The organism is Albibacterium profundi (assembly GCF_042159835.1).
In the GTDB taxonomy this organism is placed as follows: Bacteria; Bacteroidota; Bacteroidia; order Sphingobacteriales; family Sphingobacteriaceae; genus Albibacterium; species Albibacterium profundi.
In genome coordinates this window covers 288,357-403,699 of the sequence record NZ_JBBVGT010000003.1, presented here as the reverse complement: position 1 = coordinate 403,699, position 115,343 = coordinate 288,357, and the positions used below count along the sequence as shown (strand labels likewise).

General features: G+C 41.8%; 96 protein-coding genes and 1 pseudogene (2 of these 97 cut by a window edge). 42 read left to right on the top strand and 55 right to left on the bottom strand.

Translation table 11 applies throughout. The annotated features are described in order from the left end of the window. The 7 genes from WKR92_RS13260 to galK all read right to left on the bottom strand — a co-directional run. Nucleotides 1-704, bottom strand: partial view of a Gfo/Idh/MocA family oxidoreductase gene (locus tag WKR92_RS13260; protein WP_375558317.1) — the 5' portion only. Its footprint begins 640 nt before the window's first position; only the first 704 of its 1,344 coding nucleotides appear in the window; it begins with the start codon at nucleotides 702-704; its stop codon lies beyond the left edge, outside the window. Between the two features lie 14 nt (nucleotides 705-718). Next, nucleotides 719-1,735, bottom strand: a complete 1,017-nt coding sequence (locus WKR92_RS13255; RefSeq protein ID WP_375558316.1) for a Gfo/Idh/MocA family protein — start codon at nucleotides 1,733-1,735, stop codon at nucleotides 719-721. A gap of 139 nt (nucleotides 1,736-1,874) precedes the next feature. Next, nucleotides 1,875-3,362 carry a sodium:solute symporter family protein gene (locus tag WKR92_RS13250; protein WP_375558315.1) on the bottom strand — a complete coding sequence of 496 codons (1,488 nt, stop codon included), beginning with the start codon at nucleotides 3,360-3,362 and terminating at the stop codon, nucleotides 1,875-1,877. Between the two features lie 36 nt (nucleotides 3,363-3,398). Continuing rightward, a complete protein-coding gene (locus WKR92_RS13245) occupies nucleotides 3,399-4,451 on the bottom strand; it encodes a Gfo/Idh/MocA family protein (protein WP_375558314.1) in 1,053 nt (350 codons plus the stop codon). Nucleotides 4,452-4,587: 136 nt separating this feature from the next. Then, nucleotides 4,588-5,751 carry an aldose epimerase family protein gene (locus WKR92_RS13240; protein ID WP_375558313.1) on the bottom strand — a complete coding sequence of 388 codons (1,164 nt, stop codon included), beginning with the start codon at nucleotides 5,749-5,751 and terminating at the stop codon, nucleotides 4,588-4,590. A 30-nt stretch (nucleotides 5,752-5,781) separates the two neighbouring features. After that, on the bottom strand, nucleotides 5,782-7,455 hold the full coding sequence (locus tag WKR92_RS13235; RefSeq protein WP_375558312.1) for a sodium/sugar symporter: 1,674 nt from the start codon (nucleotides 7,453-7,455) through the stop codon (nucleotides 5,782-5,784). 34 nt (nucleotides 7,456-7,489) lie between these two features. Further along, nucleotides 7,490-8,671 carry a galactokinase gene (gene galK / locus WKR92_RS13230; RefSeq protein ID WP_375558311.1) on the bottom strand — a complete coding sequence of 394 codons (1,182 nt, stop codon included), beginning with the start codon at nucleotides 8,669-8,671 and terminating at the stop codon, nucleotides 7,490-7,492. A gap of 104 nt (nucleotides 8,672-8,775) precedes the next feature. Between galK and WKR92_RS13225 the strand changes: the two genes are divergently transcribed. Continuing rightward, nucleotides 8,776-9,852 carry a LacI family DNA-binding transcriptional regulator gene (locus WKR92_RS13225; RefSeq protein ID WP_375558310.1) on the top strand — a complete coding sequence of 359 codons (1,077 nt, stop codon included), beginning with the start codon at nucleotides 8,776-8,778 and terminating at the stop codon, nucleotides 9,850-9,852. A gap of 355 nt (nucleotides 9,853-10,207) precedes the next feature. Here the strand turns inward: WKR92_RS13225 and WKR92_RS13220 are convergent, their stop codons facing one another. From WKR92_RS13220 to WKR92_RS13180, 9 genes are all read right to left on the bottom strand, one after another. Next, a complete protein-coding gene (locus WKR92_RS13220; protein ID WP_375558309.1) occupies nucleotides 10,208-11,176 on the bottom strand; it encodes a glycosyltransferase family 2 protein in 969 nt (322 codons plus the stop codon). A 1-nt stretch (nucleotide 11,177) separates the two neighbouring features. Continuing rightward, nucleotides 11,178-12,140 (bottom strand): glycosyltransferase family 2 protein, encoded by a 963-nt coding sequence (locus WKR92_RS13215; protein ID WP_375558308.1) that lies wholly within the window; start codon nucleotides 12,138-12,140, stop codon nucleotides 11,178-11,180. Further along, complete coding sequence (locus tag WKR92_RS13210; protein WP_375558307.1) at nucleotides 12,133-12,729, bottom strand: DUF4199 domain-containing protein; 597 nt, start codon at nucleotides 12,727-12,729, stop codon at nucleotides 12,133-12,135. The genes WKR92_RS13215 and WKR92_RS13210 overlap by 8 nt, the downstream gene beginning before the upstream one ends. Before the next feature lie 16 nt (nucleotides 12,730-12,745). Then, complete coding sequence (locus tag WKR92_RS13205) at nucleotides 12,746-13,417, bottom strand: hypothetical protein (RefSeq protein WP_375558306.1); 672 nt, start codon at nucleotides 13,415-13,417, stop codon at nucleotides 12,746-12,748. Nucleotides 13,418-13,419: 2 nt separating this feature from the next. Next, on the bottom strand, nucleotides 13,420-14,688 hold the full coding sequence (locus WKR92_RS13200; protein ID WP_375558305.1) for a dihydroorotase: 1,269 nt from the start codon (nucleotides 14,686-14,688) through the stop codon (nucleotides 13,420-13,422). 197 nt (nucleotides 14,689-14,885) lie between these two features. Beyond that, a complete protein-coding gene (locus WKR92_RS13195; protein WP_375558304.1) occupies nucleotides 14,886-16,160 on the bottom strand; it encodes a glucose-1-phosphate adenylyltransferase in 1,275 nt (424 codons plus the stop codon). A 32-nt stretch (nucleotides 16,161-16,192) separates the two neighbouring features. Then, nucleotides 16,193-17,629 (bottom strand): glycogen synthase, encoded by a 1,437-nt coding sequence (locus tag WKR92_RS13190; protein WP_375558303.1) that lies wholly within the window; start codon nucleotides 17,627-17,629, stop codon nucleotides 16,193-16,195. Between the two features lie 16 nt (nucleotides 17,630-17,645). Continuing rightward, on the bottom strand, nucleotides 17,646-19,562 hold the full coding sequence (gene glgB / locus WKR92_RS13185; protein WP_375558302.1) for a 1,4-alpha-glucan branching protein GlgB: 1,917 nt from the start codon (nucleotides 19,560-19,562) through the stop codon (nucleotides 17,646-17,648). A gap of 17 nt (nucleotides 19,563-19,579) precedes the next feature. Then, on the bottom strand, nucleotides 19,580-22,030 hold the full coding sequence (locus WKR92_RS13180; protein WP_375558301.1) for a glycoside hydrolase family 31 protein: 2,451 nt from the start codon (nucleotides 22,028-22,030) through the stop codon (nucleotides 19,580-19,582). Nucleotides 22,031-22,369: 339 nt separating this feature from the next. Here WKR92_RS13180 and hisG point away from each other — a divergent pair, with 339 nt between their 5' ends. The 10 genes from hisG to WKR92_RS13130 all read left to right on the top strand — a co-directional run bounded on the left by hisG (nucleotide 22,370) and on the right by WKR92_RS13130 (nucleotide 31,009). Then, nucleotides 22,370-23,221, top strand: a complete 852-nt coding sequence (hisG, locus tag WKR92_RS13175; protein ID WP_375558300.1) for an ATP phosphoribosyltransferase — start codon at nucleotides 22,370-22,372, stop codon at nucleotides 23,219-23,221. A gap of 71 nt (nucleotides 23,222-23,292) precedes the next feature. Continuing rightward, complete coding sequence (hisD, locus tag WKR92_RS13170; protein ID WP_375558299.1) at nucleotides 23,293-24,612, top strand: histidinol dehydrogenase; 1,320 nt, start codon at nucleotides 23,293-23,295, stop codon at nucleotides 24,610-24,612. Further along, on the top strand, nucleotides 24,605-25,657 hold the full coding sequence (hisC, locus tag WKR92_RS13165; protein WP_375558298.1) for a histidinol-phosphate transaminase: 1,053 nt from the start codon (nucleotides 24,605-24,607) through the stop codon (nucleotides 25,655-25,657). Before hisD ends, hisC begins: the two co-directional genes overlap by 8 nt. A 1-nt stretch (nucleotide 25,658) precedes the next feature. After that, nucleotides 25,659-26,813, top strand: a complete 1,155-nt coding sequence (hisB, locus tag WKR92_RS13160; RefSeq protein WP_375558297.1) for a bifunctional histidinol-phosphatase/imidazoleglycerol-phosphate dehydratase HisB — start codon at nucleotides 25,659-25,661, stop codon at nucleotides 26,811-26,813. Then, a complete protein-coding gene (gene hisH / locus WKR92_RS13155) occupies nucleotides 26,814-27,425 on the top strand; it encodes an imidazole glycerol phosphate synthase subunit HisH (protein WP_375558296.1) in 612 nt (203 codons plus the stop codon). A 17-nt stretch (nucleotides 27,426-27,442) separates the two neighbouring features. Beyond that, the gene (locus WKR92_RS13150) at nucleotides 27,443-28,177 is read left to right on the top strand and encodes a 1-(5-phosphoribosyl)-5-[(5-phosphoribosylamino)methylideneamino]imidazole-4-carboxamide isomerase (RefSeq protein ID WP_375558295.1); all 735 of its coding nucleotides are present in this window, start codon (nucleotides 27,443-27,445) and stop codon (nucleotides 28,175-28,177) included. Then, entirely contained in the window at nucleotides 28,147-28,941 is a 795-nt protein-coding gene (hisF, locus tag WKR92_RS13145) for an imidazole glycerol phosphate synthase subunit HisF (protein ID WP_375558294.1), read from the top strand. Before WKR92_RS13150 ends, hisF begins: the two co-directional genes overlap by 31 nt. Nucleotides 28,942-28,946: 5 nt before the next feature. After that, nucleotides 28,947-29,531, top strand: a complete 585-nt coding sequence (hisIE, locus tag WKR92_RS13140; protein ID WP_375558293.1) for a bifunctional phosphoribosyl-AMP cyclohydrolase/phosphoribosyl-ATP diphosphatase HisIE — start codon at nucleotides 28,947-28,949, stop codon at nucleotides 29,529-29,531. Nucleotides 29,532-29,548: 17 nt separating this feature from the next. Beyond that, a complete protein-coding gene (locus WKR92_RS13135) occupies nucleotides 29,549-30,466 on the top strand; it encodes a WD40 repeat domain-containing protein (RefSeq protein WP_375558292.1) in 918 nt (305 codons plus the stop codon). A gap of 72 nt (nucleotides 30,467-30,538) precedes the next feature. Next, on the top strand, nucleotides 30,539-31,009 hold the full coding sequence (locus WKR92_RS13130; RefSeq protein WP_375558291.1) for a universal stress protein: 471 nt from the start codon (nucleotides 30,539-30,541) through the stop codon (nucleotides 31,007-31,009). 52 nt (nucleotides 31,010-31,061) lie between these two features. On the opposite strand, the gene WKR92_RS13125 is transcribed toward WKR92_RS13130, so the two are convergent. Then, nucleotides 31,062-31,412, bottom strand: coding sequence for a 4Fe-4S binding protein (locus WKR92_RS13125; protein ID WP_375558290.1), 351 nt, complete (start codon nucleotides 31,410-31,412; stop codon nucleotides 31,062-31,064). Nucleotides 31,413-31,551: 139 nt separating this feature from the next. Here WKR92_RS13125 and WKR92_RS13120 point away from each other — a divergent pair, with 139 nt between their 5' ends. The 8 genes from WKR92_RS13120 to WKR92_RS13085 all read left to right on the top strand — a co-directional run bounded on the left by WKR92_RS13120 (nucleotide 31,552) and on the right by WKR92_RS13085 (nucleotide 38,189). Continuing rightward, a complete protein-coding gene (locus WKR92_RS13120) occupies nucleotides 31,552-32,574 on the top strand; it encodes an acyl-CoA reductase (RefSeq protein ID WP_375558289.1) in 1,023 nt (340 codons plus the stop codon). 20 nt (nucleotides 32,575-32,594) lie between these two features. After that, nucleotides 32,595-32,798, top strand: a complete 204-nt coding sequence (locus WKR92_RS13115) for a fructose-6-phosphate aldolase (protein ID WP_375558288.1) — start codon at nucleotides 32,595-32,597, stop codon at nucleotides 32,796-32,798. Nucleotides 32,799-32,800: 2 nt separating this feature from the next. Next, complete coding sequence (locus tag WKR92_RS13110) at nucleotides 32,801-33,484, top strand: cell division ATP-binding protein FtsE (RefSeq protein WP_375558287.1); 684 nt, start codon at nucleotides 32,801-32,803, stop codon at nucleotides 33,482-33,484. An 87-nt stretch (nucleotides 33,485-33,571) separates the two neighbouring features. Then, nucleotides 33,572-34,153, top strand: coding sequence for a nucleotide exchange factor GrpE (locus tag WKR92_RS13105; protein ID WP_375558286.1), 582 nt, complete (start codon nucleotides 33,572-33,574; stop codon nucleotides 34,151-34,153). A 25-nt stretch (nucleotides 34,154-34,178) separates the two neighbouring features. Continuing rightward, entirely contained in the window at nucleotides 34,179-35,336 is a 1,158-nt protein-coding gene (gene dnaJ / locus WKR92_RS13100; protein ID WP_375558285.1) for a molecular chaperone DnaJ, read from the top strand. 131 nt (nucleotides 35,337-35,467) lie between these two features. Beyond that, complete coding sequence (locus WKR92_RS13095) at nucleotides 35,468-36,385, top strand: ABC transporter ATP-binding protein (protein ID WP_375558284.1); 918 nt, start codon at nucleotides 35,468-35,470, stop codon at nucleotides 36,383-36,385. A 2-nt stretch (nucleotides 36,386-36,387) separates the two neighbouring features. Beyond that, a complete protein-coding gene (locus WKR92_RS13090) occupies nucleotides 36,388-37,710 on the top strand; it encodes an ABC transporter permease (protein WP_375558283.1) in 1,323 nt (440 codons plus the stop codon). A 32-nt stretch (nucleotides 37,711-37,742) separates the two neighbouring features. After that, nucleotides 37,743-38,189, top strand: coding sequence for a GNAT family N-acetyltransferase (locus WKR92_RS13085; protein ID WP_375558282.1), 447 nt, complete (start codon nucleotides 37,743-37,745; stop codon nucleotides 38,187-38,189). On the opposite strand, the gene WKR92_RS13080 is transcribed toward WKR92_RS13085, so the two are convergent. Genes WKR92_RS13080 through WKR92_RS13070 form a run of 3 tightly spaced genes read right to left on the bottom strand, consistent with a single transcriptional unit; the run spans nucleotide 38,186 to nucleotide 43,648 of the window. Further along, complete coding sequence (locus WKR92_RS13080) at nucleotides 38,186-39,643, bottom strand: dihydrolipoamide acetyltransferase family protein (RefSeq protein WP_375558281.1); 1,458 nt, start codon at nucleotides 39,641-39,643, stop codon at nucleotides 38,186-38,188. The two genes, WKR92_RS13085 and WKR92_RS13080, sit on opposite strands and share 4 nt — an antisense overlap. Before the next feature lie 37 nt (nucleotides 39,644-39,680). Beyond that, nucleotides 39,681-40,937 carry a competence/damage-inducible protein A gene (locus WKR92_RS13075; RefSeq protein WP_375558280.1) on the bottom strand — a complete coding sequence of 419 codons (1,257 nt, stop codon included), beginning with the start codon at nucleotides 40,935-40,937 and terminating at the stop codon, nucleotides 39,681-39,683. Nucleotides 40,938-40,957: 20 nt separating this feature from the next. Next, nucleotides 40,958-43,648 (bottom strand): putative LPS assembly protein LptD, encoded by a 2,691-nt coding sequence (locus WKR92_RS13070; RefSeq protein ID WP_375558279.1) that lies wholly within the window; start codon nucleotides 43,646-43,648, stop codon nucleotides 40,958-40,960. Between the two features lie 137 nt (nucleotides 43,649-43,785). Between WKR92_RS13070 and WKR92_RS13065 the strand changes: the two genes are divergently transcribed. Together WKR92_RS13065 and WKR92_RS13060 are read left to right on the top strand one after the other, a co-directional pair. Beyond that, nucleotides 43,786-44,604 (top strand): N-acetylmuramoyl-L-alanine amidase family protein, encoded by an 819-nt coding sequence (locus WKR92_RS13065; RefSeq protein WP_375558278.1) that lies wholly within the window; start codon nucleotides 43,786-43,788, stop codon nucleotides 44,602-44,604. A 23-nt stretch (nucleotides 44,605-44,627) separates the two neighbouring features. Then, complete coding sequence (locus tag WKR92_RS13060) at nucleotides 44,628-45,572, top strand: MlaD family protein (protein ID WP_375558277.1); 945 nt, start codon at nucleotides 44,628-44,630, stop codon at nucleotides 45,570-45,572. 17 nt (nucleotides 45,573-45,589) lie between these two features. Here WKR92_RS13060 and WKR92_RS13055 read toward each other — a convergent pair whose 3' ends face one another. Then, the gene (locus WKR92_RS13055; RefSeq protein ID WP_375558276.1) at nucleotides 45,590-46,588 is read right to left on the bottom strand and encodes a D-alanine--D-alanine ligase; all 999 of its coding nucleotides are present in this window, start codon (nucleotides 46,586-46,588) and stop codon (nucleotides 45,590-45,592) included. A gap of 155 nt (nucleotides 46,589-46,743) precedes the next feature. Here WKR92_RS13055 and WKR92_RS13050 point away from each other — a divergent pair, with 155 nt between their 5' ends. From WKR92_RS13050 to WKR92_RS13030, 5 genes are all read left to right on the top strand, one after another. Continuing rightward, nucleotides 46,744-47,502 carry a PASTA domain-containing protein gene (locus WKR92_RS13050; protein ID WP_375558275.1) on the top strand — a complete coding sequence of 253 codons (759 nt, stop codon included), beginning with the start codon at nucleotides 46,744-46,746 and terminating at the stop codon, nucleotides 47,500-47,502. A 15-nt stretch (nucleotides 47,503-47,517) separates the two neighbouring features. Next, nucleotides 47,518-48,567 (top strand): endolytic transglycosylase MltG, encoded by a 1,050-nt coding sequence (mltG, locus tag WKR92_RS13045; protein ID WP_375558274.1) that lies wholly within the window; start codon nucleotides 47,518-47,520, stop codon nucleotides 48,565-48,567. Further along, nucleotides 48,567-48,974, top strand: a complete 408-nt coding sequence (locus tag WKR92_RS13040) for an acyl-CoA thioesterase (protein ID WP_375558273.1) — start codon at nucleotides 48,567-48,569, stop codon at nucleotides 48,972-48,974. The genes mltG and WKR92_RS13040 overlap by 1 nt, the downstream gene beginning before the upstream one ends. A 15-nt stretch (nucleotides 48,975-48,989) precedes the next feature. After that, nucleotides 48,990-49,970 carry a YihY/virulence factor BrkB family protein gene (locus WKR92_RS13035; protein WP_375558272.1) on the top strand — a complete coding sequence of 327 codons (981 nt, stop codon included), beginning with the start codon at nucleotides 48,990-48,992 and terminating at the stop codon, nucleotides 49,968-49,970. A gap of 86 nt (nucleotides 49,971-50,056) precedes the next feature. Further along, on the top strand, nucleotides 50,057-50,968 hold the full coding sequence (locus WKR92_RS13030) for a sugar phosphate isomerase/epimerase family protein (RefSeq protein WP_375558271.1): 912 nt from the start codon (nucleotides 50,057-50,059) through the stop codon (nucleotides 50,966-50,968). A 66-nt stretch (nucleotides 50,969-51,034) separates the two neighbouring features. Here WKR92_RS13030 and nhaC read toward each other — a convergent pair whose 3' ends face one another. Both nhaC and WKR92_RS13020 read right to left on the bottom strand, forming a co-directional pair. Next, nucleotides 51,035-52,498 (bottom strand): Na+/H+ antiporter NhaC, encoded by a 1,464-nt coding sequence (gene nhaC / locus WKR92_RS13025; RefSeq protein ID WP_375558270.1) that lies wholly within the window; start codon nucleotides 52,496-52,498, stop codon nucleotides 51,035-51,037. Between the two features lie 13 nt (nucleotides 52,499-52,511). Continuing rightward, complete coding sequence (locus WKR92_RS13020) at nucleotides 52,512-53,231, bottom strand: FadR/GntR family transcriptional regulator (RefSeq protein ID WP_375558269.1); 720 nt, start codon at nucleotides 53,229-53,231, stop codon at nucleotides 52,512-52,514. 153 nt (nucleotides 53,232-53,384) lie between these two features. Here WKR92_RS13020 and WKR92_RS13015 point away from each other — a divergent pair, with 153 nt between their 5' ends. Beyond that, nucleotides 53,385-54,227, top strand: a complete 843-nt coding sequence (locus WKR92_RS13015) for a universal stress protein (RefSeq protein ID WP_375558268.1) — start codon at nucleotides 53,385-53,387, stop codon at nucleotides 54,225-54,227. A 3-nt stretch (nucleotides 54,228-54,230) separates the two neighbouring features. Here WKR92_RS13015 and WKR92_RS13010 read toward each other — a convergent pair whose 3' ends face one another. Next, the gene (locus WKR92_RS13010; RefSeq protein ID WP_375558267.1) at nucleotides 54,231-55,655 is read right to left on the bottom strand and encodes a glycoside hydrolase family 76 protein; all 1,425 of its coding nucleotides are present in this window, start codon (nucleotides 55,653-55,655) and stop codon (nucleotides 54,231-54,233) included. Nucleotides 55,656-55,802: 147 nt separating this feature from the next. Between WKR92_RS13010 and WKR92_RS13005 the strand changes: the two genes are divergently transcribed. Beyond that, the gene (locus WKR92_RS13005; protein WP_375558266.1) at nucleotides 55,803-56,123 is read left to right on the top strand and encodes a DUF493 domain-containing protein; all 321 of its coding nucleotides are present in this window, start codon (nucleotides 55,803-55,805) and stop codon (nucleotides 56,121-56,123) included. Here WKR92_RS13005 and WKR92_RS13000 read toward each other — a convergent pair. After that, nucleotides 56,120-56,677, bottom strand: coding sequence for a HEAT-like fold family protein (locus tag WKR92_RS13000; RefSeq protein ID WP_375558265.1), 558 nt, complete (start codon nucleotides 56,675-56,677; stop codon nucleotides 56,120-56,122). The genes WKR92_RS13005 and WKR92_RS13000 overlap by 4 nt on opposite strands. Before the next feature lie 97 nt (nucleotides 56,678-56,774). Here WKR92_RS13000 and brnQ point away from each other — a divergent pair, with 97 nt between their 5' ends. The 6 genes and pseudogenes from brnQ to WKR92_RS12970 all read left to right on the top strand — a co-directional run. Then, nucleotides 56,775-58,088, top strand: a complete 1,314-nt coding sequence (gene brnQ, locus WKR92_RS12995; protein ID WP_375558264.1) for a branched-chain amino acid transport system II carrier protein — start codon at nucleotides 56,775-56,777, stop codon at nucleotides 58,086-58,088. Nucleotides 58,089-58,477: 389 nt separating this feature from the next. After that, nucleotides 58,478-61,585, top strand: coding sequence for a SusC/RagA family TonB-linked outer membrane protein (locus WKR92_RS12990; protein ID WP_375558263.1), 3,108 nt, complete (start codon nucleotides 58,478-58,480; stop codon nucleotides 61,583-61,585). 22 nt (nucleotides 61,586-61,607) lie between these two features. Further along, nucleotides 61,608-63,164 (top strand): RagB/SusD family nutrient uptake outer membrane protein, encoded by a 1,557-nt coding sequence (locus WKR92_RS12985; RefSeq protein ID WP_375558262.1) that lies wholly within the window; start codon nucleotides 61,608-61,610, stop codon nucleotides 63,162-63,164. A 269-nt stretch (nucleotides 63,165-63,433) separates the two neighbouring features. Further along, nucleotides 63,434-63,559 carry a hypothetical protein gene (locus tag WKR92_RS12980; protein WP_375558261.1) on the top strand — a complete coding sequence of 42 codons (126 nt, stop codon included), beginning with the start codon at nucleotides 63,434-63,436 and terminating at the stop codon, nucleotides 63,557-63,559. Nucleotides 63,560-63,640: 81 nt separating this feature from the next. Beyond that, the gene (locus WKR92_RS12975; RefSeq protein ID WP_375558260.1) at nucleotides 63,641-63,871 is read left to right on the top strand and encodes a VF530 family protein; all 231 of its coding nucleotides are present in this window, start codon (nucleotides 63,641-63,643) and stop codon (nucleotides 63,869-63,871) included. Nucleotides 63,872-63,952: 81 nt separating this feature from the next. Next, nucleotides 63,953-64,156 (top strand): annotated as a pseudogene (locus WKR92_RS12970) (DUF805 domain-containing protein); the annotation flags it as partial. Here WKR92_RS12970 and WKR92_RS12965 read toward each other — a convergent pair. The 20 genes from WKR92_RS12965 to pckA all read right to left on the bottom strand — a co-directional run bounded on the left by WKR92_RS12965 (nucleotide 64,146) and on the right by pckA (nucleotide 92,731). After that, complete coding sequence (locus WKR92_RS12965; protein ID WP_375558259.1) at nucleotides 64,146-65,111, bottom strand: hypothetical protein; 966 nt, start codon at nucleotides 65,109-65,111, stop codon at nucleotides 64,146-64,148. The pseudogene WKR92_RS12970 and the gene WKR92_RS12965 overlap by 11 nt on opposite strands. A 71-nt stretch (nucleotides 65,112-65,182) precedes the next feature. Next, nucleotides 65,183-65,881, bottom strand: a complete 699-nt coding sequence (locus WKR92_RS12960) for a Fic family protein (RefSeq protein WP_375558258.1) — start codon at nucleotides 65,879-65,881, stop codon at nucleotides 65,183-65,185. A gap of 370 nt (nucleotides 65,882-66,251) precedes the next feature. Next, nucleotides 66,252-67,667, bottom strand: coding sequence for a 5-methylcytosine restriction system specificity protein McrC (locus WKR92_RS12955; protein ID WP_375558257.1), 1,416 nt, complete (start codon nucleotides 67,665-67,667; stop codon nucleotides 66,252-66,254). Nucleotides 67,668-67,671: 4 nt separating this feature from the next. Next, a complete protein-coding gene (locus WKR92_RS12950) occupies nucleotides 67,672-70,503 on the bottom strand; it encodes a DUF8426 domain-containing protein (RefSeq protein WP_375558256.1) in 2,832 nt (943 codons plus the stop codon). Between the two features lie 91 nt (nucleotides 70,504-70,594). Beyond that, a complete protein-coding gene (locus WKR92_RS12945) occupies nucleotides 70,595-71,704 on the bottom strand; it encodes a YaaC family protein (protein WP_375558255.1) in 1,110 nt (369 codons plus the stop codon). A 56-nt stretch (nucleotides 71,705-71,760) separates the two neighbouring features. Next, nucleotides 71,761-74,775 (bottom strand): type I restriction endonuclease subunit R, encoded by a 3,015-nt coding sequence (locus WKR92_RS12940; protein WP_375558254.1) that lies wholly within the window; start codon nucleotides 74,773-74,775, stop codon nucleotides 71,761-71,763. 14 nt (nucleotides 74,776-74,789) lie between these two features. Beyond that, nucleotides 74,790-76,064 carry a restriction endonuclease subunit S gene (locus tag WKR92_RS12935; protein WP_375558253.1) on the bottom strand — a complete coding sequence of 425 codons (1,275 nt, stop codon included), beginning with the start codon at nucleotides 76,062-76,064 and terminating at the stop codon, nucleotides 74,790-74,792. Further along, complete coding sequence (locus WKR92_RS12930) at nucleotides 76,064-77,068, bottom strand: virulence RhuM family protein (RefSeq protein WP_375558252.1); 1,005 nt, start codon at nucleotides 77,066-77,068, stop codon at nucleotides 76,064-76,066. The genes WKR92_RS12935 and WKR92_RS12930 overlap by 1 nt, the downstream gene beginning before the upstream one ends. A 3-nt stretch (nucleotides 77,069-77,071) precedes the next feature. Then, on the bottom strand, nucleotides 77,072-79,411 hold the full coding sequence (locus WKR92_RS12925; RefSeq protein WP_375558251.1) for a type I restriction-modification system subunit M: 2,340 nt from the start codon (nucleotides 79,409-79,411) through the stop codon (nucleotides 77,072-77,074). Nucleotides 79,412-79,496: 85 nt separating this feature from the next. Next, a complete protein-coding gene (locus WKR92_RS12920; protein ID WP_375558250.1) occupies nucleotides 79,497-80,735 on the bottom strand; it encodes a hypothetical protein in 1,239 nt (412 codons plus the stop codon). A 160-nt stretch (nucleotides 80,736-80,895) separates the two neighbouring features. Further along, entirely contained in the window at nucleotides 80,896-81,678 is a 783-nt protein-coding gene (locus WKR92_RS12915) for a hypothetical protein (protein WP_375558249.1), read from the bottom strand. Between the two features lie 114 nt (nucleotides 81,679-81,792). Further along, nucleotides 81,793-82,389, bottom strand: coding sequence for a DUF6448 family protein (locus WKR92_RS12910; RefSeq protein WP_375558248.1), 597 nt, complete (start codon nucleotides 82,387-82,389; stop codon nucleotides 81,793-81,795). A 35-nt stretch (nucleotides 82,390-82,424) separates the two neighbouring features. Further along, nucleotides 82,425-84,356, bottom strand: a complete 1,932-nt coding sequence (locus WKR92_RS12905) for a heavy metal translocating P-type ATPase (RefSeq protein WP_375558247.1) — start codon at nucleotides 84,354-84,356, stop codon at nucleotides 82,425-82,427. A 19-nt stretch (nucleotides 84,357-84,375) separates the two neighbouring features. Next, the gene (locus WKR92_RS12900) at nucleotides 84,376-84,597 is read right to left on the bottom strand and encodes a heavy-metal-associated domain-containing protein (protein ID WP_375558246.1); all 222 of its coding nucleotides are present in this window, start codon (nucleotides 84,595-84,597) and stop codon (nucleotides 84,376-84,378) included. A 120-nt stretch (nucleotides 84,598-84,717) separates the two neighbouring features. Then, a complete protein-coding gene (locus tag WKR92_RS12895) occupies nucleotides 84,718-85,476 on the bottom strand; it encodes an AraC family transcriptional regulator (RefSeq protein WP_375558245.1) in 759 nt (252 codons plus the stop codon). A gap of 125 nt (nucleotides 85,477-85,601) precedes the next feature. Beyond that, nucleotides 85,602-87,908: a GH92 family glycosyl hydrolase gene (locus WKR92_RS12890; RefSeq protein WP_375558244.1), complete on the bottom strand. Its 2,307-nt coding sequence runs from the start codon at nucleotides 87,906-87,908 to the stop codon at nucleotides 85,602-85,604. A gap of 34 nt (nucleotides 87,909-87,942) precedes the next feature. Beyond that, complete coding sequence (locus WKR92_RS12885) at nucleotides 87,943-88,662, bottom strand: basic secretory protein-like protein (protein ID WP_375558243.1); 720 nt, start codon at nucleotides 88,660-88,662, stop codon at nucleotides 87,943-87,945. A 92-nt stretch (nucleotides 88,663-88,754) separates the two neighbouring features. Then, nucleotides 88,755-89,456: a hypothetical protein gene (locus WKR92_RS12880; RefSeq protein WP_375558242.1), complete on the bottom strand. Its 702-nt coding sequence runs from the start codon at nucleotides 89,454-89,456 to the stop codon at nucleotides 88,755-88,757. A 351-nt stretch (nucleotides 89,457-89,807) separates the two neighbouring features. Next, nucleotides 89,808-91,166, bottom strand: a complete 1,359-nt coding sequence (gene mnmE, locus WKR92_RS12875) for a tRNA uridine-5-carboxymethylaminomethyl(34) synthesis GTPase MnmE (protein ID WP_375558241.1) — start codon at nucleotides 91,164-91,166, stop codon at nucleotides 89,808-89,810. Further along, entirely contained in the window at nucleotides 91,163-92,731 is a 1,569-nt protein-coding gene (gene pckA, locus WKR92_RS12870) for a phosphoenolpyruvate carboxykinase (ATP) (RefSeq protein ID WP_375558240.1), read from the bottom strand. Before pckA ends, mnmE begins: the two co-directional genes overlap by 4 nt. A gap of 131 nt (nucleotides 92,732-92,862) precedes the next feature. Between pckA and WKR92_RS12865 the strand changes: the two genes are divergently transcribed. After that, nucleotides 92,863-93,705, top strand: a complete 843-nt coding sequence (locus WKR92_RS12865; RefSeq protein WP_375558239.1) for an MBL fold metallo-hydrolase — start codon at nucleotides 92,863-92,865, stop codon at nucleotides 93,703-93,705. Nucleotides 93,706-93,712: 7 nt separating this feature from the next. On the opposite strand, the gene ypfJ is transcribed toward WKR92_RS12865, so the two are convergent. After that, nucleotides 93,713-94,576: a KPN_02809 family neutral zinc metallopeptidase gene (ypfJ, locus tag WKR92_RS12860; RefSeq protein ID WP_375558238.1), complete on the bottom strand. Its 864-nt coding sequence runs from the start codon at nucleotides 94,574-94,576 to the stop codon at nucleotides 93,713-93,715. A gap of 337 nt (nucleotides 94,577-94,913) precedes the next feature. On the opposite strand from ypfJ, the gene WKR92_RS12855 reads away from it, so the two are divergent. After that, nucleotides 94,914-95,774: a sigma-70 family RNA polymerase sigma factor gene (locus tag WKR92_RS12855; RefSeq protein ID WP_375558237.1), complete on the top strand. Its 861-nt coding sequence runs from the start codon at nucleotides 94,914-94,916 to the stop codon at nucleotides 95,772-95,774. 83 nt (nucleotides 95,775-95,857) lie between these two features. Here the strand turns inward: WKR92_RS12855 and htpG are convergent, their stop codons facing one another. The 3 genes from htpG to WKR92_RS12840 all read right to left on the bottom strand — a co-directional run bounded on the left by htpG (nucleotide 95,858) and on the right by WKR92_RS12840 (nucleotide 100,268). Further along, a complete protein-coding gene (htpG, locus tag WKR92_RS12850) occupies nucleotides 95,858-97,741 on the bottom strand; it encodes a molecular chaperone HtpG (protein ID WP_375558236.1) in 1,884 nt (627 codons plus the stop codon). Nucleotides 97,742-97,843: 102 nt separating this feature from the next. Further along, entirely contained in the window at nucleotides 97,844-98,887 is a 1,044-nt protein-coding gene (locus WKR92_RS12845) for an outer membrane beta-barrel protein (protein ID WP_375558235.1), read from the bottom strand. Between the two features lie 58 nt (nucleotides 98,888-98,945). Then, the gene (locus WKR92_RS12840) at nucleotides 98,946-100,268 is read right to left on the bottom strand and encodes an ammonium transporter (RefSeq protein WP_375558234.1); all 1,323 of its coding nucleotides are present in this window, start codon (nucleotides 100,266-100,268) and stop codon (nucleotides 98,946-98,948) included. Between the two features lie 660 nt (nucleotides 100,269-100,928). On the opposite strand from WKR92_RS12840, the gene WKR92_RS12835 reads away from it, so the two are divergent. The 6 genes from WKR92_RS12835 to WKR92_RS12810 all read left to right on the top strand — a co-directional run bounded on the left by WKR92_RS12835 (nucleotide 100,929) and on the right by WKR92_RS12810 (nucleotide 107,746). Continuing rightward, on the top strand, nucleotides 100,929-101,756 hold the full coding sequence (locus WKR92_RS12835) for a prephenate dehydratase (RefSeq protein WP_375558233.1): 828 nt from the start codon (nucleotides 100,929-100,931) through the stop codon (nucleotides 101,754-101,756). 68 nt (nucleotides 101,757-101,824) lie between these two features. Further along, nucleotides 101,825-102,931 (top strand): chorismate mutase, encoded by a 1,107-nt coding sequence (locus tag WKR92_RS12830; protein ID WP_375558232.1) that lies wholly within the window; start codon nucleotides 101,825-101,827, stop codon nucleotides 102,929-102,931. Next, complete coding sequence (locus WKR92_RS12825; RefSeq protein ID WP_375558231.1) at nucleotides 102,932-104,200, top strand: 3-phosphoshikimate 1-carboxyvinyltransferase; 1,269 nt, start codon at nucleotides 102,932-102,934, stop codon at nucleotides 104,198-104,200. A gap of 22 nt (nucleotides 104,201-104,222) precedes the next feature. Beyond that, a complete protein-coding gene (gene aroC, locus WKR92_RS12820; RefSeq protein ID WP_375558230.1) occupies nucleotides 104,223-105,317 on the top strand; it encodes a chorismate synthase in 1,095 nt (364 codons plus the stop codon). A gap of 100 nt (nucleotides 105,318-105,417) precedes the next feature. Next, nucleotides 105,418-106,671, top strand: a complete 1,254-nt coding sequence (locus tag WKR92_RS12815) for an MFS transporter (protein ID WP_375558229.1) — start codon at nucleotides 105,418-105,420, stop codon at nucleotides 106,669-106,671. Between the two features lie 124 nt (nucleotides 106,672-106,795). Further along, nucleotides 106,796-107,746 (top strand): aldo/keto reductase, encoded by a 951-nt coding sequence (locus WKR92_RS12810; RefSeq protein ID WP_375558228.1) that lies wholly within the window; start codon nucleotides 106,796-106,798, stop codon nucleotides 107,744-107,746. Here WKR92_RS12810 and WKR92_RS12805 read toward each other — a convergent pair. The 6 genes from WKR92_RS12805 to WKR92_RS12780 all read right to left on the bottom strand — a co-directional run. Then, nucleotides 107,733-108,503: a menaquinone biosynthetic enzyme MqnA/MqnD family protein gene (locus WKR92_RS12805; protein WP_375558227.1), complete on the bottom strand. Its 771-nt coding sequence runs from the start codon at nucleotides 108,501-108,503 to the stop codon at nucleotides 107,733-107,735. The two genes, WKR92_RS12810 and WKR92_RS12805, sit on opposite strands and share 14 nt — an antisense overlap. Before the next feature lie 21 nt (nucleotides 108,504-108,524). After that, complete coding sequence (locus WKR92_RS12800) at nucleotides 108,525-109,157, bottom strand: histidine phosphatase family protein (RefSeq protein ID WP_375558226.1); 633 nt, start codon at nucleotides 109,155-109,157, stop codon at nucleotides 108,525-108,527. 1 nt (nucleotide 109,158) lies between these two features. Next, complete coding sequence (gene mqnE / locus WKR92_RS12795) at nucleotides 109,159-110,370, bottom strand: aminofutalosine synthase MqnE (protein WP_375558225.1); 1,212 nt, start codon at nucleotides 110,368-110,370, stop codon at nucleotides 109,159-109,161. A 62-nt stretch (nucleotides 110,371-110,432) separates the two neighbouring features. Further along, nucleotides 110,433-112,166 (bottom strand): phospho-sugar mutase, encoded by a 1,734-nt coding sequence (locus tag WKR92_RS12790; protein ID WP_375558224.1) that lies wholly within the window; start codon nucleotides 112,164-112,166, stop codon nucleotides 110,433-110,435. 135 nt (nucleotides 112,167-112,301) lie between these two features. Further along, complete coding sequence (locus tag WKR92_RS12785) at nucleotides 112,302-114,215, bottom strand: SusD/RagB family nutrient-binding outer membrane lipoprotein (protein ID WP_375558223.1); 1,914 nt, start codon at nucleotides 114,213-114,215, stop codon at nucleotides 112,302-112,304. 11 nt (nucleotides 114,216-114,226) lie between these two features. Further along, nucleotides 114,227-115,343, bottom strand: partial view of a SusC/RagA family TonB-linked outer membrane protein gene (locus WKR92_RS12780; protein ID WP_375558222.1) — the end only. The gene runs 1,982 nt beyond the window's last position; 1,117 of the gene's 3,099 nt are visible here — the last part of the coding sequence; the start codon falls outside the window, past its right edge; the stop codon is at nucleotides 114,227-114,229.

Here is a 115,343-nt window from a genome sequence, read left to right as displayed (position 1 = left end):
ATCAGATTATCTTGGTAATCAAGTCGTGGTGCCGGCCCCTGCCATAATTCATAGTCCAACCACGACGGCACCGACGTTTTCTTTCCAGTGCCGATCGAACCTCGGTTATTAGCATACCAGGTTCTTGCCATATAGGTTTTACCTATCGCTCCATCATGCAGTTCTTTAATAGCTGCAACTACATTCGGCCACGATCTCCGTTGGTTACCCATTTGGATAACATTCTTGTACTTTTCGACGGCCTTTACTAATAATTCACCCTCGTGTGGGTTATGGCTACACGGCTTTTCCAGATAAACATGCTTCCCCGCTGATGATGCAAGAATCGCTGCAGGCGCATGCCAATGGTCTGGCGCGGCAACAACGAGCGCATCCAAGTCTTTATCCTCAAGAGCCTTTCTAAAATCCGGTGCAGCCTTCGGTTTATTACCTTGATTTTTCGCTACTGAAGAAATACACTTCGCAGCAGCTCTTCGATCGACATCCGATATATAAATGACTTCACAGTTCTTTTGGAGTGCAAAATTGTTCCCCAAGGCTCGTCCGCGGGAATTTACGCCCATAACGGCGACCGTGACACGATCATTCGCTCCTGCAATATTTGCATAGCTTTTCGGGCTGAATCCGGGTAACACACCACCAAATGAAGCTGCAGCAGTCCCTATGGCTGCCTTCTTTAAAAAATCTCTACGGTTATCTTTCATAATTTCTAAATTGATTATTTCAAAGCTTTCTCAAATACGGAAGCTAAACTAACAGCGGAGCCTCCATTATTCTTACTTATATCTGCAGCCTCCGCAAATGCTACAATTTCAAGTGTCTCTTGTTTACTAACTGGCGGCACACCCGAATCGAAAAAATCTACGATTTGCTTCAGCAAAGGATTATAACCATCGAAAGGCCCCAATACCTGAACGCCGTTTTCGCCATAAACCGTACCTCCGTAGGCATTTTTTCCCGATCGTAACCCTCTAAAGGTTCCCACGCGCCCATCCTCCCAAACACCCACTACAACATCTGTATCTTTCGTGTGTGTACGTGTAAGCGTTTTACAACCCGTTCCCATGACCGTAAACAAAATTTCTATGCCATGAATGCCGTACCAGAGCAAATCAGGATGGGTGTCTTCCAGTTTCGCCGGACTAAAAGCATCGGCGCCTAGCACCTTACCAACTTTTCCCTGAGCTACTTCCTGAGCGCTCTTCATGTAACGAAGGGAAGAACAAGAGAAGATTGGAACATCATGCGCTTCTGCTTGATCAAATATCGCTATCGTGTCCCTTAAGGATGCAGCTATCGGTTTATCAATAAAAGTTCGTTTACCAGCTTTGAAAACGGGCAATGCCTGCTCTAGATGTACGCGACCGTCATTACTCTCTAAAAGAATAACATCTACTTTGCTGAGTAGACTTTCAATGCTATCCACAATTTCAACACCATATTGCTGAATATCTTTTATGTAACCATCAACCCGGGATACCGAGGACTCGATATCTTTACTACCCCGCGGATAGGCAGCGACAACCTTATAATCCCTATATACCGGGTCAGCTTCTTTGGCATTTAAGGTTTTAGTAAACGCAATACTGTGAGATGTATCCAATCCGATGATACCCACGCGCTTTCCACTAGCCTGCGCAGCAAATAAATCCGAAAAACCTCCCATAACACCGAGTCCTACCCCCGCAGCGGCGGACGTCTTTATAAAAGTACGGCGGTTGAATTTATTATTCATAATTATTTATTTGGGTTTACAAAAATTGTCTCTTTTCTTAGAATATAGGAACGCTTCGTGTACGTCACCGAATTTAGTTTAATTATTTTTCAATGAAGAAAATATTTCATTTTTAATGAATAAGTTATCATCGATCCGATCAACCATCCTGGTCCAATGAGTCGAGCATATCCTGCACCTCAGGTTCTACTGGCGCTTTCGAAAAAACAGCAAACCCAATATAGATTAACAAGGAGCTTAACAAAGGAGCAGACATTTCTAATGACAGAGGCACAAGCACTTCCATTTCCATAACAACATACTTGAGAATGGCAAAAGCAGCCAAGCCTCCTATAATGGAAAAGATAGCGGCGCGACTATCACTACGTCTGAATACCGGTAGCAAACCTAAAATCATCGGTATGGAAATAGGCCCCAATAATGCTGCAAACCAAGTAATCAACAAACCGATCACACCACCAAATCGTTCCGAATTAAACGCGATAACAATTGTAATCAAAATAAAACTGAAAGTCGTTGTCCGTGCAATCAGCAACATCCTTTGCGAGCTGAAATGCTTAATTCGTTTATTCACAACCGGAAGGATATCTCTCGTTATCACTGAAGAGATTGTATTAGCATCTGAGGCGGTCATGGACAAGGTATTTGAAAATAACGAAGCGATCAGTAAACCTAATAGTCCTGGTGGCAGAAACTCCATAGCCATTAGGGAATACGATTGCTCGGGATTGGCTAAATCCGGCAGAAATATCGGTGCAGCAAACATCGGAAACAGAAGAATAAGTGGCCATATCAGATACAAAAACGAGGAAAACATAGCTGCTTTCTGAGCCTCTTTACCGGATTGAGAAGAAATAAATCGCGTAGCCAAGTTCCACGTGCCGCCACTATAACTGAAAAAGTTTATCACTAAGAACGCCATAGCAAAACCAGCAGTATAAGGTGAATTAAATGGTTGAGAGTGTGCCTCTGGGAGCCGATCCCACATCGTAAATATTCCCTCTATGCCATCGCCTAATTGCAGTAAGATCATAACAAACATTACTAAGCCCGAAGCAACCTGAATGACAAAAGATGCAAGGTCATTGAGGACATCTGCCCATAAGCCGCCCAGCGTCACATAAAACAGTGTCACAATACCGGATATTACAATCCCGGTTGAAATTGGAATCCCCATAAACGCATTTAACAGGATGCCGACCGCGGCCCACTTAGCACCTACATCGAAAAGTTTAACAATGACACCGCTCCAAGCCATAATCTGTTGCGCCGGCACATTGTAACGTGTCGACAAGTATTCGGTTGGCGACTGAATGCCGGTCTTTGTACGCAGTCTAGCCCAACGCGGAGCAATGAAATAGACAGTTCCCAGCATGGCGATAGCGATCGTAAGCGCCCACCAAACGTACATCGTAAAACCGTGGGTGTACGCAATGGATGCGTAGGCAACAAAGACGGCACCGCTATAACCCGATACGTGGTGTGAAATTCCGGATAGCCACCAAGGCAACTTTCCGCCAGCGGTAAAAAAATCAGCCGAATTTTTCACTTTGGTATAGCTGTAAATTCCGATGGCAATCAATACGACGAAGAAACCGACAATAACTAAGTAGTCAACTGTTTGCATAGCGTTGTTCTGTTATGGGGGATTTGGGTTTATCGTTTAGGTGATTAATATCGGTTTGCCGCTTTGCGCGCTTTCATATACCGCTCTGACAATGGCGACCGATTTCCGACCTTCTTCGCCATTTACCAAGGGCTCCCGGTTTTCAGAAATGGCTGCCATCAAATCTTCTATTTGTTTCTGATGACCGTAAAAACCAATATCCATCGGATTAGCGACACCGCCCTTTTCAGGTCCGCCACCAGCATGCATGTCGCGTAGTTCTTGGTCTTTTTCATTTTCGTCAGCAAACTGCCACTGCACAAGGCTATTTTCTTCAATAATCGCACTACCCTTCGTTCCCATGACTTCAATTTTCTTAAAAGTACCCGGATAAACCGCCGTTGAACATTCTATTGTTCCTACCGCGCCGTTCTTAAATTTCAGGATGGCTACTGCTGTGTCTTCTACTTCAATATTTTTATGACGGACGTTGGCAACAATGGCTTGAACCGACTCTACTGGCCCCATATACCATTGCAGAATATCTACCGAGTGAATCGCTTGATTCATCAAAGCACCACCACCGTCAAACTCCCAAGTACCTCGCCAATCGGCTGAAGCATAATAAGCTTCATCTCTGCTCCATTTCACATAAGCGCTGCCCAACACCAAGCTTCCAAAACGATTTTCATCGATTGCCGTTCTAATATGTTGGCTAGCTGGGTAAAATCGAGTCGGATAAATCACAGCTACCTTCACACCTTTTTCTCTCGCCGCTTCAATGATTTCATCGCTCTTTTGCAGCGTCACCTCCAAAGGCTTCTCTATAATACAGTGTTTCCCCGCGGCTATGGCCTTCAGGGCAGGATCACGGTGCAAACCTGATGCTGTACAGATACAAACTATATGAACATCACTATTTGTTAACAAATCGTCAATAGATTCATAGGCCTTACAAGCATGCTTTTCCCCAAATGCGACCGCCTTCTCGTGGGTGCGATTGAAAACACCTACCAAACGTGCGTTGGGAATTGCTTCTATCGCCTTTGCGTGAATCTCAGCAATCGCGCCAGTTCCGATAATCGCGAAACCAAAAAAAGTATCTTTCATTTTGATTAGGTTTTATTATAATGTCTTCAGGTTTTCTATAATTAACGTTCGGTAACGTACACGAATATAAAGAAAAAAGAAACGAAATAAAAAATCGAATTGAAATTTATTTCGTTTCCTGCAAACGAATCACGTCCTATTCCCCTACGCTTTGTGTAGAAAAGCGGTATTCCGTTGTTGTTTTATACGTATCTCCCGGCTCTAAAATGATCGAAGGAAAATTGCTTTGGTTCGGCGAATCTGGGAAATGCTGCGTTTCCAAACAGAACGCAGTCCGATATTCATCGGTCGCCCCACTCTTCAACGTATTTTTTCCTTCCATGAAGTTACCACCATAAAACTGCAAGCCGGGCTCATCTGTGTAAACTTCCATAACAATTCCACTTTTGTCGCCCACAGCTTTCGCTGCCTGCTTGTAACCGTCTCCGTTTAGAACAAAGTTATGATCATAACCATCACCATTGCTCAATTGCATATCTGATTCGTCAACCCGCGCGCCGATGGCAGTAGGTTCTCTGAAATCAAAAGGCGTTCCTTCTACAGAAGCCTGATCGCCTAATGGAATCAAGGTGCTGTCGACCGGCGTAAACTGATCGGCATTAATTTGTAGAATATGGTTATTAATGGTTCCTGAGCCTTCGCCATTCAAATTAAAGAAAGCATGGCTCGTTAGGTTCACCGGCGTTCTCTGATCCGTCGTTGCTTCATAGTCAATTCTCAAGCCTTGATCTTCAGTTGCTGTATACGTGACCGTCACATCTAGGTTTCCAGGGAAACCCTCTTCGCCGTCAACCGATTTATAACGAAGCACCAAGGTTGAGTCGTTCGGTTGTTCTCCGTCCCAAACCACGTATTGGAAACCCTTCTTTCCACCGTGCAGTGCATTTGGACCATTGTTTTTAAATACAGAATACTCAACACCGTCTAGGGTAAACTGACCATTGGCTATGCGGTTGCCGACGCGACCAATCAATGCTCCTAAATAAGGCTCGGTGGCATCTGCATAAGCCTGTGGCGAATCCATACCAATCACAACATCGGTCGGATTTCCGTCCTGATCAGGCACTACTAAACCCACGATACGACCGCCATAGTTGGTAATCGCCGCCTCTAGCCCCTTCGTGTTTTTTATCACATACAGCTTGGTAGCCTTACTATCAATCGTATCTTCAAAGGATTCTTTTTCAGGAAAAAGAGCCGAATAATCCGAAGTCTCCATAGTTTCTTTTGTTTGATTTCCGCAGGAACTTAGACCTGTGACAGATACTAAAATCCCGAGCAATAAATTATTTACTTTCATAATATTAAGTGTTATTAATTTCGTTCCGCCCTACCAGTACACCGTGTAAAGAGCTACCAATATACCAATGATAATCAGTGATCCAACTGCAAAACCAGGAGAGACCTTAAACATTTTCGAGTCCACTTCAAGTCCTTTCGGATTTGTTCCTTTCCATCCGAGCTCTAACTTCGTAATAATAAACATCATGATCACGCAGATAATAAATACGAAGCCCATTCTGTCTATAAAAGGAATCTCATAGACACCTTCTGCATTTGGCACGGCAAAGCCAAATTGATATAGAAATTCCAAATCCACGAAGCTCGGCAACACCTTAAATATGATGGAAAGAATAAAGCCCCCAATCGTGGCAAATAGAGCTGCATTTGAGGTTGTTTTCTTCCAAAAGAAGCCTAATAGGAACATTGCAAATATTCCTGGTGATACAAATCCGGTATACTCCTGAATATATTGGAATCCACCTTTTTTATCGATACCCATAAACGGGGCAATGATGACAGCTAAAAAGATAGAGATGATAATGGTAATCTTACCCACATTCACCATATGTTTTTCGGAAGCATTTTTATTAAATACTTTTTTGTAAATGTCTAGAGTAAAGATCGTAGCAATACTATTCGTTTTACCAGCAAGTGAGGCAACAATCGCCGCAGTTAACGCCGCAAAAGCCAAACCTTTCAACCCGACTGGCAGTAGATTTAAAAGTACAGGATACGCTTTATCAGGATTGATCTCTCCGTCGACTAATAACTCGGTTTGGAAAGCGCCATTTTGGTAAAGGACGTAAGCGGCGATACCTGGAATTACAACGATCAAAGGCATTAATAACTTAAGGAAACCAGCAAATAGCAAACCATGACGGGCTGTTTTCAGATCCGCACCCAATGCACGTTGCGTGATATACTGATTACAGCCCCAGTAATTCAAGTTAACAATCCACATACCACCTACTAAAATCGACAGTCCCGGCAAATCAAGATAGTTTGGATGCGTCTTATCAAATATCAGATGGAAATGACTATCGGCCTGATCGGTCATGATATTAAAACCATTCAGAACTCCCGATGAGCCAAAATGCTCTGCCACAAGATCTAGAGCCAGATAGGTCGTTGCAAGACCCCCTAATATCAAGAAGAAAACTTGGATTACATCGGTGTAACCAATCACCTTCATTCCCCCAAGCGTGATGATAATGGCAAAAATTGCCAGGATAATCATACAAGCAGTTAGGTTCAATCCGGAAATTCCATTAATCGCCAGAGCGCCTAAATAAAGAATTGACGTTAGATTTACCAACACATACAACAACAACCAAAACACCGCCATAATCATACTAACCGTACTATTATAACGCTGATTCAGAAACTGAGGCATTGTATAAATCTTATTCTTGATGTATACCGGTAAAAAGAAGACGGCTACTACAATCAGCGTTGCAGCTGCCAACCATTCGTAGGCGGCAATTGCTAAGCCCATCTGAAAACCCGAACCACTCATACCGATAAATTGCTCGGCAGAAATATTCGATGCAATCAGCGAGGCGCCAATCGCCCACCAGGTCAAAGACCCCTCCGCTAGGAAGTAGTCTTTTGAATCCGCTTGCAGCTTCTTCTTTTTATAATAAATCCACAGACCGTAAAATGCTACGACCAGAAAGTAGAAGAAAAATACGGCATAGTCAATGTTGTGTAATACTTGCATTGGTTTAGGTATCTATAATTTAAGTTTTTAATTTTTATAACACTTGCCTTGTGCCATCCTCTATCGACACAAAATACACTTTCAAATTACGATCATGATCTTTTTTATAAGCCTTGCTCGTCTCTTCCACGATACGATCTACCGAATCGGAAGCGATCAGATTAATCGTACATCCACCAAAGCCTCCCCCCATCATACGAGAACCAATTACCTCCGGTCGATCTTTTACCCGGTCGACCAAGTAATCTAACTCCTCGCAACTAACTTCGTACAAGTCACGTAAACCTTCATGGGTTTCATACATCCTGCGGCCGAAGCTTTCCAAATCATCTTTCAATAAATCCTGACAAGCGTCCTGAAGGCGCTGTATTTCGCTCACTACAAAATCGCAGCGCTTGTATACCATCCGATCCACATCTTTCACATAATCATCAAGCATCTGCTTGTTTACGCGACGCAGACTGTCTACCTCCGGATGATGTTTCCGAACAAGTTCCACCCCATATTCACATTGCTGCCTCCGTTCATTATACGCGGAGGATGCCAATGAATGCTTCACGCCAGTATCAAAAAGAACAACCTGATAATTTTTAGCATTGAAAGGTATAAAATTAAATTCAAAACTTTCACAGTCTAGTTTGATTAAATGACCGGCTTTACCAAAAACACTGGCAAACTGATCCATTAAACCGCACTGTACACCTACAAAATTATTTTCAGCGGCCTGACCCAGTTTTGCAATTTCTAATGGCGATAGATTGAATTCAAAAAGTTCGTTCAGTGCAAAGGCAGTCGCACATTCCAACGCTGCCGATGAAGATAGACCCGCACCCAAAGGGATATTTCCATCGAAAACGATGTCGACGCCCTTTAACTCGCAACCCTTCTTTTGCAACTCTACAATAACCCCCAAAATATAATCCGGCCATAGCATCTCCGTTCGCACCAGTTCCTGCAATGTACATGTATACCGCATTTGATAACTTTCGGAAAAAATATTGATTTGTTGGTCTTCACGTTGAGCGATGGCAAGCACAATAGCCTTATCAATAGCAGCAGGAAGTACCAGACCATTATTGTAGTCGGTATGCTCGCCAATTAAATTAATACGGCCGGGTGATGTAAAAATATGCGGCTCAGTGCCATAAAGAGCTAAAAATCTCTTCCGCACATTTGCGACGATTTCTTCCGTCGCACTGTCATTCTCTACATTCATTTTATTTTCATGTAATCGATTACGTCACTACATAATTACAAAAAAGAAATTAAAATAAAAACCCAAACCGAAAATATTATCCGTTTTAGATAACTGACAAAGCTATGGGTGAAATTTATTATCTTGCGCTCATTAAACTACACCAATTGAAGAAACGAGTCACCATCCACGATATTGCTAAGGAATTGAACACCACGGCCGCAACCGTTTCCCGTGCTTTGAACAATAATCCGTCGATCGGTATTGCCATGAAACAGCGGGTACAAGAAATGGCAAAAAAATTGAACTACCGGCAAGACAAAATTGCCACTTCCCTACGTTCTGGCAAAACTCAAGTCATCGGTATCATTATTCCCAGTGCTAAAATCAGCTTCTTCGGATCCGTAGTCCACGGAATCGAATCGGTAGCACGCAAGCGCGGTTACCGGATCCTTCTCTTTCAAACCAATGAAAAATATACCAGTGAAAAGGAAGGAATCAACACGCTGCTCCAGTCCAACGTAGATGCCATTATTGTGTCCATATCCAAAGAGACAACAAATTATGATCACTTTCTGGAAGTAAAGGAGCAAAATATTCCGCTGATCTTATTTGACCGTACCAATGATACACTCGGCTTTCCGTCGGTGGTGATCGATGACTTTAAAGGGGCTTATCTAGCGACCACGCATCTTATCAAGCAGGGCTATAGCAATATTGCCCACATCTGCGGACAGCAACATATCAAGATATTTGAAGACCGACTGTTAGGTTATAAGTCGGCACTCAAGGACGCGGGCCTGCCGGTCAAGGACGAAAACATTGTCATGGGCGATGTCTCTATCCAATCGGGAGAAGAAGCGGCAGAAAAACTTCTGCAACTAACGAACAATCCGGATGCAATTTTTGCCGCAGAAGACTTCATGGCTTTAGGGGCCCTTCAAACCTTAAAAAAGCACAAACTTCATCAGCCCGGACAATTCGGTCTTGTTGGCTTTGCGAATGAATCGTTCGGCCAATACATTACGCCAACCCTGACTACAGTCGATCAGCGAAATATTGAAATGGGAGAAGCAACTGCTGAGTTATTTTTCTCACTTCCCTCCAAAGACCTTTATAAAGAAGGCCAAGTAGCACCGAAAATAACCCTAGAACCTGAATTAATTATCCGAGAGTCATCGAGTCGGAAATCTGACAAATAAAGCGCCCATACTCGACATCGATTGCCAAAAACCCTAACGTCTCAATCCACACTTTCGTATTAGTTAAATGTTCAGCTTTGGGGGTTTTATACGAAAAAGGCAAGATCCAACGCAAAAACGGCGTAAAAAACGTTGAAAATTCGCGAATTCTTGATCCAGTTTCAGACGGACTTTAGACGAACATTGGACGGACATCCTTCGGACATTGGTCGGTTGCACACGTATGAGCTACGTCTAACCTCCGAAGAAAGTACGACCTATCTTCGTATTTAATTCGTAGGAAATAAAAAAAGATGTCTCTTAACCTAAACGAAAAGTCGAGGATGCAAAACAATGTTAGAAGAACGAAGATTAATTAGTTGTCATTCAAGACGACTCGTTTCCAAAAATCTTGGATAAAGCCCAGTCCATAGGCAATCAACTGTGTAAAAGATGCGATAACTGACAAGACCGCCACTTGTAGATGCTGGGTTGTTTTGAGTGCGTGCAGAAAAAGTAATAGCGTATAAATCAGCAATAGAAAATTACCGATTGAAGCTAGCGTTGAAGAGAAAAGGTTCGCGAGAAGTAAGAGAAACAAGAATACAACAAACGTGGCTGGAAGAAAATGAACCAGTTTAAGTTCCGAAGGAAAATGTTTATAGATGTTGATTCGTGCGCGACCAAAAAAATGCAGTTGCTTATAAAATTGTTTAAAATCGGTTCTTCGTTTATGATAAACAAAGGCGTCTGATATAAGTGCCGTTTTAAGACCAGCCTGTTGTATACGGATGCTGTACTCAATATCCTCTCCTAGGCGTGTCAACAGAAAACCTCCAACAGTCTCCCACACGTTGCGAGACACTCCCATATTGAAACTTCGTGGATGAAACACACCGATGTGATTCTTGTTTCCGCGGATGCCTCCCGTTGTAAACGGCGAGGTCATGGAGTAACTAATTGCTTTTTGAACCGGTGTAAACGACTCATGTGCAGCGTCCGGGCCGCCGAATGCATCGACATAGGTCGTTGCAAGATACGTGTTGACCGTCTGCAGGTAAGTAGCCGGTAAAATGATATCCGAATCGAATATAATGAAATAATCTCCCTTTGCACGTTCAAAGCCAAAGTTCCTAGCGAAACCCTGTCCTTCATTTTCTTTGTAGTAGTAACTCACTTGAAGTCGATCACGATACGAGTCGACAATCTCTTTGGCTTTTAGTTTTGATCCATCTTCGATGACTAAAACTTCGAAATTCGTGTAATCTTGCTTCGTCAGACTCGCCAACAGCTCATCAATCTCCTGCGGTCTGTTATACAAAGGAATGATAATGGAAAAAAACATATTAGATTACGCGGTCGATTTGATAGTTGTTCCGTTCCGACGAGCTTCTTGACACCAGCTCAGCCACAAAACCTGTTAAAAATAGCTGACAGCCAACGATTATCGCAACCAATGCCAGATAGAACAAAGGCTGATCCACCACATCACGATATTCAGTATGCGACGATATAGCTGCGAGTTTCTGGTAAACCAACCACAGGGTGATCACGAAGCCGGCAAAAAAGCTAAGCGCACCCATTGTCCCAAAAAAATGCATGGGTCGCTTACCAAATTTACCGACAAAGAAAATCGAGATCAGATCCAAAAAGCCATTAATAAATCGGCTCATACCAAATTTGGTCTTACCGTATTTCCGGGGATAATGCTTAACAACCTGCTCTCCTATTTTTTTAAATCCTGCCCATTTAGCAATGACAGGAATATAACGATGCATTTCACCGTAAACTTCAATACTTTTTACTACTTCAAGTCGATAGGCTTTCAAACCACAGTTGAAGTCGTGCAAGTTATCGATACCCGACATGGATCGGGTTACGGAATTAAAAAGTTTCGTCGGCAATGTCTTCGAAAGAGGGTCGTGTCTCTCCTTTTTCCATCCGGAGATAAGATCATAGCCTTCCACTACGATTCTTCTGTATAGTTCAGGAATCTCATCGGGACTGTCTTGGAGGTCGGCATCCATGGTGATAACCACATCGCCACTTGCCATAGCAAAACCGGTATTGAGTGCGGCCGACTTTCCGTAGTTACGTCGGAATTTGACCGCAGTCAGAGACGGGTTGGTTGCTTTCAGGTCTTCTATAACCGTCCAAGACCGGTCGGTACTTCCATCATCTACAAAAATAAGTTCGTAGCTGAGTTTGTTCTCCCAGCAAACGCGGTCGACCCACTCAGCTAACTCTGGCAATGACTCCTCCTCATTATATAAGGGGACAACGATGGATAGGTCAAGTTTCCTATTCATTAACGGGACCTTCATTATCAGGTTCTTGTGCAATAAAGACAGGGCGGTCTCTCTTAAAGATAGCAGCCCAGATAAGTGCACCAACAAAATAAATCAAAGCGGAAATAGCGACCGATTTAATAATATCCATAAAGCCTGGGTTGAACTGCTTTTCCAAACCTTTCTCCATTTCAGCAATGGTTTCATCAATAACTTCTTGGTCGGATGTCATGCTCTCCATCATCTCGGTCGTAGCATTCAAACTGATTTCTGTAATCTTCGCAGGATATTCAGGCTCGATCCATTTACCAAAAATGATTGAGAAGAAATACACAACGATAGTCGGAATGATAAACAGAATAAAAATATTGGCCAACGCTTCTTTAAAGCTCCAAAATCCCCCAATTTGCTTTCTAATTTCCAGCGTAAAATAAATGGCCAGACCAATTCCTACAATAAACTGAATAATGGAATGCTTCCAAGTACCCATAATTTGTGGAACGCCATAATAAACCAACAGGAAAATAACAATATTAATAGCCGCCCATATGATACCGTACTTTACGGCAAGAGACGTTGCTGAGACACCATTGTTTGAAGTAGAATTCATTTTGTTAAAATTAAGTTTATGATTGATTAAAAGCTACAATTAAAGCGTATATAGCAGCGTCGAACGATTTGTTCTTGCTGATCGCCACATAGTCATCAAACTGCCCTTCGGTAGGCTCCGGTTCTGCAAAAAAACTCATGATTGGATAAAACAAATCCTCCAATTCACTATCGGCCTCCAATCCGGACGCTACTCGTGCAATCTCCGAATAATTACTATCTACGAGTATTTGATTTACAATAAATGGTTCATAAATTCGATGTTCGTCTTGAAACTCATCTTCCTCCACCAATAAAAACTCTTTCAAGAAATCGTCTAAATCTGGATCGATTTCTTCATCTCGACATTCCCGGAGGTACAGTAACAGGTTTAGCAGCTCTGTTCCACGATCAATTGTCTCGTCTTCAATACGCTCCCACTCGGGCGACTCCAAGTAATCTGCCTCCAGACGCTGTACGTCATTAGTAAAAAAATTAATCAGCAACAAGTCGAAGTACGGCTCTCTCAGGTCATCGAAATGAATAAAATCATCAAAGGCCCTATCCAACAAGCCAACCTTTTCCATATACGGCAAGTCGGCTTCAAAAGCATCAAATATTCGTGATGAAAAAACATCTGATTTTTGCTTGTTTATTTGTGTATATTCTTGAATAGACGCTTTTAGAGCATTTTTTATTTGTTCATTCATAATCACGGTAGTTTAATTGCATGACCTTTATTTATCAGGAGGTCAACTTTACCCTTTAGCTCCGAATTAAACAGAGGGCTATTGCTAGCCTTTGATCGATTCGTAGACTCATCAAATATCCATAATTCACTTGGATTAATCAAAATTAGATTCGCTGGCTGATCTTCTTCCAACACGGGCTGTTCCACCTTTAAGATCTCTCTTGGGTTGACTGCCAATTTTTCAACGATAAGCTCAAGCGTTAAGCCGACTTTCAATAGAAGTGGCAAAACCGTTTGAAGACCAATAATACCAAATTCAGCTATTTCAAACTCTACCATTTTAAACTCTACCTCATGAGGCGTGTGTTGTGATACGATGGCGTCTATTGTCCCATCTTTCACACCTTTAATCAAAGCAGCGCGATCCTTCTTTGTTCTCAAAGGAGGTTTCACTTTAAAATTACTATCAAATGAAATAATCTCGTCATCCGTATAATACAAATGATGCGCAGCCACGTCACAAGTCACCTTCAAGCCTTTCTTTTTAGCTTGACGAATCAGGTTCACTGATCCCTCACAGCTGATGGTACTGAAATGAATAGGCGTGTCATTGTATTCAGCAAAAAACAAATCACGGGAAACCATCACCTCTTCGGCGATGTTCGGGTTGCCCTTCATTCCTAGGTAGGTGCTCACCTCCCCTTCGTTCATCTTTGTTTTACCGGCAATGGATTTATCTTCGGCATAGGAAAATACCAGTCCGCCAAAACCCTTTGTATACAGTAAAGCTCTACTCATCAAGCCCGAATGCTGGATGCTTCGATTGCCATCGCTGAACGCGACAGCGCCTGCAAGCTTCATATCATACAGCTCGGCTAAATCAACCCCTTCCCGGTTTTTACTGATCGCGGCAACGGGGTAAACGTTCACAATCAAATCGCGCGCACTATTCACAATGAATGCTACATCGGCGCGACTGTGTAACGGTGGGTTTGTGTTTGGTTGAAGGGCAATCCCTGTAAACCCTCCTGCTGCCGCAGCAGCTGCACCGGTAACCAAATCTTCCTTCGTTTCAAACCCGGGTTCACCAAAATTACAGTTTAAATCAAAAAAACCGGGAGCCAGAAAACGACCATCCCCATCTATAATTGTCGCATTCTTCGCCTGGATACTCCCCGACTTACCAATGTTTTTGATTAGTCCGTTCTCAACAAGAACATCTACTTTTTTATTAAAAAATGCGGAATTAGAGAAGAGAACTGTTGCATTCTGAACAATCAGCTTTTCCATAAATATGATTTAAGAGGGTGAATGAAACTGAAGTAAAGGAAAATTCCCAACCTACGAAGGCGATCTTCTGAAGTGAAATAAGAATAATGAATCGCTAAAACTGAATAGTTTAATTCGTGAATTGTTCCCATTAAGAAACAAAAATACAAAATACTCGTTAATAGAAAGCGAATATTTTGTATTTTTCCTTCCTAGGTCTACATCGTGCCGATAACCGTATTGTTCGGAATAACTGCTTTTTTCTTGATAACGACAATTCCATCTCTTACCGTATGAGTGTCAAAATCGCCATCGTCCAGATGAGGACCTCCATTTATACGAACGTCATTGCCAATACAAGCACTTTTGTCGATAATCGTGTTATCAATATAGCATCGCTCGCCGACACCAATCAATGGTCTCCCAAGTTTCTGGAATCTATCGATTTCATCCAAATCCTGATAATAATCAGCACCCATCATGTATGTATTCCGCATAACGGTGCCTCTACCTATTCGTGACCGGACACCAATTACACAGCGTTCAATTTTATCAGCATTGACAATGCAGCCGTCTGCAACAATTACGCGGTCGAGCAGACAACCGGCAAATTTAGATGGCGGCAGCATTCGTGAGCGCGAGAAGATAATGTTAGAGTCAAATAAGTTAAAAGCAGGAATATCGTCAGTCAAGCCAATATTGGCTTCAAAAAATGAATCAATATTCCCGATATCCGTCCAGTACCCATCATATTGATAGCTATAAACATCCGATTTCTCAATTGCATAGGGTATCAATTCCTTACCAAAATCGAGGCCGTCATTTTCTATGAGCAGATCAGCTAAGACACCTTTGTCAAATACGTAGATTCCCATAGATGCCAAGTGTTCCCGACCCTGACTCTTCATTTCATCACTCACTTCCGATTTCCATTCGCCAAGCAGATCGGTACTCGGCTTTTCTATAAAAGAGGTAATGTGACTTTCCTCGTTCGACTTGAGGATACCGAAGGATGTCGCATCTTTTGCGCTCACAGGTATGGTGGCCAACGTAATTTTAGCCTTGTTGTTGATGTGGAAGTCGATCAGTTCCTGGAAATCCATTTGATACAATTGGTCGCCCGATAAAATAAGAATGTAATCGTAATCGTGCACCTCCAAGTAGCGGCGTATTCTACGTACAGCGTCGGCTGTACCTTGATACCAGCGATCGCCGTCCATATTTTGTTCAGCTGCAAGGATATCGACAAAGCCTTTATCAAAAACACTAAAATTATAAGTGTTTTTGATGTGTGAGTTTAAGGAGGCGGAGTTATATTGCGTTAGAACGAAAATCCGGTTTAAGCCTGAGTTCAAACAATTCGATATTGGAATATCAACCAATCGATATTTACCTGCAATGGGAACCGCTGGTTTTGAACGAGTCAACGTCAGCGGATTTAATCGGGTTCCCCGCCCTCCTCCTAGAACAATGGAAATTACATTCGATTTCATAAGCTATAATTTAAGTCATTGATTAATACTGGCTATTTTTTACTAAGCTTCTCCCAGTCTGCCCAAAGCGACTGGTACAGTGATTTATATTTATCAGCAGATGACTCCCATGAAAAATCTTGCTCCATCATCAATTTCCGCTTCTGATTTAGCAAATTTTTACGGGTATAGAGAGCCACAGCCTGAGCCATAGCCTCCAACATCTCAGATACGGTGCTATTTTCGAACGAGATACCATATCCATCTTGCGAAATATCGACCACTGTATCGGCTAAACCGCCTGTTTTACGCACGATAGGCATCGTGCCATACTGCATCGCATACAATTGGTTCAGACCACAGGGTTCTACCCTCGACGGCATCAGCAAGAAGTCAGAGCTAGCGTAGATGCGATGAGACAAAGACTCATCATAACCGATTGTCACAACGACATTCTTCGCAAAGCGTTCGGATAGTGCAATCAATTTACTTTCGGTTTCCGCATCGCCCGAGCCCAAAATCATCATATTGAACTGGTCAGGAAAAGCTTTTATAGCGGCCTCTATGAAGGCTGGCAACAGATCCGCACCTTTTTCATGGACTAAGCGACCGATAAACGAGAATAAAGGCAAGCGATAAGTGAGTCCATGCTGCTTGCAAAAAGTCATTTTGTTCTTCCGTTTGCCTTCTAGGTTTGTATGATCGAACGCAAACTTAATCAAGGCGTCTTTCATCGGATGCCATACCTCTGAATCAATTCCATTGACAATGCCATGCGACTTTTGACTTTCTGATGCAAACAGTGCTTCCAGCCCATTAGCTTTACCAAACAATTCTTCCAAATAGCCTTCAGAGACCGTGGTATAAGCCCAACAACATTTAATTAATGCTGCCAAGGGGTTGATCACCCCATTCCAATCCAGAAGCCCCCGATGAGCCCAATCGAACGCTGGCATCAAAACCGCTTGATCCCAACCCATCCAACCTTGATATTGTCCATTGTGCACTGTACCGACAGTTGGCATCCCTCGTAACGATTTAAATTCTTCGCCATAGTCAATAAAGAAAGGAATCAATCCGCTATGATGATCATGACAGTGCAAAAGAATAGGTTCCGGCTGGCTGGCAGAAAGCCAATGGAGCAAAGCATGTTGAAAAGCGATAAACTGAATACTCTCATCTGAATAGCCATACACGTCTTTTCTATCCAACAAACCGGGTATTTTGACCAGATACAAACTGAATCCCAGGACATTATCACGTTCTTTACTTATATGATAATCATAGATTTGAGTGCCAATCTTAATCTCCCCTGTAAAAATTGATATAAAGCAGCGTTCATTAACAAAAGCACAGTCGTACCAAGGCATGATCACTGATGCGTCTATCCCCAAGCGGTTCTGATATTTGGGTAGCGCACCCACTACATCACCAAGGCCGCCTACTTTGGCGACCGGATAGCATTCAGCACTTATATGGTAAACTTTCATGTCAAAAAATGTTAGATCAACCCACCTGCTTCCTTTTCAGAACAAGCCCTCCTAAAGGCGGCAACTTCAGTTCCGCCGATACTGCTTGATTCATCCAAGAAATGGCTTCCGTATTAACCGAAAAGGAGGAAACTCCAGAACCGCTATAATCGACCTCATCAGAATTGAAAACAACCTCCCAACGTCCGCCAGCCGGCATCCCCACCCTAAAGTTCTCATGAAATACCGGCGTCATATTTAATACGATTACCAAGTCATCCTTACTGCGAATACCTTTTCTTTGGTAAACTAAAACCGATTTATCCGCGTCTCCCGCTTCGATCCATCGAAAGCCATCACTTCTAAAAGATATCTCATAGAGAGCAGGTTCTGAGCGGTAGAAGAAGTTCAATCCTTTAACAAGCTCGAACAAACCCATATGCTCAGCATACTGCATTAGGTGCCAGTCCAACGACTGATCGAAGTTCCATTCCGAGCTTTGCCCAAACTCGCCCCCCATGAAAAGCAGTTTCGTACCGGGATGCGTGTACATATACAGATACAACAATCGCAAATTAGCAAATTGCTGCCACCGGTCGCCCGGCATTTTGTTGAGTAACGAACGTTTCCCATGCACCACTTCATCATGAGACAAGGGCAGCATAAAGTTTTCGGCAAATGCGTAAACCGTGCTGAAGGTGATTTTTCCGTGGATATATTTACGATAAATGGGGTCCTCGCTAAAATAGGCTAATGTGTCGTTCATCCAGCCCATCATCCATTTCATCCCAAAACCCAAGCCCCCCGCAAAGGTAGGGCTGCTGACCCCCGGCCAGGCGGTCGACTCTTCGGCGATGGTCTGTATATCCGGATATTCCTGATAAACGGTTTCATTGAATTCCTTGAGAAAGCTGACCGCTTCCAAATTCTCTCGGCCGCCGAGCTCATTTGGAATCCACTCGCCTTCTTTTCTTGAATAATCGAGATAAAGCATGGATGCAACGGCATCAACGCGGAGCGCATCAACGTGGTAACGATCTAACCAAAAAAGCGCATTGCTAATCAAAAACGACCTGACTTCATGACGACCGTAATTGAAAATATAGGAGTTCCAATCGGGATGATAACCTTTTTTCGGATCAGCATGCTCGTACATATGGGTTCCGTCGAATTCATACAGGCCGTGACTATCGCCCGGAAAATGTGATGGCACCCAGTCGAATATAACGCCAATATCATGTAAATGGAGTTGTTCGATCAAGTACATCAAATCTTGAGGTGACCCGAAGCGTGAGCTGGGTGCAAAGAAGCCCGTAATCTGGTATCCCCATGAAGGCCCATAGGGATATTCCATGACCGGCATAAACTCTACGTGAGTGAAACCGCACTCCAAAATATAGGGCACAAGCTTATCGGCTATTTGTCGATAATTTAAATGTTCATCCGGCTTGTCAGGATCACGTATCCACGATCCCAAATGCATTTCGTAAACGGCCATCGGTGTATTCAATGCATTTTTCTCGCGTCGCTTTTCCATCCAAGCCTGATCTTGCCACTCATGCCAGGTAGTCTGGACAAGTGATGCAGTTTTAGGAGGTGTTTCCCATTGCAATGCAAAGGGGTCACCTTTTTCTATCAAGACGCCTTCTTGTGTTTCAATAGCATATTTATAGATCTCCCCTAATTCGACGTGTGGTATGAAACCTTCCCAAATCCCAGACTCATCCCAACGAACATAAAGCGGATGTGCGTAGCGGTTCCATGAATTAAAGTTTCCGATAACGGATACTGCTGCCGCATTGGGAGCCCACACTGCAAAGTAGGTTCCCTTATAATCGCCATAATTCAAAACATGGGCACCAAACTTTTCATAAAGCCTGTAATGTTTGCCCGCTTTAAATAATCCAATATCAAAATCAGAAAACTTTGAAATGGCTTCAACCGAATCCATCATAGAACCTCCTTTCTTTTTTAAGACACCATAATCTTATCAAAACCCTTTCCCACTACCAAATGCAAGCTTCCGTCTTTATCTTTCTCGAAATCAACAGAATCGTTATCGACCAATATTTTATTTATGTTGAACGGCAGGCCGATCAGCTTAATTTTATAGCTTGTATAAGGCGTATGATAGCGTCCTTCTCGGCTTTGCTGCACGGTCAATGACGTTTCTGTCCCTTGTAGCTTAAATTTCTTATCTATGTAATACTCATTTTCATAGGCATAAGACTCCCCATCATCTTCGTATAAATTAGAGTCGAGGCTTCCATTCAGATAATAGATATTCAACGCTAGGTCATCCATCACTTTTTCATTCACATGTTGCATAATCGGATTAATTGGCAATACCGTACCTGCTTTGATAAACATTGGCATCTGATCGAGAGGGGTTTCTATAGAATGTTCCTCCCCACCAGTCATTAAAGCATGCGTCCAGTAGTCATACCAATAACCTTTGGGCAGGTAAATTGTTTTTACACGCTGTCCATCTTCCAAGACCGGTGACACCAAAATCTTATCACCAAAAGAGAACTCCTCCTCCCGGTTGTGATTATCGTCACTCTGCTCCAACATAATTAATGGTTTGAGTATCGGCTTACCGGCAACCGCATGCTCTCTGAATACAGTATATATATATGACAGTAGCTGATAGCGCAGCTCAATAAATTTCCTATTAATAGCTTCATATTCTTCACCGAAGCTCCAAGGCTCTCTTTCAGCTGTATCACCGGCCGAGTGAGCTCTCATAAAGGGAGAGAATACACCAAATTGCAACCAGCGACTAAAAAGCTCTGCACTCGGCTCACCACTAAATCCGCCGATATCGGTGCCGCAGAATGATAGCCCGGACATAGCTAAGCGCTGCAACTGTAATGAACCAATTTTCAGATGTTCCCAAGTCGCCACATTATCGCCGGTCCACACGGATGCGTACCGCTGCGTACCGGAATAGGCTGCTCGTGTAATGGTAAAAGGTCGTTTACCATGCAGCAAGGCCTTTAATCCGTCGTAAGTGGCCCGAACCATTTGCATTCCATAAATATTATGCGCTTTCCGATGCGATCCCCGCTGCCCATCAAACTGATGACGCACATCATTAGGAAAGGTACCTCTGCCGAAAACAGCCGGTTCGTTCATATCGTTCCATACGCCCGAAACGCCGCTGTCCACTAAATCTTTATAAAGCCCACCCCACCATTTCCTGACTTCGGGATTGGTAAAATCAGGAAATTTACAACGACCCGGCCATACATAACCCTCCATAAAATAGTCATCACCACGGCGACAGAAATAATTATTTTTATCGGCTTCTTTATATACCCAGTAGTTCTCATCTACTTTGATTCCAGGATCAATCATGACTACCGTTTGAAATCCGTCTTCCGACAGATCGGCTATCATTTTCTTATGGTCGGGGAAATACTTTTTATTCCATGTAAAACAACGGTAGCCATCCATATAATCGATATCCAAATAAATCGCATCACACGGAATTTTCCGATCTCTAAACTGTTTGGCTAAGTCGCGAACCTTCGCCTCAGGATAATAGCTCCATCGGCATTGATGATAACCTAGTGCCCATTTCGGAGGCAAATAATGCGTCCCGGTTAATAAATGATAGCGTTTGATTACATCCTCCATGGCTGGGCCGTGGATATAATAATATTGAAGTTCACCACCCTCAGACCAAAAGCTGGTTTTTGCAGGATCCTCGGCTGCGAAATCAAAATAGGTCTTAAATGTATTGTCGAAAAAAATACCATAAGCCTCTCCATCCTTTAACCCAACATAAAAGGGGATACTTTTATATAGCGGATCACGATTAAAGCCGAAGGAATAGGTATCTGAATTCCAATTAACAAGTCGTTTACCACGCAAGTTGAGGTGAGTCGGCTTATCACCCAAACCAAAAAAACTCTCGTTAGGAGCAGCATCTTTGGTGTTGTAAACATAATATCCACCGAAGTCTGCGTTTTCCTCCCAATGCATCGGCGTAGCATCCTTACTGAATACCTTGCCATCTCGATCCACAAAGGACACGAGCGCTGTCTCTTTCTCTATAACGCATGTTACTGTGTTTGTTCTCACACGATAGCTCGTGTCGTCTTCTGTGAGATCAAATAAATCTACGTGCTGAGTCGAATTACTAACCGCATAAGAGAAGTCCTTTAAAAAACTTGAATTCGGCGCCAGACGCACGCGAATAATCTCGTCGCTTACCACCTTAACTTCAACTGTGGCGACTCCGTCGTGAAAATAAAAGCTGTTGTCCTGCTGGATGAACTGCCTGATTGGTTTTAAATATTTCTTCTCTATACTCGGCGGATCTAACACGGGGTTATTGGTATGGTGAATTTCCTCTTCGTATTGATTGTTCCATTCTTCCCGTAGCTTCTGAGCTGTATTAAACTTTTCGATCATATCTGTCTAACAATGATTATGAACACAATTTACATGAATTAATGTTAAATTGGATGAATAACGAAAAATAAATACAGCTCTACGTTCTGAAGAAAATCCCACCACGTTGAATTGATAAATTCTTAACAAAAACATGTTATTATTTGTGATTTAATTTGCATAGCATAAAAAAGCAACTATATTTGCAATTCAATGCAAGCAATTATTGGTTAAAAAAGACATGAATTACGCAAACCGACATCATCTACATTTCCATCGCCATTGTGGCGATTTATATTAGTATGTTTCTACGTGGAGCGTAAACCCAAGTGTTAAATTTTTTATTAATAATTATATCTTTTGAAAGCATTAAAAATAGCCATCCAAAAATCTGGTCGCCTTAACGAAAAATCAGTCGAACTTCTTAAAAACTGTGGACTTTCTTTCGAGAACTATAAAAGCTCTCTTATTACTTCTGTCGCAAATTTTCCACTAGAGATCTTATTTCTAAGAGACGACGATATCCCTGAATATGTTCAAGACGGCATCGCTGATCTGGGCATCGTTGGAGAAAACGTCATCAAAGAAAAAGAAGTTTCAGTAGAATACCTCCAAGCCCTAGGCTTCGGAAAGTGTACGTTGAAAATTGCGATACCAAAGGAAAAACCGCTGAACTATATTGACGATTTAAATGGAAAATCAATCGCTACATCCTATCCGATAATTCTACAAAAATTTCTTGATCAGCATCAAATCAAAGCCGATATCAGAACCATTTCCGGTTCAGTAGAGATTGGTCCTGGATTAGGTCTTAGTGATGCTATTTGTGACATCGTATCCACAGGCAGTACATTAAGAAATAACGGACTGGAACCTTTTGCTGATGTACTGTCTTCGCAGGCGATTCTTATCGGAAAAAAGGACATTAAGGAACACTCGGTTGTTGAAGAACTTCTACAGCGTGTGCAGTCGGTTTTGCGAGCAAAGGAAACCAAATACGTGGTTTTAAATGTTAAAAAAGAAGGACTCGATGGGATATTAGATATTCTTCCGGGCGTAAAAAGTCCGACCGTAATTCCTCTTGCAGAAGAAGGCTGGGTAGCCGTTCATACGGTTATTTCAGAACAAGATTTCTGGGAAAAGATCAACAACCTGAAATCGTTCGGCGCACAAGGTATTGTTGTAATGCCTATTGAGAAAATAATTATGTAAACCATCCTTGATTTAGGCCGGTGTCATGAGAGTCTTGATACAGGATTAAATCAAACCTTAGCCATGTGTTTATGATTTCTTATTTTGAATATAAAGAACTAAGTCGACGACAGATCGACGAGCTCATCATACGAAATGCGGATACGGATCAAAAAATCCGTAGTCAGGTTGAGTCTATCGTGGAAACCGTAAAGAAAACGGGCGATCAAGCTTTAATTGATTATGCAGAGCAGTTTGACGGGATAGAATTAAGCGAACTTGCTTATCGTCAGGGTGAAATTGATGCCGCGGCAATGCGTGTCGACCGCAATCACGCTCGCTCGCTGGAAATAGCTTCCAATAATATCTATACATTCCATAAAACGCAGTTAAAACGAGAACGGAGAACCCAAACTACCACTGGGGTAACTTGTTGGCGTGAAAACCGACCGATTGAACGGGTCGGTTTATATATTCCGGGTGGTTCGGCAGTACTGCCAAGTACATTTTTAATGCTTGGAATCCCAGCGCGGATTGCGGGGTCAAAAAAGATAGTTGTCTGCACCCCGCCACAAAAAGATGGACGTTTAAACCCCTATATAGCCTATTGTGCGAAGTTGCTAAAAATTGACACGATATATAAAGCCGGTGGAGCCCAAGCAATTGCTGCCATGGCGTTTGGAACGGAAAGCATCCCCAAGGTAGACAAGATATTTGGACCGGGGAACCAATATGTTACTCAAGCAAAAAGCCTCGTTCAGACCATATCCAATACGGCAATTGATATGCCGGCTGGTCCCTCTGAAGTAGTTGTGATTGGCGACCGAAGCAGTAATCCGGTCTTTGTGGCAGCCGACCTGTTAGCCCAAGCCGAGCATGGACCCGATAGCCAATCGATCTTGTTAACGAGCGATAAGCAACTCGCTAAACAAGTACAGGAGGAGTTAAAGACTCAACTCGAAGATTTACCACGGAAAGAAATAGCCGCCAAGGCGCTTGCAAATTCATATATAATCAATTTTGAAAAGGAAGAAGAATTGATGGACTTTTGTAACGAGTATGCACCTGAACACCTGATTCTTTCCGTGGATAATCCCGAAAGTTTAGGCTCTCAAATCATGAATGCGGGCTCTGTATTCTACGGTCATCTAACGCCCGAAAGTGCTGGAGACTATGCTTCGGGAACCAACCATACCTTGCCGACCAGTGCTTATGCCAAAGCTTATTCGGGGGTATCGGTAGACTCCTTCGTTAAGAAAATAACCTTCCAGCAAATCAATGAAGAAGGAATCCTTAATTTGGGCCCCGTTGTGGAGACCTTGGCAGAGATAGAAGGCTTAGCAGCGCATAAAAATGCTATAAGCGTTCGTTTACGACAGATTAAAAACAGTGAGGATAGTCAATATGTCTAATTTCAATATTCAATCGATTTTAAGGGATAATATCAAAAATCTAAATCCTTATTCCAGCGCACGTCATGAATATACGGGGGAAGCTTCGATCTTTTTGGATGCGAATGAAAACCCCTATGGATCACCTTTAGATCAGGATTACAATCGCTATCCCGACCCACTGCAGGCAGAATTAAAGACAGCTCTTAGCAAGATAAAGGGTGTTCCAAGCAATAATACCTTTATTGGTAATGGAAGCGACGAAGCTATTGATATACTGATACGTGCGTTTTGCAGACCTGGAATTGACAACATTCTGATCCTACCTCCTACCTATGGGATGTACGAAGTGTCAGCCAACATCAATGATGTAGAGGTAAAAAAAGTAAGTCTGACACCACAATACCAACTAGATCTGGACGCTATTGCGGAAACAATCGATCAAAACACCAAGATTATTTTTGTATGTTCACCTAATAACCCAACCGGCAACTCGCTATATCGAGAGGACGTCGAAATATTGCTGAATAACTTCAACGGACTGGTAGTGGTAGACGAGGCCTACATCAACTACTCACGTCAAAAAACCTTTATTCAGGAGCTGACCGAATATGCTAATCTTGTTGTCTTACAGACGCTTTCCAAAGCCTGGGGCTTAGCGGGTTTACGTATTGGTATTGCTTTTGCCAGTGAGGAAATTATCCATGTATTTAATAAGATCAAGCCTCCGTATAATGTCAATCAGTCGTCACAAGCCCTCGCACTTGAAGCCTTAAACAATATTGATCAGATAAACAATTGGATTCGTGAAACCATAAATGAACGAACGACATTAACTAAAGGCTTACTTGAATTTAGTTTTGTGGAACATATTTATCCATCTGACGCCAATTTTATCCTCGTCAAGGTAGCTGACCCGATGGCAATTTACCAGCACCTCAACCAGGAAGGTATTATCGTGCGCGACCGTTCGAAAGTGACCCTCTGCGAAGGCTGCTTACGAATTACGGTGGGTACCCCTGTAGAAAACAAAAGCCTATTGGAGGCGTTAAAGAAATTTAAATAACATGGCATCAATAGAACAAAATAATCCGAAAAAGCTGCTATTCATCGATAGGGATGGTACTCTTATTATTGAACCCGATGATGAACAGATTGATAGCTTCGATAAGCTCCGCTTCTACCCGGAAGCTATACAATATTTAGCTAGAATAGCGAAAGAACTGGATTACAGACTCGTACTGGTTAGTAACCAAGACGGTTTGGGGACGGAGTCTCATCCATTAGAAAACTTCCAGCCGGTTCACGACTTCATTATTGAAACGCTTCGTTCTGAGGGAATTGAGTTTATCGCGGAGCATATAGACCGGACTTGGCCGCATGAAAATGCGTCTACACGCAAACCTGGGATTGCCATGCTGAAAGCGTATGTTGACGACAGCGATCGATATGATATTAAAAATTCCTTTGTTATTGGGGACCGTATTAATGATGTGAAACTAGCGGAAAACTTAGGCACAAAAGCCATTTGGTTAAATAATAATCCAAACCTAGGAGTAGCAGAGAACCATGTATTAAACGAGGATGTTGTGGCACTGGAAAGCAGTTCATGGAAAGCTATATATGAATTTCTAAAGCTGGGCCGGCGAAAGGTATCACATATTCGAAAAACCAACGAAACTGACATTTCAATCGAACTGGATCTGGATGGTAGCGGTAAGTCCTCTATCAATACCGGCATTGCTTTCTTTGATCATATGCTCGACCAGATCGCAAGACACGGTGGTATAGATCTTCAAATCGCAACCAAAGGAGACTTACACATCGACGAACATCATACCATTGAAGATACAGGAATTGCCCTCGGTGAAGCCTTTCTAACGGCGCTGGGAGATAAAAGAGGAATAGGGCGCTATGGATTTTGCCTACCGATGGACGACTGCCTGGCACAGGTAGCTATCGATTTCGGCGGAAGAAACTGGCTTGTGTGGAATGCTGAATTTAAGCGAGAGAAAATCGGCGAAATGCCGACCGAGATGTTTGATCATTTCTTTAAATCTTTTTCTGATGCAGCCAAATGTAATCTCAACATCCAAGCAGAAGGAAGCAATGAGCATCATAAAATAGAGTCAATTTTCAAGGCTTTTGCTAAGTGCATTAAAATGGCTATTAAGCGAGACGCTGACAATATGCAACTGCCGAGTACAAAAGGGTTGTTATAGATGGTTCAAGAAAAAAATAAAACAGTCGGTATTGTCAACTACGGCGCGGGCAATATCTTCTCATTGACGGCAGCTCTTCGTCGCCAGGATATTAGCTATGGCATGATTAATGCGCCCGGGGACTTGAAGGGATTTGAACGTGTTATTATTCCCGGTGTCGGACATGCGGCAAAGGCTATGAAGAAACTAGACACGATAAAGATGATTGAAGCTGTGAAAGCTCTAGAAAAGCCGGTATTGGGGATCTGTTTGGGAATGCAACTCCTAACTAGGTTTTCTGAAGAAGGAGATACGCCTTTATTGGATTTGATACCGCTCAACACAACGGCTTTCAGTGACGATGTGGGACTAAAAGTACCCCATATGGGCTGGAATATGGTTCATAAGGAGCAGTCTTCACCAATTCTGACCAATATTGACGACAACAGCTATTTTTATTTTGTTCACTCGTTTTATATTGAATATAATCCTAAATTTACCGTCGCATCATGCAACTATGGATTAAATTTTTCTGCTATCATAAAAAATAAAAATTTTTACGGCGTTCAGTTCCATCCTGAAAAATCTGGAACAGCCGGAGAAACCCTTCTAAAGAATTTTGCCACACTTTAAAACAAGCAAGTATAAATATGTATATCATTCCAGCAATCGATATTTTAGACAAGAAAGTTGTTCGTCTTCGTGAAGGAAATTACGAGGATGTTACTACCTATGACGTTAGCTTAGAAGAGATGATTGAGAAATATCAGGCTAATGGTACTGAGATTATCCACGTCATTGATTTGAATGGTGCTAAAGGTGATTTTAAGAATCAGAAACACCTCTTCGATATCGTCAAGAAGGTTGACATGAAAATTCAATACGGTGGTGGTATCCGAAGTATTGATATGGTTAAAAAACTCACAGATGAGGGAATTTATCGGGTAATTGTTGGTACTCAAGCCCTAACCAAGCCGACTTTTTTAGATGAGCTAAGTACTCTCAAATGTTCGGATCAAATCATCATAGCCATTGATGTTCTTGATGAGGTAATTAAATATTCAGGATGGATGGAAAGTTCACCGGTAAAACTAATTGATTATATCGATCGTTGTTTGGGATTAGGGTTTTTCCGATTCCTGTGTACTGATATCAACAAAGACGGCAAGCTCAGTGGTGCAGGAGTCGACTTATATAAAAAATTGTTGAATCACTCCCCGATCATTAAGTTGATCGCTTCTGGCGGAATTAGCTCAATGCAGGACATCCAAGAGCTTTCTCAACTTAGGATTGAAGCAGCTGTCGTAGGAAAGGCTATTTACGAAGATCACATCAGCATCGAAGAAATTAAAGAATGGAACCTAAGATCGTTGATCAAATTTTAACTGCAAACACATTGGCCAAACGCATCATCCCCTGTTTGGATGTAAAGGACGGACGAACCGTGAAAGGTGTCAATTTTGTTAACTTACAAGATGCCGGCGACCCTGTCGAATTAGCTTATCAATATTCGCAACAAGGAGCTGATGAGCTCGTATTTCTAGATATCTCAGCAACACATGAAGGTCGGAAAACGACGGTCGACTTGGTAAAGAAAGTTGCTGAAAACATCAATATCCCATTCACGATTGGAGGGGGAATTTCCGAGTTATCAGATGCAGAAGCCCTTTTAAATGCGGGAGCCGATAAAATTTCGATTAATTCAGCGGCGGTTAAACACCCACAACTCATTGAAGATTTAGCCAAGGCCTTCGGCAAGCAGTTTGTTGTAGTAGCAGTAGACACTCGTTTCGTTGAAGATCAGAATTACGTACATCTGAATGGAGGAAGAATCAAAACAGACTGGGAAACCTTTGCGTGGATAAAGCATGCAGAATCTCTCGGTGCAGGAGAAATTTTACTGACATCGATGGACTACGATGGCACAAAAAATGGTTTTGATTGTAACCTGCTTGGCGAAATCAATAAAGATCTTTCGATTCCGCTCATTGCATCCGGCGGCGCCGGCAGTATTCAACATTTTATCGATGTATTCAAAGAGAGCCATGTTGACGCTGCGCTAGCTGCATCGGTATTTCACTACGGTGAGATAGCGATTCCTCAACTCAAACAACAACTAATCGACAACGGAATACAAATAAGACCTTAAGTATTATGATCGATTTCAATAAAAACGATGGACTAGTCCCTGTTATCATTCAGGACAATAAAACTTTAGAAGTACTCATGCTGGGTTATATGAACGAAGAAGCATGGGAGAAAACAAACGAAGATAAACTAGTAACCTTTTTCTCGCGATCTAAAAATAGACTGTGGACCAAAGGTGAAGAAAGTGGAAACTTTCTTAAGGTTGTCTCTACGCATATCGACTGCGACCGGGACACGATCTTGATCAAAGCGAAACCACAAGGTCCGACTTGCCATACGGGTTCTAGAAGCTGCTTTCAAACTGAGTTCAACCAAAATTTCTTGTTTTATCTGGAAAGTGTTGTGAAGGATCGCTATGAGAATCCGGTAGAGGGATCCTATATTAACAGACTGCAGGCAAAGGGAATCAATAAAATCGCTCAGAAAGTTGGTGAAGAAGCTACGGAGACGATTATCGCTGCTTTAAACGAGCGAAAAAAAGATTTTGTAAATGAAACATCCGATCTTCTGTTTCATTTACTTGTTTTATTACAGGAAAAAAACATTTCACTTAAAAAAATTGCAAAGAACTTAGAAAGCAGACATAAATAAGCGATATATTGTGGCTTATGAAACTTTCGATTGATTTAGAGGCAATACTGAGCGGACACCAAAACCCCATTTACACCGTAGAAAACGGACCGGAACCCCATCATCTGTTTACCGGAGGCAATGACAAAGGATTGGTTCTTTGGGATTTAAACAAGATGAATTTTGAAAAAATTCTATTCCCGGTTCAATCGTCTATCTATTCTATTTGTTATAGTCAGGAGTACAAACTACTTTTTACCGGTGAACGTAGCGGTCAAATTAACATATACGATTTCGCCGCCAACAAGGCCCTCGCACCCCTTCTATACCACGAAAAGCCGGTTTTTGATATTAAGGTACTCAATAACAAAAAAGAATTATTAGCCGCATCTGAAGATGGGACGGTAAGTATATGGTGTTTAAAAACCTTTAAAAAACTACATCATTTAGCGATATCGGAAGATACGATCCGAACAATTGCACTGAGCCCTGATCAAAAAACAATTGCATTTGGCGCCAAGGATTCACGTATTTATCTATTTAATTCGGAGGATTATAGCTTCCAAAAATTGATTAAACAGCATACCATGCCCGTGACATCAATGACATTCTCACCCGATGGACGCCATTTCCTGTCGGGCGGACGGGACGCGAAACTATTTGTATATGATGCGGCGGACTATACACTGATCAAAGACATTACGGCGCATATGTATACCGTATACAGTATCGCCTATCACCCACATCTTCCCATATTCGCCACGGGCAGTCGTGATAAAAGTATCAAGCTTTGGGATGCAGAACATTTCGAATTGATTAAAACGGTTAGTTTTGAGAAAGGATACGACGCACATAAACTGTCGATCAATAAAATTGTCTGGAATAAGAATGCAGATCAGCTAGTTTCCGTAGGCGATGAAAAGCTAGCTTTTGTTTGGAATATCAAAAGCTCCTAATTTAGCTAAAAACCACCTAATTATTTTTTTGTTATATTTATGTAGTACAAGCAGAAACATAACAACAAAACTATGTCCGTAATCAAGAATTTTCAACGCATTTTAATAGCTATCGACGATAGTTCCTATTCTGAAAAGGCAGCTTTATATGGCTTCCATCTAGCACATATTATGAACGCAAGTGTCGCTTTGTTAAATGTAATGGATCCACCCGCTACAACCTATTCTGGCGACCCGCTACTTGGACAACAGCCCCTAGTGTTACCGGAAGTCGCTGAAATGCAGGAAGAAGCATCCAAAGCTATTTTAGAGCGATATGAGTCAAAATGGAACAGTACGAAAGAATTGCTTACTTTTAGCAAGATAGGAAACCCTCGAATAGAAATCCTTAGCACAGCTGAAGAATGGAACGCAGACTTGATCATCTTAGGAACCCATGGACGTACAGGCTTTGATCATTTTATTTCAGGTAGTGTTGCAGAAGGTGTGGCACGAAGATCCCTTTGTCCAGTCCTAATCGTACCCAATAAGACAGACTCATAGAAATCCATGAGCAAGCGAATCGCTAAGAAAAACTAGCCGCAAGGGCATTATTTTATTCGTTATGTAAGAATGCTTTTTTGGCTAGGAGTTCTTCTTCCGTCTCTCTTCTATCTTCATCATCCACACAACAGTCTACAGGACACACGGCAGCACATTGAGGTTCATCATGGAAGCCTACACACTCTGTACACTTGTCTGGTACGATATAGTACACTTCATCGGAAATTGGAGTTTGAACTTCTTCAGCATCAACTGTTCTTCCATCTGAAAAATCAATCATGCCTTTCAGTTCAGTACCGTCAGAATAGCGCCAAGCCTGTCCAGCATCGTAAATCGCATTATTAGGACATTCTGGTTCGCATGCCCCACAGTTAATACATTCGTCAGTGATTATAATCGCCATTATTCTGTTATTATAGCTTCTTTCTAAATATTAAAGTCTACTTAAGAAACATACTTGCATTAAGCTTAAAAATAAGTTTCCTATTTTTGTACACAAATATAAGGCATTATTAAGAAATAACAGTAAAAACCCACAGAAATTGACATCTTATCAACGATTCACTGCGTTATCAGAACTAAAGCAACGAATCCTTAGCCAAGGAACCGCTTTAGACGACATCATAACTGCCGCGCATCAGCGAAACCCATGGTTTACGCCGGAGCAAACTCGCCACGCTATCCACGCCAATCTTGATCTGTTAAACCAGGTCGACTTAGAAAATTGGATCAAACCCTATTTAGGCAACTTCGCAGAACTAAGCGATAAGACGGTCGGACTTATCTTAGCGGGCAATATCCCCATGGTAGGATTCCATGATGTCCTATCTTGCCTTATCGCCGGTTTTAAAATCCAGATTAAGGCATCTTCGGATGATAAGATTCTAATACCGTATATATTGAACGAGCTAATTGACATTGAACCTGAATTTCAATCAAGGATTAGTATAGTCGACAAACTAAGCAACTTTGATTTAATCATCGCTACCGGCAGTAACAATACTTCTCGTTATTTTGATTATTATTTCCGAAATGTCCCTCATATTATTCGAAAGAACCGTAATGGGATTGCAGTAGTGAGTAAAGATGATAGCAAAGAAGATTTACAAAAATTGGGGAGTGATATTTTTGACTATTTCGGTTTAGGATGTCGCAATGTTTCGAAAATTTTCTTTCCGAGAGGTTTCAACTACACCACTTTCTTTGAAGCAATAGAAAGCTTCTCAGAAATAAGTAACCATTATAAATACAACAACAACTACGAATACAACAAAGCAATCTACCTAGTTAATGGAGATGAGCACTTAGACAATGGCTTCCTCCTTCTTAAACGTGATGAACGTATCGCTTCTCCGTTGGGTGTTGTCTACTATGAAGAATACGACGATATCGATCAAGTAAAAAGGCGACTTGCTTCTGAGGCGGAAAACATCCAATGTCTCGTCGGAAATATCGACATGGATGCAAAAATTTCCAAAGTCGCCTTTGGTGAAAGTCAACAACCCGGCTTAAGTGATTACGCAGATGGGGTAAATATTTTGGATTTTTTAAATGCCAATAGGTAGTTTATCATTAACTTTGAAGCATGTACATTATTAAAGTAAAAGGAGTTGCAAAAATTCCAGATTATGTGCAATTGCGTGATGAGGAATTTACCCTTCTCGCATATTTCAGAGTCGACCGACCGGACAAATCCTTAGAGAAATTAGGCTTGGGAGACCAGAAAGACGCTATCATGAACGTTATAAATGAAATGCCCTTTGGAATCATTAAAAAATTAGAACTTTAAACATGGACTCAAACACAGTTATTGCCCTCAAAAGCGTAGACATATATCAACCACAGCATTTAGTACTTTCAAATGTCGCTCTGAGTGTCCAATCGGGTGAATTCGTTTACCTCATTGGTCAAACAGGCTCAGGAAAAAGTAGCCTATTAAAAGTCATTTATGGCGATTTGCCCATTGCAGCAGGCGAAGGACTGGTTGCAGGTTTTGATCTTAAAAAACTAGCTGAAAGAGATATTCCTTTTTTACGTAGAAAATTAGGTATTGTTTTCCAAGACTTTCATTTGTTAACCGATCGCACCATTGAAAAAAACCTAGAATTTGTGTTAAAGGCGACTGGCTGGAAGGATAAAAACACGATGCAAGAGCGTATGTTAGATGTACTTGAAAAAGTAGGACTTCGCTCCAAACTAAAGAAAATGCCACACGAACTTTCTGGTGGTGAGCAACAGAGAGTTGTAATTGCCCGTGCCCTGCTCAATAATCCCGAAGTCATTTTGGCGGATGAGCCCACCGGTAACCTCGATCCTGACACGTCTGAAGAAATTGTATTGCTCTTGAGGGAAATCAGCAGAAGTGGCACAGCCATTCTCATGGCGACACATGATTACCAGATCATTAAAAACCTTCCGTCGCGAATAATTAAAACCCAATCGGGGTCATTATTGGATAATATTGACATTCAATAGGCACGAACACTGCCATGTTGACGCACAAACGTATTTGGCAATACAATTGATAACACATTTCTGTATTATTTAACATAAATTATTCAAATGGAAGATAAAAATAAAGAGGAACATTTGGACAATAAGAACATTACGGACGAGTTAGAATCAGTGAACGAAGCTCGTAAACACGCAAAAAATGTAGCTGATAGCGAAGAAAGCTCAGACGATACTGCGGATTCCCCTGAAGATACTCTAAAGAAAGAACTTGCTGAAGCAAACGATAAATATGTACGTTTATACGCTGAGTTTGACAACTTTAAAAGACGTTCATCCAAAGAACGAATCGAGTTCTTACAGTCAGCAGGCAAAGATGTCATTGGCGACCTATTGCCTGTTATAGACGACTTCGACCGTGCTCTAAAAGCTGCAGAAAACACCGATAATATCGATTCCGTTAGAGAAGGAATCCTGTTAATTTCGCAGAAATTAAAAAAGACTTTAGAACTGAAAGGATTGAAGCCGATGGAGTCTATAAATCAACCGTTTGACGCTGATTTGCACGAAGCGGTAACCAAAATACCTGCACCGAGCGATGACTTAAAAGGCAAGGTGATAGACGAAGTAGAAAAAGGATATTTTCTAAATGACAAGGTACTTCGTTATGCAAAAGTGGTGGTTGGGAGTTAATAAGAGGTAGGATAAAAACAAAACAATGTCAAAGCGAGATTATTACGATGTATTAGGTATAACGAAATCTGCTACGCAGGCTGAGGTTAAGTCAGCTTATAGAAAATTAGCAATTAAGTACCATCCAGATAAAAACCCTGATAATAGCGAAGCGGAAGAAAAATTTAAGGAAGCTGCGGAGGCTTATGAAATCTTAAGCAACCCGGAAAAGCGAAGCAACTACGATCACTATGGTTTTGCTGGAGGTGGATTTGGCGGAGGCGGTCAAGGTGGCATGAATATGGATGATATATTCAGTCAATTTGGCGATATTTTCGGTGGCGCTGCTGGACAAGGTAGCCCGTTCGATAGTTTTTTCGGTGGCGGTGGCAGAAGCGGAGGTCGTCGTACCTCTCGTGGTTCTAATTTGCGCATTCGCGTCAAACTCACCTTAGAAGAAATTGCATCAGGTGTCGAAAAGAAGATTAAAGTCAACAAAAACGTTTCTTGTAAGCCGTGTAAAGGGACCGGAGCAAAAGATGGTGCATCTTTTGACAAATGTACAACCTGTAATGGCACGGGTACGGTAAGGAGAGTAACCAACACCATTCTCGGACAAATGCAAACAAGCAGTACCTGTCCAACTTGTGACGGTACAGGGAATATTATTTCCGACAAATGTGATACATGTCATGGAAATGGAGTTCATAAAGGCGAAGAAACGATTACTATTAATATCCCTCCCGGTGTAACTGAAGGAATCCAGCTTTCGATGGCTGGCAAGGGAAATGCTGCACCGCACGATGGTATTCCCGGCGATTTGATCATCGTTATCGATGAAGTACCACATGAAATTCTAAAACGTGAAGGTATAAATATTATATACGATCTTTATATAAGCTTCGTAGACGCCGCCTTAGGCACTTCCGTAGAAGTTCCGACCATCAATGGAAAGGCAAAAATTAAAATTGAACCGGGAACACAAGCCGGTAAAATTTTACGCCTTAAAGGTAAAGGTGTTCCGGAAGTCAATTCATATCACAAAGGAGACCAACTGGTATATGTAAATATTTGGACGCCTAAAACCTTATCAAAAGAGGAAAAAGCGCAACTTGAAGGCTTGCGCGAGTCAAGCAATTTTAAACCTCAACCCCGTAAAGGTGAAAAGAGCTTTTTCGAACGAATGAAAGAATATTTTGATTAGCAATCAGTTTGCAATAAATATCACTAGTCAATAGAATAAAAAAGCCCGTCGCGTAATAAGAGACGGGCTTTTTTTTATTTCCTTGTAACGAAACCTTTCACTAAGAGTCTAACGGAGTAAAGTAAGTTCGAATGTTAGAAATAACCGATATTGTTAAACAATACGCTAAACACACTGCCCTTGATCATGTTTCTTTTTCCATTCAGAAAGGCAGCATTTTTGGGCTTCTAGGACCAAATGGAGCAGGAAAAACATCTCTTATCCGTATCATAAATCAGATTACTGCTCCTGACCAGGGTACAATTCTATTCAATGGAGAACCGCTTAATGCCAATCACATTTCAAAAATTGGCTATCTCCCCGAAGAACGAGGTCTCTATAAGAAAATGTTGATTGGTGATCAAATGTTATATTTGGCTCAATTAAAAGGTCTATCCAAAAAAGAAGCCACCAATCGGATTAAACACTGGTTTGAAAAAATGGACATGCAGAGCTGGTGGGAAAAGAAAGTGGAAGACTTAAGTAAAGGGATGCAGCAGAAAGTTCAGTTTGTAGCAACAGTAATTCACCAACCCGATCTCATTATCCTTGACGAACCTTTTTCTGGCTTTGACCCCGTCAACGTTGATATTATAAAAAATGAAATTATCAACTTAAATAAGAACGGCGCAACCATCATCTTCTCTACCCACCGGATGGAGTCGGTTGAGGAACTATGTGATACGATTGTTTTACTTAACAAATCGAAGAAGATATTGGACGGCAAGGTTTCTGATGTTAAAAACGCATATAGAAACAATCGTTTTCAAATCAAATATAGCAGTCCGACCGCAACGCCGCTACGCGAACCGGAAAATCATGACGCGTTTCAAATCATTCAGAACCAACAAGTCGGAACTGAGTATAACAGTATTGTCGAAGTAACAGACGGGCATAGCATCAATGATGTACTAAGCTATTTTATCACACAAGTAGAGGTGCATGAACTGAAGGAGATCATCCCCAGTATTCATGATATTTTTGTTCAAAAAGTAAAAGAAACTCATTAACAATGGAAAAGATACTTCTCATTATAAAACGTGAATACTTCAGTCGTGTAAAAAAGAAATCTTTTCTTGTCGGCACCTTTCTGGTACCGCTAATTTTCATCGGTATGTGGGGTGGTATCATCGCGCTCTCGATCCAAGATTCAACCTCTGAAGCTAACATAAAAGTAATTGATGATAGCGGATTGATACTAGATGAATTATCCGATACAGAATCAATAAAATTTGAAGAAGCTACGGCCGACGCCGACACAGAAAGAAAAGCTATTCTAGACACCGAAGATCAATACCTCCTTCTCATTCCGGAAGATATAGTTGAAAGCGAAAGACTACAATTATTATCATCTAACAAGGCGAGTATCTTTATTCAGTCGGAAATTGAAGGACAAGTAGAGGGTATTCTCAATACCATCAAGTTAACCGAGGCAGGCATCGATGAAGAGACACTGCAATCGATCAATCCCAATGTTAGAATAACCACACTGGAGGTCACAGAGACCGGCGAAAAGGAATCCAATGCGGGTGTAGCAATGGGTATCGGGATGGCTGCTGCTATTTTAATCTATTTAAGTCTATTCATATACGGAGCTCAGGTTATGCGAGGCGTCATTGAAGAAAAAAACAACCGTATCGTCGAAGTAATTATATCTTCTGTTCGTCCATTTCAGCTCATGATGGGAAAGATTGTAGGAATCGGCCTCGTAGGTTTAACTCAATTCTTTTTATGGATCATACTTTCGGGAGCACTCATGACCGCAGGCAGCTTAATACTTGCATCGCAAATGCCCGAAATGGACACCGAGCAGCTGACTTCTGCGGCAAGTACAATGAACAGTTCGCAAGCGGCCAGCATTGCTCAAGACAGCTTTATGGGCGATATCCAAAACGTTTTAGATGGCATTAACTTTCCATACATCATTGGCTCTTTCCTAGTCTTCTTTTTAGGTGGCTATCTGCTTTATAGTGCTCTTTTCGCTGCTGTAGGTTCAGCCGTAGACAATGAAACCGAAACGCAGCAGTTCATGCTGCCTATCACCATGCCGCTGCTGTTTACCTATGTCATGGCCTTCAGCCTCTTAATCCGAGACCCACATGGCCCTTTAAGCTTCTGGCTCAGCATGATCCCCTTTACCTCTCCGATCGCTATGATGGTTCGAATCCCCTTTGGAGTACCTCTCTGGGAAATTCTTTTATCCGTAGCGTTGCTAATCGGCGGATTTATTCTAACAACTTGGGTTGCCGCAAGAATCTATCGTGTAGGTATCCTTATGTATGGAAAGAAAGCTAGTTATAAAGAATTGATCAAATGGTTTAGTTACAAACGATAGGCAGCTGAATCGAAGAAAACAAAAGGAAAAGAATGACTATATCGTGTAAGATATTTGATGAACTAACAACTAAGGAGCTGTACGATCTGCTACAGCTCCGTTCTGAAATATTTGTCGTTGAACAGCAATGCGCATATTTGGACATAGATGGAGTCGATTTCCAATGCCATCACCTCTTGATTTATGATCATAATGACAAACTTCAGGCTTACGCGCGTTTAATTCCAGCCGGACTGACCTTCTTGGAGAACTCAATCGGCCGGATTGTCACCCGAGAACACGGAAATGGTTTAGGTAAAATCTTAATGAAAGTAGCCTTGGTTGAAATGAATAATATCTTTGGAGACCGGCCCATTCGAATCGGAGCACAGATGCAAGCATTACCATTCTATCGCAATTTCGGCTTCATTGAAGATGGCGAACCCTATGATGAGGACGGCATCGATCATATCGAAATGATTCGCGTCGATAGGAACTAAAGCTTCCTATCGACATCCCAAGCTTCTAGGTACTCTCCGATTCTCTTCAGGAACATACCACCCAATGCACCATCCACTACTCGGTGGTCATAAGACAAGGACATCATCATTTTTTGTCGGATAGCAATCACATCGCCATGCTCCGTTTCCAATACTGCTGGCTTTTTATTGATACTTCCAATCGCCAGGATCGCTACCTGTGGTTGATTGATAATCGGCGTGCCCATCATACTTCCAAAGGAACCCACATTTGTCACAGTGAAGGTTCCACCTTGCGTTTCATCAGGCTTTAATTTATTCGTTCTGGCACGATCCGCTAGGTCATTCACAGCTTTTGTCAAGCCTACCAAATTAAATTGGTCAGCATTTCGTATCACTGGAACAATAAGATTGCCAGACGGTAAAGCCGCAGCCATACCTACGTTAATATTTGCCTTCTTAATAATCTGCGTCCCAGAAACAGATATATTGATCATCGGGTAATCACGGATTGCCTTAGCCACCGCTTCAATAAAGATTGGCGTATAGGTAATCTTCACCCCCTCCTTCTTTTCAAAATCGCCTTTTATCTTATTTCGCCAGTTCACCAGATTGGTTACGTCTACCTCGACAAAGGAACAAACATGCGGAGAAGTCTGAACACTATCTACCATATGCTGAGCAATAAGCTTACGCATACGATCCATTTCAATGATTTCGTCACCGCTGTCGTTAACAATCGGTGCTACAGGGCCTGCTTGCTTTGACGTCCCTATTTGTTGTCTGGCAGTTTCGCCAGTTGACCCTTGTGTACTCTCAGCTTGAGATGAGGCACTAGACACTCGCCCTCGCTTTTTATTCTCGATATACTCTAAAATATCTCTTTTTGTCACCCTGCCTTCCAGTCCTGACCCAGCAATCTTATCCAACTCATCCGCCTCTATTCCTTCTTCGGTTGCAATACTTTTAACAAGCGGTGAATAAAAACGACCACTTTTCGAGCTTTCGTTCAGCAAATCTAGTCCGGGTATGGCAATAGTTTCGTCCTCTCCTGCATGCGGATCAGGATTCGTTACTTCCATATCAATCCCTCCAACTTCAACCTCAGCATCTTCTACATCAGCGTCTTCAATCTCAATAGACTCGTTATCATTATCTCCTGTACTCACATCATCAGCATCAGTCTCGACCCTATCGTCAGCAACATCCGCTGCTTCATTTTCGTCGTCCTCACCTTCAATCTCCAACACAGCAATTACATCACCCACTTGCGCTACGCTATCCTCGGCGAAAAGCTGTTCAATCAGCTTGCCTTCTACAGGTGATGGAACATCAGAGTCCACCTTATCTGTTGCGATATCAACGATGGACTCATCCTCCTCAATTAAATCGCCCGGTTGCTTAAGCCATTTAACGATAGTCGCTTCCGAAACACTTTCGCCCATTCGTGGAAGAATTAGATTATATTTTGCCATATTTTCAGATTCTTAGATAAGCTAAGTTAAAAAATAATTACAAATTCTCTTCGCTTATTAATCGGTACAACATATATAAAGCACTGGTTGCGGCTCTTATTATATTGTCTTCCCGCCTTTTACCAAACAAAAATTTTGTAGAAACAGTTTTTGACAATCCAGTCACTGCAATCCATACAGTGCCAACTGGGTTCTCTTCAGTACCGCCGTCCGGTCCTGCATAGCCAGTAATAGAAACAGCATAGTCAGACTTCAAACGCTTTTTAACACCTAAAACCATTTCCACAGCAGTCTGTTCACTTACCGCCGTATAGCGTTCTATAGTTTCTGCCTTCACATCCAACTCGGCCTCCTTTACAGCCTCCGCATAACTAACTATCGACCCCAAAAACACTTGCCCGCTTCCCGGAACAGTTGTCACTAAGTGAGAGAAATAACCTCCTGTACAACTTTCCGCAGCAGCAATCGTATAGCCTAGACGTTCCGTCCTTTTTAGCAAGGTATGTTGGAGGGTATCTTCCGTGTCATTGATATAATATTCTGGTATCAACGCCTTTATCGCGTCGGCATATTTATTTACTTGAGCTTCTAATTCCGAAAGATCATAATGATGCCCTTCGGATGTACTCAACCGTAGTCGCACCTGCCCATAGGTAGGCAAATAAGCCAAATGAATATAATTCGGCAATGCCGCTTCAATCGGTGCAATCGTCGCCGCCAGAAAAGACTCGCCAATTCCGGCCGTCAAAATTGTCTTATGTACATGAACTTCCCTCCCATGCATATCGGCCAACCGCGGGATAACCTCGTGCGTCATCAAATACTTCATTTCCGTTGGAACACCTGGTAATACGGCATAAAAGATATCATCTTTCTTTATCCACATACCCGGCGCCGTCCCAGCTCGGTTAAACATCACCTCCGCATTCGCCAATACCTCTGCCTGCTGCATATTCTCCGGTGGCATTACTCGCTTGTATTTCGCAAATATTTCCTCGACATGAATAAGGACATCTTTGTCGACAACCAGTTCCGTATCGAAATACTCGATTAATGCATCCTTAGTAACGTCATCTTTTGTCGGCCCCAAGCCACCTGTCATAATAATTACGCCCGAGCGACTAGCCGCTAGGGATAGCGCACCCTTAATATCTTGCGTATCATCAGACACGACCGAAATATGAGTAACATTCACACCAATATCTCCCAGATGAGCACAGATCCAACTAGAATTTGTATCCACAATCTGCCCAATCAATATTTCATCTCCGATGACAAGCAGTTCGGCATTCATATTTTATAGAATCAGTATAATTAGAAGCTGTTATAGTAATCGTTCCGTTTTGTCAGCTTAAGATCTTGTAATACAGAAGCTTTAATTCGCAATGTAAAAGTATAACTTCGGTAGGTTCCAAAGGGTATCCATCCGAAAGACATATCCCAACAATGCAAATCCCTGTAAATATTAAACTGCGTTAGCGTGATCTTTTGGGCTTGAAAATCATACCCGGTATTGTATTGAATTTTCCATTTCGGTGTGATACTCAGGTCTCCATACAAGTTCAGCGTACTTGTTATGTTACTCCGATTACCCTGATTTGAATAATAGAAACTAAAGGAAGCCGCCACGTTCCAAGGCACCTTAAAGTCGACAAATGCATTCGGATCCGACGTAATCCGATTCAACTGATTTCGTTGATCGGGAGTCAATCCTTCTGGACTTTCGCTCAATGCATCCAACTTTTCATTCCTACTTTTCGATGCCTCCGAATTCAAACTATAGTCCATCGATACCCCAAAATTCGTTAACCTAGCCAACTTACCGTCCTCAATAGCGAAGCGGTCCACTCGGCGTCCCAATTCCTTATCATATACATAGGGGTCTAGCGACCCGTTAAAACTAATTCCGAGTTGATCGTCAAACAGTGCCGTTCTACCCGAGAAGCTAATATTAGAAAGTTTGAAAGAGTCCGCCACAAAATTGTAGTTCCCGTTAAACGAAAGCCCTTGCAATATCTTAATCTTCTTAAAGCCTGTACTATCTTCAGTAGACCGCACTTTCGCTTCAATATTATTATCTACCGAGAAACCGATACCCATCGATTCTCCTCGACCTGGTCCTCCAAAAATAGCATTCTCGTAAATCGAATACATACTCTCTTGCCCCCGTTCATTCTGATAGCGGCGGTAGAAACCGAAACGCGGGTCCGAGAAGTCTGGACGATAATTAAAATTAACGGATGGCGTAATCACATGACGAATGGCAGCAAGCTTTCCTTTAAATTCCTTCATCCCGTAAATTTTTGTCGACAGTCCGGACGACAGAGAATAATCATAAGCCCTGCTAAAGCCGGAAACCGTATCCGTATTCTGAACAAATCCGCCGGCAGTGTTATCAAGTCCCTTCCGGATCGTCTGAAAATACCAGCGTTCTGTATAGTTTACACTTGAGTTAAACTGGAAAAACTTAAATGCATTCAGAGACAAACTAATGGGGATATTATGTTGGAACCCGTTTTGGAATTGCCGAAGTGTTTCCTTGTCGAATATATTACTCTCTGTAGCGTTCAGCGTGTTCCTTCCCTGCAAACTATAACCCATATTAATTCGCTGATACCATTTCTGCTCACCAATCCTATCTTTCGAATCAAAGGGATTAAAGGAGGTCATATTCAGGTTAAAAGAGGGCAGCTCTAAATAGATCGTCTTTGCGGAAATATCCTGGCGGTGCGATAAAGACGAAGTGAAGTTAAAGCGCCCATCACCAAAGATTTTTCCGTAGGAAATTGATGAAGACATCGAGTTCTTAGTTATTTGATCAAAATCGTAACTACCACCCGCTGCTGTTTCTCTAAAATACGAACCCGTTCCTACATCAACCGAGGCCGTGAATGATGTTCCCGGATTTGCTTCTTGACGTTGACTGTGATTCCAGGTAATGTTAAAATTCTGTTGCGGTCTATATTGAGGCGTACCTTCCACTCCTGATCGGATATTGGCATAACGTAAACTAAATCCGCCATCATACTTGTAATTCTTTCTATAACGAGTTCGAAGCGATCCTTCATAAGAACCTTTTGAATACAATGTTCCACGCACCTCAGCATCCCAATAATCGTTAAAGCCAAAATACCACCCAATATCCCGCATAAAGAAGCCCCGCGTATAGTCTTCGCCAAAGGTTGGAAAAAGAAAACCTGATGCTCTTTCATTCATTTTTGGAAAAAAGCCAAAGGGTACCGTTATAAACGGAAGCGGCACATCTTCCACCACCAAGTACGCCGGTCCCGTAACAATATTTTTCTCAGACACCACACCCCGGCTAATATGAATACCAAAATGCGTATGAGGTTCAGGTAAATTACACGTGCTATACATGGCATCTTTAATAGACGCCTCATCATACTCATTCTTTTTTAACTCCTGGGCTTGAATAAACCCACCTTCTACTTCGGAAAAAACACCGAAGACCTTCACCTTTTTGGTTGAAAAGTTATAGTAAAGAGAGTCGGTAGTGGTCGGAGGCTCTGTAGCTGTCTTAAAAATCGGTCGTCCGCGGTAATTATGGTTATGGTCGTACGAGCCACTCGCATACAGCGTATTTGTGTTTTTATCTACACGGATATAGTCGGCCGTCAGCTCAAAATCTTGATACTTGATTTTCGCATTGCCTAAGAAGTGGATTTGATTGTTCTTGAAATCGGTGATCGTCGTGTCTCCCACCTGGTTAATTGGCGCATCGATCGCATTCCCTTGATTCGCTACCGAGTCTTGTTGCGGCGAACCCTGTTGCATTCCCGAGAGCGAGTCGGTGGGCAAACTATCCACACCCAGACTATCCACGAGCGTAGTATCCATTGGGTTAAGCGTACTAACTTTCAGGGTGGTATCAACACGGATCCGTGTTGTATCAACCTCGTTCACTTCCTGTGCAGATACTGAAAGAACAGAAAAGACCGTTATAATGAATAAAAATAGTTTAAAAATGCCGCTTCTCAATTTCAAAATAATGACTATGAATAGTACTTTTGTAATAACGTTCCCGCGTCGTCAAAAATAAGGAAAATTAATTGACGTAGCTCGCACGTAATCGAAATTACTTATATTAACTAAAAATATTAATAAAAATTGCCGTTGCACCTATGAAACACAAGATTTCAATTCACACGCTCAGCATCTATATCATTATCTTTTCGTCTTTCTCCTTTTTTTCATTCACGAACCCTGTTGCGAGCACGAATGATAAAAAACCTGCACCCTATAAGATCAAAACAATTGTCATTGATCCTGGTCACGGCGGTCATGATGGAGCCACTCGCGGCGTAATTGCGCGTGAAAAAGATGTTGCTTTACAGATCTCCTTAAAACTTGGCAAGAGTATTGAGAAAGAAATGAAGGATGTAAAGGTTATTTATACCAGAAAAACGGATATCTTCGTCAAATTATATGAACGTATCGCTATTGCCAATGCTAATAATGCTGATCTATTCATTTCCGTTCACTGTAATTCGATGCCCAAGCGTCCGGGGACAGAAAAAGTAAGCGGAACCGAAACATTTATATCCGGATTCCATCGCTTAGGAGAGCAAGATGTAGCCATGCGTGAAAACGCATCCATCCTATTGGAAGAAAATTACGAAGAGAATTACAACTTCGATCCGAAAGATCCGGAAAGTTTGATTATCTTCTCATTGATGAAGAATCAGTATCGTAATCAGAGTTTTCGCCTAGCAAGTCTTGTGCAAGAGGAATTTGCCAAATCAGGACGGGTGAACCGTGGCGTAAAGGAACAAGGTTTGGCGGTATTAGCACGTGCGGGGATGCCAGCTATTCTAACAGAGCTTGGCTTTATCAGCAATCGTGCTGAAGAACGATACATGACCTCGGCAGAAGGCCAAGCAGAGATCGTTAAAAATTTAACAGATGCCATTAAGGCTTATAAAGCTGAAGTTGAACAGTAATTAGACACCAAAAAAGAAAGATTTTGAAAATTGCAAACGAAACTAAAGTCGGTATTCTAGCCACAGTAGCTATCGCCATCCTCGTATTGGGATATGCCTTCTTAAAGGGGAACGATGTGTTTACATCTGAAAATACATATTACGCATCTTATGATCAAGTAGACGGACTGACGGTTTCAAAGCCTGTCTTTGTAAACGGTTATCAGATTGGCCGGGTTTCCGCCTTGACGTTGAAACCGACCGGTGATATTCTGACAGAGTTTAAAATTGACAAAAAATACGAGATCCCACGAAACACAACGGCAAGAATTGCCAGCACCGACTTACTGGGTAGTAAAGCCATTGTTTTCGAACTTGGTGATGCTCCCGAGTACGCTGAAAGCGGCGACACTTTAAATGCCGATATACAGAAGAATATCATGGAACAGGTGGAGCCCGTTCAAAAGAAAGCAGAAGCTGTTTTCGTGATGCTCGATTCCGTTTTAACCTCCATCAATAATACGGTAAACCCCGAATTCCAGAAGAATATCAACCGAAGTCTTGCCAGTATCGCGAACACGCTTCAGACACTAGAAAACACAGCAACGCAAGTTGACGGCATGGTAGGTACCCAAAAATCAAAAATATCAGGGATCTTAACCAATTTGGAATCGATATCAAACAATCTGAATCAAAATAACGAACGAATTTCTAATGTCTTCGCCAACCTTGAAACCATCAGTGATAATGCAGCAAAATTAGATTTCACACAGACCATGGCTAAAGCAGACAAAGCTGTTGCCGACCTACAGTCCATCACAAACAATCTAAATGAAGGTAACGGCTCTTTAGGTAAATTATTAAACGATGACTCGCTTTATAACAACCTTGAAGATGCGTCTCAAAGTCTAGATAAGTTGATTATCGATATGAAAGAGAATCCGAAGCGTTATTTACACTTCTCTGTATTCGGCAGGAAAAACAACTAAGGCGGATGGACGTCACTTCAACGAAGTGAAGCCTCTATCCATTCATCGTAAAACTGAATTTCGGTCATCCCTACTGCACGGATCTGTTGTGGGATAAAACTCGTTTGTGTCTGGCCCGGAATTGTATTAATTTCGATGAAATAAAATCGGTCTGTATCCTTCTCCAAGAAAAAGTCGACCCGCACCAAACCTTTACAATTCAGTCGCTTGTAGACCTGCTTTACAATTCGTTTCATCCTCGCGTCTTGCTCGTCGTTAATATCAGCCGGTGTAATCTCTAAGGTAGCACCCGGTGTATATTTCGCAGCATAATCAAAAAACTCACGCCCCGTAATAATCTCCGTAGCCGGGAACACCTGAACCTCGCCTTTAAACTGATACACTCCAACTGAAAACTCCCTACCAGTCACAAACTCCTCTACTAATACTTGCTTTCCGGTGTTCTCTGTATTAAAAGCCAGCTTAATCGCCTCGTCCAATCCCTCCACGGTAGTCACCTTTGACATCCCGATACTGCTACCGCCCGCATTCGGCTTCACAAAAACCGGCAGACGCATTTTCTCTGCAATGTGCGCTGCAGCACCCTCCATATCCCATTCAAACAACTGTGCTGATTTCGCCATATACATCTCTTCAATCCCTCCCAATACAGCTTTGGTGTATGCCTTGTTCATTGTCAGACTCGATGTCAGCGAGTCGCACGAGGTAAAAGGTATATCCAACATTTCTAAATAACCTTGTAATTGTCCATTTTCACCTGGCGCTCCATGAATCATAATAAAAGCCAAATCAAAATGAATAGCCTCATCGCCCAACGCCAGCGAGAAATCGTTCTTATCGATAAAAAATCGCTCCCTCGCTTCATTTTCATAGTACCACCCATCCGGATATACGTGAATCAGGTACACGTCAAAGAGCGTGCGACTTATGTTTTTCCCAACAAAAGTTGCGCTATTAACAGACACTTCAGCCTCCCCCGAATAACCGCCACACAACAAGGCAATTTTTCTTTTCATAATCTATAATTTGAAAACAAATATAGAGCATCTTTAAGATTTTAAGTATGTTTGAAACGGAAATAAATTTATTTTTTCAATTCGCAAAAGTGGGCTAATCTATCAATTGGATTAATATTTGCTTAGATTGAAAACAGCTGGTTTAACAAAATAATATGAGCAAATTCTTTCAGTACTTAGGAACACAAACATTTAGAAGAAATCTGATCATTGCCATCATCGCTATTGTGCTCTTTGTGTTCATTATTTTCTTTGTTTTAAGAAGTTATACCCGGCACGGAGAAAATATCAAAGTTCCTGAGCTTACCAACATGTCTTTACAAGACGCTATCAGTACCTTAGAGAGCAACGGGTTTAGGTATCAAGTAGATTCCGTATATGAGACCGACGCCACACCGGGAATGATTATCGACCAAGACCCTTCCCCCGGCTCAAACGTAAAAACCAACCGGACCATCTACATCACTATGATCACCATGACCCCGCCTTTTGTAAACTTTCCAGAAGTTCGGGAGATGACTTTCCTAGAAGCTCAGGCTGTAATTGGCAACTACGAGCTTAAAGTTGCAGACACCATCTATATACCAGATATTGCTCGAGATGTCGTTCTCGATGTAAAATACGGAGGCGAAAAGTTGATCGCCGGACAGGAGATCCCAAAAGGTTCAAGTGTTTCATTGGTCTTAGGCAATGGAATGGGTGATTCTGAAGTAACTGTTCCCAACCTTGAGGGCCTAACGCTTAACGAAGCTACGTTCTCCATCAAAGGCTCTTCCCTAACCCTTGGTTCCGTGAATTATATGGGTTATATTACTGACTCTCTAAATGCAACGGTAGTGAGCCAAACCCCTATGCCAGATTCGACCAAAAAGGTTAGCATCGGCACACCTATTAACATTGCACTTAGCAATTAAGATTAGAAAGTATTCATGGCGAAAAAAAAATCAAGAAAAAAAATACTATACATCGTTCTTGCAGTATTATTTATACTCGGCATTATCGGCGGCTACCTCGGCTATACGCTTTATCAGCGCTTTATGGGAGCCAACGTTACCGGCGAGCGGGAATATCTCTATATACCTACCGGCTCCGATTTCGATGATTTGATGCAGAATCTTGTCGACAGTAATATTGTAGAAGACACGGCAAGCTTTCATTGGGTAGCACGACAAAAAGAATATCCATTGCGTGTAAAGGCGGGTAAATACAAGCTCGAGGAGGGAATGAATAACCGAACCTTGTTGAATTTATTGGGCGCAGGTCTCCAAGAACCGGTTAACCTCCGCTTTCAGAATATCCGATTAAAAGAAAGCTTTGCAGCACATCTTGCAAACCAACTTGAGCCCGACTCCGCAGCGTTCAGCGCCGTCCTTAATAATGATAGCTTAGCCCAAGAGCATGGTTTCACAACAGAAAACATCTTCACGATGTTTATTCCAAACACCTATGAGTTCTATTGGAATACATCAAGCGAAGAGTTCTTTGACCGAATGGCAAACGAATATGATACCTTTTGGAATGATGAACGCAAAGCGAAAGCAGACTCCGTAGGCCTTAGCCCGATCGAAGTCAGCATTCTCGCCTCTATTGTCAAAGGCGAGGCCTTGCATGTCGATGAGATGCCTGAAATCGCCGGGCTGTATATCAACCGACTCCGTCGCGGCATGCTGTTACAAGCTGACCCCACCGTCATCTTTGCAACACAAGACTTCAGCATCAGACGCGTGCTAAATCGCCACCTCCGAACGCCTTCGCCTTATAACACCTACATTCACAAGGGATTGCCTCCCGGGCCGATCATGATGCCGAGTATCGCATCCATCGATGCGGTTTTAAACTTCAATGAACATCAGTATATTTATATGTGTGCGAAAGACGATTTCTCGGGCTATCATAATTTTGCAACCAATATGAGAGATCATCTTGTCAATGCCAGAAAATTCCAACGTGCACTGGACGAACGAAATATAAAACGATAATGTTTACATTCAAGTGCAATATCCGGGTACGATACGGTGAAACCGATCAGATGGGTTATGTTTACTACGGAAATTATGCAGAATATTATGAAGTAGCCCGTGTAGAAATGCTGAGAAGCCTGGGCACTTCCTATAAATATATGGAAGACAACGGGGTTATGATGCCCGTATTAGACTTGCATTGTAAATATATCAAACCCGGGCGCTACGATGAGAACCTCAGCATCACGGTTAGTATCAAAGAAAAACCCGGTATACGCATCAAGTTTTATTATGAAATTCACAACGAGCAAGCAGAGCTTATCAACCTTGGCGAAACCACCTTGGTGTTTGTCGACATGAAAAGCGGTCGCCCCTGCCCACCTCCGGACGATTTCAACGCACGACTTGCACCTTATTTTCCATAAAGCATGTTTAACCGAATGCACAATACTCTACTCAAGTTCAAACCCTACGATTATTTTATCGAGTGGACCAAGGTTGTTGTGCTACCGGGTTTCGGCTCTTTACCCCTCTACACGGTTGCTGTTTTCTTTTTTCAGGAAATAGCTCGTGAATCGCTCCTCAATAAAGCGGCAGCACTGGCATACAACTTTTTACTGGCCATTTTTCCGGGTGTGATCTTTATCTTCACACTCATCCCCTACATACCGGTGCAGAATTTTCAGGAACAATTGCTCTCGTTCATCGCTCTAGCCCTGCCGGAGAATGCCTATGAAGTTATCCAGTCGACCGTAGAAGATATCATTATCAATCAGAACCGAGGTTTATTGTCCTTTGGTTTTATTGCCGCGCTACTTTTTGCAACAAACGGACTTACTTCGCTGATGAACGCATTTAACAAGGCTTCCCTAATCACTGAAACCAGAAGCTGGTTCAGACAACGCATGGTATCCATCGGTTTATCATTTATGGTCGTTATCGCCTTGGCTATCGGATTTACCATTATAACCATCTCCAGTTACATTTTCACCTACTTTAGATCCTTGCTTGAAATCGATGAAAGCTTTTGGCTCAACGTTATCTACGTTACCCGCTGGTTTATCCTGGCCGCTGTCTATTTTTTTACGGTCAGCATGATCTACAAATTCGGGCCATCCTCATCCGCACGATGGAAATTCTTCAGTCCGGGTGCTACCTTGGCCACCATCTTAGCCATTCTTATTTTCTTAGGATTTGCCTATTATATCAATCACTTTAATGCCTACAACCGACTCTACGGGTCTATCGGAACACTCATCGTCATTATGATCTGGCTCTACCTGAATTCTCTTATCTTACTGATTGGTTTTGAGCTAAATGCGGCGATTGAGCTGTCCAAACGAAGCATCAAGATCGTCAAACCCCGTTTCAATTCTTTTAAAACCGACAAGCCAGCTGAGGAACGTTATAAACGTTTCTAATTTTATCTATTATTGAAATAGATTTTCTATATTTAATTTCAATTTTATTTAAATCACAGTATCTGATTTCACCTAAACTAAAACCTATGGCCAATAGAAAAGTATTTTTACAGCAGTCAGCACTACTTGCTGCGGGCGTCCTTTTGGGCTCAGCATGCAGAACCTCTACTAACAACAATGAAAGCGCACAAAATGATGACGCAGATCAGGTTGCAAAAGAAATCGGACTGCAACTCTACACCCTGCGTGAATACATTGGACAAGACGTCAGCGGTGTTATCCAACAGGTAGCGAAGATTGGCTACAGCGATGTAGAGCCTTTTGGCTTCAGCAGCAAAGCTGGTTTTTGGGGACTGACTCCTGCCGAATTCAAAAAGCTATTGGATGACCATGGACTCAAAAGTACGAGCGGACACTATGGATTCGACGAGTTTTTGCGCACTGACGCAACGACAGATCTGATGGCTACTATTGAAGCTGCCAAAACCATCGGAAACGAATACATTACCCTTCCTTGGCTCTCGGAAGACTTACATACCGACGCCGACATGTACAAACTGATTGCAGATAAAATGAACAGAATGGGTGAAATCTGTAAAGATGCAGGCTTGAAGTTCGCCTATCACAATCATGATTTCGAATTCGAAACCCTAGCTGATGGTAGTAGAGGTTATGATATCTTCTTGGCCGAATGCGATCCGGCACTGGTCGACTTTGAACTCGATCTGTACTGGGTTGTCCGCACAGGCAATGATCCACTTGCCTTATTCGACAAGCATCCGGGTAGATTTACCATGTGGCATGTGAAAGACATGGATAAAGCAAAACCTGAACTTAATACCGAAATAGGATCGGGAAGTATCGACTTCCAAAGCATTTATGATGCTCGCGATAAAGCTGGATTAAAGCATATGTTCGTTGAACAAGAAAACTTCGCTATGGATGCATTTGAATCTATCAAACAGAGTTATGATGTTATAAATGATCAATGGACCTAAGTCCTTTGTGTTCCTAAAGCTAGGTCCGATTACAATTACAAAGAACAGCAGGAGTTTAACAAGGAATTAAGCTTCTGCTGTATTTTTTTGCAATAACATTTTTATCTTGATATTCAGAGCGGCGAATAGCAATGTCATAAACGGACTCACGTAGTTAAAGACCGCATAAGGCAAGTAAGCCAAGGTGTCAACACCCAACACCCCTGCATTATAAGCTCCACAGGTATTCCAAGGAACCAATACCGATGTAACTGTACCTGAATCCTCCAGAGTCCTACTTAGGTTTTCCGGTGCCAAGCCTTTGTCCTTGAAGGCCTGAGAATACATCTTACCAGGAATCACAATTGCCAAATACTGATCCGACGCCGTTATATTTAACATCAGACAGCTCGCTACCGTATTCGCAAAGAGCGAGAAGATCGAATTAGATATTTTCAGAAGTGAACGCGATATCTTTGCTAACGCACCGATCGCCTCCATCACGCCACCAAATACCATTGCGCAAATAATCAACCAAATGGTTGGCAGCATACCCGCCATACCTCCCGAGTCAAATAAATCCATCAAGGTCTCATTATCGGTCGGCACTGTAAAAGACACCGTAATAGCATCCATAACAACCTTATATCCTGCCTTAAAAGTTAGGTTATCAGAACCGCTCAGTACGTGCAGCAGTTCTGATTGAAAAATTACTGCAAACCCAGCAGCCAACACCGTCCCAAGCAAAAGCGCAATCAGAGGCTCTGTTTTTCTCACAATCAGACCAATAACGAGTACGGGAACAATAAACAACCAAGGGGTAATATTAAAAGAGGACTCAATGGACGTCAGAATCCCCTCGATATTTGCAGTGCCCTGAACATCCAAATTCGCACCGATAATCGAAAAAACGATTAATGTAATAACCAAAGTCGGAACCGTTGTCAGAGTCATATAACGAATATGAGTAAACAGGTCGGTTCCAGCCATGGCCGCTGCTAAATTTGTTGTATCTGATAAAGGCGAAAGCTTATCGCCAAAATAGGCACCAGAAACCACCGCACCGGCCACCATCCCTAGCGGAATACCCAATGCACCACCAATCCCAATCAACGCAATGCCGACCGTAGCGGAGGTGGTCCAAGAACTTCCGGCTACCAAGGATATGATTGAACAGATAATCACGGCCGCGGGTAAGAAAATCGCAGTACTTAATACTTGGAGACCATAATAAATCATAGCGGGGATGACACCGCTCAACAGCCATGTCCCAGCCAAGGCGCCTACCATCAATAAAATCAAAATAGCCCCGGTAGTCGTGTCCAAATTCTTAGCAACCGCATCAAGCATTTGCTTATAACTGGTTTTATTCAAAAAACCAATAATTGCCGCTACAGCAGCGCCCATCAATAAAATAAACTGATTACTACCACTTAACGAATCGTCACCATAGACAAAAACGTTGTATGACAACATCACTATTAATAAAAATACAGGAATTAGAGCCTCCCAGATTGAAAGCTCCCGATTTTCTTTGATTGGTTGATCCATCCGATTTTTTATTTCACGTTGACAGCTTTTCTGCATCCGCCGGTATTCCGATGCGATGATAATGACTATCTAAGTGACTTCTCATTCCATTTCGAAACTGTTCTGCATCGCCCGTCTTCAAAATTTCAACGAGATCCTGATGCGATGTAAATTTATCGCCTGCTGTAACCGACTCCAGTAAACCGCTCGATTGAACATATTCAAATACGGGCAATAACATTTGTTGGAACTCCTTAAGCGTTTTGTTTTTACTGATATCGTATAAGGTACTATGAAAAGCCACCTCATGTTCTATCGAAAAAATCGTCCGATCTGGCAATTCCGGTTCATTTGCAACTATCTCTTCCAGTTTCTGAATATCTTCGTTCGTAATATGTTTAAACAGAAGATCGGCCATACCCACCTCCAAGACTAATCTCATTTCAAACATATCCCTTAAGGTTTCATTCGATAGAACCGTCGGGTATAAACCCTTCTTTAGCAAGCTCATCAAATCCGGATTGGTTAATACCGCGCCTCTTTTCTTTTTCGAATCAATAAGCCCGATCATCCTCAAGCGCAAAAGCGCCTCTCGAATCACTGTCCTACTCACACCTAAGATCTCGGCCAACTCCACTTCCTTCGGGATAGGGTCACCCATATTGACCTTCTTACTAATAAATAGGTCTATCAGTTGCTTTTCAACCCTATCTACCAATGATTTATTGTCAATCTCTTTCAGGCTATCTCTCATAATTTGGTTCTCTAAATTACTTCTCCTTGAAACAATTTTATTCTTATGTGTTAAAAACATCCCAAAATAGTTAAAAGAATGTATAACTTAAATTTTTTTATAAATATTAAGTATATTTATAAGTCAACGACAAAGACCTTAAATACTAACATCATGAACAGAATACTAATTCCGGTAGATTTTTCGAAAAATGCACTAGCCGCTACCCGTTATGCAGCCACCTTAGCCAAAGTCATGAACTGGTCGCTCCATCTCATTCATAGCTACCTCGCTTATTCATCTAATTTTGCAACTGATGAATTCAATCAAGAGATCCACGAATACGAGACGGATATCGCCAGCCAAAACATGAAGCAATTCCTTGACGATCTGCGAGCTGAGTTTCCCGAACTTGTAATTACCAGTGAAATTAAAGAGGGTGTTCTGAGTACCGTGATAGAAGAAGCTATAAAAACGGACAAGTATGCGTTGGTTATTATGGGAACCAAGGGAGCTACCGGCTTGAAGAGTGTGGTGATGGGGAGCAATACCTTCGATGTAATCAAAAACACATCGATACCCACGCTCGCCGTTCCAGAACAGCCCTTTACAACAATTCTTTCTCGCGTGGGTCTGCTCACCAACTTCAAAGAATCCGAGTTTGAAGTTCTGAAGGATTATATTCATATTTTTGGAAAACCGGAAAGCTTGATTCTATTCCATATGATGGAGAAAAATAGTGACAAGACGAAGGAAGACTTAAAAAACTGGGCAGAGCAGATTAAAGCAGAAGCGGGTCTCGAACAAGTAGAATGTGTTGCCCAGGAAATGATAGAACGTTTGGACGTGCGCGAACACTTCCCCGATTATATTTTCCGGCTAACTGAATCCCAAAAACTAGGAATCCTGCTGGTTACCAAAGAGCGGAAAAGCTTTATTAGCCGACTTTTTTCCAGAAACTTAGTAAAAGCGTTAGCACACGAGCTCAAAAACCCTGTATTCTTTCACGCAGGATAAAGCTTATCGCTCGTACTGAAACCTTGCCAATACGGCATATTCAGCAGCAAAGGTGAATTGGAACATTCCTTCCACCCCATGCTCACTTTGCTCTTGTCCCCAGCCATTCAGCAAATCTGTCGGCAATAGACCTCTTCGTCTATGGTTTTCGAATCCATAATCCAGATTTTTCTGAAAAGACTGAATATAGGACGCGACTGCTTGATATTCCGGATACATATCCAAATAACCCCGTAGCAGCACTCCGTTAAACCAGTTACGGAAACCACCGATATGATAACTATAGTGACCCGATAGATCCCTATCAAGTGTCGCGAAATAACGGAAACTGTTATCTGACAGTGCCTTTCCGTCATTCAAGTAATCTGCGTCTTCGGTCGCCCGATACAAATCGGCTGCCCCCGAAAGCATCGTACCGCTGTTATAGGTATACGGCTGTCCAACTGCCTCGGTCACACGCGTATTAGCGCGATACTTAATTCCGTCCACCGTTTCATAACCTATTTTACAGCGACCGCATCCGCCCATCATATCCGCATATACACCCTCTGTATTCAACAACTTCACCTTTTGCCATTCATATACTTTCTCAGCATAGTCCAAATAGTGCTCTGCTTTGGGACGCATTACAGACTTCCGGCTTTCCTTATCAGACGGATCCACAAAGCGATATTCTATTTGATCATCGCTAGTCGCATAAATCTCATGCAACCAAACTAGTGGACTTATGAGCGGACCATTGCTACAAGCATGTTTAGTCACATATCCCGGCCCCCATGGAATCCCTCCATGCTCATTTCCGTCTACGTCTCTAGTTGTATCCCAACCATCCAACACATACTCCGTCAGATACTCAGCTTTTTCCAGATAACGCTCTTCCTTCGTCAGTCGGTACGACTCCAACAGTTCTCGTATCAACCACATCTGATCGTCATAAACATTGTAAATACCGGTTACCCGAGCTTCCCCTTTCTGACTAACCCGATCCACAGCATAAACAGACCAAGTCTTTGTTTGGGTAAAGGAGGTCAACTCAAAGGTTCCCAAGTAATAATCGGCATTATCGTATAAATCTGAAAGCAATTGGGTATAGCGATTAAAGTTCTGTTTATAGATCTTGCTATTGCCACTTTCCTTCGCCAGTTCAAGCGAATGAAGAATCGCATTGACCGCTTCAATAGCGCTCGTATACATCCACACACTGCCTCGTTCATCTGACGCCTTGCCTGTCGCTGGATCATAATAACGTGCCATCGCCATTTCCTCGCCGATGAGATAATGCGATACCGCCGAGTCAAGGATTGACATCCCCCGCTCCAAGTTTTGTTGAGCCAGGCCGGTCGACTGCCCCTCTTTCTGATTGATTGCTTCCTTCTTGGCTTGTATACCACAACTTGCCATAAATGTAGCGCCGAATGCCAGCGCCATGATCATAATTAGGTTTTGTAATTTTCGTAGCATCCTCAAATATAACATTCGTGTGCTAAATCCTTTTACTAACCTTAAAAATTATGACAAAATTTCCTGATGACAAGCTAGGTACGTTTATTGATATGTATTTGTAAAGGAGTGAAAATGACAGATTTCAACAACAAAATCAACATTAAAGACATTCAGGATCCTACCGAAGATTTCTATACCAACTTCAAGGAAAAATTAAATGCTGTCGAACAGTTCCCATCGTTTTACACCTTTAAATTTATCATTAAGAGTGATTCTGGCAATGACGATCGGGTGCGAGCTATATTTGATCATCCTAGCGCTAAATTCTCAGAAAAAGCGTCTTCTGGCGGCAAATACACATCCGTTACCGTCAAAGTATATGTTAATAACGCCGATGAAGTAATCGACTATTATAAAAAAGTAGCAGAAATTCCGGATGTTATGATGCTTTAAAAGTTCTGCAAGCTTTTTCCCGTCTTCATTGCTTTCAGAACATTTCTTTTGGCGGCGCGGATGGCTGGAGAAAGCTCTTCTTCATCAACCAGATCCAAGGCCGCTTTCAATTCCTGGTTCAACTCTGGGATTAAACGACAAATCTCGTAAGCTATTTTTATACCAAGCGACTGAACCGCCAAAGGTTGCCTAGATGAAAACATCGCTTCCATACAGAAATCAAGAAAATCCACACGCTCTGACCTCCTCATAGGCTGTCTATATAGAATCGTAAGAACTTGTCTACGCAAACCATCATACCTACAATCCATCGCCAAGTCGATTAACTCATCCTGCTTATCGAACAACCATTCATTCTCTTTTTTGGGGAAATGACTCATAACCCAGCCAGCATAATAAGCCACCACCTTTTCATCCGTGTCGAACAGCAAAGCATACAGCTCTTGCTTTCTTTCATCGCTGCCCTGCACATAATGGATAATCGACCGAATATCAGTCATGTGAATACGACTGGAAAGTCGCTGCTTCAATGCCTTCGTCTCTTCTTTTGACATCGTTTCATACACTTGTTTGAACAGATTTTAGATTCCTGTTGAAAAATAGTAAAAAATCCCTATTTTGCGTGCTTTTTGAATTATAGCCGATAAAAAATTGAATAAAAAGACAAGAGATATCATCACCATAGGCTTTGCTCTATTCGCCATGTTCTTTGGTGCAGGAAACCTGTTACTTCCCCCCTATATAGGAATACAAATTGGCAGCCATGTATGGATTACCATTTTGGCATTCGGACTCACCGGTATCTTATTACCATTTCTCGGAATCCTTTCGGTGGTTAAGGCCGGAGAACGCTTTGAAGATCTGGGAGCCAAAATACACCCCTACCTGTCGCCCATACTAGGGACCATCATTATGCTATGTATAGGCCCGCTAATCGCCATCCCGAGAACGGCAGCTACAACCTATGAGGTAGGTATCTTGCCTTCCTTTCCAAGCTCCGGACCGGTTTGGACCTCTATCGTCTTTTTCCTAGCAACCTGGTTGTTGACCATACGCCCTACCCGTGTAGTTGATATCATCGGCAACATTCTTACGCCGATACTGCTTATTCTATTGATCTTTTTAGTTTTCATAGGTATATTTTCACCAGTCGACAGCTTCAGTGAGTCTTCTTTAAGTACCGGCGAATCTTTTACCTTGGGTTTTATTGAAGGTTATCAAACACTGGACGTCTTAGCATCCGTCATTTTTGCTGGGATCATCATTGCCGCCTCGAGAACCAAAGGTTATGAAAACACCCGCTCAAAAATGCAGGTAGTTATCACTGCGGGGGCACTTTCATCTATTTTTTTGTTTATTGTATACGGCGGACTTATTTATCTGGGCGCAACCTCAGGAGTATCAGATACCGGCATAAAGCGCTCCGAACTACTCATGCACATCTCCCATTCCGTCTTGGGCGCTTATGGCACCCTCGGCATTGCGATTTCCATCGCCCTAGCTTGTCTAACTACTTCCGTCGCGCTCGTCTCTGCTTTTGGTAGCTTCTTCTCTAATCTGAGCAAAGGAAAACTAGGTTATAAACTGTTGGTTACCATCTGCTGTATTGCATCCTGCGTCCTATCTATTACCGGGGTGGACAATATCATAAGCTTTGCTTATCCTATCTTGAGTTTTGTTTATCCTATCGCTATCACACTCGTTCTCTATTTTGTTTTCTTTTCCCGCATAGTAAGCAATCGACTACCCTACATTGCTGCACTATTAGCTTCCACAGTCATTGCCATGTTTCATTTGCTAGAACACTTAGGATTGATCGGCCCCGACAGCTACAGCATCCAAGTACTGAGTAATATTCCTCTTTTTGATTATGAACTCGGCTGGGTAGTACCATCAGCAATCTTCTTTTTTACTACCTGGGCAATTAGCGGTTCCAAGAATCAATTAAAAGCACGGCAAGCATAATCAGACGACCTGTAAGATAAATCCCTAAGGGCACTAAGAAGAACCACTTAAATGCCCAGTATTGTCGTTTACTCATTCCTGAGAATATTTTCGGACGTTTCATGGTAGGCTAACAAACCTTGACCTCCGATCGTTTAGAAAAAAACTTTTTACAATTTCGATTTATTTCTTTTTTAGTTTTGTTTTCTATAATAATGTTTATTATTATTGTGTTTAGTTTCTTTTATATCAAAGAAGCGCATTAAAACAAACTTCGAACCCTTTCGAATCAATTAATTCGGAAGGTGTTCACAAATATTTAACCTAAAGACAACCAGATATTAACTTAAATTAACCTTAAGATGAGTCTATTTGCGGCATTCAATCAATCCATTCATAAACATAGTAAAATGAAAAATCTCGACTTTTTATTTAAACAAAAGCAGCGGTATTTAATACGGTACCTGGCAGCTTTTAGCCTGCTTATCTGCATGCTTCCGTTCGGCATAAAAGCCCAAGAGTTGGTCACAGTAGAAGGCGTCGTTAAAGCTGCAGAAGATGGCGGCACCCTTCCAGGAGTCTCCATTATGGCTAATAATCAGCCGCTGATCTCAACCGACAATAACGGGCAATTCAGTGTTTCCGTAGCTGTCGGCACAGAATTAAAATTTCAGTTCGTCGGCATGCAGTCGCAGACCGTGACCGTCAATCAAAACACGGGTCAGCTGAATATCGTTTTGGAGCGGTCTACTAACAACTTGGAGGATGTAGTCGTTGTTGGTTACGGAGAACAAGTAAGGCAAAATCTAACGGGGGCCATTACGACAGTCGACATGGAAGATCGAGAAAATGAGCCCATCACCAATGTGAGTAATGCACTTCACGGCGTCCCAGGCTTGTTTACCAACCTGAGCAACAGTATGCCGGGGGTTGATAGAGCAACCATCCGCATTCGCGGGGTCGGTACCTTGAACAATAGTAACCCCTTGGTTTTGGTAGACGGGATTGAATATTCTATGGACGAGTTAAACCCAGCAGACATTGCCAACATCACCATCCTGAAGGATGCATCGGCGGCCATTTATGGTTCTCGAGCTGCAAACGGGGTTATCTTGGTAACCACCAAAACAGGAAAAGGAAGATCGAAAGTAAATTATAACTATTACATAGGATCGCAAGAAGCTACTCGCCTACCAGATGCCATCTGGGATCCATTGGCTTATATGCGTTTGAAAAACCAGGCCGGACTGAACAGCGGGAAGTCGCAACCGGAATATTCTGACGAAGAAATTGCAGCTTATGAAGCAGGCGTAGGTAAAGACCCTTACTTATATCCGGCGAGCAACTGGTTTGACATTGCTATGGAGCCCGGCCTGATGCAGAAGCACGACTTAAGCTTCTCAGGCTCTTCAGAAACGATCAATTACCGTCTGTCAGTAGGTTTCCTTGATCGCGACGGTATTGTCATTGGTCCAAATAATAATGAGAACAAATACTCGCTCGGCATCAATACGTCTGCGAAGGTTAACGACCGACTTACAGTGGGTCTTACTCTAAACGGTTACTACCGGAACTATACGCAACCGGTATACGGGAACGGTGATTTCTGGAAAGGTGTGATGCGCGCCTTGCCTCTTTTACCCGATACATTGGCCAATGGCGCTTATGGCGTGCCGACCATCAGAACCCAAGGAAGAAACAACTGGGAGCACCCAAGAATGCTTGCGGAACAAGGAAATTATAAAAAAACGGTGCAACGTTTCTTAACCACCTTGTACGCTGACTATCAATTGCCGTTCAACATAACCTACCACGCAAAACTGGGTATGGACAAATACGATGGATTTCAGGAACGCTTTGTACCGCATATGACCAAGCAACTGAACCAACCAGATGAAAATGGAGATCCCATCATCCAGACATGGAACAACCCAGCTACTGCGCCTAGAGCTTATAACTACGATTACAACGACATGAAGTTGCACATATTTAACACCCTAAGCTGGGCGGGTAACTTCTCGGAAGATCACAACTTGAACCTGATGATCGGTGGCGGTTACGACTGGTACCATAGTCAAGGCTTTGATGCACAGACCACCGGTTACTTAGACGGATCACTTACCGCTATCGGCGTTGGAACAGAACGATTGGCAATCAACGGTTCTTCTACCGAAGATATCCTGATCTCCTATTTCGGACGTGCTAATTACGACTACAAAGAGAAATACCTATTAGAGCTAACCGCTCGTTATGACGGATCTTCACGCTTTGCACCCGGAAAGCGTTGGGGTTTCTTCCCCGGAGCATCTGCAGCTTGGCGTCTTGATAAAGAAACCTTTATGGAAGACAGTTTCTTTGATTTCTTCAAGTTAAGAGCATCCGTGGGCTCCATGGGTAATCAGGCTGTTTCACTTTATAGCTACGAACAATCCATTGTACTCGGACAAGACTATTCCTTCGGCGGCGCATTGGTATCCGGTGCGGCTACCAATTCCTATTCCGATCCGAATATCTCCTGGGAGACAACAACCAGCTATAACTTGGGTGTTGATTTAGGAATTTTCAATAATAAATTAAGCTTTACAGGTGAGGTGTATAAAAGACGTACTACCGACATCCTGCGTACGGTCAACCTTCCGGCACAAGTCGGTAATCTCGGTGGTCCGAAAAGAAACGTTGGTACCGTAGACAATACAGGTTACGAACTAAGCCTAGCTTATCGCGATCAAAAAGGCGACTGGTGGTATGATGTATCCGGTAACTTCAATTACAATAAAAATGAAGTGATCGACTTAGACGGTCAGATCCTTTATGACGACGGAACGAACCTGTCCACCATTACTCAAGAAGGCTTACCGATGAACTCGCATTATCTTTTAGAAGCAGTCGGCATCTTCCAGACTGATGAAGAAATCGAGCAATGGGCAGACCAAGGTTCAGGTACCATTCCAGGCTTTATCAAATACCGGGATGTCAACGGAGATGGAATTATTAATGGAGACGACCGTGTCGTAATGAATTCATCATCCATTATGCCGAAATATACCTTCGGAGCACAGTTCAACGTAGGCTACAAGGGCTTTGACCTAGGCGCCACCTTCCAAGGAGTAGCCGGCATGAAAGTTTACCCTACCGGGAACATTGCTTTCCCGTTCAACAATGGGGCAAACGCTACTTGGGAATGGGCAACGGACGCATGGACACCTGAAAACACCAATGCACGACTACCAATTGTAACCGAAGCCAAAGACGGTCAGGCTAACTTCAGACGCTCCGACTTCTGGCTACGCGATGGATCATACTTACGTATCCGTAACATCCAATTGGGTTACAGCCTTCCTGAGCGTTGGTTATCTCAGATTAAAGTACAGAACATCCATTTATACGTCAACCTCCAGAACTATTTCACCTTTAGCAAGTACAAAGACTATGATCCGGAAACATCGGTAAATGTAAGCTCACTGTACCATTACCCGATGATTAAAACCCTCAGCGGTGGAATTAATGTTACTTTTTAAAATCTAAAAAAACGGAAAAGATATGTTACGCAATAAAATATGTTACGGAATCCTAATCAGCAGCTTGATTTTCGGCTCATGTGGGGATCGCCTGTTGGACAGCAGTCCGGACGACAAATACGTAGAAAGTAATTTCTGGAACTCAGAAGCAGCAGCAGACGCCGCCCTAACAGGCGTTTATAATATCCTGCGCTATGATGGCATCTATGGCAATGAGGCTACCCCACTTTGGGAGGACACAGCCACGCCAAATGCTTATAACTACAGTGATGCCAAAGGCTTCAATTCCATCGCTTCTGGAAAGCAAATGGAAACCACCGGCGGCGTTATCGCCAACCGCTGGGCTCGCTCCTATATGGGAATCGGTCGTGCCAACGCCTTCCTAGCGAATGTAGATCGAGTAGATATCGATGAAGAAAAGAAAGCTCGCATGAAGGGCGAAGCCAAGTTTCTACGAGCCTTGTATTATTTCTTCCTAGAGGCCTATTATGGTGATGTTCCTTTAATCTTAGACCCTCCGGCACTCGAGCAAGGAGATCTTCCGCGTACACCACGAGCCGAGGTCGTAGCTCAAATCATCAAAGATTTAGATGAAGCAGCACCTGTTCTCCCACCCTCTTATTCCGGCGCCAATGTTGGTCGCGTTACCCAAGGTGCCGCACTAGCTTTAAAAGCAAGAGTATTACTCTTTGAGGCCAGCCCACTGTTTAACACCAACAATGACATCCAAAAATGGGATGCAGCAGCGAAAGCAGCCAAGGCCGTGATTGACCTGGGTCAGTACGATCTGTACCCCGACTACCGAGCTCTATTTTTACCTGAGAATGAGAACAATGAAGAAGTTATCTTCGACATTCAATACATCTATCCAGACGGTGGCCACTCCTTTGACTTAATCTGCCGTCAGTACAACACCAACGCCCCCTTGCGGGAGTTGATCGACGCCTATTACATGAAGGACGGCCTACCTTACAACGAGTCAGATTTGTACGATCCGGATAATATTTACGCCAACCGCGACCCACGCATGGACATGACCATCGTTTATCCTGGCGCTACCTATATGGGTGAAACGGTTAGTGAAAGCCGCTTCGCTGTCACCGGTTACGGCATGAAGAAATACAGCATCTATGATGAGGAGAAACCACCATCCGACAAAGCCGATCTCAAAGGTGGGCAGTCGGAAACCAACTACATGGTGATTCGCTATGCAGATGTCCTACTGATGTATGCTGAAGCACTCAATGAATTCTCCGGCCCATCGCCCCAAGTTTACGACGCACTCAACGCCATTCGCGATCGCGTTGATATGCCGCACATTGAACCCGGTCATACCAAAGAAACCCTTCGTGAAGAAATACGCCACGAACGCCGCATCGAACTTGTAGGCGAAGGTTATTTCTATAATGACATCCGTCGCTGGATGATCGGCGAAGAAATGTTGAGTGGCCCAGTCCACGCCTACAATGGCAAAGAGCTCGAAGTCCGCAGCTTTGATCCGAAACGCGACTACTGGTGGCCTATCCCACTTGGCGAGCTCGATCTGAATAAAGAATTGGATCAGAACCCTGAATACTAAGGGCACACTTACCATCACGGTAACCCTATTCAAAGAGGCTGTTCATTTAACCGAACAGCCTCTTTTTTATTTGTTCCAAACTCCGGCCACGATTTTCAATTCTTATGGAATCATGATGAGAAAACGCTTTTAACTTTGTCAGGAAGAACAGTGGTCAAACAGTGGTCAAACAGTGGTTGAACAGTCCTCATACCCTGGTAAAATGACTGTTTGAATACTGTTTGTTTACTGATTGATCAGGGTTTGTTAACTGTCCATTTAAAACATGGTTGGGAGCGGGTGATACCTTGTTGGCGCCGCCGTGGGAATATGTTCGAAAAGGAACGGTGGATGTCCGCATGGTTAGCGTCGCAGCGCTTTCAATGGCGCTCATTGATGCTAGTTGGCAAGAATAGATTTACTCAGCAATTATTATTTCATCTCTAGATTCGCTATAATTGTATATTAATTAGCAAACTATAGCCCACAATTTATATATGCAAGAGCAACCCAATAATCCGTTACATGGAAAACGGTTAGATGACATCATCGAAAGCTTAGTCGCACACTATAAGGGCTGGGAAGGACTAGGACAGGAAATAAAGATTAAGTGTTTCAATGAAAACCCAAGTCTTAAATCGTCTTTAACCTTCTTAAGAAGAACCCCTTGGGCAAGAACCAAAGTAGAAAACCTGTACGTCAAGCTATTGAGGAAAGGGAAACTGTAAAATCAATTTCAGTTTTTTAATTTAGTAGTATTCAATAACTTTAGACAATTATAAAACCCTTACAATTTTTACGGTCCTTTATATACTTGTTACGCTGTAGCAGCATTGATCCCCGGTCTTGCGGTAACCGTTAGGCGCTTACATGATACTGGTAACAGTGGAGCAATGATCTTCATAAGCTTAATACCCGTCATTGGAGGAATCTGGTTATTGGTGCTTCTGTTGACAGATAGCAAGTATGGACCCAATAAATATGGTGAAAATCCGAAGATGGTTATGGCGTGACGGTAAAGTAATATGTTCTTTTGGCCTCGGCCATATATCGCCAATAAAACATACGTTCGGACAAATTCAACTTTTCAATCCAATCAATTAATAGCATGGCCTTTTCAGGGTCACTGTTGTGAATGACTGGGTTTTCAACTTTTAAAGTTAGCGGATTAAAAATAACCGACACCATGAGTTCAGGGTTGTCAGGCAAATCAATTTCTCTATCTACAAAACCCACCCATGTATTTTTATATTGTTGACGTAATGCGAAATAAAAGCGAACAAAGTCATGATATCGATAAACTGGATTCAGCTTATCGATTGAAAGAAACCCTTTTCGCAGTCTAATTTCGGCGATTGCATTAATCGGATTTGCGTGGTAGATGGGCTTCTTCCATGGTACATTCAGCGAACTGTCCAGATATTTAACTAACTTATTTTCCGTGATTACTTGATGTTTCTCATCAAATGGTTCGACCAAGATAAAAATGGGCTTCCGCCAGTCAGACAGACTGAATGTATCTACTTCTTGCTGATGACTCCGCAACTCATCATGTAACTTGTCCTGAAATTGTCCTAGACCAATTTTAGGACGGCTTAAATAATTGTTTGAGTTTACAAACACACCATCATGCGAGAACACAGTATCCGCATAAGCATATACCTTTGAGGAGTATACATCGTGATAGACACTCAATCGGTATACCTCATCCATGACAAGACTATCCGCATATTTTTCCAGGAGGCTGATGATCGTCGGATTTAGATGTTCCGGAAAGCGAAATTCATTAGTACGCTTAATTTCATTTTCTTGATTCTTCTTAAAATAGAACCAATAGCGACTACCTCTTAGTTCGCTCCCCTCAAGCTCCTTACCCACATCGATACTAATTTCGTTTAAAAGTTCCCGCGACTGACCAAAGCTCATTAAGGAGCACAGCAGTAGAAGAATAGTGATTTTAGATTTCATATTGATATTGATGCCTTAGGTGGGGAGATTCCATAAGACATTATCCATTTCAAGCACCAGTTTTACCTAATTCATCGATTAGCCGTTTGTTTTCCCAATTCAGTCAAAACATACTGCTGCTTGCTACTAGTGGGCTTGTCGGGAATTGTTAGAGCAACGAAACCATTATCTACCGCTGGTTGCAAATAAGTCTTTCTAAAATGCTCGCGATCAGTCAAACCTAATTTTAATTGCAGTTCTCCTCTATTGTGAACCCCATCAAACACTTTTAAGAGTGCAACTACTTGCGGGGTGACTTGCGGGGTGACTTGTTCGGTTGAAGGAAAAGTCATCCGTGTAAAGTTGTCCATAAAACGGAAGCATTCTCTACCGTAACTTTCTAAAATCCGCGGCACTCCTGATCCTAACTGCTCTACGAGTTCCAAATCTCTATATACACGCATCAACTCACGATTACGTGGGATCGAAACTCCATCAAAGAATTCTTCTTCACTTAATCCCTCAGGCAAAATACCTGCTGAAGTAATTTCAATCCGATCCGAGAATATCTCAAACTTAGGTGGTACTTCTCGTGTAAAGTCATTATGAACGATCGCATTTATTATCGCCTCACGAAGAGCTACTGGATTCCACAGTCTCCGATCTATGCGTTCTTTGGATGTAATCTGGGTAGCCGTCCTATTCTCCAGTTCGACCTTAAGGTGAATAAACTCTTCTTCATTCCATTGAAAATTTGTCCAATTGCGCCGCTGATGTATATAAAATGCCATGCCAATACGTGTCGATACGGTAAATATACAATTATTCACCGCAGAACATGCGGCGAATAGAGGCTTTATTCACCGCACACTATTCAATAATATTTAAAAATTACTTTATTCGATTCTTCTTAGACCTAAAAAATAAGCACTGTACTTTGGCTTCCTAAACCAATCTGTTTTAATTTTTTCTATAGTGATTTTAGGTTTCATATTGATAATGATTCCGGAGGGTTGGGAATTCCATGAGGCTTTATCCATTTCAAGCACCAGTTTTACTTAATCATCGACTCGCCATTTGTTTTCCCAATTCAGCCAAAACATACTGCTGTTTGCTTAAAGAGTTCAACCATTTTCGGGGTATTTCTTGAGCAATAGATATTTAGCTTGCGATAATTGGCACCTTCACTCCTATCTTCCAAACCTTATGGTATGATGGAATAGGTTGTCTCAGAGCCTTGATGTTAGCTAAGGAAAAATCAGTAATCCCATTCTGAAGATCAGGATAAATAATTAGACAGTCTATTATTTCATCAGAATCTTCTGTGATGCCCAGTTCATTTCGAACCTTTCTTAATCTTGCATATCCTGATACCTGCCTAATATCATCATGAACCTGCCCTTTTTGATATTTCAGCTTATACTTCGCGTCGATTATCATGGGGAACTCTTCATGCGTTACCAAAATATCCAAAGAGTTACCATATGTACTAAATTGAAATTTAATAACATTTTGAAGGTCAATATTGGCTAGGCGCATTTGAGCACACACATACATTTCAAACAACCCGGGCATATTAATCCAGAATGGAGACGTGAATACTTTTTCAATGTTTTGTGCTACAGTAATATTATAAGAAAACCGTTGAAGAATAAGTTTTCCAATTTTAATAGCTTCTTTGTATTCGTTGTAAAAAGGGTTATGCTTTACATGTTGTAATTCATCAATACTAACTTCAATTTTAATCAAGTCAAAGGCTGGTGAAATATAATGGAGGGTATTTTTAATCTCATTAATACTACTATGAAATAATCTCGAATGCGTATCGACATAGAGTGCAACAAACTTTGATACTTTTTTTAGAAAACGATTCTCTGCATTATCAACTCCAAAAACTTGATATTCACAATACGCTTTCGTTGGACGGTTCTTTAAAATATTCTGCTTTATATGTTGGCCTACAAGTATTCTACCTCTTACTTTATTATTCAGGTTTTCCCGCTTTCGGTAATAAGACTTTTTAAGCCCTTTTTGAACAATGCGTCGAACCAGTTTGAGGTACCTTACAACCAACAACGGAGTTAACATATCTTGCTGTGATTGCAACTCGATTGGATGAGCTTCATAATCAAGATAAAATAGATCATCCAAATATGAATCAAAATAAGAATCACCAGCAATAGTCATCAACATTTTAAGATAATCTACCTCCTCTTGCTTAAATAAGTCAGCATCTTCAATTCGCTGTTGATATTGCTTATCTTCCTGATGACCATCAGGATCATCTTCAGTATCTGTAATCTCATCAAAAACAACCGACACTTCACGATTGAGCTTTGGTGCTACCTGAATGTATCTCTTTTGAGGCACCAACCAATCGACGCCAATTAAGTAATCAGCTTGAAGCGAATACTCTGTTTCTGTTTCAGAAAGAACAATACTAGACGTTTGATTTTTAAATAGTTTCTTTGACTTAAACGACTTCAATAGGGCTAAGGGAATATGTTCTTCAGAACTATTATCCGACAGCATTTTACTATACCTTAATGCTTTATGTTCAGTTAAAAGCAACCCCATGTTCTTAAAAAACCTGTAATGAACGAATCTTTTCTAATGCGTTTTCCTTTAATACCCCATCTTTTACATACTCGAACAGAATTGGTTTAATCTCATATTCTAGACGAATATCTATCGAGCCACCTTCATCAGACTTATCAATAAAATATGAATGACCCAGCGCCACGTCTTTCGGTTCAAACTCTTGTGAAAGATAAGCAGATCTCGATTGATAATCATCCGTCGTAAAAAGGTTTTTTACTTCAAGAAAAAGATCAGACGCAAAATTCACGCTTTCATCTTCCGACAAATCTTTTGGCAATAAATCCAAAAAAGCAAATCTTCTCCTTATAGCGTAATCGATATGACCTACACTTCGGTCTGCTGTATTCATTGTACCTATAATATAAAGATTAGGAGGAAGCACTAAATCATTGTCCCCAACTTTATACATCGACTCGACAGCTTCACCACGATACTCTAAAGCGTAAATCAATTCACCTAATACTGATGATAGATTAGCACGGTTAATTTCATCCACTACAAGTATGTAATTATGTAGCTTTGGGGACTCGCCTGTCTTCGACGAGGGATGAAATGTCTTTTCAAACTCCCTATATCTTTCTACTACTTTGATAAAATAGGTTGCATGTTGCCTGGATAACTCTTCTAATTCAGTCATTTTCTTGATATCCTGACGCTCCTTTGCTCCGTAATGAATAATTTTTTCCAATTCGGAAAACTTCATATTTAGACCCTTCTGATGGGCTACCCATTTATCTCCTTTGTATTTGAAGCGCGTCTCATCGGCCGTAAATAAATAAACAGCATCAGTAATAGGGTATTTATGGTCGTCACTTTGGGCGATTTCATCCTTGATATAGGCTATGAAGGCTTCAAAAACTTCTTCGTTATAGTTTTCTTTTTTCTCTGGTTTTATCTGAGACGCCTTATAATTTCCTAAAGCCTTCTGAGCAAAGTCAGCTAGTATTTTATTTTCAGCCTCATATAAAATTCCATCACCGTCCTCATTTGGTTTTGAAACAATACCTCGAACAAAATCCTCATACGTAAAACTCGGATGAAATTGAATCAACTTAAATTGCGGATTATCGACTAGTAGATTATCAAAAAGATATTTTGCGACAGCAACGGCCATTCGGTCATCATTATTATCCACTTCATTGTTCCATCTCTCCTGTTTAAACGAATCTAAGATTTTCGAATACGTAATCGTATTTATTGTCCCTTTTTCTCTTTCTAAAACTATTTTATTATTCTCATTGCTTTTTACGGAATAAGTAACCTCGCCTTTTACCGTTGAGATTTGTAACCCCGCATGAACTTTCTCTTTTATTCTTTCATCAGTTAGTGGAATAAAGCTTCGTGCTATCAGCTTGGCTTCCCGAGTTTTTCCCGTTCCGGGGGGACCTTGTAAAATAATTTGCTTCTTGTATTTTAAAACATCTACCATATGATCGGACTTAACACCTATGGTTTGATGAAAGGTAGTATACTCTTTAATTGCGGCTGAATAATACCCATTCTTTCCGTATGAAGGAGCATCTTTATGATAGTACTTACCGTTTTCTAAACGCTGCTCTTTAATTAGTTCGTTGTAGAGTTCACCTAAGAAGTCAAGATCATCCACTTCAAAAATATTACGATCGAGAATAGTCGAGAGGATTTCTATTGCTTTAATGTAGGAACTTGTTTTATTTGATTTGACTGTTGTCCTCGAGAACAACCATTGTTTAAATTCGTCTTTGTATGATAGTTTATTTGAGTCCATCTGCTGCAATATATATTTATAATATTTCGTATCCTTCGCTACTTCTGAGTCGTAGGGTGTGATATTGGTTAGTGTTTTTAACACCAAAGAGTGGTCGATCCGCCACACGCCTTTCTTTAACCATTTTACACCCCTACAACTTTTATAACCTGTTCTATTTTCATCGTAATAATAATCTGTGATCACCTCTCCGTACCCCAAAAGAGTGTTCCTCCCCTTTTTAGCAATTATGATATCACCTACTTGCATATCATTTACAAACTCCCAATTGGCAGCTGTAGCGTTGTATGGATTGTCTCCCATGTTAAGTTCGATCAGCGCCAGTTTCACTTCCTCCTTGCTGGAATATTGACTTAGGTCTCCCATCCCGTCCCATCCTAAGCCCACAATTCCCTCTTCATAAAACTCATTCCAATATTTAGCATTCTCACCTGGAGCAAATAACCAATATTGTTTATCATTATTATTGGCGGGCCCGTCTTTATCCATATTCCAAATTTTAATAGAGTACTCGAAAAAATCTTCGTTTGTAGGTTTGTTTTTCAATACGAGATTTTGCAATTCAAAAAACGAAATACTCTTTGGTGGGTTTAGGTTTAATTTCTGAGCGATAGTTCTAAGCTTCTTAGGATTGAAAATATTAAAGATCTTGTAATCACTATACAGGAATGCAATTTTCCATTTTACGGCTTGCCCCAGATCTATATTTTCAACTGCGGTATAATCCTTACGCTTTACCGCATCGATAATACTGATAATATGTTTTTTGACAACCTCAAAGGCTTGCTGTGCAGTATTTCCATATTTCTCATACCAGCCGTACTGTCCGTCAGTCATAAGACCTCTGCTATTTGACTTGTCAGCACTGCCACTGCGGCGAAAAACACCAAATTTATACGCAGAGCCCCCACCTATTCCCCCAATCTCACTGGTACGAGACTCAAGCCAATAGCAGAATGAATCACTCTTGTTTAAGTTAGAGTATTCATCAAGAGTCATTTTTTCAACCCGTTCAACAGGCCAAGTTGTTATAAATTCGTTTACAATCTGGTATTTATTGGTCATAAAAATATTTCTTTATTTTAATGATCGAGGAAGCTTTTAATTCGCACTGACACATTCTGTTAAACTAATAATATTCCAAAATCATTAATCGTCAACTAATTTTCGCCATCGGCACCGCACAAACTTGCTTTGTTATATAACTCACTAGTAAGTAAAAAAATTGATGTGGACATGAAACTATGGCCTCATTTATAGCCGATTGATATCGGCCTTTTAAAATATCTTCATTTAATGTTGGTCTATATCTTCCAACTGTTCCAAGATAAAAAGCAAAGCCCAAAATACTTGACAGACGATGAAACCTTGAACTTTCTAAATCTAAATAAAACCGATACCCCCCTCTAGTAATCATAGGTGAAATTCCGAGCTTATTTATGTTATCAATGAGTTTAGGATAACACCTTTTCCAACTAATATCAGATTTATTGGTGTACCTTAGAATCAACGTTGATTTAAAATGATGGCAACGAGTATCATCTATAATGTCTTGCCGATCAAGTAACTCTTTAAAAATTCCTTTCGACAGCTTTTCAGTCTTCATTAATTTATCAAACTTTTTCTCGTATGACAACGTGTAGTAGATTTTATTGTGGTTAGCATTGGTCCTTATATTTATATCAACCGGTAAAAACTTTCTTTTGGTTAATGGAAATAAGTCTAAGGCATAACATATTTCATGAATTTCAGGAAGGTCTCTCAACAGCTCTTGGAACTTAATAGTACTACCGGTATCGTTCACAATTTCCTTTCCCAAAGTTTTTGCGAATTCATGAAATATCGAAATACCATCATCTCCATTTTTAATCAACTTTAAGACGTCCTTACTATCAGGAGGCAAAGTCAAGCCGTGGTGTTCTAATTTCTTTTCGAGATTATACTCATTTTTTATTAAATATACTTTGACAAGATTAATAAATGAATAATACAAAAGAGTGCCTTTTGAAGGCATATTCGCGGTCAAGGAAGAATTAAAAAAGTCCTGGGAGAGCTTTGTGAAATAAATTGCTTTACTTAAATTTTCCTTTTTCTTTTTACTGGAGTCCCTTTTTACGGAATTAAGTTCAGACTCTAGAAATGCTTCTAAATAATTGAACGGCTCCGATGTTAAAATAAAAGCAGAACCTGCTTCATTTTGAAACGGAAAGTATCTTACGGGGCGATAATCCCTAAGAGCTATTTCACCTAAATCCTCTAATTTCATTAACTAAAAATTTAAATTTCAAAATGCCTAAACCAACGAGTATGAGCCACACTCCCCTACCTTCCCAAATACCTCTGCGTACTATTTTTAAAATCTTCTTTAAAGTTCTGATCCAACCATTGCTTAGCAAACTCTAGCTGTACCTTACGCATGTCTTTGGCTACATCTTCCACGATTTTATTATATGCTAACTCTTTTGTGAATGGATCGCTATTGTGTAAAAACTTCTCTTGGTAATCTGGGTGCTGGGTGATCTTCTCTGTAAAGGTAAAAAAGACTTGTCTTTTGTCCTCAGGCGTCGCTTCCCAACTTGCGAACCATCGATCATTAAAATCTCTAATGATATCTTCTAGTTCAGCTTTATCACCTTCATCATGAGCACCCCGAGGGTTCGCATTCGCAGGATCAAGCGTACTTTCGTCTTGATCCAATGTCAAACGTTGATTCAAGTGGACGCGTTCAATACCGTATGTGGAAAGATCGACCGACTCAAGTAATTCGTCAAGCAGGTCATCTTCTTTTTTCTTAACAATCATTTTTGGAATCAAGAACTTCAGAAACCAAAAGAGCTTCTCCCAGTTCATATTCTCAAAAGATATAATCGCTGCCATCTGCCCATATACTTTTACAAAGTGCTTAGCTTTGATTTTAAGATCTGCTTTCAGTTCTTCATTCAAGTCCAAGCTATGATTAAATCGGTCGGCAGCAGTATCAATAATCGGGCTTAGCTCATCAGCAATAACACCTGAGAAAAACTTAGTATTGAACTCCTCCACCTCACTCCACTCGTATATCTCAGACTCGTCCAACACGTCTTTCAAATCGTGCAAGACGTTCACATCGGTTGCCTCACTTAAACTAGTAGCCGTATAAAACGGATCAAATGAGTCCTTGATGTCCGAACTATCATTAAAGAAATCTAAGACAAACAGGTTCTCTGTCTTCTTGCCTAATCTCGGTGCAGATCGATTTAAACGAGAGAGCGCTTGCACGCACAATACACCTTGCAACTTCTTATCGATGTACATGGTCGTAAGTTTAGGCTGATCAAAACCCGTTAAGTATTTATTGGCGACCACCAACAATTTATATTCATCTTTATCGAATTCATCTTTGGTATCCCCATCCGGAAAGCCATTCATAATTGCTTCCGTATACTCCACTCCATCCACCAATTTGGTTCCCGAAAACGCTATAATAATTTTGAAAGGGTTACCTTTGTCATTCAGGAGGTGGTTGAGTTGCTGATAATAACGAATTGCAGCTTCAATATTTTGCGTAATAACCATTCCTTTTGCCTTACCTTTCAATAACTTTTTCTGGAAGACATTCTGCCTAAAATGATCCAACATGATTTCCGCCTTGGCCTGTATCGTACGTTTATCACGCTCGACAAATGCCTTCAGCTTACGCTGTGCTTTCTTGGTGTTGAATTCAGGATTATCTTCAATTGACTTTTGTAGTTGATAGTAACTCCTATATGTAGTATAGTTCGCTAAGACATCTAAAATAAAGCCTTCTTCGATCGCTTGCTTCATGGAGTACAAGTGAAAAGGCTTAAACGAACCATCCTCCTGCTTCGTTCCGAATCGTTCTAATGTCGAATTTTTAGGTGTTGCTGTAAAAGCGAAATAAGAAGCATTATCACGCATTTTACGAGCCTGCATAGCTCGAACAATCAACTCTTGAGCATCAATCTCACCTTCTTCATTACTTTCTAAATTACCCAATACCTGATTCATCTTATCAGCTGCAGAACCTCCCTGACTGCTGTGCGCTTCGTCAATGATGATGGCAAAGCGCTTATCACCCATTTCTTCAATATCATCTAGAATATGGGGGAATTTCTGAATCGTAGTAATGATGATCCGTTTACCACTTTCCAGTGCCAGTCGTAGATCACTCGATGAAAAGGCAGGAGCGATGATATTCTTGACATCAGAAAAGCTCTTGATATTATCACGCAATTGCCGATCCAGCACTCTGCGATCGGTAACAACAATTACCGAATCAAAAAGTGGTGTTCCATTTTGTGCTTCTACCTCAATTAACTGAAACGCTGTCCACGTAATGGAGTGAGACTTCCCCGACCCGGCCGAATGCTGAATGAGATAAGTCTTCCCCACACCATTTGTATTCACGTCGGAAATTAATTCGTCTACTACATCTAATTGATGGTAGCGAGGAAAAATATAAAACTTCTTCTTTAAGGGGTCCTTATTGTCACCCACTAGTAGCATGAAGTGCTGAATAATCCGTGCAATGGTTTCCTTTTTAAAGATATCCTCCCACAAATAAGCGGTTTTATGTCCATTTGGATTAACCGGGTTTCCTTTACCAAAATTATTACCCTTGTTAAATGGTAAAAATGTAGAGTTCCCACCTTCCAGTTTGGTACTCATATATACCTCGTCGGTGTCTACTGCAAAATGCACTAAACAACGTCCAAATTGCAATAAAGGCTGACTATTGTCACGAGTAAACTTATATTGGTTGATCCCTTGAGAAGCAGCCGTTTGTCCTGTCCATGGGTTTTTCAACTCTACGGTACAGAAAGGAATACCATTAACAAACAGCACCATGTCAATCTCTTCCCCTGGATTCACTGACGAATACCGCACTTGCCGTGTGACGGAAAACTGATTACGGCGAAAGTTCTCTCGTGTGGTCTGTGCACTACTAGCACTTGGAGCTTCGTAAAACAACGTGAAATATGCATTATCGACTTCCAAGCCTTTTTTCAGCAACTTTAGAATACCATCCTTTTTCACCTTTCGATCAAAGCGTTCCAAGATTTTAAGCTTCCAGTCGCTATAAACTTTTAGTTTCTTTAATTCCTCAGCTTGTGTATTCTCTAGGAATTCCCAGAAATGCCAAGTATCTAGAGCGTAGCGCTTATCAAAATCAAGCGGTGATCCCAAATAATAACCACCGCCAGTAAGATACTGACCTTGTGTCTCTTTCAGCTGATCGAAATCCACTTGCTCAGCTTTCATCTCCTCCAGAGAGGTGCCAGTTAAGCGTTTTTCAATTAAGGACTCTAAAGCTTGTTCGTTATACTTGGTTTTCATCGTGTTCTGTTTAATTAAGCCACCCGCACTTTGCCTGTCACCACTTCATTGATAAGCGATTGCTTGTATTCTTTAAGTTTAGCGATTTGCTCTGTTTTCTTGACAATGGCTAGATCTATTTGGGAAGTTTGTTCTTCAAGGTAGGTGACTATCTGTTCTTGTTCGTGGAGAGGAGGAAGTATAATTAAATGATTTAACATCAATTGCACTTCTATACTTTCAACCGTAGCACCAGCTTTAACCCACTCGTTTAATAAGAAGTTCTCACATCCTTTTATAAATAAGTATAAGTAATTTGTATTCATATAGCTAACCTGAATAAATGCTTTTAAATCTTGGTTAATAGTTAAGTCAAGATTAGCAAATGCTAACGGAATTGTCCGTTGTAGAATCCCCGATCTCACAACAACTAATAAGGACCCTTTTTTAACAAGCGTTGTACTTGAATTTTCAACTGCCTCCTTGGTTATATTATCTTCGGTAGTAGTTATATTTTTAAATTTCATGTCTTTCGGTGATACCCAAGGTATATCTCCATTCCAAAACTGCGCTCTTTCTTTGCTCGGTGTCCCACCTCCAATAACGCTAAATAAATATTTTATTTTCTTTACCTCCCAATGTTCCGGTATCTCACCAATCCAGTCGATGCCTGAATCTTTCATTTCGACTTGCGTATCAAGACCTTTGGTCACTGCTTCGTGAATGATAATTTGGCGGCGTTCTTTTAATAAGGCTATTTGCTGTTCTTTTACCGAAACCAGTTCATCAATCTTCCCGCATTTCTCATCCAAAAAAGCAGCAATGGCTTCTTGCTCGGAGATTGGGGGGATTGCAAGATGAATAAATTTCATTTCATCGTATCTCGTTGTCCATAAATCGGCAACGATTCCATGACCATTTCTATAAAATTCTTCGATAAAGCCGTTTGATTTCAGTAAATGATTAATGAAAACACCACTAACATTTCGTGGTTTCATAACTATGTTTATCAAAGAGACAGAACCATCCAATGGTGATAACCCACTAGAACCCTTTCTATCAGAGCGACTGTTAATTACAAAATCACCCATTTTAACTAATTTTCTATTATCTCCATCATTTGATTTGGCAGCGTTTTCAAGCTGTGGGACTATACCATTTTTAGTCACCGAAAGAGGTTCAAAATCTTTGTCAGATACTTTCTCTCTTCTTTCTTCAAACCAATTTCCTAGACGTTTACATTCCCAGTGACTTGGTATTTCTCCTAGCCAGTCTATACCCGAGCTTTTGTATGAATCGTATGTTTGCATTAGTTCTTTTTCTTTTGCTCCAGCTGTTTAACGGTTTGGTCTATAAATTTCACGAAATCTTGTTCAGCACGAGAGAGTTCATCTTGTGTTTGCACTTTGTAAGCAGCATAAGCTTGTTCTGCCTTCTTCAACATCTGCTGATGGCCTACGGTACCAGCATTGTCCAACACTTCATTGCCCGTCATGCGAATAAAATCATCCAAACGTGCAATCCAGTCTTTCATGTACATGGGTTTACGATTCAAGGCTTGCAACTCGGCCAATTCGAGATAGGCTGTCACTACGCGGTTCAAGATATTCAACTCCTCCTCGGTCAAATAATTTTTAGCCGTTGTAACATCGTCTATCGTTGGTTTAGCTCCTTTAAAATGCGTCAATCCCAAATGCGGTTTATCCGCCGAAATACGATGAAAAATCACTTCAGCAGCCGTTTGTCCATGCGCTGCAAAATGCATTTTATTTTGTACCGTCTTAAAAAACAATTGAGAACTTTCTGCTTTCGGGTCGTAATCAATACTGGTAGCATAAATATCTAATACCTTACGCCAAAACACTTTTTCCGAAGAACGTATATCACGTATGCGCGCCAATAGTTCGTCAAAGTAATTACCTCCACCTGCTTGCTTGAGCAATTCGTCGTTCATGGTAAAGCCCTTAACGATGTATTCACGCAAACGCTGTGTCGCCCACTGACGGAATTTGGTTCCTTGCAAGCTTTTCACGCGGTAACCAACCGATATAATAACGTCGAGGTTGTAAAATTTGGTGTCGTAATTTTTCCCATCTGTAGCAGTTGTTCGGAAATTCCGAACAACTGCGTCTTCCACTAATTCACCTTCCTCAAATATATTTTTGATATGTTCGCTAATCGTTGACTTCGCTTTTTGAAATAACTCAGCCATTTGTGCCTGTGTCAACCAAACAGTTTCATCCTCTAATCGGGTTTCGATTTTCGTTATACCGTCTTCTGTTTGGTATATGATCAGGTTACTTTCTCTATCCATGCTTTAGAAGTTTAGAATGTCATTCAACAAACCATCTGCTTTTCGTTCTAGAGCCAAAAGGTCTTCCTTTACTTCAGCTAGACTACGCAAAGGCGTGTGCTGATAGAAGTACTTATTGAACGATATTTCATAACCAATCTTTACACTATCCAAATTAATCCACGCTTCAGGAACATGGGGTTGTACCTCCCGAATAAAGTAATCTGAGATGGTATCGTCTAGAGGAATCTGCTCGGTGTCACGAAGGTCACTATCGGTTTCATAGGTTATATATTCATTGGGATTTGCGGTTGGATAATAACCAAACAGTTCCAGTTCCTCTTCTTGGCAACCCAAGCGATTTAAGAGTTTGCCTAGCTTATCACCAGATAGTTTTTCTATTTTCTTGATAACCTTCTCTGCTTCGGAATCGTATTCACTGATAGAATTGAGAATGGCTTTCTTCTCTGCGGCACTTAGGCCAAGCTTATCCTTTTTAACGAGATCATCTACCTTTTCTGTTAGGGCATTGAAATCAGTCATTACTTCATCGCCGATGCTCGTCCATAACTGCAATGCGGCATCATAGAGTGCTTTGGGTTTCTCCCAAGTATTTAGATCCAGTAGTTTAGCTACTTGTTTTTTGTTTAGACCCCAATCTTCTGCTTCATTGCGCTTTTGTATTTCCTCTGCATGTGTCGATAAGTCGGTATACACCAAATCGCCATAGGTCTCAAAGAGTGCTCGCATCGGAACTTGCATACCTTTGTCAAAACGAAGGCTTTCTAAAGCATTGTTGGTAAACTGAGATCGTAGCCTTTTTGGTCGCTCGATGTTAACTTTATAATAACCGAAGTCTGCGTTCTTGAAACGCTTAACTTGCAATAAGGAATCTGGTTCACTGCTTTCTTTGTTTTCTAAATAGGCGTTTACGATCTCAGTGATTTGCTCTGGAGCGAACTCTGAGTTTTTGTTGCCAAGATTCTTGCGCAGTTTGCGATAGAGTTTATTTGCGTCTAAGAGTTGAACGAAGCCTTTGCGTTCTGCTGGTTTATTGTTGTTTAATAACCAGATATAGGTGGTTATTCCCGTGTTATAAAAGAGGTTATTCGGCAATTGAACGATAGCGTCAAGCAGGTCGTTCTCGATGATATAGCGTCTTATATTGGATTCTCCAGAACCTGCATCGCCCGTAAATAAAGACGAACCGTTATGTACCGAAGCGATGCGACTACCGATCTTATTGGCAGTTGGAGCTTTCATTTTGTCTACCATTTCCATCAGGAAAAGCAACTGCCCGTCTGATGAACGAGGGGTTGCATCAACCGTTTCCCAATTTCCCCAGTAATCTTTGAGTTTGATCTGAAATCTAGAATCGATGACGTCTCTTCCGTCCCTAATGTATTTCTGCTCAGATGACCAAGACTTACCGTATGGCGGATTGGAAAGCATAAAGTCAAACCTTGTATCGGAAAACTCGTTGGTTGACAGGGTTGAACCTACGCGGATATTTTCAGGGTCTTTGCCCTTTATCATCATATCCGATTTACAGATGGCATAGGTTTCATCGTTGATTTCCTTACCATAGAGATACACGTCCCCTTTATACTGAAAGTTTTCGTCTTCAATTAAATAATTTTCACTCTCGGTAAGCATCCCTCCTGAACCACAAGCCGGATCATAGATGGTAATAATCTTCGGAAGATTTCCTTTCAGAGGTTCAAATACCAAGTGGGTCATCAGTTGAATTACCTCACGTGGTGTGAAGTGTTCTCCGGCTTCTTCATTGTTTTCTTCATTGAATTTCCGAATCAACTCTTCGAACACATAACCCATCCCTAGATTAGATAAGGCTGGTAACGGCCGCCCCTCTGGATCATTCGTCTCAACAGGTGTTAGATTAATATAAGGTGAGGTGAATTTCTCTAATACATCTAGCAAGACATCTTTTGAGGCCATATGGCGTACTTGTGCGGAGAGGTTGAATTTCTCAACGATCTCTTTAACATTTCTTGAAAAGCCGTTTAGGTATTCTTCAAAATTTGCTACCAACTTTTGTTGAGAATTCGTCGCAGTCCCTTTCAATTTTTCCATAGTCCAGGTGGATGTGTTATAAAACACATACCCGGCGGCGTCCTGCAATCCTTTTGGATCTAACTCCACCTGCCCTAGATCTTCCTTTTGGAAGCGTACCTCTTCCAGCACCGCTTCTTTAGTAGGCTTTAGCAAAGAATCTATTCGTCTTAATACAACAAAGGGCAATATGATATCGCGGTATTTCCCTCGTACGTATACATCCCGTAAGCAATCATCGGCGATAGACCAAATGAAGCTAACGAGTTTATTGTGAGAAGTTTGTGTCATTTTTTTTTAAATAGCAGATAAGCATGGTTTATTGCATGCAAAATAGCCCTTTTTTGATTGAATAGCAATATATATTACGAAAGGCTTATCCGATTATATTGAGATACTCTAGAAGATAGTCTTTGTATTTTTCAATGTCGGAATGATAAAGAGTTTTGACGTCGAATGAAGTGTTAAAATCCTTTTTAAAATCGATTAGTCGACCCTTAATCAAGCCTCGCTTATTTTCTTTGTCAGACGTATAATAAGCACAAACTTGTTCAACGTTATTCATTGATTTTTTGTCAAATGCAAATAAATGTGCACTCCTATCTTTGTTCTCATTTTCTACTAATAGATATGTGTGATTAGAGCGCTTATATTCAATTATTATAGCTCCTTCCTCTCTTCCATTATAATGTTCTTTGATAGAGTACACCTTGTCGTTCCCCCTGCAATAACTTACTGCCAATTGAATATATTCATGTTTATTTTTTATAAATCTACTATCGCCCCTATCAACAACTGTGGGCTTGATTTCACCTGTCCCGTGTAAAGGTTTTCCTTTAAATCGGATATTTTTTAACATTTTTGAAATGTCCTTTGAATTCGCCCGAAGCAAATCCTCGATATCCGAAACAGTTGACTCGGACAAATCCCTTTTCCTATTATCAGTAAAATTTAACCTAAAATATTCGCCCTTGAAGCGGACCTTAAAATAGTCTTCCTTGATATAGTTAAGAAGCTCTTGGGAAGATGAAACATCGATAATAGATTTTCTGTCAACTTCATGGACTGAAACTGTAACCTTCTTTTCCTTAAATTCAATATGATCCCAGCTGACCAAATATTCAGATCCTCTTTTTATTGCTCTTGGATACAAAACTGACCCGGAGGGCGGTTGTGATAGTTGTTCTTGATAATCAACTACTTCTTTGTAAATCTCTGATAACACGATGAATTCATATTTATCAATATCTGTCACATATCCAGAACCCTTCAATTTTTCTTTAATTTTAAAAATCTTGCAACCCAAAACTTCTCTGTAAACCTTTACCAGTTCTATAATATCTTTTTCAACACGTAAATTTGCATGTTCCGATGGTAATGGTCGAAAAAAATCATACATTTCACATAAGAACTTGCTATAGAAAATAAACCGTTCATCTCGCTGATCTACTTCTGGCAATTTCAAGTCAAAATGATCAATTAAACCCTTATAAGTTTTATCGTAATTGAGCAAAATATTAGCTTGGATATCGTCATAACCATGATGATATAGATGGATCAATAGATTTTCGTATGACCCTCCCTTCAAACATACAGGACAATAGAGTGAAATCATGTTAGGTTTAGTACAATGGTTAGGTTGTAGATTATAAAGATATTACACTATAAGCAATTTTTGATACTTATAACTGGGTATATTAAAACGGTAGTTTCAATACATTGTAGCAAATTCAACGAACATTTGTTACATAGTAATCATTACCGAGTTAAATAAATTACTTCAATTTAAAATTAAATACAATAACACCTGTCTGTATAGAAGGTGCCATTTCTACCTGATTTAACTGTGCTCCTAAAACAGCTCGCTCACACCTTTCATATAAAGCATTATCTGATATCGTGGTTCCTCGTACACCTGCTCTAGCGGACAATACCTTTCCTTCACGATCTACACGAATTTCTACAGCGACTTTCCCTGAGAACTCACCATCATCTTCAATTTTCGGCGCTACAATAAATCGTCGGTTTTCTAGTCTTGTTGTTGCATAACCATAATCAGCTAATAAAGGATCACCGCCTTCACTAGTATAACTAATTTCACCATATCTCCAGAAAGAATGAAACCAGCTAATAAATTTTTCCCGATGTCCATAATTTGTTGATTCCACTCCTTGTCCAATATCATTAGAGAACATCAATAAATCGACGTTTTCCTGTTGCATTAGCATAACGATAACATAAGAACCATAACCATCATTACCTTTGAATGCAAAGGCAGTCGGTTTGTCAAATTTCATTGTTGGCTTCCATTGTATCGACTTGGCTGCTTTGGGGTCGGTTTCGATAAATTCTTTAAGACCATCTATGGTAAACCCAGTCATATCGTGATAGTAATTATAGAAGTCATAATAACTCAGTACTTTATCTAATACCGCGTCTACTGAAATGTTATTGATGTTCTTGTCTTTCAACTCTCCATCATTGGTTGTTGACCAAAGAAATTGCTGTCCAAACACAAAAGTCGGCAGCATGAATAAAATCATGAGTAGGTTTTTCATGCTTGGTTTGTTTTAGTATCAATCAAAAATAGCAATAAATAATCTTCAAAGTAAAAAACAGCACAACTTCCGTCGTGCTGCTTCTAGGTTTATTTATTGTATGATTTTGAAATATTAATGGCGATGTGCGCCGCCAGCCAGTGCCCCTTCAATGGCTTCTAGGGTGTGGGTATAGTCTACATAGGCTGCTACGTAGGCTCTTCCCTCTTCGATTGAGTTGTCTTTTACTTTGCTCAATGCGTTTACTTTCTCGTACTTCTCAGCAATCACAGTTCGGATATGTTTGTCGAGATTAGTCAGTAAGCTGTTTACACTTTCATCGGCAATGGACTTGTCGGCCATCTGTATGATGGGGGTTGCAGAACCGGCGGGTTTTAGTCCGGTAAAGGCAGCGCCTTCGCCTTCACGGTGTACGCGGACTAAAGTTTCAAGAAAGTGCTTTTCTACAATCTTGTAGACTTCCGCGTCTTCGTTCTTTAAGGCTACGGTTTTCTTAAATAGATTTTTGATTTCGTTTTCATGTTCTTCTTCAATCCATTTCATGATGTAGCTTACTTCGCCTTTATTTAATGCTTTTAATGCGTCTTGAATTACAGGGCCGTCATATGAGTCACAGTGGGCGTAAATGGGCATACTGAATGCGAGCATGAATGCGGCTAATAGCATGGCGGTTTTGCCAAATAATTTCTTGAGATGATTTAATGTTTTCATTATAGTTCCTTTCTTTATATTTTTATGATTATCAGTTATTTACAATACAAACATAGCTCCTTTTCCGTCTGTACGGAAGGTCTAAGAGTAGGGAGAAATGGTACAAAAGTCGGATTCAACTGGTACTTCGGAAAACGTACGAGTCGTAGGGCGTTCAGAATGACCAGAAGTACGCTCAACTCGTGGATCAACATGCCTGATGCTAGATGGACGTAATCGGTGAGTACACCTACCAGGAGGATGGCAACGGTGATTAGAGATAGGTAGGTGTTCTGCTTCATGTTGCGGATGGTGGCCTTCGCTAAATTGATAGCGTATGGTAATTTATCGAGCTTATCTGACATGAGTATAACATCGGCTGTCTGCATGGTAACATCAGTAGCCGTGCCGCCCATGGCAATACCAACATCTGCGGTGGCGATCGCTGGTGCGTCATTAATGCCATCGCCTACCATGGCAAGCTTGGTTCCCGATTTCTTACAGGTTTTTACTTTGTCTACTTTGTCTTGTGGTAATAGCTCGGCAAATACTTGGTTGATTCCTAGTTGGGAGGCTACTTGGTCTGCGACCTGCTTGTTATCGCCGGTGAGCATAACGGTACGCTTGATGCCACTGTCACGTAATTGGGCCAAGGAGTCATAGGCTTCATCGCGAATCTGATCGGCAATGGAAATGACGCCGATTACGGTGTTTTGGCGGGCGACTAGCACCGCGGTATTTCCTCGTTCTTCTTGTTTCAACATGTATGTACTCAGTTTGTCGTCAATTGAAATTCCGAGCTTTTTTGCACCTGAGCTGTTTCCTATATAGACTGCTTGATCAGCCAACCGAGCTCTTAATCCATGTCCTTTCATAATGTTGGTTTCACTTGGCTGCTGTCGAAGCGATAGACCTCGTTCCGTTGCTTTTTTGACAATGGTTTTTCCTAAATGGTGTTCGGATACCACTTCTACTTCGGCAGCTAGGGTGAGTAGTTCGTCTTCGGAAATCCCTATCGTCTTGATGGCGGTTACTTCGGGCTTACCTTTGGTTAGGGTACCTGTTTTATCAAAAACGATGGCATTGACCTTGGCCAGGTTTTCCATCTTGTCACCACCCTTGATAAGGATACCGTTTTTAGCTCCATTACCGATCCCGGCTACGATAGATACTGGTACAGAAATAACGAGAGCTCCCGGACAGGCGATGACCAAGAAGGTGAGCGCAAGGTGGACGTCTTGTGTGATGGTCCAAACGAGTAGAGCGAGTATGATTATGCCCGGTGTGTAATACTTGGCAAAGCGCTCCATGAATTTCTGTGTCTTGGCTTTGGTTTCTTGTGCTTCTTCAACCAATTCGATAATCTTGGAGAAGGTGGTGTCCTCTCCTACTTTTTCAGCGGCGATTTCAAGGTAGCCATTATCTGAAGTGGTACTGCTGAACACGGGGTCGCCGGCATGCTTCTCAACAGGAATGGATTCACCGGTAATGGCTGCTTCATTGATCAATGCGTTACCTGAAATGACGGTGCCGTCTACAGGTATTCGCCCGCCCGGCTGTACGATGACGGTATCGCCTTTTTCTACTTCATCGGCTGGAACGGTGATTCGCTTACCCTCTTTCAGGATGGTGGCTTCCAAGGGTGCCATATTGATGAGTGAACGCAAGGAGGATCTGGTTTTCCGAAGGGTGCGCCCTTCGAGGTAGTCACCAAAAAGGAAAAGGAAGGTAACGACGGCAGACTCGGTGTATTCGCCAATAATCATGGCGCCTACGACGGCAATGGTTACCAATAAATCAATACTAAAGGCTTTCATCCGCAAGGCTTGGATAGCTTTGACGGCAATGGGATATCCGGCTATGACGGATGCGATGATCAGCAGGATGTCTTGTGTTGGACTGCCTGGGCTGATGAGGTAACTTATCAGGGCGGCCATGAGTAGACCACCCGATAAGAATGTTAATCTATTTTTTGTTATGCTTTTCATGTTTTAGTTTGATTAGTGATTAAAAAGTACGTGGAGACAGTACGGGGTAACCGAGTTTCTCGATGATGGATGCTAGCTTTTGTGGCTGAACTTCATCTTCATTGTAGTCTACTTTTACTTTGCTTGAATTAAATAGTACCTTGGCCTCGTATACGCCGCTTTCTCGGTTAAGAACGCTTTCGATTTTATTGATACACGATGGACAGGTTAATTCTTCCAACTGAAATTTTATCGTTTTCATTATAGTTCCTTTCTTTATATTTAAATGGTTATCAATCAATTACAATACAAAGATAGGCCACTAGCCTAGCCATTGGAAGGGTTGGGAGTAGGTAGAAATGGTATAAAAGTCGGAAAAGAGCTACTTACGGTAGTCTGAAGGGCTTATTCCCACGTGTTTCTTAAAAAACTTACCGAAGTGTGAGGCGTCTGAGAAGTTGAGATCAAAGGCGATCTGGGCGATGCTTTGCTTTTGGTTTTGGAGGCGTACTTTGGTTTCTAAGACCAACATCTCATTAATCCATTCGCCGGCAGTTTTGCCACTAACCTCTTTAATAATGGTAGAAAAGTACTTGGGTGTGAGGTGCAGTTTATCGGCGTAAAAGGACACTTGTCTTTCTTCGATAAAGTGTTCTGCTAAAAGGGACTTGAACTTGGAAAGGATATGGGTGTTTTTCCCGTGGCTCGGATCTGAGTCGTCCGGCACGCTTTGGTAGATACTATCCAGTTCGTTGATCAGGATATAAATCAGACTCCGGATAATATCAGAGGCGTGACTGGTACCTTCTAATGTTTTCTCATGAATAAGGTTGAAATAGGTCTCCAGCATTTGATGTTGATTGACTTCAAGCTGAAGAAATTGATGTTCGGGGACTTCGAAAAAATCAAACTTATCTAGGTAATTGATATCGGCCTGCCCCTCTAAGAAAAGTTCTTTGCGAAAGAAAAAAATCTTTGCTTCATAGCCTTCGCCAAGATCGGTAAAACGACGAATAGCTGTTGGTGCAATGGTGAAAACAGCTGGTGCTTGAGCCTGATGGATAAAGAGATCAGACTCTAACTGCAGCTTGCCTTTGCTAAGCAAACAAATGGCATAGGCCGAGGTGCGATGGGAATCCATGGATGCGCAAGCATGGTTCAGATGCGACATGTGATACCAATGGTTTTTATCGGTATCTTCGGCTTCAAGCTTGGTGTATTCTATGTAAGGAATGGATTTCATAACATAATAAATCAAACAGACAGCTATTTAGTCTTGGGTTTGGAAGACATCACAAACTCCAACTCACCTCCTTGGATGATGTCGTCATGGCTAATCTTAAAGCCTTCAATATCTTGACCGTTCCAGCGAACGCGACTCACGTAGACATTCTTTTCGGATTGGTTAAGTGCTTTTATCTTCAAGGTTTTTCCATTTTGTAACTGCACTTCGGCTGATTTGACTAAGGGGCTGCCTAACCAATAATCAGTGTCGCCAGGTGCTACAGGGTAAAAGCCTAGTGATGTAAAGAGGTACCAGGCGGACATTTGCCCGCAGTCGTCATTTCCACCGAGTCCGGCAGGGCCGTTATTGTATTGGTGGCGAATGATTTCCCGTAAGCGCTCTTGGGTTTTCCAGGGGCTGGTGGTCAGGTTGTAGAGATAGGCTACGTGGTGTGAAGGTTCGTTACCATGAACGTAGTTACCGATGATGCCTTCACGGGTAATATCTTCTGTGTTAGCAAAGTACTTGTCAGGCAAGTGCATGGTGAAGAGGGAATCTAAATAGGTTTCTAAACCCGATTGCCCGCCTAAGGCTTCCATTAATTGTTCAGGTTGATGGGGCACGTAGAGCGAGTAATTCCAAGTGTTCCCTTCGATAAATCCTTGTCCGTGGGTTTCAAGGACGTCGAATTCTTCACGGAAATTACCTTCGCTGTCTTTGGGACGCATAAAACCGATGCTTGGATCAAATAGGTTTTTCCAGTTCCCTGCACGCTTAGTGAATTCGGCAGCGATGTCTTCTTTACCTAACTTTTTAGCCAACTGTGCGATACACCAATCGTCATAAGCGTATTCTAGTGTATTGGACACCGAGGTACTGTTAACATCGTCTGGAACATATCCTAGATCAATATACTCACCGATGCCTTCATAGCGTCTGGCATTGGCGGTTTGTACGCAGGCTTCAAGGGCTGCTTCGGCATCGCCTTTATAGGATCCTTTGAGGATGGCATCAACAACAACGGATACGGAATGATAGCCACTCATGCACCAGTTTTCATTGCCATAGTGCGACCAGATAGGCAGCATGTTTAGGACAGACTGATCGTGATGGGCCATCATGGAGGAAACCATGTCTGAATTCCGTTTGGGGTCGACCAGGTTCAACCAAGGATGAAAGGCTCGGAAGGTGTCCCATAAAGAGAAGGATGTATAGTTGACAAAGCCTTCTGCTTCATGCACTTCATAGTCGATCCCTTTGTACTGGCCGTTAACATCCATGTATACCGTCGGCATCAGGTTGGCGTGGTATACCGAGGTGTAGAAATTGATAAGGTCTTCTTTATTGAGCATGTCAACCGTATACCTGGACAGCTCGTTTTCCCAGGCTTTTTTGCCTTGAGCTACGACGGCATCAAAATCCCAATGGGGTGCTTCTATCTCCATGTTCTCAAGGGCATTACTCATGCTGACCGGACTGATGGCTACTTTCATCATGATTTGTTCACCTTCTTCGGTGTCAAAATCTAGGTGCATGCGGATATTGTGGGCAGCTAAGTCTGGGAAGTTGTCTGTTTGATCAAACTTACGCCAGAAGCCTCGGTACTGAACGTTTTTATCGAGATACTCAGCTCCGTAGTTTTTAAACGGTTTGGATGTTTTGATGGCAAAATAAACAACTCTTGTTCTGGCCCAGCCATTGGTTTGCCGATAACCTGTAAGAGTAGAATCATTGAGGACACGAACCACGGTCCACACGTTCTTTCCATCGTAATTATAGATACCGGCGTTAAGATCTAGGACCAGATGCGATTGGTCGGACGCGGGATAGGTATAACGATGCATACCAACGCGCGTGGTGGTAGTCAACTCTGCCTTGATCTGGTGGTCGTCTAACTGGACGCTGTAGTAATTCGGTTCGGCAATTTCATTATCGTGACTGTATAAAGAACGATAGCCGGTTTCAGGATGGTCTGCTGTGCCGGGGTTAAGTTGCAATTCTCCTTGGGTCGGCATGACCAAGATATCCCCAAGATCAGAATGACCTGTCCCTGAAAAATGGGTGTGACTGAAACCGACAATGGTTGGGTCATCATACTGATAGCCTGCGCAATACTTATAAACATCGCCTGTATACTTTCCGTTCACCGCATAGGGAATAGTGTCTGTATCGGGACTCAACTGTACGGCACCGAAAGGTACGGTAGCGCCAGGAAAGGTATGCCCCATTTTAGCGGTTCCGATTAGCGGCTTAACGTATTGTGTTAATGGACTTTGCTGGGCAGAACTGATTCCTGGCAAAAGGGCCGTCATCAGTAGAGCGCTTAGGTATCGTTTTATATTTTTCATTGTCGGCTGGTTTTAGCTTTAGCTAATATTCGCTTTATATAGCTGGATTTTTTGCGTATTCTTCCCAAAGTTCATCGACCGTGCTGCCGGTTCGCTTTACCCAGAAATCTTCATCGTATTTTCCTGCTCGCAGGGCGTGATCTAGTTTTTTAACGAAGTGCTTATCATGATGGGTTACGACCCAATGCAAGAAGCGGGCGGTGATGCGATAGGAATTTTCATAGCTTTGCTTTTCATTGAACTTCGTTAGGCTCCAATTAGCTTCTTCATTAGCAACGCCATATTTGTAGCGTACATAATCAGCAACACCTTCTGTTAGCCAACCGGGTCCCGCGCGGTGAGGATAGCTCTGAATGACGTGCATGACTTCGTGGGTAACTACATCGATATCTGAGGGGTTCTTGACAAACCATTCGGGATTGTAACGGATCACTCCACCAGAAGTAGCTGCTACGCCTTCGTATTCGGGATCGATGACGAAGGTCACGCTTTTAAGTGTTTTACGATTGAAATCTTTTGCTAGTTCCGGATAGGTGATAAAATAAGTGTCAATTAATCTGGTTTTTAATTCTTTATCGAAATCAGGGTCTTTATTGATCCAGATCAGTGTGTAACCTTGCTTTGTGATGCTGTCTACGTCGACTGCCACCTTACGGTCTTTGTCTGTATTTCGCCAATCTCTTTGCGCTGAAGCGGTGTTGAACGAAAGCAACATTGCGCAGCAAACCGCAGCTAATAAAAATATCTTTTTCATAATTGATTTGTTAGTAACATCGAAATTAAGAAAAAACATTTTAGCTTGTGCTTAAACGGCGATTTTTTTTTGAAGTTAGGTTTGGACGGTGACTATTCGCGCATAAAAGAATTAATCGCTTGCCCGGCTCCCGATGGATTATAACCCAATTTTATACATGCGCGGTTTATAATTTCTGCTGCGAGTCCACTGCCATACATGTCTGGGACTTCTGTCTTTTTATATCGCTCTACAAGCCATTCAAACTCTTCGCTTTTAATCAAATTGACAATCTCATTAGCTTGTTCTTTCGTCTCTACACGCTTTAGGGCAGCGAGCTCTTTTAGATAACTATCACTATAATAGGAATAGAAGAACTTATTCTCCAATTCTTGAACGTTGGTTTCTATCGTATCAAGCTGCTCTTTTGTCAAGTCGGATTCGAGGGGTAAGAAACCCAAATCCTTATTGTCAACAGCCTTGAGAGCTACGATCGAATAGCGAGTCGGCGGATACGGGTTTGTTGTCATCGAGATACTATCAAGTCGCTCAAGCTTCAACACGGTGACATCATCCGACCTGTTCGCTGCAATGATTCGATAGCTTTTTCCCGATTCGGGAAAGCAGGATTGGGTAGAATGGGGTAATACGCAGTTAAATTTGTAAAGTGTATCATTCCGTTGCTTAATCCTTTCTACTTCTCCGTCAGCGACTAAAAAGCTATAGTCCTGTAGTAGAATTTCGGGTACTTGGGAATGCGCATTTGAACAAGCAAACAGGGAGATCATGATGATCGATAGCGAAATGGATTTCACGATCCCATTTAAAGCGAAATTGGTTTTAATTGATTGGTTCACAAAGGCAAGCGTTGGTTCAATTCAAAACTAAGTTTTTCAATCCTGAAGAACAATAATATGATGGGTTTTATTTCGATTAACTATTTTATCGGTTCCAAACAAACGGTTTATGCTGAGGTTCTTCTTCAGCTTCTGTTTGCCCCCTCCATTCGAACTATTAAGAAACCCTTAATAGTTACCTCTTCTTTTGAACTGTTCGTAAATTCCGAACAGTTGCATTCTTTGCAACAGTTACAGCTCTACCGAGCTCTTCCTTCTCAAATACAACCTCAATTTAGGTTTGTTCACCCCTGATAAAGAAAATCACTTTTATTTCCCGATGCAAAACTTCGAAAATATGTTTTCTAAGAGATCATCAGTAGTCACTTCCCCTACGATTTCACCTAAATAGTGCAGCGCTTGCTTAATGTCCATTGCCAAAAAATCGGATGTAATAGGGTTATCGATGTTCTCCAGTACGCGATTTAAGGCTGTTTCGGTGCTTCGCAAGGCTTCGACGTGTCTGATGTTGGTAAGAATAGTTTCATTGGTGTCAATTCCGCTGACATCAACCGCCTCCAGGAGACTTTCTTTAAGCTCGTCAACACCAATATGTTCTTTGGCAGACATAAAATGCACTGGAAGTTCTTGTAGCTGTTCTTTCTGCTGATCGTTTAGAAGTTCAGCTTTATTGACCAATACGATATAAGGGATATCCTGCTTATCAAGACCTTCTACCTGTTCGGAGATATCGCTGAAATCTTGATTGGCTTCAGTCATGTAGATAATAAGCTTGGCCTGCTTCATCTTTTCAAGTGTGCGCTCTACTCCTTTGGCTTCAATTAGGTCGGCTGTTTCACGGATACCGGCGGTGTCAATAAAACGGAAAATAACGCCTTCAATATTGATTTCGTCCTCGATGGTATCTCGAGTGGTACCTGCGATATCGGAAACAATGGCTCGTTCTTCATTCAAAAGAGAATTAAGCAAGGTTGATTTTCCCACATTGGGTTTACCGGCAATGACAATCGGGATGCCGTTCTTAATAACATTGCCCAACTCAAATGATGAAATAAGCTTGGTGATCACCTGATTGATCTTCAGAATAAGTTCGCGCAATTGTTCACGATTAGCAAACTCTACGTCTTCTTCTGCAAAGTCGAGTTCAAGTTCTATCATTGAAGCAAAATGTACAAGCTGCTCTCTAAGACCTTGTAATTCATTAGCAAAACCGCCTCTCATCTGTTGCATTGCTACATCATGTGAAGCTCTGGAATTAGAAGCGATTAAATCGGCCACGGCTTCGGCTTTACTAAGATCAAAAGCACCGTTAAGAAAGGCCTGCAATGTAAATTCACCCGGCTTGGCGGCACGAGCACCATTTTCAATTAATAGTGATATTATGCGCTGGATAATGTAACTGGAACCGTGGCAGCTGATTTCGATGACGTTTTCTTTGGTGTAGGATTTTGGAGCGAGGAAAATACCAATAACGACTTCGTCTAGAATGGCTTCACCGTCCATAATTAAACCAAAATGCAAGGTATGGGTAGCCTGCTTACGGAGGTCCTTGCCCTTGAAAACGGAGTTGGCAATGTCAACAGCCTCAGGCCCGGATAAGCGTATTACGCCCAATGCACCGCTACCTGAGGGTGTTGATAATGCTACAATGGTCTGCTTTGCGTTCATACACGCAAAGATAGGGTATTTAAATTTACCCCACTTTCGTATTTCTTAAAGTTTTCGTCAAAGGCTTTCGCTAATTTATTGGCTTGTTCATCATATGCTTCTTGGCTGGGCCAAGTCTTGGCAGGATTGAGAAGCTCTGAAGGAACACCAGGACAACTGACAGGAAAATGCATGCCGAATATAGGGTGTCTCTGATATTCAACATCATTGAGTTCACCAGCCATGGCTGCACGGATCATGGAACGGGTGTACCTCAACTGAATACGGCGACCAACGCCATAAGGCCCTGCGACCCAGCCGGTATTTACTAACCATACGTTTATGTTATCTTTTTCGATTTTCTCCCCAAGCAATTCGGCATACCTAGTGGGGTGCAAAGGAATAAATGCTTCGCCAAAACAAGCAGAGAATACCATTTTAGGCTCGGTAATACCAACCTCAGTTCCAGCTACTTTAGCGGTATAACCGGAAATGAAATGATACATAGCTTCCTTGGTAGTCAGTTTAGAAATGGGCGGTATTACACCAAAAGCATCGGCTGTCAAGAAGAAGATATTTTTTGGGGTAGCCGATATCTTCGATTTAACGGCTCCTTCGATATAGTCGATCGGATAGGTTACACGCGTGTTTTCAGTTTTACTGGTGTCCTCATAATTCGGCACGCGGGTATCCGGAAAGCAGTTGATATTTTCTAAAAGGGAACCAAATTTGATAGCCTGATAAATCTCAGGCTCTTTATCCTCTTCCAGATTCACGCACTTGGCATAGCATCCGCCTTCAATATTGAAAATACCCTGATCGCTCCAGCCGTGCTCGTCGTCACCGATCAGATGGCGCCCAGCATCGGATGACAGGGTGGTTTTACCGGTACCGGACAAGCCAAAGAACAATGCTGTTTCGTCTTTTGCATTGGTATTCGCTGAACAGTGCATGGACAACACCCGGTGCTGATGCGGCAGTATAAAATTAAGAACACTAAATATACCTTTTTTAATCTCGCCTGTGTAACCCGTACCGGCAATAAGGATAATCTTTTCAGTAAAATTGATAATGACAAAATTAGGATTGGGCACTCCATCTACAATAGGTTCCGCCTGAAAGGTCGGAGCGGCGAGAATTGACCATTCAGGACGCTTGTCCGCATCTGTCTCGCTGGAACGAACGAAAATATTGTTAGCAAAAATGTTCTGATAGGCATTCTCGGTGACAACGCGTATACCAATCTGATAGTCGGGTGACGTACAAGCGAGCACATCGCGCACATAGATCTCTTCATTACTTAGATGCTCCCCTACTTTTTTGTAAAGCGCATTGAACACGTCCGACGAGATCGGCTGATTGATATTTCCCCACCAAACGGCATCACGGGTAATATCATCTTCAACAATAAATCGGTCTTTGGGCGAGCGACCGGTAAATTGCCCGGTGTCAGCGGTGAGGGCGCCTGACTCGACCAGGTAACCTTCGCCTTTCTTGATGGCATCTTCAACAAGCTCAGGGACGCTAAGTTGGTAATTGACTTTCTTGCCTGCATGGATCTGCAAATAGGACAAATTTGGCAACATAAATACGTTTTTTTAATAATTTAACAAAATTGGCTGTATTTTTCGGCTCAAATTTACCATTTTATCAATCAAATACCCTAGCCTTTGGAAAACTAATTTGTTATCTTCGCATTTAACCATTAAACGTGTTTATGAATTTATACAGTATCGATACAGAACTCTTTAAATTAGACGGTGGAGCAATGTTTGGCGTAGTGCCGAAAGTACTATGGAGCCGTACAAACCCACCTGATGAAAACAACCTTTGTACTTGGGCGATGCGACTTCTTTTAATCGAGGACGGCGACCAGTTGATTCTGGTAGATACAGGTCTGGGCGACAAGCAGAGCGAGAAATTTTTTGGCCATTATTATATTCATGGCGAAAATACACTCGACAAATCACTGGCTAAACACGGTTTCTCTAGGGATGATATTACGGATGTATTCTTGACTCATTTGCATTTTGATCATGTGGGAGGAGCAATTATTCGCGATGGCGACCAACTGGTTCCAGCTTTTAAAAATGCATACTATTGGAGCAATGCGCAGCATTGGAAATGGGCGACGGAACCGAACGACCGGGAAAAGGCTTCCTTTTTATCAGAGAACATCTTGCCTATTCAAGAGAGTGGGCGATTAAAGTTTGTTGAAGATCAGGATGCGGGAGTTTTGAACAAAAACATCTCGATTCGTTTTGCATTTGGCCATACCGACGCGATGATGATGCCACAGATTCAATATAAAGATAAGACGATTCTATATATGGCCGACCTGCTACCTTCGGTGGGGCATATCCCGCTGCCTTATGTGATGGCGTACGACATGTTTCCGATGAAGACATTGGAGGAACGTAAGAACTATTGGCAAGAAGTTGCCGATCAAGAAATCATCTGTTTTTTAGAGCATGACCCGGTCAATGAATGCTGTACCATGCAGCATACAGAAAAAGGTGTCCGTTTAAAAGACACCTTTAGTTTAGATTCAATTTTATAATATCTAACTACCTAGTTAATCCGAGTTGCTGGAAGGTATTACCCTGATTGACATCACCTGTTTCATAGCCTCTTGTGAACCACTGCATACGCTGCTCAGAGGTTCCATGGGTAAAGGTCTCCTGATTAGCGTGCCCCTGCATGCGTTCCTGAATGGTATCGTCACCCACCGCATTAGCAGCGCTAAGAGCCTCTTCAATATCTCCAGGCTCCAACATATTATTTAGATCCTGATTATAATGAGTCCATACTCCGGCGTAAAAATCAGCTTGAAGTTCGAGTGCAACTGATAGCTGATTGGCATCTTCAGTGCTACTGCTTTGCATAGCTCGCTGGGTTTCCCCGCTGGTGCCCAACAAATTCTGAACATGGTGACCTACTTCATGTGCAATGACGTAGGCAATTGCAAAATCGCCACCCTTAGCACCGAAACGAGATTTAAGTTCATCAAAAAACACCAAGTCCATATACACAGTCTGGTCGGCCGGACAGTAAAAAGGTCCGGATGCAGCACTAGCACCACCACAACCGGTATTCACAGCATTACTAAACAAGACCAACTTCGGATTTTGATAAGTCATCCCATTTTCCTGAAAAATCTTTCCCCAAACATCTTCTGTATCGGCAAGTACCACGGAAACAAACTCACCCATCTGTTTTTCCTTTTCGGTGAGCTCAACGGTCTGCTCCGTACCTTGTCCCCCACCTTGCATCATTTCAGGTGGAATTACCTGCGATAAGTCGGTACCGGTAAACATCTGAACCAAAAGAACCACGACACCAATAACACCCCCACCTAATAACATTTTACCGCCAGACATTCCGCGACGGTCTTCCATGTTTGAACTTCGTCTACGACCTTTCCATTTCATAGGTTTCTATTTTTGTTATGATAATAAAGTTACTAAAATAATGAGATAACAGATAAATTACATTTATCGAAAAATAATTAATACATTGGTTTTACCTAGGAACTAAACACAAAACATATGCCTAAATTATCACCACAAAATCATTTTTTAAACCAACACCTAAATACACCTAACGATACGCAGTTTTGGAACATTTTTTGCTACAGTATTGCTGACGTTAAAAGTTGATAAATACCTCATTATCATAGAACTTTTATCCCATTTTATCGTTATTAATGTAGAATTTTCTTATTTTTGCAAACTTTTGCACCATCAAGGAGTACTTTAAAATTATTTAATGAGACAACTTAAAATTACGCAATCAATCACCAACCGTGAGTCACAGTCCCTAGACAAGTACTTACACGAAATTGGAAAGGTTGATCTTATTACGGCTGAGGAAGAAGTGATTCTTGCTCAAAAAATCAGAGAAGGCGATCAAGCCGCTTTAGAACGTTTAACAAAAACGAATTTACGTTTCGTAGTTTCAGTAGCGAAACAGTATCAAAATCAGGGTCTCACCCTCGGAGACCTCATTAACGAGGGAAACTTAGGCTTAATAAAAGCCGCTAAACGATTTGACGAAACCAAAGGGTTTAAATTTATTTCTTATGCAGTATGGTGGATTAGACAATCAATCCTACAAGCCATAGCTGAGCAATCACGTATCGTACGTTTACCTTTAAACCAGGTAGGATCATTGAGTAAAATCAGCAAAGCTTTTTCAAAACTGGAACAGGACTACGAAAGAGAGCCATCACCAGAGGAATTAGCCGATATGCTGGAAACCACAGTAGATAAGATTTCCGACACCTTGAGTAATTCAGGACGCCACGTATCGATGGACGCTCCTTTTGTACAGGGTGAAGAAAACACCTTATTGGACGTATTGGAAAACCATGATCCAAACACGGATAATAGCCTGATCGATGAGTCCCTTTCTGAGGAAATCAGAAGATCATTAGCTACGTTGACAGATCGTGAACGCGAAATCATTGTTCTTTTCTTTGGTTTAGCTTCTAACCACCCTCTCTCTCTTGAAGAGATTGGAGAGAAGTTCAGCCTAACACGTGAACGCGTACGCCAGATTAAGGACAAAGCGCTTCAGCGCCTACGCCATACGTCGAGAAGTAAAATATTAAAAACCTACTTAGGATAGTGGTGTAAAAACTCCTATAGAGGTTGCAATAAAAAAGGCTCGCAAAACTTGCGAGCCTTTTTTATATGGACCTTAACCTGAGATTAAATCAGATTAATACTTCTTTTCACAAAGTTTGTAAGATCAGCACCCGTCAAGAGTCCTCTACTCAACAATGCTAAATCAAAAGCCTGTTTTGCTAAATTCTCCTTATTGGCATCGTCGCTCTCTTCTAAGATGCGCTTAACCAATGGATGGTTCCCATTCACTGTTACCTTATAGCTATCTGGAAGACTTCCATAGATACCCATACCGCCACCGGTTTGCGCCATATCTTTCATTCTTCGCATGAACTCATCCATGGTAACCGTTACCGGTAAAGCATCTTCCGCTAAAGGCTCTACATGAACCTGGTAGGTTTCTTTATTTATCGCCTTTTCAAAAAGAGATTTTACCGAATTACTTTCCTCTTCACTTAACGCTAATTTTTGATCTTCTTCTTTCTTAATCAACTTATCGATTACATCTGAATCAACTCGCTTCAAGGAAGTTTTCTCTACTTTTTGTTCCAGATAACTCACAAAGTGATTATCTAATGGAGAGTCAAAGTTGAGTACATCGTAACCCTTTTCCTTGGCTGCTGAAATAAAGCTGTCTTGGTTGGCCGCGTCGTTGCTATATAAGTAAACAATCTGACCATCTTTGTCTACCTGAATGTCTTTAACTTTTTCTGCGTATTCTTTTAAGGTAAAATACTCATCATCTACCGTTTTCAACAGGCAGAAATCGTTCGCCTTTTCAGCAAACTTATCGTCTGTCAACATACCGTATTTAACAAATACGCCGATATCGTTCCATTTTTCCTGGAAGCCCTTCCTGTCGGTTTTAAACAATTCGTTTAACTTATCGGCAACCTTCTTAGTAATGTGATTATTGATTTTCTTAACGTTGCTGTCTGCTTGCAAGAAACTACGCGACACGTTCAACGGAATATCCGGTGAATCAATTACACCATGAAGCAACATCAAGAACTCAGGAACGACATCTTTCACCTCGTCGGTTATAAATACCTGTCTAGAAAACAACTTGATCTTGTTCTTTTGGATATCTAAATCGTTCTTGATTTTCGGGAAGTATAAAATACCCGTTAGGTTAAACGGATAGTCTACGTTCAGATGGATCCAGAACAAAGGATCTTCGCTGAATGGATACAACTCGCGATAGAATGCCAAGTAATCTTCATCCTTCAACTCGGAAGGCGCTTTAATCCATGCAGGACTGGTGTTGTTAATGATATTATCTACCTCTACAGATTTGTATTTCGGCTTACCCTCTTCGTCTTCACCGTCAGGCTCTGATGTAGTTTTGGTACCAAACTTAATAGGTACCGGAAGGAATTTGCCATACTTATCCAGGATGGTTTGGATTCTGGATTGGTTTAAAAACTCTTCAGATTCCGAGTTGATATGCAGGATAATATCCGTACCACGCTGTGTTCTATTGCCATCGGAAATTTCAAAACTTGTACTTCCGTCGCACTCCCAACGAACGGGCTCCGCTCCTTCTTGATAAGACAGAGTTTGGATCTCAACCGTGTCCGCTACCATAAATGCAGAATAGAAACCTAAACCAAAACGACCGATGATTTCATTGGCATCCTTGGCCTCTTTGAACTTTTCTACAAACTCCTCCGCACCCGAAAAGGCGATCTGGTTGATGTACTTTTTTACCTCTTCTGCGGTCATCCCGATACCTTTATCAGATATCGTAATGGTTTTCGCTTTCTCATCAAAGGAAACCTCAATCGTGGTATCACCAATATCACCATCTACTTTTCCTAAACTGGAAAGACGCTTTAGCTTTTGAGTAGCGTCTACGGCATTGGAAACAAGTTCGCGTAAAAAAATTTCATTGTCTGAATACAAGAATTTTTTGATCACCGGGAAGATATTCTCGGTGTGAATGGAAATATTACCTTTTTCTTTCATGTTGAATTTAAACTGTTTGTGATATACAATCATCGTTTATCAAGGAATGTTCCATTGCTGAGAATCGGCCATGATGACAGTCAAAACTGCCATTTGAAGTCACTAAAAAGCATATACCGCGGCGATTAAGAATTGCGAAGCTTCTTTCACCGGTGCCATTGAAGAATTCAAGAACATATTCTCAGATCCTTTATCAAAGCGAAACTCTGGTATGATCGTTAAAGGTCCGAGATGAACATTGCCTGAAACCGTAAGCGCCAGTATATCCTCTCCTTCAACATTTACATCATTCTCAGCATACTCCTTTCGCTTAAAATATTCTCCCCGCAAACCCAGGGCGAAGTTCTGTGCAATGGTGTGTTGCGCATACAGCGCACCTCCTGAATAGCCGCCTGCCTGATCTGAAGCACTATAATCAGCGACGTTCACTCCTAGTTTAAAATCGTCCGTAAACTGATAAGCAGTTGTCAGGTCTACAATTGTACCCGATGGATTTCCCGTGAGGAAGTTTAAATACGCAGACCAACCTTCAACTGGCGTAACAGCCAATTGTGCTCCGAAGTCTGAAACTCCATTGAAGTCGTGATACACATTCCAATCATTGAAGAGCCCTACCATCAGGGCCACCTTCTCACTAAAAGTATAACTCGCTTTGATCCCAGCATTCTGAAAGGGGCCACTGGAGAATAAATAAGAGGTTGAATAATTAAAGTTCCCTACGGGTGAAATAACTTCGTACCCAACAAAGGTACCCATGTAACCAGCCGTCATCGAGAACCGATCGGTAAACTGGTAGCTGATATACAAGTTTTGGATATGGAAACTATTTCCATCTACACTGTTCGGAATTGACCCACTCAACGCCGCAGCATTCTGACCGCGGGGGCCGAATGAAAGGTCACCAACAAAGGAGGCCTTACCAACACTCCCATTGGCGATCAAATTTATCATTCCCAGTGAAATAGAGTTTTGTTTATTACCGAAATACGTTCCGATATTCGCGGAACCATCTTCAGCTTGATAACCGGACAAGTCGTATTTATAATAGGTATCTACTGAACCGGATAGTTCAAAAGTTTCCGTCTCTTGTGCATAAAGACCTCCAGTAATGGTCGTTAATAATAATAAAGCAGTGTTTTTTTTCATGATCAAAGGGTTTTGTATGAATAGATTTTAAAATGGCATCGAACTAAATACATAGCAATTAGTCCTCTACCAGGATGGTATAACCGCGAATACCGTGTTCGTGACTATCCAGCCCTTCTATCTCGTGTTCTTCACTTACACGCAAACCCATAGTTAACTGCAATACCTTGAAAATAATAAAGGATCCGGCGACCGCTGCCGCACCGCAGATTAACACCCCGTAAAGCTGAGTCAAAAACGAAGCGCCTTCACCAAAAATTCCGGTTGCCAGTGTTCCCCAAATTCCACAGGTCAAATGCACCGAGACGGCTCCAACACAATCATCAAGTTTATAGCGATCAATACTTACCACTGAAATCACCACCAAGACACCGGCTATAAATCCAATAAACAAAGCCTCTAATGGCGTAATGATATCAGCCCCTGCAGTCACACCAACCAAACCCGCTAGGACACCGTTCAGCACCATACCAAAATCCATTCTCTTCATGATGATCTTACCACCTAGGTGGCCACCGATCGCTCCACCGCAAGCACCTAATGTTGTAGTAACGAGTACCAATGAAACCATTCCGGGATCTGCAGAAAGTACCGAACCGCCGTTAAATCCGAACCAACCCAACCAGAGTAAGAACACGCCAATCGTAGCCAATGGCACCGACGAGCCCGCAAAATCTTTTGACTTACCGTTGTTGTATTTTCCAAGACGAGGCCCTAATAGCCAGATACCTACCAAAGCGCCCCAGCCACCAACAGAGTGAACGAGAGTCGATCCGGCGAAATCCACAAAACCCATTTCATCCAGAAAACCTCCACCCCATTTCCAACTGCCTATTATTGGGTACACGATTGAAACAAAAAACAAGGTAAAAGTAAGGTAAGCCCCTAATTTCATCCGCTCGGCAACAGCGCCGGAAACGATGGTTGCGCAAGTAGCAGCAAACATAGCCTGATAAAGGAAATCAGTCCAGAAGGTGTACCCGCCTTCGGCATAGCCATTACTTACGTCCGCGGTTCCGGGTGCCAACCAAATAGTACTCCAATTTTCAGAAGAGAAACCGATCAAGCCTCCAAACTCGCCAGGATACATCAGAGCAAAACCCCATGCCGCATAGGTAACCATCCCGATTACCGGTGTAAGGGTATTCTTAAAAAGTATGTTTACGGTGTTTTTAGCTTGTGTGAAACCCGCTTCGACACTAGCAAAACCTAGATGCATAATGAAAACGAGGGCGATACACAGCATCATCCACACATTATTAGCGGTAAATAAGGATTTTGCAGCTAAAATTTCGACACCAGCCGCTTCTTGAGTTGCTTGAATTAGAGAAATGACCGACCCTAGGTCATAATTCGTTAAAAACGATAAAATGTTTTGCATGTTTTTGGATTTAATTGAACAAATTACAGGAATATGAATATATTTTTATATTCCAAGCACAAATTGGCTAATTATCATTGATAAATACAAGACTTTTTTTATATTTTTTTCATTCACATGAGTTTTTATTTCATATAATTGAAATTTTAAGCATATAAACTAAATATAATGCATAAAATAACAGTCTTTTGTAACAATTATTCAATCAAATTCAACTATCAATCTAAACAACAGACAGAAAATAACAAAAAAGCACAGAAAACATCATTGTTGAGACAAATCACCCGACGAAAACACAAAAAATATAAAAATAGGACCAGACACCACCAGATCATAACCGTTGCATGAAATCGTCAAGAAATTTTGTAAAGATTAAATTCTCGTCGTTCACGAACACTTCTTTTCAAGAAACGAATTGCAAATCTCAAAGCAAAGGAGTGCTGCTTTTGAAACAATTTAATTTTTTTGCGTTTTTTCATTGCAAAAATGAAATTCTTTTGTACATTTGGCAAAACAATGAAACAAACAAGCGCATATTGGTATTTTGGTTTCTTCTTTTACTTCTTTAGTAATAAGAACCGGGATTGATATGCATATATAAATAAAAGAAATGTATAAAAAGTCTCGGTGAACACCGAGACTTTTTTTTTGACTAAAAGAATGAACAAAAAACGAATAGCTATCCAAGGAATCAGAGGCTCCTTCCATGAAGAAGCCGCCTTCAAACATTTTGGTGAGGACATTGAAACAATTGAATGTGATTCCTTCAAGGCAACATGTGAAGCCTTGAAACATAAGAAAGCTGACTATGTGGTGATGGCGATTGAAAATTCTATCGCAGGAAGCTTGCTTCCTAACTACAATCTACTCCAGGAATACCGTTTCGCTATTATCGGTGAAACCTACCTGAATATCCAACTGCATCTGCTGGCTTTACCTGGTGTCAAATTAGAGGATATCAAATTCGTTGAATCACACCCGATAGCCTTAAGACAATGTGGTGATTTCTTTGACGAGCACCCCCACTTAAAGGTCAGCGAAGGGATGGACACCGCGGCCTGTGCAAAAAAGATTGCAGACAACAAATTAACGAACACGGCGGCCGTTGCCAATAATCTAGCAGCTAAGCTTTACGGCTTAGAAGTATTAGATCGGCGTATAGAAACTAATAAAAAGAATTATACACGTTTTTTGATCTTAGCACCCACCGCTACAGAAAACCCGAAAGCTAACAAGGCTTCCATTTCTTTCCAAACGGACAATTCGATCGGCTCGCTAGCAAAAATATTAAACTACTTTGCTGACAACAATATCAACCTCAGCAAGATCCAGTCGATGCCGGTACTCGGTAGGCGTAACGAATACATTTTCCATGTCGATTTGGAATGGCAAACATTGGCTGAATACGAAAAGGCAATTCGAAAAACATTAAAACGTACCGTAAACTTTAACATTCTCGGTGAATACGAGAAAAATGAAAAGGTATAGAACAAATCAAGTAAACAATAACATTCAAATAATTAACAACATCATTCATTAAGTAAACTCTAGAAAAAATGAAACTTAATTTAGACATCGTCCCCTTAAATTCCTGGTTAGATAATGGCAAAGAGCCTTTAATCATTTCAGGTCCGTGTAGTGCGGAAACAGAAGAGCAGTTATTGGCAACCGCCAAACTTCTGGCTGCAACAGGTAAGGTATCCGTTTTACGTGCAGGTATCTGGAAACCACGTACCCGTCCCGGTGAATTCGAAGGGATTGGAAGCATCGGATTGGAATGGTTGAAACGTGCAAAAGAGGAAACCGGACTTCCGACGGCAATTGAGGTGGCTACGGCAAAACATGTGGAAGAAGCATTGGCTGCTGGCGTCGATATCCTTTGGGTAGGAGCTCGTAGTACGGCGAATCCATTCACCGTACAGGAGATTGCAGATGCTCTTCAAGGCGCCGACGTCCCTGTATTGGTTAAAAATCCAGTAAATCCGGATCTTTCTTTATGGATTGGAGCATTGGAGCGTATCAACCGTGCTGGCATTAAAAAGCTGGGGGCTATTCACCGTGGATTCTCATCATTCGAGAAAACCTCTTTCCGTAACGAGCCGATGTGGGATTTAGCAATTCAATTGAAAACTGTTGCGCCGGAATTGCCAATCATTAATGACCCAAGCCATATCTGTGGCAACCGCGAGTTAATCCCTTACATATCACAAAAAGCATTGGACTTGGATATGCAGGGCTTAATGATCGAATCTCATTTAGACCCTTCGGTAGCTTGGACGGATGCAAAACAACAAGTAACTCCAGCAGCATTGGCAGAGTTGGTTGATCGATTGGCGCTACGTAAAGCAGATTCAGACAACCCTGTTTTTGAAGATCAACTTGCCGTATTACGGAAAGACATTGACGCATTGGATGACGTAATTATCCAAAAGGTCGGCGAACGTATGAAAATCGTTGAAAAGATTGGCGAGTTCAAAAGAGATAATAGCGTTACCATTTTGCAAGTATCTCGGTGGGATGAGATTGTAGAGAAAAGAACGGCGATTGCTTCGGCACTAAAACTGGATAAAGACTTTACGGTAAAGCTATTAGAACTGATTCACAACGAATCCATCCGTAAACAAAATGAAATCATGAACACCAAAACTTCTGTTGAGGCGTAAATGGAGAAAGCAACGATTCGACTATTATGTCCGACAAAGGATGTGAACACAGTTATTCAACTGACTGGCTCTAAAAGTGAAAGCAATCGCGCTCTGATTATCAGGGCACTGAATCCTGATCATGTAAGCATTCAAAACCTTTCCGAGGCAGCAGACACAGTAACTCTGGAAGCTGCCTTGGGAAAGATTGCAAGCGCGCAACAGGACGGAGACGCAGAAAACGATATCCAAACCATCGATATCGGTCCGGCGGGCACTGCGATGCGCTTTTTAACGGCATACACACCCTTGCATCAAGGGGAATTCCTGTTGACCGGCAGTAAGCGCATGCAAGAGCGACCGATTGGGATCTTAAGCAATGCCATGACCACATTGGGCGCTCAGATCAATTTCAAAAAAAACGATGGCTATCCCCCACTGCATATTGTCGGCCCTTTTGTTCAAAAAACAAAAAAGGTCAGTATCCAGGGTAATGTAAGCAGTCAGTATATTTCCGCATTGCTACTGATTGCTAGCTCTTTACCGGACGGAATAGAACTGACTATCGAAGGAGAGCTGACTTCCGTTCCTTATGTAGAAATGACGCTGAACATGCTGGCAGAAACGGGTATTCAGCACCATTGGGAGGACAATCGAATTTCGATTTCTCCGCAGAAAGCTACGAAAAGTGCGTTGTCTATTGAACCCGACTGGAGTGCCGCTTCCTATTGGTATTCGGTGGTAGCTCTAGCGGAAAAAGGAGAGCTACTCTTACCCGGACTGCGTGAATCGAGTTTGCAAGGCGATCAGGCTATCAAAGACATCATGCTGGACTTCGGCGTACAGTCGGATTTTACAGACGCGGGATTGAAGCTGACGAAAATTGAAGAACAACATGTGAAGGACTGCTATGATTTTATCAAGTGTCCAGACTTGGCTCAAACGGTGATTGTCTGCTGTGCTGCTCTTAATCACGAAATAGCATTTACGGGCTTAGAAACTTTAAAAATAAAAGAAACAGATCGAATCGCTGCGTTGCAAACTGAATTAGCTAAATTTGGTGTGCGACTTTTTGAAGCAGAGAAAGGTACATACCGATTGGATTGTAGTAAAAAGCATCTTCCAGAATCGGTTACTTTCAGCACCTATGAAGATCATCGAATGGCTATGGCATTTGCCCCACTGGCTTTGGTTATGAATGATGTTGTTATTGAAGAACCAAACGTCGTTGAGAAATCATATCCACTATTCTGGGAGCATCTTCAAAAAGCCGGATTTAAAATCGACTAATATATAAATTAAGCATACTTACATGGCAGGAAACTCATTTGGCGAGATATTCACTATTACAACTTTTGGTGAGTCACATGGCGAGGCGATCGGCGTGATTATCGACGGCTGCCCTCCCAACCTAGAACTGGATATGGAGTTTATTCAGAGTGAATTGGATAAACGTAAACCCGGACAGTCTAAAATTACAACCCAACGCAAAGAAAGTGATACGTTCTCTATTCTTTCGGGGGTGATGGATGGCAAAACGACAGGAACACCGATCATGATTTTGATCCCGAACGAAGATCAACGTTCTAAGGACTATTCCCATATCCGAGATAAATACCGACCGTCTCACGCGGATTACACCTATCAGATGAAATATGGAATTCGTGATTATCGAGGTGGAGGACGCTCATCTGCTAGAGAAACTGCGGCTCGTGTAGCTGCTGGAGCTATCGCCAAGCTCCTGTTAAAGCAATATAATATTGAAATATTTGGCCACGTTTCTGCCGTAGGGTCCATTGAAGCTCCTAATTTAGATTCAGATATCATTCCTGAATTAATAAAAGTACGGGAAAGCAACCCTGTTCGCTGTGCCGATCCTGCAACAGCCAAAGAAATGGAGCGCTTCATCAGTGAAATCAAAAAAGATGGAGACACCGTTGGCGGCCGGGTTTCTACCATCATCCAAGGCGTACCGGTGGGCTTGGGCGAACCGGTATTCGATAAGCTCCACGCCGAACTAGGAAAAGCTATGTTAAGTATCAATGCAGTGCATGGTTTTGAATACGGATCAGGCTTCGAAGGGTCAAAAATGCGAGGATCTGAACATAATGATATTTTCATCAACCCTCAGCATTCATGTGATTCCTTGAGAACGTTGACGAATTTCTCGGGTGGAATTCAAGGGGGTATCTCCAACGGAATGGACATCACGTTTAATGTCGCCTTTAAGCCGGTGGCCACCATTATGAAAAAACAGAAGACCATTGATGACCAGGGAAATGAAGTAGACATCGTCGGAAAAGGTCGCCATGACCCTTGTGTTGTGCCGCGTGCGGTGATCATTGTAGAGGCTATGGCTGCTTTGGTCATTGCTGATCAACTACTTAGAAACAAGGTTTATCAGTAAATTCTCTATTAATTTAATGTAATTTTTTCTAAGCAACATTTGTATCTAGGCTTTTATATGTATCTTTGCTTAGTGTAAATATAACACTAAGCATTTTTTTATGAGAAAAAGTCTATATGCATTGATGTTAGGGGGTCTCGGAATCGGTATTACCGAGTTCGTAATGATGGGCCTATTGCCAGACATCGCCAAGGATTTAGGAATCACTATTCCTGAAGCCGGGCACCTAATTTCCTCCTATGCTTTAGGAGTTGTTATCGGAGCGCCCCTACTTGTCGTTTTATCAGGAAAATATCCACCAAAGAATATTCTACTATTCTTAATGGTATTATTTACGGTATTCAACGGCCTTTCAGCCTTTGCACCGTCTTATACAAGTTTACTAATCAGTCGCCTACTAGCAGGATTACCACACGGTGCCTTCTTTGGTGTCGGCTCCGTTGTAGCCAGTCGCTTAGCACCCAAAGGCAAAGAGGCCCAGTCGGTTTCAATCATGTTCGCCGGACTTACCTTGGCGAATATTGCCGGCGTTCCTCTCGGCACCTATATTGGCCATCATTATTCTTGGCGCTTATCCTTTGCAGTTATCGTACTGGTAGGTATCATTACGCTACTCGCTATCCGCTATTGGATGCCCGTATTACCAGCAAACAAGTCGGTTTCCCTCAAAACGCAGATGGATTTCTTTAAGCGTAAAGAATCATGGTTCATGATACTCATGATCGCCATTGGTACTGGCGGACTGTTTTCATGGTACAGCTACATCGCTCCACTTATGACCGAAGTATCGGGCTTTTCAGCGGACTCAGTAACCTACATTTTAATTCTAGCCGGTACAGGTATGCTGGTTGGTAACATCATCGGTGGAAAATTAGCCGACAAGATATCACCATCAAAAGCGTCTTTTGTATTGCTTTTAACCATGGTTACTTCGCTCCTGATCGTTCATTTCGTATCACACAATCAAATACTTTCTTTAGTCATGACCTTTGTAACCGGTGCGGTTGCTTTTGCATTATCTGCACCTATCCAGATGTTGATGATCAACAATGCAAAGGGTTCTGAAATGCTCGCTGCAGCAATTAGTCAGGCCGCCTTCAACATCGGAAATGCATTAGGTGCTTTCTTGGGAGGGATTCCATTGGTGTTAGGATTTGGTTATACATCAACCCAGCTGGTCGGCGCAAGCATGGCTCTTATCGGCGCCATCATCGCTTGGGTGCTCATTGGTTTATTCAAAGCCAAGAAAGCCAATGAATTGGCAGAGGAATTGACATCGAAAGAACAAATCCGAGAAAAAAGTCAGCCGGCGTTCGACAAGAGCAGAAGACCAGCGATACCCTGCGAATACTAACAAGTTCGCGGAGGCAAGCAACATTTGTCGTCTGTAAGTAAGGCTTTGCACAAAGCTTCGAGCCCTCTCTTTTTTTTAGTATTTTTAATGGAATACAGAACTAGTAATCATTAAATAAAAAAATATGAAAAAAAGAAATCTCGGAGCTTCCGATCTAAGCGTAGCACCCATTGCCTTTGGCGCCAATGTATTTGGCTGGACGCTCGACGAGAAAGCATCCTTTCGGATTTTAGATGAATTTGTAGATCATGGCTTTGACTTGATTGATACTGCCGACACCTATTCTACGTGGGTACCCGGAAATCAGGGTGGTGAATCTGAGACCATCATCGGCAATTGGTTAAAAAACTCCAATAAACGCGATAAAGTAATTATCGCTACCAAGTTAGGTGGCGATATGGGGCAAGGCAAAAAAGACTTAAGTGCTTCTTACGTAAGAAAAGCCGTTGAAGCATCCTTACAACGATTGAAGATAGATTACATCGATCTATACCAAACTCACTATGATGACCTGAACACCCCTGTTGAGGAAACACTTGAGGCATTAAACAAACTCGTTGAAGAAGGCAAGGTTCGTTACATCGGCACCTCAAATCTGAGTCCCGAGAGAATCAAGGAATCGCTCGAAGCGTCGGCCTCTAATAATTGGGCATCCTATATTTCCTTGCAGCCCCTCTACAATCTCCACGAACGCGAGAAGTTTGAAACCCAATATCGCGATCTGGCAAAAGAACATAATTTAGCCGTACTGAACTTTTATGCACTTGCAAGTGGTTTCTTAAGCGGGAAGTATCGCAGCGAAGATGATCTCAACAAAAGCCAACGTGGTCCGGGAATCAAGAAATATTTAGATGAACGTGGTTTTCGTATTCTTTCAGCTTTAGATAAGGTTGCCGGTGAGCATAATGTATCTCAAGCTACCGTGGCGATTGCCTGGCTTCTTCACAAACCAGCAATTGCAGCCCCAATTGCTAGTGCGACGAACTCAGCGCAGTTAAGCGACCTATTAAAGTCGGCCAGCCTATCGCTGAGTCAGGAAGATATGAATTTATTGGATGATGCTAGCGCTTACTAACGTTAGTTCCTGATAGCGAATTATTCACTGCTGCATTCAGTTCTTGGATGTAGCGGTGAAATAACCGAATAGCTTCACGCTTTTCTACTGTCAGGTCGTAGTCAATAGACTCCATCAGGTATCGTTGGATATCAAAATTATCTACGGCCGGAATTTCGTGTATATAAGATTCTCGCCCATCAATTCCTGTCTTCAAAACCTTATTAAAGAGCTCGATGAATGTCGGCGACAGCTTCTTATTAGCCGCCCATACAGCATACGCGAAAGGCAGTCCTGTGAAATTCATCCACGCTTCCCCTAAATCATAAGCATAGGGTTCTACAGCAGTCTTACCAAATGTACGATCGCCTATTAAAACATAAGCATCGGCCTCCCCTTCAACCAATGTGACCGGTACCTGCCAATAATTCTTCAGAAGCACACGTGCTAGGTTATTCGAAGTTCTTGAATGAGAATCCAAACGGAGGGTGTTAATCTCTTCGATTGGCTTTTTACTAAATATAAAGACCGAGTCAACTGCGCCGACTGATCCGATACAGTAATCTCCAATAATATGATAGTCTGGGATGTCTAATAGCGCAGCCACTGGAACCAGTCCTAAGTCGACTTCATCATCGATTAGCTTTTGTGCACAAACGGCAGGAATATCGGTTCCAATTTCCGCATAGTCCAATAATTCCGGGTGAGCCTCAATACCCCGCATAAACGGGATGGTATTCATATACGAAACCGCTGAGACCTTAATCTTATTTAACATATCTTTCTTGATCACCTTTAATTAAACCGACTCGTCCAAAGCATCTAAATGATCGGTATTATAAAATTCGTCGATATGAAAATCCTTACCATCGTAAATAACCTTATACAAGGCCGTATTGGTATGTGGGAACGAGTCCATCGCAGAATATGGCTGCTTTGTTAGTAAACACATCAGCATCCGCATGGCGCGACCGTGTGTGCAGATAAGCACGTTACTATCATTTTTTGTAATCTTCAGAACATCCTTTAAAGCCGCTTCCTGTCGCTCTTTCATCTGATTCGGGCTCTCTCCACCTTCCACGCAGACATCTAGTTCGCCGTTCGTCCAACACTCAATCATCCGATTGAAATCGGCCATCAACACCTCATCATGAACCTTCCCCTCGTAGATTCCCCAACTGATCTCATCTAGTCCGGGATGTTGATCCCATTCAATGCCGTCCTCAATAAAAGCCTGTACAGTTTGATGCGTACGTTTTAAAGATGAGGTAATTATGCGGTCGAACGGAACGTCTTTATAATAGTTATAAAATGCCGCCGCTTGTTTGCGACCATGTTCGTTTAAAGGCGAATTAATCCCCCTTCCTTGAACTATTCCCTGCTTATTTAAATCTGTTTGTCCGTGGCGGATGATATAAAGTGTTCTCTTCAATTTAATTTGTTGTATGATTGTTTTCCAGTACGGGCAAAGGATAGTATTTGGGTTTCACGGTGCCCTCAAACTCCACATCCTTATAGTCCGTAATCACCTTGTAGAGCGTATCTCTCTCAATCGGGTGCCTTCCAACATGCCGGATCAGCTCAACCAGTTGCTGCGTACTCATTGCCGGATTTTGTTCTTCAGAACCCGCCATCGAATAGATCTTTGTGGTATCGTCAAGCGTACCATCTATATCATCTACGCCGAAGGCTAGAGATAGTTGTGCGGTATCGCGACTGATCATCGCCCAGTAGGCTTTAATATGATCAAAATTATCCATGTATATGCGACTAATCGCATAATTACGTAAGTCTTCAATAACCGACACTTCAGGAACGTGGCTCATTTGGTTATCTTTATTGCGAAACTTCAAAGGAATAAATGCCTGAAAGCCACCCGTCTTATCCTGCAATTGGCGTAAGCGTTCCATATGATCGATCCGGTGATGAAACCCTTCAATATGTCCGTACAACATCGTCGCATTGCTCCGCATACCCAACTTATGAGCCTGTTCATGGATATCTAACCATTGCTCTGCATTACATTTATCAGCGGCTATTTGTTCCCTGATTTCCGGATGGAAGATTTCAGCACCGCCACCCGGCATAGAATCTAGTCCCGCCTCGTTCATATACTTCATCCCCTCGTAATGACTTAGCTTCGCCTTTTTGAAGATATAGTAGTACTCAACAGGTGTAAGCGCCTTAATATGCAAATCGGGACGATGTTCTTTTGAACGACGGAAAAAAGAAGCATAGAACTCCAGGTTCTGCTTCGGAACTACCCCGCCAGTTATATGCACTTCGGTAACTGGCTCATCGTCGTATTTACGCACAATGTCCATCATGCCATCAACATCCATTTCCCAGCCTTCATCGCGCTGCTTTATTAGACGTGAATAGGAACAGAATTTACAGTCGTATACACAGACGTTTGTGGGTTCAATATGAAAATTACGATTAAAATAAGTATAGTCTCCGTGCCTTTTTTCACGAATATAATTCGCCAGAGTTCCCAGGTAGCCCAGTTCGCCCTTTTCGAAAAGAATTACCCCTTCTTCAAAGCTAATACGCTCTTCTTCAAGAACTTTCTCAGCAATCCTCTTCAGGTCGGCATCAAGGAGTTTGTCTTCAATTAAAAATTGAAGTTTATTTTCGGCGCTCATGCTTGCTTGTTTCTCACAAATGTACAAAAAGAGCAACATTTTTCCGAATAACCACCGAACTCTTAGATCAAGTCCTTCATGATTTTTTCCACCTTCTCTTCAAGCAGGCGATCCATTTCTCTCGCATCGCTACCAGTATCTCCGTCGACTTTCACATTGCAATAGAACTTAATTTTTGGCTCCGTACCTGACGGTCGTATTGAAATAACATCTCCTTCTGAAGTAATGAACTGAAGCACGTCAGATTTTGGAAGATCTATCACCTCCGTTTTTCCAGATGGCAGCTCGGTCGATTCCGATGTTTTATAATCTTTCACAGTTACTACATCCATGCCCCCTAACGTGGCAGGCGTATTCGAACGGAAGTTAGTCATCATCTCCTTAATCTCATCCGCCCCAGACTTTCCCTTCTTCGTAAGAGAGACCTGCTTTTCTTTAAAAAAACCATATTTCCCATAAATTGACTCTAAAGTCTCATACAAGCTTCTACCTTCATTTTTAAAATAAGCTGTCATCTCAGCTATGAAGGCACAAGATACAACCGCATCCTTATCACGCACCAAGTCGCCAATCAGAAAACCATAGCTTTCTTCGCCTCCTAAAATAAACTCTTTCTTCCCTTCATTGGCTGTCATGATTTCACCGATATACTTAAAGCCAGTCAGCACATTATAACAAGGAACTTGATAGTGCTTAGCAATCTCTTCAACCAAATTAGTCGTAACGATGGTTTTAACGATATAGGAATTATCAAAAGACCGACCCGCCTTCTGCAATGAACTTAAGACATACTCTGCTAGTAAAGCAAATATCTGATTCCCATTAAGCAGCTGGAAGTCGCCTCGGTCATTCTTAATCGCTACCCCTACCCGGTCCGCATCCGGATCTGTTGCCATCACCAAATCAGCATCCAAGCGTTCCGCGTCAGCTATTGCCAAGGCCAAAGCATCCTGTTCCTCCGGATTGGGATAAACCACTGTCGGGAAGTTACCATCCGGTTCCGCTTGCTTTTCCACAACCGATACATTCGTAAACCCCCATGCTCTCAGCGTCTCCGGCACAACGGTTCCGCCCGTGCCGTGAATTGACGAGTACACAATTTTCAAATCGGCCTGCGCTTTAACGAGTTCCGGATTTATAGAAAGTGCATTTAACTGCGTGATATATTTTTCGTCCATCTCCCTTCCAACGACACGAATATTCTCTTCCTTCGCATTAAATTTTATATCATTCAGATCCGTAATCTGATTCACCTCCTCAATGACCAATCGGTCATGCGGAGCCACCAACTGCCCTCCATCTTTACCGTAAGCCTTATACCCATTATACTCTTTCGGATTATGCGATGCGGTAAGCATCACACCGCCGTGGCATGTTAGATGGCGGATCGCAAAAGACAATTGCGGTGTCGGTCTTAATTCATCAAAGAAATAAACAACAATATCATTGGCCGAAAAAACATCGCGAACAATCTTCGCAAACTCACGGGAGTTATTCCGGCTGTCGTAGGCAATTGCCACCCTAATTTCCTCACCGGGATAGGTCTTCTTCAAATAATTGCTGAAGCCCTGCGTAGCCTTTCCCAATGTGTATTTATTGATCTTATTAGTCCCATATCCCATAATCCCCCGCAAACCACCCGTACCAAACTCCAAGTCCTTATAAAATGAATCGGTCAACTCCTCCACTTGATTTTGGTCCAGCATCTGCTGCACCGCCTGATTGGTTTCTGAATCATACGGAGCATTCAGCCAAAGCCGTGCTTTTTCTATTATTTGAGGGTCGAGATTAGCCATGATTATTTGTTTAAAATATATAATTGTTGTTTTGATAAAAATAGGATGAAATTCACGAAACACAAAATAAAAAAGCGGCGCTACTTTTTATAGCGCCGCTTTTTACAAACTTATTTTAAGTTGAATCTGATTTTTTTAGTGCATAGCCCACCATAGAGGTGTCAGCACTGCATCTTCACCATCCAATAACGCTACAGCTTCAGCATAACCTTCTGGATCGTTATTTCTAAATCCTGAAGGATATCTTAAACGTTGTGGGAAGAATTCGACCTGGCTTGTCATATAGTTTGAACTATTCAATGCCGGCATGTCGATCAACGGTCTTTCAATCGCCGGATTTTCAAAGAACGGAAGTCCTAGACGACGGTGGTCGCTCCAAGTTTCCAATGGCAACCAAGGCGTTTGCGCAATGAACTTTTGAGTAATAATCTTGGTTAAATGATCATTATTAACCGTACCATTTTTATACAAGGTGTTTTTTGGATAATTGTAAGTTGTTGTTCCATCAGCACCCGTATAACCATTTTTAAATGTTACGGTTTTTGCCGTCGGCTCGGCCGTATGATCCCAACTTACTGAGGTTCCTACGCGGTTATAGTCTTCTGATGCTAAATAATCAGTTAAAAACTCAGAAACCCCATTGTATACGAAGCTGAGTTCTATACCTTTCTCATAATTATCCTTTGCCGATCCAGGAGCCGACCAGCCCCGAATGCCAGCTTCTGCTAACAAGAAATACGTTTCCCATGGTGCAAAGAAAATACGCTTGTTGTTACTATTTCGATAGCGCTGCGCTAATCTCGGATTAGCCCCTTCCCAAATATAAATTTGATTTTTCGCGCCTTTCTCACCCCAGTCACCGATGGTTGCTGCATTCCATGTGTATTTACCGTCGATTGTTTTCACTACCGCTCCGTCAGCATCTACTAGATTCCTTTCAGTTATGATTGGGTTATCAGCGTAACTTGGGAAGCGACTGAAGTCAGGATTACTGAAATCTCCAGGAACGATGAAGAGTTTGTAGGCACGTGGATCCATGCTATGTGGGATCCCGTCTAACCAGTATCCAGCTGATGGGTCGTTTGACATGGTCGAAATATGATTTTCATATTTTTCTCCCATATAGTCGGCGTCTTGGATTTGATCTATTATTTCAGCATTCGTAAATTGCTCTTCCGATTCAATTCCGCCCAGACCAATAAATAGATTATTCAATGTCGGCGACAATAATTGCGAATTCCATTCACGAGACATCACACCTGACAGATCATTCCATCCCGGCATTTCCTGAACCTCAAAAGTCTCATCCATGGCTGTCAACAACGGTTTAGTTGCTGCATCTTCAAATTCCGCTTTTGCTTTTGTAGGGTCTACTTCTGATAAACGCATGGCCAATCGCAAACGCATCGAGTTAGCATATTTCTGCCATTTTGCATAATCATACTCATATGCTGGATCATTTGCCTTCAGAACATCTGGGTTAGCAATTCCCAAATCTAATTTAGCAGAGGCATCTTTTAACTCCTCTAAACAATAATAGTAGACATCTTTGGTGCTGGCAAAGGTTGGGTTCACCGCTTTAAAGGCATCAATAGGCGCTGGACCAAAATTATCTGAAAATTCACTTAACAGGTAAGCTCGCCAGATACGAGCAACTTGCAGTAAGTTGTTCGTATACTCCTTCACGTCCCCCGCTTCAATTTTTCTTTCAGCTACTTGAACAGCTTCATTGATACGATTTAGCCACGATGCAGACTGATTGTAATATGCAGACGTATAACCATCATCATAAGTACCGTTATTAAAGAATGTTAGCCGATGCTGACGACCTGCCGTTTTCCAGTACAGTACAAATGCACGTTCTGCAACGTCCGGGTTCATTTGAGCACCATTGATAGATGCGTTGATGAAATATTCAACCTGAACCTGTGAATCGTCCGCCGCTTGGGGACTCTTATTAATGTCTTCAAACTTTGAACATGAAGATATGACCGCAGCCATCCCCAATGCCAAGAATGATTTTGATATTTTATTATTTAAGATTTTCATGAGATTTCTTTTTAGAATGAAACGGATAGGTTAACAAGGAATGAACGAGTAGTTGGTCCGCTACCATACTCGAATCCAACAGCGTTGGTGCCCGTTGCATAAGTAGACTCGGGATCTAGACCATTCATTTTACTGTGGATCATCCAAACGTTATTCATCGAAAGACCAATTTTTGCGTTTTGGATCGGTGTGTTATCAAAGAACCTTTTAGGAAGGTTATAATCTAAGGTCACCGTTCTCAGACGTATATTCGTCGCATCGTAAATGTTTGCTTCTGAAATACCTGTGTTTCCTACACCTGCTACCGCTCCCCAATATTGCTGAACCGTAACTGGCGTAGTATTCTCAACGTAACCGTCGCCTGATGCTATCACTCCGTCTACAACCATATCCTCCCGGCTTCCACCCGGAGCAGTAATACCAGCTGTACCTGCAAGTTGCATCATTTGATGCGTACCAGCGAACACTTGACCACCGAAACGAGCATCTACTTGGAAACCTAAGGTTAATCCTTGGTAAGCAAAGGTGTTAATTACACCCAATAAGTCGCTAGCAGACTGGTTTCCTAAACGGGTTTTCTCGTTCGACTGTACCGGCAAGCCATTTTCATTCAACAAGAGTTGTCCGAAGTACTCGCTGCTTTCGTCCGTTACGCGGCGGTAGGAAGTCCCCCAGATATCTCCATAATATTCACCTTCAGTCGCGTTGATAGCAATGTTATCAAATCCGCCCAATGGCAAAGATTTTACATCATCTGCTAATTTTACGATTGTGTTTTGATTTTTTGAATAGTTGACATTCAAGTTCCAGCTGAGTCCTTCTGGGTTGTCAAGGATCAATGCATTCGTCATGATTTCAACTCCTTTGTTCTCAATATTACCCGCATTGATGATTCTTCCTGTGTAACCACTCAATGGGTTCATCGGCAACGTGATTAATTGATTAATAGAGTTGGTTTTGTACCATGAGAAATCGATACCAAAACGATTGTTCAAGAAGCGGATTTCAGCACCAGCTTCCCAAGATTTAATCAGCTCTGCCACTACATCTTCATTGTATAAAGTACCGTTTCTACCAGCAGTAGTATTACCGTCCGGATCTTTTCCTATCCAGTAGGTATTATAAAGT

Coding starts and splice junctions, on each gene's coding strand:
- WKR92_RS13255 (WP_375558316.1), bottom strand. CDS start 1,735: ATGAATAATAAATTCAACCGCCGTACTTTTATAAAGACGTCCGCCGCT.
- WKR92_RS13250 (WP_375558315.1), bottom strand. CDS start 3,362: ATGCAAACAGTTGACTACTTAGTTATTGTCGGTTTCTTCGTCGTATTG.
- WKR92_RS13245 (WP_375558314.1), bottom strand. CDS start 4,451: ATGAAAGATACTTTTTTTGGTTTCGCGATTATCGGAACTGGCGCGATT.
- WKR92_RS13240 (WP_375558313.1), bottom strand. CDS start 5,751: ATGAAAGTAAATAATTTATTGCTCGGGATTTTAGTATCTGTCACAGGT.
- WKR92_RS13235 (WP_375558312.1), bottom strand. CDS start 7,455: ATGCAAGTATTACACAACATTGACTATGCCGTATTTTTCTTCTACTTT.
- galK (WP_375558311.1), bottom strand. CDS start 8,671: ATGAATGTAGAGAATGACAGTGCGACGGAAGAAATCGTCGCAAATGTG.
- WKR92_RS13225 (WP_375558310.1), top strand. CDS start 8,776: ATGGGTGAAATTTATTATCTTGCGCTCATTAAACTACACCAATTGAAG.
- WKR92_RS13220 (WP_375558309.1), bottom strand. CDS start 11,176: ATGTTTTTTTCCATTATCATTCCTTTGTATAACAGACCGCAGGAGATT.
- WKR92_RS13215 (WP_375558308.1), bottom strand. CDS start 12,140: ATGAATAGGAAACTTGACCTATCCATCGTTGTCCCCTTATATAATGAG.
- WKR92_RS13210 (WP_375558307.1), bottom strand. CDS start 12,729: ATGAATTCTACTTCAAACAATGGTGTCTCAGCAACGTCTCTTGCCGTA.
- WKR92_RS13205 (WP_375558306.1), bottom strand. CDS start 13,417: ATGAATGAACAAATAAAAAATGCTCTAAAAGCGTCTATTCAAGAATAT.
- WKR92_RS13200 (WP_375558305.1), bottom strand. CDS start 14,688: ATGGAAAAGCTGATTGTTCAGAATGCAACAGTTCTCTTCTCTAATTCC.
- WKR92_RS13195 (WP_375558304.1), bottom strand. CDS start 16,160: ATGAAATCGAATGTAATTTCCATTGTTCTAGGAGGAGGGCGGGGAACC.
- WKR92_RS13190 (WP_375558303.1), bottom strand. CDS start 17,629: ATGAAAGTTTACCATATAAGTGCTGAATGCTATCCGGTCGCCAAAGTA.
- glgB (WP_375558302.1), bottom strand. CDS start 19,562: ATGATGGATTCGGTTGAAGCCATTTCAAAGTTTTCTGATTTTGATATT.
- WKR92_RS13180 (WP_375558301.1), bottom strand. CDS start 22,030: ATGATCGAAAAGTTTAATACAGCTCAGAAGCTACGGGAAGAATGGAAC.
- hisD (WP_375558299.1), top strand. CDS start 23,293: ATGATTTCTTATTTTGAATATAAAGAACTAAGTCGACGACAGATCGAC.
- hisC (WP_375558298.1), top strand. CDS start 24,605: ATGTCTAATTTCAATATTCAATCGATTTTAAGGGATAATATCAAAAAT.
- hisB (WP_375558297.1), top strand. CDS start 25,659: ATGGCATCAATAGAACAAAATAATCCGAAAAAGCTGCTATTCATCGAT.
- hisH (WP_375558296.1), top strand. CDS start 26,814: ATGGTTCAAGAAAAAAATAAAACAGTCGGTATTGTCAACTACGGCGCG.
- WKR92_RS13150 (WP_375558295.1), top strand. CDS start 27,443: ATGTATATCATTCCAGCAATCGATATTTTAGACAAGAAAGTTGTTCGT.
- hisF (WP_375558294.1), top strand. CDS start 28,147: ATGGAACCTAAGATCGTTGATCAAATTTTAACTGCAAACACATTGGCC.
- hisIE (WP_375558293.1), top strand. CDS start 28,947: ATGATCGATTTCAATAAAAACGATGGACTAGTCCCTGTTATCATTCAG.
- WKR92_RS13135 (WP_375558292.1), top strand. CDS start 29,549: ATGAAACTTTCGATTGATTTAGAGGCAATACTGAGCGGACACCAAAAC.
- WKR92_RS13130 (WP_375558291.1), top strand. CDS start 30,539: ATGTCCGTAATCAAGAATTTTCAACGCATTTTAATAGCTATCGACGAT.
- WKR92_RS13125 (WP_375558290.1), bottom strand. CDS start 31,412: ATGGCGATTATAATCACTGACGAATGTATTAACTGTGGGGCATGCGAA.
- WKR92_RS13115 (WP_375558288.1), top strand. CDS start 32,595: ATGTACATTATTAAAGTAAAAGGAGTTGCAAAAATTCCAGATTATGTG.
- WKR92_RS13110 (WP_375558287.1), top strand. CDS start 32,801: ATGGACTCAAACACAGTTATTGCCCTCAAAAGCGTAGACATATATCAA.
- WKR92_RS13105 (WP_375558286.1), top strand. CDS start 33,572: ATGGAAGATAAAAATAAAGAGGAACATTTGGACAATAAGAACATTACG.
- dnaJ (WP_375558285.1), top strand. CDS start 34,179: ATGTCAAAGCGAGATTATTACGATGTATTAGGTATAACGAAATCTGCT.
- WKR92_RS13095 (WP_375558284.1), top strand. CDS start 35,468: ATGTTAGAAATAACCGATATTGTTAAACAATACGCTAAACACACTGCC.
- WKR92_RS13090 (WP_375558283.1), top strand. CDS start 36,388: ATGGAAAAGATACTTCTCATTATAAAACGTGAATACTTCAGTCGTGTA.
- WKR92_RS13085 (WP_375558282.1), top strand. CDS start 37,743: ATGACTATATCGTGTAAGATATTTGATGAACTAACAACTAAGGAGCTG.
- WKR92_RS13080 (WP_375558281.1), bottom strand. CDS start 39,643: ATGGCAAAATATAATCTAATTCTTCCACGAATGGGCGAAAGTGTTTCG.
- WKR92_RS13075 (WP_375558280.1), bottom strand. CDS start 40,937: ATGAATGCCGAACTGCTTGTCATCGGAGATGAAATATTGATTGGGCAG.
- WKR92_RS13065 (WP_375558278.1), top strand. CDS start 43,786: ATGAAACACAAGATTTCAATTCACACGCTCAGCATCTATATCATTATC.
- WKR92_RS13055 (WP_375558276.1), bottom strand. CDS start 46,588: ATGAAAAGAAAAATTGCCTTGTTGTGTGGCGGTTATTCGGGGGAGGCT.
- WKR92_RS13050 (WP_375558275.1), top strand. CDS start 46,744: ATGAGCAAATTCTTTCAGTACTTAGGAACACAAACATTTAGAAGAAAT.
- mltG (WP_375558274.1), top strand. CDS start 47,518: ATGGCGAAAAAAAAATCAAGAAAAAAAATACTATACATCGTTCTTGCA.
- WKR92_RS13040 (WP_375558273.1), top strand. CDS start 48,567: ATGTTTACATTCAAGTGCAATATCCGGGTACGATACGGTGAAACCGAT.
- WKR92_RS13035 (WP_375558272.1), top strand. CDS start 48,990: ATGCACAATACTCTACTCAAGTTCAAACCCTACGATTATTTTATCGAG.
- WKR92_RS13030 (WP_375558271.1), top strand. CDS start 50,057: ATGGCCAATAGAAAAGTATTTTTACAGCAGTCAGCACTACTTGCTGCG.
- nhaC (WP_375558270.1), bottom strand. CDS start 52,498: ATGGATCAACCAATCAAAGAAAATCGGGAGCTTTCAATCTGGGAGGCT.
- WKR92_RS13020 (WP_375558269.1), bottom strand. CDS start 53,231: ATGAGAGATAGCCTGAAAGAGATTGACAATAAATCATTGGTAGATAGG.
- WKR92_RS13015 (WP_375558268.1), top strand. CDS start 53,385: ATGAACAGAATACTAATTCCGGTAGATTTTTCGAAAAATGCACTAGCC.
- WKR92_RS13010 (WP_375558267.1), bottom strand. CDS start 55,655: ATGGCGCTGGCATTCGGCGCTACATTTATGGCAAGTTGTGGTATACAA.
- WKR92_RS13005 (WP_375558266.1), top strand. CDS start 55,803: ATGACAGATTTCAACAACAAAATCAACATTAAAGACATTCAGGATCCT.
- WKR92_RS13000 (WP_375558265.1), bottom strand. CDS start 56,677: ATGTCAAAAGAAGAGACGAAGGCATTGAAGCAGCGACTTTCCAGTCGT.
- WKR92_RS12990 (WP_375558263.1), top strand. CDS start 58,478: ATGAAAAATCTCGACTTTTTATTTAAACAAAAGCAGCGGTATTTAATA.
- WKR92_RS12985 (WP_375558262.1), top strand. CDS start 61,608: ATGTTACGCAATAAAATATGTTACGGAATCCTAATCAGCAGCTTGATT.
- WKR92_RS12975 (WP_375558260.1), top strand. CDS start 63,641: ATGCAAGAGCAACCCAATAATCCGTTACATGGAAAACGGTTAGATGAC.
- WKR92_RS12965 (WP_375558259.1), bottom strand. CDS start 65,111: ATGAAATCTAAAATCACTATTCTTCTACTGCTGTGCTCCTTAATGAGC.
- WKR92_RS12960 (WP_375558258.1), bottom strand. CDS start 65,881: ATGGCATTTTATATACATCAGCGGCGCAATTGGACAAATTTTCAATGG.
- WKR92_RS12955 (WP_375558257.1), bottom strand. CDS start 67,667: ATGGGGTTGCTTTTAACTGAACATAAAGCATTAAGGTATAGTAAAATG.
- WKR92_RS12950 (WP_375558256.1), bottom strand. CDS start 70,503: ATGACCAATAAATACCAGATTGTAAACGAATTTATAACAACTTGGCCT.
- WKR92_RS12945 (WP_375558255.1), bottom strand. CDS start 71,704: ATGAAATTAGAGGATTTAGGTGAAATAGCTCTTAGGGATTATCGCCCC.
- WKR92_RS12940 (WP_375558254.1), bottom strand. CDS start 74,775: ATGAAAACCAAGTATAACGAACAAGCTTTAGAGTCCTTAATTGAAAAA.
- WKR92_RS12935 (WP_375558253.1), bottom strand. CDS start 76,064: ATGCAAACATACGATTCATACAAAAGCTCGGGTATAGACTGGCTAGGA.
- WKR92_RS12930 (WP_375558252.1), bottom strand. CDS start 77,068: ATGGATAGAGAAAGTAACCTGATCATATACCAAACAGAAGACGGTATA.
- WKR92_RS12925 (WP_375558251.1), bottom strand. CDS start 79,411: ATGACACAAACTTCTCACAATAAACTCGTTAGCTTCATTTGGTCTATC.
- WKR92_RS12920 (WP_375558250.1), bottom strand. CDS start 80,735: ATGATTTCACTCTATTGTCCTGTATGTTTGAAGGGAGGGTCATACGAA.
- WKR92_RS12915 (WP_375558249.1), bottom strand. CDS start 81,678: ATGAAAAACCTACTCATGATTTTATTCATGCTGCCGACTTTTGTGTTT.
- WKR92_RS12910 (WP_375558248.1), bottom strand. CDS start 82,389: ATGAAAACATTAAATCATCTCAAGAAATTATTTGGCAAAACCGCCATG.
- WKR92_RS12905 (WP_375558247.1), bottom strand. CDS start 84,356: ATGAAAAGCATAACAAAAAATAGATTAACATTCTTATCGGGTGGTCTA.
- WKR92_RS12900 (WP_375558246.1), bottom strand. CDS start 84,597: ATGAAAACGATAAAATTTCAGTTGGAAGAATTAACCTGTCCATCGTGT.
- WKR92_RS12895 (WP_375558245.1), bottom strand. CDS start 85,476: ATGGATTCCCATCGCACCTCGGCCTATGCCATTTGTTTGCTTAGCAAA.
- WKR92_RS12890 (WP_375558244.1), bottom strand. CDS start 87,908: ATGAAAAATATAAAACGATACCTAAGCGCTCTACTGATGACGGCCCTT.
- WKR92_RS12885 (WP_375558243.1), bottom strand. CDS start 88,662: ATGAAAAAGATATTTTTATTAGCTGCGGTTTGCTGCGCAATGTTGCTT.
- mnmE (WP_375558241.1), bottom strand. CDS start 91,166: ATGAACGCAAAGCAGACCATTGTAGCATTATCAACACCCTCAGGTAGC.
- pckA (WP_375558240.1), bottom strand. CDS start 92,731: ATGTTGCCAAATTTGTCCTATTTGCAGATCCATGCAGGCAAGAAAGTC.
- WKR92_RS12865 (WP_375558239.1), top strand. CDS start 92,863: ATGAATTTATACAGTATCGATACAGAACTCTTTAAATTAGACGGTGGA.
- ypfJ (WP_375558238.1), bottom strand. CDS start 94,576: ATGAAATGGAAAGGTCGTAGACGAAGTTCAAACATGGAAGACCGTCGC.
- WKR92_RS12855 (WP_375558237.1), top strand. CDS start 94,914: ATGAGACAACTTAAAATTACGCAATCAATCACCAACCGTGAGTCACAG.
- htpG (WP_375558236.1), bottom strand. CDS start 97,741: ATGAAAGAAAAAGGTAATATTTCCATTCACACCGAGAATATCTTCCCG.
- WKR92_RS12845 (WP_375558235.1), bottom strand. CDS start 98,887: ATGAAAAAAAACACTGCTTTATTATTATTAACGACCATTACTGGAGGT.
- WKR92_RS12840 (WP_375558234.1), bottom strand. CDS start 100,268: ATGCAAAACATTTTATCGTTTTTAACGAATTATGACCTAGGGTCGGTC.
- WKR92_RS12835 (WP_375558233.1), top strand. CDS start 100,929: ATGAACAAAAAACGAATAGCTATCCAAGGAATCAGAGGCTCCTTCCAT.
- WKR92_RS12830 (WP_375558232.1), top strand. CDS start 101,825: ATGAAACTTAATTTAGACATCGTCCCCTTAAATTCCTGGTTAGATAAT.
- WKR92_RS12825 (WP_375558231.1), top strand. CDS start 102,932: ATGGAGAAAGCAACGATTCGACTATTATGTCCGACAAAGGATGTGAAC.
- aroC (WP_375558230.1), top strand. CDS start 104,223: ATGGCAGGAAACTCATTTGGCGAGATATTCACTATTACAACTTTTGGT.
- WKR92_RS12815 (WP_375558229.1), top strand. CDS start 105,418: ATGAGAAAAAGTCTATATGCATTGATGTTAGGGGGTCTCGGAATCGGT.
- WKR92_RS12810 (WP_375558228.1), top strand. CDS start 106,796: ATGAAAAAAAGAAATCTCGGAGCTTCCGATCTAAGCGTAGCACCCATT.
- WKR92_RS12805 (WP_375558227.1), bottom strand. CDS start 108,503: ATGTTAAATAAGATTAAGGTCTCAGCGGTTTCGTATATGAATACCATC.
- mqnE (WP_375558225.1), bottom strand. CDS start 110,370: ATGAGCGCCGAAAATAAACTTCAATTTTTAATTGAAGACAAACTCCTT.
- WKR92_RS12790 (WP_375558224.1), bottom strand. CDS start 112,166: ATGGCTAATCTCGACCCTCAAATAATAGAAAAAGCACGGCTTTGGCTG.
- WKR92_RS12785 (WP_375558223.1), bottom strand. CDS start 114,215: ATGAAAATCTTAAATAATAAAATATCAAAATCATTCTTGGCATTGGGG.